This is a genomic window from Xanthobacter albus, from assembly GCF_043194895.2.
Taxonomy (GTDB): domain Bacteria; phylum Pseudomonadota; class Alphaproteobacteria; order Rhizobiales; family Xanthobacteraceae; genus Xanthobacter.
Genome location: NZ_CM195532.1, coordinates 2,835,820 through 2,951,162, shown reverse-complemented (window position 1 = coordinate 2,951,162; position 115,343 = coordinate 2,835,820). Strand labels below are relative to the sequence as shown.

Here is a 115,343-nt window from a genome sequence, read left to right as displayed (position 1 = left end):
AGCAGGGTGGCCTGCGCCATCGCCGGAAGAAGGGGCTCGTAGCCGGACCACTGGAAATCGTGGACATAGAAGAAGGACTTCGCGGCCAGCTCCGGACGGCCGCCCGTGCATCGCGACAGGATGCGCAGGGAATCCAGCGTATTCGCCAGGATCGCCGAGGGCTTCAGATCGTCGTGGAGCCGCAGCACGAGCTGCGCCGCGCTCTCGACGAAGCCCTCCCGCGCGGCATCGATGCGGTGAATCTCCAGCCCCGGACGATCGATCTTCTCCAGCACGGCGACATGATGGGAGTTGCAGGCGAACACCACCACCTTGCGCTCCGCCGCGAGCCCGGGGAGCAGCGCTTCGATGTTGCGCTCCGCGCCGCCATAGCCGGTGGCGACGGAGAGGATGAACACCGGCGCCGGGTCGTCCTGCGCCTCGCGCGGCGCCGGCCGGTTCTGGTCAACGGGCGGCGGGTCCACCAGAAAACGCTCCCGCACCAGCGAGGCGCCCGCGTCGGCGAGGCGCCGGGCCAGGTCCTGCTCGGTGAGCAGGCGCGCGCAGGCGCGGGCGAAATCCTCGGCCCGGTCCGCGATCAGAAGGTGCTCTCCCGGCTTCGCCCCCAGGCCGCGCGCGGCGTGGGAAGTCGCGACGAGGGGGCGCCGATAAAGCCATGCTTCCAGCACCTTCAGCTTGGTGCCGCCGCCGCCCCGCACCGGGGCGATCACACCCGCAGCCTCGGCGTAGAGCGGCCGCAGATCGCGGGGGGCATGCACATATTCGATGCCGGCGGCGGCCATGCGCGCCTTCAGATCCTCCTCCGCCCGGCCCGCGACGACGATCCGGACATCCGGCACCAGGCGGCGCAGCCGCGGCAGCACCGCAGCGGCGAACCACTCCACCGCATCCGCATTGGGCGGGTAGAACAAGGCTCCCACGAACAGCAGCGTGCGCGATCCCGGCGGCGGAGCGGCGGGCTCCAGGCCGGGCAGAACCGCGATCTTGTTCGGGCTGGCCTTGAAGATGCGCAGCCCGGTCTGCCGCTCCAGCCGGGCGGCATCCTCCTCGGCCGCCAGATGCACCACGCCGTAGGCGGGCAGGCAGCGGCGCTCCAGCTTGGCATAGCGCAGCGCCTCGCGCAGGCGACGCACAGCCATGCGATAGTCGCCGTGGCAAAACGCGAGATGCGCGAGGCTGAGGCGCGTCGCCGATTCCCAATCGTCGCAGTCCATCTCCACCACCGCCCGCCACGCGGCCGGGAGCAGCGCGGCCACGTCGTGGAGGTAGAAGCGGAAAACGATGATGCGCTCCGGGGGCGGCCCCTCCAGGGCGCCGAGGGCCTCGGCCGTTGCCGCGCCGGGGCTGAACCAGTCCGCGAGCCGCCGCCCGCGCGCGGCGGGCACGAAGGGCACCACCCGCAGGGTTCCCGGCAGCGGATGGGGCGGCGGGGGCGGCTCGTGCGGCGTCACCAGCACGATCTCCAGCTCATGCCTGGCCGCCAGCTCGCAGGCCCAGCGCCAGCCGCGCCGGGCGAGGCCCACGCCCTCGGGGTCCGGCAGGACATGGGTGACCAGCAGCGCCCTGCCCTTTCGCGAAGGCGCGCCGGGCGCGGGCAGGAAGGGCCGGGCGTGGCGGGCATAGGTGGTGCGCGCCCGCGCCACGTAGTCCTCGGTCAGCAACAGGTGGTTGAAGTCCGACATGTCGCGCCGCTCGACATCCCACCACAGGTGGGCCCACAGGTGCAGGCTGGTCGCCTCCGGCGGCAGCGGACGGTCCTCCTCGAACAGGCCGCGGATGCCCTCGCGGGTCCAGTCGAGGGCGAAAAAGCGGCTCTCGGGCTCGACGCGGACGAGGTCCGGAAATTCGCGGCTGAGCCTGTAGGGCAGGAAGGTGGAATGGTTGCTCCAGCTCCCGTCGAAGGCGCCCGGCATCCGCTTCATCCACTCGGCGATGAAGGCCGATCCGGGCTCCGCCATGATGAGCGCGTTGCACAGCGAGCCCTCGGGCGCGCCGGCAGCGCCCGTGTCCACGCGCTCGCGCCCCATCACGCAGTGTTCCGCGAACAGCTCGTCCGGCGGCGGAGCGAGGAACAGCGTGTCCATGTCCGCATAGACGCCGCCCTGCTCATGGAGGATGCGCAGCCGGATGAAGTCGCTGACATGCGCATAGGAGAAGCTGCGCGTGAAATCGTCGTGATAGGTGAGATCGACCGTCAGCTCGCGCTCTGGAATGGGCACGATCTCGATGCGCGGGCGGATGAGATCCCAGAGCGGGCCATGCGGCTCGTTGTGCAGGTGCACCAGCACGCGCTCCGGCCTGTTCACCCGCAGGCAGGATTCCAGGCAGAGGTAATGCAGCAGGTGGAAAGGCTCGGCCTGCGGCCGCAGGCCGAACACGAAATGATACACATTCGGAATGCGGGAAACTCGACCTTCGGCCGAGGCGGCGGCGGCGGACATGCGGAGCATTCCTCGAAAAGCCGGGGGGTTATATGAGCGTGCGAGGCAAAGTCAAAGAGGTGCCGCAACGGCCTCTCGCCGTTTTCACGCGGCAGGCACAACTCGCTGGTGGTACGGTGTTATTTTGACCCCAGCGCCCTGCGCGCGTCTCCATCCTCCGGCGCTGCGCGATGCCCAAACGTAAGATTAAGCAGAAAAAGAGCAAATGCTTACCGCACCCATAAGCCGTATGCGGAAAACGATCAGCCTGCAATTGAAGACGATATTCAGGCAGCGTGAAGAAATATCCCTTCGCTATATCGGCCTGGCGGACACGAGCGGCTATGCCGTCGCGGCGGCCGCCCTGGTGCGCGCGCTGCGTGACGCGGGTGTTTCCCTGGCGTGGGAGCCCATGCTGCCGGGTGGCGCGCTCGGCCTGGGCTACGCCCCCTCCCCTTCCCGGCAAGCCGGCCCCGCCGAATTCTGGCCTCTGCGCGCCGACGAGAAAGCCTGCGAAACGGTCATCATCCATTTCGTACCGGAATATTACCCGCACTTCCTGGAACGCGAGCGGGCACGGGGCGCCACGCGCATCATCGGCCACACGGTCTGGGAAACGGACCGCCTGCCGGCCCACTGGCCGGACCTCATCAACCGCCTCGACGCGGTGATCGTGCCGACCGAATGGAACCGCGACGTGTTCCGCGCCAGCGGCGTCGTCATCCCCATTCTCGTGGCGCCGCACCTGCCGCGCCCCGCCGCCGTCGTGGTGGAGGAGGAGCGCGCCGCCCTGCGCGGGCGCCTGCCCCCGCTCCACGGACGGCGCGTCTTCTACACCGTCTCCACATGGCTGGAACGCAAGTCCATCGGCCCGCTGGTCGCGGCTTTCGCCGAGGCTTTCACGCACGACGACCCGGTGGCACTGGTCATCAAGACCACACCCCACGACCTGGAGCGGGTGCGCCGCGATCCCGGCCACGAGGGGGAGAACGTGCCGGTGCTGCCGCAGTTCGAGGCGATGATCGGGCGCGCGGTGCTCCGCCACGGACGGCTGCCGCCGCCGATCCTTCTGCTTACCGATGAGCTGCCCGAGGGGGAATTGCGGGCGCTCCATGAGATGGGCGCGTGCTACGTGTCCCTGTGCCGTGCGGAAGGCTGGGGTCTTGGCGCGTTCGAGGCGGCCTGCGCCGGAAAGCCCGTGATCATCACCGGCTGGGGCGGGCCGACCGCCTATCTCTCTCCGCGGAGCGCCTATTTCATCGATTGGACGATGGCCCCCGTTTGCCCCGGAGAGGCCAACGCCAGCTACACGCCCGACCAGAACTGGGCCGAGCCCGATCTCCAGTCCGCGGTGAAAGCCCTGCGCGCAGTCCTGGCCAAGCCGGACGAAGCCGCCCGGCGCGGCGCGCGCGCCGCCGAAGCCATCCGCGACGGCATCGTGCCCACCGCCGTCGCCCACACCCTGCTGGAGCAGATTCGCGCCCTGCCTGCCGCGGACTGAAGCAACACCAAGCAGAGGCCGCGCCCCCAGGGCCGTCCGCGCGGCACAACCTCCGCCCATTCGAACCAGCGTAGATCTGACATTTCGGCCTCATCTAGAGTTTAGATTGGCCCAGAACCGCCGCCCGCCTTCCGCTTGGAGACGGAATATGCAAAAGATCGAGACATCGGCACATGATTACCATGCGACGGTTTCGCGACGCAACTTTTTCGACGCGTATTTATTTACACAACCCATAGTCTGCAATACTGACAGATTGGTGATGCAGTGAACGATCTGACGCACGCGAAGGATGAAATCCCGGCCGCACAGCCTCCCCAGGAGGATAGGCAGGCTGCGGAAACCCGCATCGTCACACCGGATCTGTCCGACCTCGAATCCCCGCCCCATTGGCGCGGCGCGGCGGACATTTTCGCGGGCACGCGGATTGTCGGCTGGGTCGTCTCCACCCGCACACCGATGAGGCCGGTGGCGCTTGATGTGTTCCTGCTCGGCGAAAAGGTGCTGACGGACATCACCTCCGAATTGCGCCCGGATATCGCGGCGGTCCTGCGCCTGCCCGTCAAGGCGGGCTACGACATCGACCTGCTGAAGATGTCGCCCGTCGCCGCGCAGGCCGTGATGAAGCGGCTGAAGGCCGAAAGCCGCAGCACCCTGCCGGTCGGCGAGATCCTCGAACTTCGCATCGCCGACACCGATGTCGTCGTGCGCCTGTCCGATTCCCTGCGGCACGAGGAAATGCCGCTGGCGCGACTCGCGGAAATCCTCGCGCCCCTCGCCGGCCGGTTCGAGGGCGACCAGAGCGGAATGATCCGCCTGCGTGATCGCCTGCTGGAGGCCCCGCTGAGCGGCGAGGCCGCCTCGGTGGACGTCGTCGCCTACTACCTGCCGCAGTTCCACCCCTTCCCCGAGAACGACACCTGGTGGGGCAAGGGTTTTTCGGAGTGGACCAACGTCACCACGGCCAAGCCGCTGTTCGACGGTCACTACCAGCCGCACCTGCCGGCCGACCTCGGATTCTACGACCTGCGCCTCGACCAGGTGCAGCGCGACCAGGTCGCGCTGGCCAAGCGCTATGGCATCCGCGGCTTCTGCTATTACTATTACTGGTTCTCCGGCCAGACCTTGATGACCCTGCCCATAGACCGGCATGTCGATCTCGATCTCGATCTCGATTTCTGCCTCTGCTGGGCGAATGAAAGCTGGTCGCGCCGCTGGGACGGGTCGGAAGCAGACGTGCTGATGGCGCAACGCCACACCTTCGACAGCGATATCGGCTTCATTCGCTCCTGCATCCGCTATTTCCGATCCGACCGCTACATCAAGATCGACGGCGCCCCTCTCATCCAGGTGTACCGCATCTCGCTGATGGAGCGGCCCAGGGAAACGCTGGACCGCTGGCGCGAAATCGCCCGCGAGGAGGGCTTCCCGGATCTCCACATCTGCATGGTCGAGAGCTTCGACCTGAAGGATCCCTACGAATACGGGTGCGACAGCAGCTGCGAGTTTCCCCCGCACGGCGTGGTCGGCGAGAAAATCAACGACCGGATCGAAGCGCTCGATCCGCGCTACAGCGGCACCATCTACGACTATGCCGAGATCGTGCGCAGAGAGATCGCGCGTCCCACGCCCTCGCATCCGCGGTTCCGCACCGCGATGCCCTCCTGGGACAATACCGCGCGCAAGGGTACCGCCGGTAACGTCTTCGCTGGCGCCACGCCCGCCTTGTTCGAGACCTGGATGCGGCATCTGGTGGCGGATGCGTGCAAGCAACTGCCGGAAGACAGGCGTTTCGTCTTCGTCAATGCCTGGAACGAATGGGCAGAAGGCACGCACCTGGAGCCGGATCGCGAGCACGGCCATGCGAACCTCCGCGCGGTACGCAACGCGCTGACGCCGGAATCCCTGGCGCTGGCGCCTCTGCTTGCACCCACCGATGGCTCCGAGGATCGGCTGGCGGAGACGCGGCGGTATGTCGAAGGCCTGATCCGCGCCAACCGCGCGCTGACCGGCCTGATACGCCGCGAGACGCACGATCTGCGCGTGGGCGACGAGCAGGGGCTCGTGCCGGTGCCGGCGTCGATCATGTCGGTGGAATGGGTCAGCGGCGCAGCCTTCAATATCGAATCCTTGAACGGACGGCCGGTCGATTCCGGCGGCCCGCTCCTGCTGCGGGGCGATCAGGCGATAAGCGTGCGGGGCTGGTTCGCGTGGCCCGGAAAAAGCACCCGCATCGCGCTGCTCGCCCTGCGCAGCACCTCTGCGCCCGAAATGCCGCGCTATGTGACACCCATCCACCTGCGCATCCAACGGCCGGATGTCGCGGCCGCCCTCAAGCTCGATGACGCCGAGGTGGATTGCGGCTTCTCGGTTTCGGCCTCGCTGCGCGGCCTCGCTCCGGGCCGCTATGAAATCGAGCTGCTGACCACGGATTCCTCGAAAGCCGCGAAGGCGATCGCCGCGCCCACATCCATCCAGCTCGTAATCGGATGAGGGCCATGGCGGACACACCTCTCGTCAGCGTCGTCGTGCCCAGCTATGGCCATGAGCGCTTCGTGCTGGAATGCCTGGAATCCATCCACGATCAGACCTATCCGCACCTGGAGCTGGTGATCGTGGACGACCTTTCGGCCGACAGCACTTTCGAGCGCTGCACGGCGCTGCTGGCCACGCCCTTCGCCCGCCGCTTCGCCAACACCGTTCTTCTGCGCAACGCGCAGAACCTCGGCGCGCACGCCTCCATCAACCGCGGCATCGGCGCCTCCCATGGCTCGCACGTCGCGATCATCAATTCCGACGATCGCTACCGCCCCGACCGGATCGCAGCGATGCTCTCGGCGATGGCCGAGGCGCAATCGGAGCTTTCGTTCACGCTCGTCGAGATCCTGGCCGACCCCGCCGAGGTGCGCGAGATTCCCGAGCCTTTCAGGCTGTTCACCCTTCGCCAAATGCTGGCCCTGAAGCGGGACCTGACGACCGGCTTCGCGCTGCTGAGGGCCAATCAGGCGGTTTCCACGGGCAACCTGCTGTTCACCCGCCGGCTTTTCGAGCGGGTCGGGCCATTCCTGCCGCTGAAATACTGCCATGATTGGGATTTCGTGCTGCAATCCCTCCACATGACAGAGCCTGCGGTGGTCATGGAGCCGCTCTACGACTACCGCCTCCACGGCACGAACTCCTTCTCCGGCCTCGCCCACCTCGCGGGGGTCGAAAGTGAGGTCGTGCTGCGCCGCTTTTTTCGCCGCGGGCTGGCGGCAGCCCCCGCCAACCCGCTCTGCCCTGCCCCATCCACATGGCCGGGTTATTTCGAGACCTTTCTGGCGGAGTGCGGCTACCTCAGCCACTTCCAGCACGAAAATGGTGAGGGCCTGCCGGGCTGGCGCACTTATTACGAGGGCCGGCGCCCCAAGGTTGGTCCCGCCTTCATTTTCGATTAGGTGTTTAGCGTCGACATTGGGTGGCTTAAATTAATACAGAATTTTTTTGGTATAATTTTCCATATTTACTAAGTGATCTCTTAGTGCATGAGACTCTTCAGGCGTTGTGTGAAATTATAGGCGGCGACGAGAATTTCGGGATAAACCTAAATCGCTCGTGGTCGTCGTGGTGAAAATGTTTGACAGTCGCTTCCTTAATGGTGCGGTTGATCGGTTCAACCGGCCCGTTAGTCCAGGCAGGGAGTGTCAAAAACTTCGTGTGGGAGCGGTCATGATGGACCCTATAGAGGTTTGCCCGACGCAAACTCCCCTCCCAGCCCCCTGGTGTGAGCAGGGGCCGAGTCGGGCCGCGACTACGGCTGTGTGGCACCGCCGTGCCAATCGCACCTATCGAGTTTGCGGGTGGACAGACTCCACATAGCCGGGCATTGCAGCCCCCCTACGACATTTCTGGCGTGTCGGTTAATATAGCAATGCATATGAATTTTTTCCTGCACACACGCAGTGATGCACTTAGGCAATCCGGCAACCGAATCTACGCGAATGGATTCGTTTTTCACCTTAACACCAGAGATAGAGTTTATATATGAACGTTGGTGTCTGCCTAATCGTCCGTGACGAGGCATCATATTTGCTTGAGTGGATCGCCTATTATCGCGCGATAGGTTTTGATACTATTGTGATATACGATAATGATAGCCGCGATCAGACTCCTATTCTGCTGAAGGAGTTGGATTCAGCAGGGCTGATCCATTATCGGCACTGGCCGGACCAGCGGCTGACAAATCGCCAAGTATCGGCATATGAGGCTGCCACGCACGAATTCGCTCACCTCGATTGGCTTGCTTATGCAGATATAGACGAGTTTATCGTTCCACTGAGGGACAACTCTATCAAAGAACTACTCAGCCGCTTTGAGGCATTCAACGGACTTGCGATCAACTGGCGGATTTTTGGATCATCCGCGCAGGAGCTGCGCGCGCCCGGTCTGGTGATGGACCGCTTCAAATTGGCGTCTAAACGCAATGCTCGGCCGAACCAGTGCATCAAAGTCGTTGTGCGGCCCGGGTCAGTCGCTAAATGCGATGTCCATGTCGCCTATCTCAGCTCCGGTACAATCGTTGATGAAGGCGGTCATGACATCTTCGCAACAATGACACAGCCTGGGATACACTACAGAATTTCCCATGAATTTGTGCAAATGAATCACTATATTGTACGCTCTTGGGAGGAGTGGACAACGAAGAAGAGGCGTGGACGCGCTGCCATTGCGCCTGAGCAGCAGGCCGAAAAATGGAGTGATGAGCGCTTTACCAGACATGATCTGAATGACGAGCGGGATGAGGCGATTTTAAATTTTCGACTCGCTACGCTGAACGAGCTTTCAGTGATGCACCAGATCTTGGAACGGCAGGGACGCGCCGACATTTGGAACGCGTTGAATGGTTATATGGCGCTTCCTGATCCAACCGAAGTCAGACAAATTTGCCATCGCCCCCACCAAGATTCGGCAGCAGCATTCAAACCGAAGACTGAGGCTGAGCTACGCGGCGGCATAGCACAAGCCCCTGACCTGCTCGACCAGTACGGCGACCCCACCTTCCGCAAGGAGCTGATGCGCCTGCTGCTGGCGCAAGGCCGGTGGGATGAGGCCGAGGCGCTGGTGCCGGAACCCGGCGGACCCGGCACCGGCGGCTGGCATCATATCCTGTTCGCGCGGGCCCACGAAAAGGCCGGAGACAAGGAGGCCGCCCGCCCCCATTGGCAGGCCTTTCTGGAAACCCACCCCGGCCACGCGGAGGCCGTGGCGGCCCTGCATTCCGCGGCAACCGCCAGCGCCCCCAAACCGACCCTGCCGCCGGGCCTAGACCCGAAGGCTCCGCTTCTGCCGCGGATGAGCGATCCGGAGCGCGAGATGTTCCAGCGCGCCCTGGAGGGGGTGGAGAACTTTCTGGAATTCGGCGCCGGCGGCAGCACCGCGTTGGCGGCCAGAACAGGGGTCAAGCGCATCGTCTCTGTCGAAAGCGACGTGCAATGGCTCGATCTGCTGGCGCAGAGGCCGGAAATCGCGGCGGTGGACTTCACCGCCCTGCACATCGACATCGGCCCGACCGGCGCGTGGGGCATGCCCAGTGATCCGGCCGCGGCGCCGAAATGGCCCGCCTATTACCAGGCGGTCTGGAACAAGCTCTCCTGGCAACCCGATCTGGTGCTGGTCGACGGGCGGTTCCGCGTCGCCTGCACCCTCGCCACGATATTGAATTGCGCGCCTGAAACCAGGATCGTCATCCACGATTTCTGGAACCGCCCGCAGTATCACGTCGTGCTTCGCCATCTCGACACGCTGGAACGCATCGATACCCTGGGTGTGTTCCGCGCCAAGCCCACGCTTGTGGTGAAGGATCTGGTCTCCGATCTTCTGGCCCACGCCTGCAATCCCGCTTAGCGTCGCTTGGGATACGTGGCGCGCGTCGCATCGTGCAGGTGGGTCGCCGATCGCCAGCAGGCAGCCTCAGGCGACCAGATCGCCGCGCCGAATCGGCCAACCGGCCCCGGTGTCTTCACACCAGAGCCGGCGGACTTTCGCTGCGGCGCCCCGCAGGCTTCAGCGAAAACCCAGGAAACAGCCGCACCCGCCTTCGGCATCACTCTGCGGGCGGGAGACGCTGCACCAGCAGCTTGTCGATTCGCCGCCCGTCCATGTCCACCACCTGGAAGCGCCAGCCCTCATAATCGAACTGCTCCCCGGTCTCCGGCAGGTGCCCGAGCCGGGACAGGACGAAGCCGGCGATGGTGTGGAAATCGCCGGAGCGTGCGCGAAAGCCCAGGCGTTCGAAGGCTTCGTGCGCAGGCGTCATGCCGTCGATCAGGAGCGAGCCGTCATCACGCGCGACGAAGTCGGGCTCCTCATCCTCGGCCGAGGGAATATCCCCCGCGATGGCCTCCAGGAGGTCGGTCTGGGTGACGACCCCGTCGAGGCCGCCATATTCGTCGATGACGATGGCCAACCGAACCGGGGCGGTCTTGAAACGCTCCAGCACGCGGAAGATGGGGGTGCCTTCGTGCACCACCACCGGCTCGCGCATCACCGCCAGCGGGTCCAGCGCCTTTCCATCCAGCACCTGATCGAGAAGGTCCTTTTTCAGGATCATGCCCAGGGGTTCGGCGATGTCACCGCGGCCCACGAGCAATTGCTCGTGCCTGCAGGCGCGAATCGTCCGCAGGATTTCGTCGTGGGGGTCATCGGCATCGATCCACTCCACATCGCGGCGCGGCGTCATGATGCCCCCGATGGGGCGGTCCCCGATGGTCAGGACGCGCTCCACCACCTCCTGCTGGGCATGCTGGAGGAGGCCCGCCTCCTGGCTCGCCGCCACCAGAAGCTTCAGTTCCTCCGGCGAATGGAAAGAGTCCTCGCCCGTTCCGGGGCGCAGGCCGACGAGCCGCAGCACGAGGTTGCCCAGTCCATTGAGCGTGACGATGGCCGGGCGCAGCAGGAACAGGAACACGCCCAGCGGCCGCACCACCCACAGGGCCGTTCCCTCGCTGCGCTGGAGCGCAAGGCTCTTCGGCGCCAGCTCGCCGAGCACGATGTGCAGCGTGGTGATGATGATGAAGGAGATGACCACCGCCACCGCGTGAGAGCCGAAGGTCGCGAGCGATCCGGGCAAGGCGCTCAGAAGCGGCGTGACCAGATGGGCGATCGCCGGCTCGCCGATCCAGCCGAGGGCGAGGGAGGAAATGGTGATGCCGAGCTGCGTCGCGGCAAGGTTGGAGTCGAGATTGTCCACCGCGCGCTGCAGGGCCGACGCATTCATGCGCCCCGCGGCAACGAGCTCCGCCACCCGGCTGCGGCGGACGGCGACGAGGGAGAATTCCGCAGCGACGAAAAATCCGTTTGCTGCCACCAGAACAAGTACGGCGAGTATCCCGGCGATATCCGCGATGCTACTACCCTCGGAACTTGGCATGGTCTCCTCTCGGGCGGCAACCATGCCGCGAGCTGTTGAAATGCGTTCGACGTATAACACAGGAACGACGACAGCCCGCCACGCGGATGGAGCGGAGACACAGCTCGAAGCCGTCTTCAGTCAGATCGCCGGCCGGCGCAGTTCGCGCGGGAAAGCCCGCGGGTTTCCTTTTGCGTAATGCCACATCGGCGATGACCTCGGCATCCCGGAGAAGGATGAGGTGCAAACTTCTGGAATTTCTCGGGACTTTTCGTCACCAACTGCGTCGAACAGGTCCATTCGTATTGATTTTGCTCCCGGTGCAGACATGAAATGCGCCTCGACGGGCACCAACGGAACACCCACAGGCAATTGTAAACGCACTGCACTTCAAGAGGGGGTGAGGCCTCTTCCAAAATCCGCGCAAGCCATTGAACTTATATAATATTCAATCGCCGAAAAACGCACTGTCGTCATCGCGGGATCTGGCAACGGCGGGCGGTTGCTGTCAACGATTTGGCGCTTGCGGCGGCCGTGGCCTGGCGTTCCAGGAGGGGCCATTGTTGCATGTCGTGGGCGCTGAACCTGGAGACGCCCGGCCAGACGGCCACCGGCCTATTCCCCAGCGACGGGCGCTGCCATCCGATCGCGCACATGGCGAAAACAAACCCGCCGTATCCGCTCTCGCCGGCCCCGAGGGGCCTGGATCGACGGCCAGACTCCGCGCGGCATGGCCTGAAGCCCTACCCCTCGCCGCGCTGTGGATCGAGATGCTGCATGACGTGCTTCACCAGCGCGCGCTCGGAGCCCACTCCGGTCTTGCGGTACATGCGCAGCCGGCAGTTCTTGATGGTGCCCTTGCTCAGGTTGAGCTTCTGGGCGATGCCGCCGGTGGTCTCGCCGTTCATGAGCAAGAGCACGATCTCGCGCTCGCGCGGGGTGAAGATCCTCAGCGCTTCCTCCAGCAGGCGGTCGGGGTCCTCCACTCGCCGCGGGGTTGGGGTGTCGAGCACATACATCCGCCCGCCGGGGGCGAGCGGGAAATCGCGGTCGAACACCTCCACCTTCACGCTGAACTCCGTCAGCACGCGGGTCCGGCTGTCGGAGGACGTGTGCAGCTCCTCCACCGCCGCGGCCAGCGCCGGCTCGCCGGCGGCGGCCTTCTGCCATGCCTCGTTGGAGAAGACGTTCACTCCGAAGCGGTCCTTGATGAGGGTGGGGCGGGTGATGAAGCCTTCCACCTGCGGCCCGCGCGGGTTGCGCAGCGCGTTGAACAGGGAGCCGAGATGGGAGCGATGGAAGCCTTCCAGCATGGGGAAGATGAGCCTTGCGCGCTCGATGTCGCCTTGCGAGAAGCGACCCGTCTCGCGCTCCAGGAACAGCCCGAAGCAGCAGTGGCCGACGGTGGAGAAGAAGATGCCGAGCTCGTCCGAGATGCTGGCGAGGGTCTGGAAAACCTTGTGGTAGAGATCCCAGGCCCGGCCCGGCGAGCGGACGTCGTTCAGTTGCAGCACTCCGGGGCTGCCGCTGTTGCGCCAGTATTCGGAAAACGGGTCCACCGAGGCGTAGATGTTGGTGTAATAGGCGACGACATCGCTCGCCACGTTCTTGGTGAACAGCACGTCCGGCGGGGCGACGCGGGAATAGCGGATGATCCAGCAGGCATCATGATCGATGGCCGCGCCGAACAGCTCCACCAGCTCGCGGTGGAAGCGGTCGCTGCCGATCACGCGGGCGACCTGGCCCACGTGATCGAACCATTCCGGGCTATTCAGGCACACGGCGCTGTATCGCCCATGCGCGGGAAATGACAGGGCAGGAAGCGGTTCCGCCATGCCTCCCTCTCCAGCCGGTGTGTGGATACAATTGAATTCGTCCAGTCCGAGTAAAGCGGACGGACTGCTCCTTGGCAATGCGGACGTTGCGTCATCTTATCAGGTTCTTCAAGTTGATGTTGCGGCGCATGAAAATGCTGATGGTTGAAGCGGTTCTGCTCGTGCGCCATCCAGCATCTATTTCAGGGGCTATTGGATATTTTTTCTCGCCTCTCCTGTCCGTCCAGCTTGCGGTGCAGCATTTTGACCGCAGCCCTTGGGAAAGGACCGGAGAGGGACGGCGTGGCGCCCGTCCGCTCTCCGGCAAGGTTCCCAGGAGGAAGCCCCCGGGGTACGGCTCGGCCTGTTCGCGGCAGCTTCGGGGAGGTCAGGCCGTCCGTTCCTCAAGCGGATGGGTGCGCAAGCGCAGCGGGTCGTAGAACGGCGTCTTCACCACCCGAGCGGCGAAGGTGCCGTCCGCCCCGCGGACCTCCAGTTCCGTGCCGAAGGCCGAAAGCTCCGGCCTCACGTGAACCAGCGCCAGTGAACGCATCAGATAGCGGCTGTAGGCGGTGGAATTCACGATGCCCACCTCCTCGCCATCGCGGAACAGCCGGGCGCCGGGCTCGACGGCGGCGTGGTGGTCGATCTCCAGCCCCGCTTGCGCCACCCGCTCCTGTCCACGGCGGCGCAGCACGGCCTCGCGACCGCGGAAGGCGGGCTTGTCCGGGTTCACGGTCCAGCCGAGGCCCACTTCCCAGGGCGTCGTGTCGCCTTCGGGCATATCGTAGGGGAAGAACAGGAGGCCGCCCTCCACCCGCACGATGTCGAGGCAGGACCAGGAGACGGCCATGGCCCCGTGCGGCCGCCCCGCCGCCAGGATAGCGTCCCACAAGGCCACGGCATCGGCGGCCGCGCAGAGCACCTCATAGCCGCGCTCGCCCGAATAGCCGCCCCGCGCCATGGACACCGCCCGCCCGAACAGGGTGGTTCGCCGGTGTCCGAAATAGGGGAGCGTGTTCAGGTCGAAGCCGGTGTGCGGGGCGAGAATGTCGAGCGCCTTCGGCCCCTGGAAGGAGAGGACGTGCACATCGTCGTCCCTGCGGAAGGTGACGTCGCGCCCGGCCGCAACGGCGGGCAGGATGTCCTCCAGCGAGCCGCCGCCGTGGGAGATGCGATAGGCGTTCGGCCCGTCGCAATAGACGAGCACGTCGTCGATGAGGCTGCCCTGCTCGTCCAGCACCGAGGTGAGGGAGGACGCCCCCGGCGCAATGCGGGCGATATCGGAGGTGAACAGGCCCTCCAGCACCGCGAGAGCGTCGGAGCCCGACACGTCGATGATGCGCAGCGCGGAGACGTCGAACAGGCCGGCGGCGGTGCGCACGGCGATCACCTCGTCGTCGGGGTTGGTGGCGTAGTTCTGCGGCACGGGCATGTCGTTCCACGATGCCTCGAAGGTGGTGCCGAGGGCGAGGTGGCGGTCGGCGAGAGCCGAGACGCGGGAATAGGCAGGGATGCCGGTGGTCATGCGGCAGGTCCTTTCGTGACGGGAATGATGGAAGGTCCCGCGGCCCGGGCCGTGCCCGGACCGCGGGACGTGTCAGAGCTGGAACAGCCAGTTGGAGATCAGCACCACCGCGAGGCCGGCGACGAGCGCGAGGTAGGGCAGGATGCCGGCACGCTTCTGGGTGTGCTTGCCATCGCCGATGGTCAGATCCTCGAAGGTCTCGTGCGGGAACTTGCCGCCATCCTGGATGTAATGCCGGTAGATGAAGACCGGGATGATGAGCGCGGCGGTGACGAGGCCCGCCCACAGCGCCACCGGGTTCCACACCTTCGCCCCGGCGCCCATGAACACGGCGTTCACGAAGGCGAGGAGGGTGCCGAAGGCGAGGATGAACGTGGGCGCCTTGTAGGGCCGGTCCACGTGGGAGCTGTCGATGCGGTGGATCCAGCCCGAGTTGAGGTTCAGGAAGTTGAAGATGATGTAGCCGACGTTCGCCACCGCGAGCACGAAGAAGAAGCTGGTGCTGTCGGCGCAGGCGATGGCCAGGAGGACGATGTTGAACCACAGGTCCGTCCACATGGCGCGGGTGGGCGCGCCGTGCTCGTTCACATGGTCGAGGTAGCGCGGCAGCCAGCCGTCCACGGCGCCCTGGTAGAGGGTGCGCGAGGAGCCTGCCATGGCGGTCATGATGGACAGCACCAGGGCCAGGATCATCAGCATGACCAGCACGCTCTCGACGATCTTCCCGCCGCCCACCATGTGGGCCATGGCCTGGGCGACGCCAGAGCCGTCGACGATGGCCGGGTCGAGCATTCCGGTGAGGCCCAGCACGCCCTGGAAGGTGAACGGCACCAGGATGAACAAGGCGAGACACAAAAGGCCCGAATAGAAGATGGCCTTGAAGGTGTCGCGTTCAGGATTGCGGAACTCGCTCGTGTAGCACACGGCGGTCTCGAAGCCGTAGGTGGACCAGGCGGCGATGAACAGGCCGCCGAGCACCAGCGTCCAGCCGGGGATGTTCCAGCTTCCCGGTTCGGCGGCACCGGCGGCCGCGAGCGGCACCAGTGGCGAGAAATTGCTCCAGTTCACCTGCCCCGTCAGCAGCGGCACGATGCCGACGATGAGCATGGGCACGATGACCGAAAGCCCGATCCATTTCTGCACGTTGGCGGTGCCGAGAATGCCGCGGTGCTGGATGGCGAACACCAGCAGCATCAGGGCAGCGCCCACGAAGAAGGCGGCATTGAGCGAGAACGAGACCGGGCCGATGGCGTGGGTCACGAGCGTCCAGTCGCGGATGTGCGGCGTCAGCGCCGCCACCGCGGCAGCGGCCTTCTCGGCCTCCGTGCCGGTCAGGCTCGCGCCGTGGGCGGCGAGCCATTGCGCCACCTCGGGGCTGTTCACCGCCGGAATGGGCGCGAACGCATTGAGGATGTAGGCGGCGGCGATGGAGCAGCCGAGCGAGAGCACGGGGCTCCAGGCGAACCAGTTGCACCACACCGAGAGCGGCGCCACGAGCTTCACGTAGCGCACCCAGGCCGCCGCGCCATAGATGGAGGCGCCGCCCGACTTGTTGGGAAACAGCCCCGCGATCTCGGCATAGATGAAGGACTGGATGAAGCCCATGCCGATGGAAATGGCCCAGATCAGGAAAGAGAGCGTTCCCGTCATGCCGGCGATGCCGCCGATGGAGAACAGGACGAGGGCGGGCACGCCGCTCGCGACCCAGAAGGCGCCGGTCCAGGAGATGGAGCGGTGCAGCCGCCCATCGCTCTCGGCGCTGGCGTGGACATTCGTGATGGTGGTCACATTTTCCTCCCTCGCCCGTGTGCGCGAGGCCGTTGAGAGGCGGCCGCCGGCCCGGGCGTTGTTGTCGAATTGATTGGACCTCACGCATGCGCCGCCCGGCGCGGTTCGGGGCCGGGCGGGAAAGTCCTGTCTGGAGGGCGCCTTAGAGCCCCTTCTGCCGCCTCAGCTCATCGGCGATCTCCAGCATGTCGCCGACGATGCCGTAGCGGGCGATGGAGAAGATGGAGGCCTCCGGGTCCTTGTTGACCGCGATGATGTTCTCCACGTGCTTCATGCCCCACTGGTGCTGCACCGAGCCGGAGATGCCCATGGCCACGTAGAGGTTGCACTTGGCCGCGAGCTGGCCCGACTGGCCCACCTGGCGCGCCTTGGGCAGCCAGCCGCTGTCGGCGATGGGCCGAGAGCAGCCAAGCGTGGCGCCGAGCCCCTCCGCCAGCTCCAGGAACTGGGCGACGTTCGCCTCGTCGCCCACGCCTCGCCCGATGGAGAGGATGAAGGGCGAGCCGGGGATGTCGATGCCGCCGGTGGCGGGAGGATCACGCCATTCCAGGTGCCGGCTGCGCCGTCTGGCGTCGCCGGCCTCGCATGGGGCGAGGCGTGGCTGGGCGGCGCCGGCCGCCGGCTCGAAGGCGCCCCCGCGCAGGGTGACGAGGACGCCCGCGCGGCCGGGAAAGTCGATCTCGACGAAGACCTTCTCCTGATAGCCCGCGCGCGTGGCGACGACGGCGCCCTCCTCCACCTGAAGGCCGAACACGTCGGTGGCGAAGCCGAGGCCGCCGGCGATGGCGACCGCCGGTGCGAGCGCCCAGCTGTCCACGCTGTGAGGCAGGAGAACCAAAGCGGGCTTGCGCTCCGCGATCAGGCGGTTGAGCACCTGTTCGTAGAGGTGCGGCTCGAAGGTGGCGGCATCGGGATGGACGACGGTGAGCACCTCGTCCACGGCGCCGACACTGACCGCCGGCACCAGCGCCGCCGGGTCGTTCGAGATGACGACCACGCTCACCGGGCCGCCGATCGTGTCCTTCAGGCCGCCGGCGGCGCCGATGGCTTCCAGGGTGGCGGGGCGCAGCTCGCCGCGCCGGTGTTCCGCCAGGATGAGAATTCCAGACATCAGCCTTGCACCTCCTCGATGATCGCCAAGAGACGGGCGGCCTGCTGGGCGGGCGTGCCCTCGATCATTTCGCTCTTGCCCCGCTCGGGCACATAGACGCGCCGCACCCGGCTCAAGGCCCCGGCGCCGCCGATCTCGCCGTCGGGAAGCCCGAGGTCGCCGGGGGCGAGGCATTCGACGGCCTTGGCATTGGCCTGCTTGATGGAGCGCAGCGAGGCGTAGCGCGGCGTGTTGATGCCGAGCTGGATGGTGAGCACCGCCGGCGTTTCCAGCTCCAGGCGCTCCACCAGCCCGCCTTCAAGCTCGCGCTCGACGGTGGCGGCCGCGGCGCCGGGGGCATAGTCGAGCCGCGAGACCACGGCGACCCGCGGCCAGCCGAGCAGCGCCGCCACCGACATGCCGGTCTGCGCATGGCCGAAGTCGGACGACTGGGCGCCACACAGCACGAGGCCCGGCTCCTCCCGCTCCGCCACCTTGGCGATGACACGGGCGATGGCGACACGGTCGGCATCGGCAAGGTCGGCGTCGTCCACGCGGATGGCCCGATCGGCGCCCTTGGCGAGGGCCTTGCGCAGGGTGTCGTCCGCATCATCCGGGCCGACAGTGAGGGCCACCACTTCCACCGCCCCCTCGGGCGAGGCTTCCTTGATGCGGACGGCGGTTTCGAGGGCGTATTCGTCGAATTCGTTGAGGTCGAACTCGCAGAAGTCCGGGTCCACGTCGCGGCCGTCGTCGCGGACCTCGAACTCGTCGTCGAGGGAGGCGACGCGTTTCACCGGCACGAGTATCTTCATGGGCGTCCTCACAGGGCTGGAGAAAGTTCGGGCACGCGGGCACGGGGCGGCGCCGCGCGCGCGGAGAGGCGGGCAACCGCCCGCGCGCCGGCAGCGAAGCGCACCTGCGGCTCGGGGTCGTCGGCGAGCCGCCAGGCGTCGGCGTCCGGCAGGTTCGGGTGGCGCACCGCCATGGCGCGGTTCAGCGGATAGGGATCGTCCAGGAGTGGCCGCAGGGCGGGCGCGGGCGCCACCGGGTTGAGTGCCACCGCCCGGCGCACATCGGCATCGGGATGGGCGGCGCGCGCCTGGAGGATGTCCGCGCGGGCCATGGGATTGCGGGCGACGGCGGAGGCCACGTCCACGCCCTCGTCCGCCTCCAGGGCGCGCAGGGCGGGCAGAGGCAGGTCGGGCCGGCTCGCGACGCCCGCTCGCACCCAATGGACCGCGTCGGCGGCGAGCGCGGCAAGGGCATCCTGCGGACAGCGCGGATTGCGCCCCGCCGCGTGGCGGACCTGGATCTCGGGATCGCGGCAGAGGGCGCGCAGGAGCGCCTCCGGCAGTGCGGGATTGCGCGCGAGCCAGGTGCGCACCCACACGTCGGGATCGTCCGCGAGGGTGGCGGCGAGGCTGGGCGGCAGGCGCAGGTGGCGGGCCTGAGCCCGGCGCACGCTCGCCGCCTCGTCCTGCGCCTCCGGGGCGTCCATGGTGCCGGTGGCGGCCCGCAGGGCCTCGGCGCGCACGCCGGCATCCGGATCGGTCAGCAACGCCTTCAGCGCTTCCGGCGGCAAGGCGGGGTTCCCCGCGCAGCGCCGGCGGATGGCGGCGTCGGCATCGCGACGGCCGGATTCCAGAAGCTCCGGCGGACAGGCCGGATGGGCGAGGAGCTCGCCGCGCGCCGTTTCGTCCCCCCGCTCGGCGATGGCGCGCAGCAGGCCCACATCCGCCCGCGGGTGTCGGGCAAGAAGCGCCAGATCGGCGGAGGCCGCCGTGGCCAGCAGCAGATGCAATGCGCGCCGCGGCGTCGCCGGATTGCGCAGCAGGGCGCCGCGCATGGCTGTGTCCGCCTTGTCCGCGAAGCCCGCCAGCAGCATGGCCGGGGCATTGGGATGGGCCGCCACGCCGATCCGCGTGTCGCGATCCGGCATCTGCTGCATCACCCCCAGGAGCGTCGCCGCGCGGCTCGCCGGATTGCGCGCGAGGCGATAGAGCACGGCGGGCCGCTCCTCCTGCGCCAGCCGTTCCAGGAAACGTGCGGGCGTGAAGGGCAAGGCGGCGAACACCAGCTTCAGCCGCTCCCGCGACAGGAGGAGGCGCGCGAGCGCGGCCTCGCTCGCCTCGGCGCCCGCCGCGCCGTAGGCCGGCAGGGCGAGATAGGGGTCGGCCCGGCGCTCCAGCTCGCGCAGCAGGGCATCCATATGGGCGGGGGCGGCCATGGCTCAGCCCACCTCGGCGGCGGCAGCGGCGGGGATGGCCTCGTCGGCCTCCAGCGCCTCGGCGAGCAGCTCGGTGAGCTCCATCACCCGGAAATTGCGCTCGTTGCCGGTGGTCTTCACCGCATCTTCCAGCATGGTCATGCACTTGGGGCAGTTGACCACCAGCACGTCGAGCCCCTCGATCTCCGCCGCCTCGCGGGCGCGGATCTCACTGACCTTCGGCGTGCCCGGCGGGTCCGGCACCCACACCCGGCCGCCGCCGGCGCCGCAGCAGAAGGAGTTGTCGCGGCTGCGGGGCAGCTCCACCAGCCTGGCGCCGGTGGCGGCCACCACCTCGCGCGGGGCGTCGTAGCCCTTGTTCAGGCGGCCGAGGTGGCAGGGGTCGTGATAGGTCACCGTGAAGTCGAGCGACCGGGCGGGCCTGATGCGGCCGGCATCGAGCAGCTCCTTCAGATAGGCGCTGGCGTGGCTCACCTGATAGGTGCCGCCGAGGTCCGGATATTCATTCTTCAGCGTGTTGAAGGAGTGCGGATCGGTGGTGACGATGCGCGAGAAGGTGCAGCCGGACAGGGTCGCGATATTGCCCTCGGCGAGCTGCTGGAACAGCCCCTCCTCACCCACGCGGCGCACGTCGTTGCCGGCGGTGGTCTCGCCCTCGTAGAGAATGCCGAAGTCGATGCCTGCGGCATGCAGGATGCGGGCGAAGGCGCGGCTCACCTTCTGGCTGCGCGGATCGAAGCTCGCATAGTCGCCCACGAACCACAGCACCTCCACCTCTTCCTTGCGCGCATCCTTGATCTTGAACGGCAGGTCGCGGGTCCATTGCGGGCGCTTGCGGCGGCTTTCGTTGAAGCAGTTGCCGGTCTTGCCGACCGCGCCGAGCGTGCGCTGGAGGGCGCCGTCCATCTCGCCCTCGTCCACCAGGGTGCGGCGGAGCATGTTGATGAGCGGCAGGTGCTCCACGCCCACCGGGCAGATCTCCGTGCAGGCGCCGCACTGGCGGCAGGACCACAGCGTCTCCGGACGGAATTCGCCGGCGGCGAGGCCGATGAGCGGCGTGGCACAGGCCGTCGCGGCGGGCTTCGGCAGCACTTCGCCCAGGAGGCTGTTGGCCTGCTCGCGCAGGGTCAGGATCACGTCGCGCGGGGAAAGCGGATAGCCGGCGGCGCGGGCGGGGCAGGCCTCGTGGCAGCGGCCGCACTTGGTGCAGGCATCGGCCTGGATGAGGTAGCGGCTGGAGACGTCGCCGAGGGTGCGGTAGCCGATATGGTCGGCATCGAGGTCGCCCAGGGGCAGGCGGTTCAGGGCCTTCGGGTCCTTCAGCAGCCAGGAGGTGGCGGCGGTGAAGATGTGCTTGGCCTTGGTGTAGGGAATGAGGGCGATGAAGGTGAGCGCCAGCACCCCGTGGAACCACCACAGGCCCATGCGCAGCACGCCCGCGCCGTTGCTGGTCAGCCCGACGCCCTTCAGCCCCGCCGCGACGAGCGCGCCGACGGGTGCCCACCAGCGGGTCTCCCACACCGCCGCATCATGCTGGAGCCACACCATGCGCGCGCCGGAGAGCATGAAGCCGGTGATGCCGATGAGCAGCAGCGTCCACAGGAAGGCCCAGTCCTCGATGCGGTAGCGCTCGCGGCTGAAGTCGGTGTCCTCGGGGGTGCGGTCGGGGCGGGCGTAGTCGAGCTTGGGCGGGCGCAGCCAGCCGCGCCGATACATCATGTAGGCCAGCCCGGCGACGAAGCCCGCGCCGGCGAAGTTCAGCACCAGCTTGAAGACGAGATAGAAGTGCCCGTGCCAGAAATCGACCCCGAACAGCGGGCCGAGAATGTCCTCCTGCAAGGTAATGGTGGCGGTGCCAATGAACAGCAGCGTGAAGCCGTAAAAAATGAAGGCATGGAGGCGCCCGGCACGGGCATCGCGCCGCCGGAGCGCGCGGTGGCTGAGGATGACCTTCGCGGTGCCCGTGAGGCGCGCGGCAAGCTCGCGCCAGGAGAAGGCGGCCCCGCGGCTGCCGCTCATATACTTGCGGACCTGCACATGAATGCCGAAGCCGAATACCGCGATGGCGGTGATCGCATAGGCGTAGAACAGCACCAGCATCCACAGGGAGAAATCCTGGAACAGGATACGCGTGACCTGGGTGGGTGCGATGCCGCTCGGAATCATCTTGTGTTCGTCCTTGGAGCTTCAGGCGCACTGCACCCCGCCGGGCGCAGCCTGCATCTTGCCAAATGAAGGAATGGGCGCCGTCGGGGCGGCGCTTGCGGGGCGCGGATGGAACGCGCCCCGCCCGCCAGAACCAGGGTGAGAGGGGGAACTAGCCCTGGTAGCGGATCTCGTAGGAGCCGCCCGGCTGGTAGGGCGCGCCGTAGACGGCGGCCTCGCGGCGGTACGGCTTCGGCTCCTGCGGGTTCGCCTCCTCGATCTCGCGCGCGAGGCGCTGGCCGTCGAAGGTGGCGTCGGCGATGAGCTTGGGCGCCCAGGCGTCGCCGATGACGTAGACGCCCTTGATGCCGCGGGCGTCCCACTCGCCGGCGCGCGCCTTCAGGCCCCGGTAGAGGGCATCGTCGGAGCGGCGGGCGGTGACCAGCACCAGCGTGTCGAACGCGTGCCACGCATGGGTGGTGTTTGCGGCACGGGGCATCTTGCCGGGACCGGTATAGATGCGCTTATGGCCATCGCCCCAGATGTTGTAGAGCTCGATGCGCCCGTCTTCCACGCGGCTCGCCCAGGTATCTCCGAGCACATTGATGTGCAGCTCGTGCATCATGCGGTGCATGTTCGGGTATTCGAGGGTGAAGTGCATGTAGCGGCCGAGCTCGACGCCGGTGGCCACTGTCACCTGATGTCCCGCTTCAGCCAGCTTCTGGGCGAGGCTCGGGGCCATGTAATAGGGATCGGCATTGAGGATCATGACGCGCTTGCCGATGGGGCGGGTGCCGCGGATCACGTCCTCCGGCGTCAGCACGTTGTCGCGGCGCACACCGTCGAGGCCGGGAATGATGCCGTGGGTGAGGCAGTTGGTGCCGTCCGCCACCCAGTGCGCGCCGGTGGCGACCACCACCTTGTCGGCGCCATAGTTCAGCACGTCGTCCACCGACAGGCGCTTGGAGCCGAGCGCGATCTGATTGTCGCGGTTGCGCTTCACTAGCTTGCCGAGCTGCACCTCGCGATAGTCGCGGTGGTAGCTCCACTCGCCGAGACCAGGCAGGGTCGCGACGTCGTTGACATAGCCGCCGACCTTCTCGGCGCTGTCCACGAGGTGCACCACATAGCCGCGCTCCATGAGCACGCGGGCGCATTCGGAGCCGGAGGGGCCGGCGCCCACCACCAGGATGGAGTCATCCGAGCCCTTCTTGGGGAAGCGCTCCGGGTGCCAGCCGCGGCGGAATTCCTCGCCGGCGGTCGCGTTCTGGGTGCAGATCATGGGCGGGCCGCCGATCTCCCAGCGCGAGATGCACACGTTGCAGCCGATGCAGGTGCGGATATCGTCGAGCCGCCCGTCGCGCACCTTCTGCGGCAGGAAGGGATCGGCGATGGAGGGCCGCGCGGCGCCGATCACGTCCAACTCGCCGTTGCGGATCACCTCCACCATCTTCTCGGGATCGGTGAAGCGGCCGACGCCCAGCACGCATTTCTTGGAGGCCTGCTTGACGAACCGCTGCCAGCTCAGCATGTGGCCCTGGCGGTAGAAGCGCGAGGGGCCGGCATCCTCGCCCCACTCGGCGATGTCGCCCACGTTCACGTCCCACAGGTCCACGAGGTCGTCGGCCAGCTCCACGAACCTGAGGCCGTCGCGTTCCACCTCGATACCCTCCTCGCCGATCAGCGTGTCCACGGCGAAGCGGGTGGCGATGGCGCAGTCCGAGCCCACCGCGGCTTTCATCTGCTCCAGAGTCTCGATCCAGAAGCGGGCGCGGTTCTCGAAGCTTCCACCGTACTTGTCGGTGCGCTTGTTGTAGTATTTTGAGAGAAACTGCAGCGGCAGGTAGGAGTGGGCACCATAGCAATAGATGATATCGAAGCCGGCATCACGGGCGCGCCGCGCCGCTTCCACGTAGAAGCCCTGCACGCGACGGATGTCGTCGTGGTCCATCTCATGACAATAGGTGAGGGATTCGAACTCGGAGGCATACTGGCTGGGGCCGCGCGCGGTCTGGCGCGTCTCCATGCAGGGGGCGTGGGCGCCGCCGTACCACAGCTCGACGCCTGCCAGGGCGCCGTATTTGTGGATCTCCGACGTCATGGCCGCGAGATTCCGCACGTCGCCTTCGTCCCAGATGCGGGCTGAGACGCGGTGGGTGTCGTCCGATTCCGGATGGATCGAGCAGTATTCGGTGTTGATGGCGCCCCAGCCGCCCTCGGCCTTGAGGGAGCGGTGCGCGGCCTGGAAGCCGGGCTTGTCCGAGCCCGCGCCGATACAGTGCGGCACCTGGTAGAAGCGGTTCTTCAGCACCTTCGGGCCGATCTGAATGGGCTCGAACAGAAGATCGTATTTGCTGATGGTCAGGTCGTCGTGGGTCATTTCACTCCCCATGCACAATCCGGCCCGCCTTCAGGTGGCAGCCGAATGTTCTTTGCGGAAAAGGCACAAGGAGAGGCGTCGCGCGAAAACATCCGCGCCCGAAAACATGATGTTTTCGCAAAACTCGTCCCTGGTCGTTTCCTGTCGTTTTTTATTGGGAGAATTCTAACCGCTGGGAGGACGGTCCCGGCAATGGTGCCAAATGGCACTATGTCGCAGTCCTCGTCCGCTGAGAACTGGAACGGTAAAGTTATTGCAGTGCAGAAATCAGCGAATATTGCACCCGCACAAGCCGAGCGCGGATTCAAGCGCCGCCTGCATTCGCCCGGCCAGCGGGGTGCTGCGCGGCGGCTCATGTGAGGTCGGCATCAAGGGGGAGCAAAGGCCCGGCGCCAGGTGTTTGGTCCCAGGCTTTGATGGCGCAGATAGGCGGCGGGCGCCCCGACAAGACTGGCGAGCGAACCGAAGCTCCAATGGATCGGGGCGACGGGAGCATTCGCCCCCGGTCGCGCGCGCACCAGCCGGTCCGGCATCTCGCGATTCGCCTCGACACGGATGGCGGCACTTTCCGAGGTTCGCCTCCGGCTCCGGCCGGACCGCCCGAGCACCGCGCCATAAAGCTCCGGCAAAGACAGATAACGTTCGTCCGCCGGCCGTGAGAACCACTTGGAAGACACCCACCCGTTCCGCTCGCCGCGGCTCGCATCGTCCCTGGACCCATCAGCCGCGCCCCGGCGCGCATCCAGAATCTGAACCTCGGCCATGGGGCCTAACTTCGTGAGGAGCGGCGGACATTGCTGATCGAGGTCTAAAACCGCCTGCGGACCAGGCCGCATTGCCCGTTCACGATCAATAAACCGCGTCAGGAAGCGAGTTATATTTTCAGAGCCCTTGCCGCGCCATCATAGAATATAAATATTGCACGCATCTACAACGGAATATAATTCCGCATAAATCATCATATATTTTCCGAAATGAAAACAGATAGGACGATATCTTCATAATAATATTTAAAACGTCCACACTGAGTACCGGATTTTCACAAACAAGCGCGACAGGACAAATCTCGCGATCTGCTTCCAGTCTCCCGACCCGATATCTGGCACAGACACGGTCGTTCGCCGCAACAGGCCTTCGAGCAAAGGCCCCTCACCTTCCCCGGACTCGATCAATGGCTGCGCTTCAGCCCTTACCACAGAGCGTTCAGATCCGCGGCGACCGCGCAACGGCCGCGTCCGATCTGGATCCCCGCCATCCCGATCGCTTCGGCACCGACGAGATCGGTTTCGCGATTGTCGCCGATCATCACGGCTTCGCGCGGATCGATGCCGCCGAGGGCGGCGCGGAAGATGGTCGGCTCCGGTTTGCCGATGACGGTGACGGCGGCGTGCGGAACCGCAGCGCGCAGGGCCGCGAGAAAGGCGCCGGTCTCGATCAACGGCCGGCCGGAACGATCGGGCCGCCAGCGATCGGGGTTGGCGACGACGATCGGCACGCCGTGATGCGCGGCATCGACGATGCGCTGGAGATGTCCGGCGGCGAAGGCGGGATCGTTGCAGAGGAGGACGACGTCCGGATGCGCGTCCGAGACCGCGAGCCCGCGGCGCGCCGCCTCGTCGCGGATGGCGGCGGTCGCGACGATCATCGCGCGGGCACTGGCGTAGTGCCGCGCCACGTGCTCGATCGCCAGTTCGCCGGCGAGAAAGCAGCGCTCCTCCGGCACCTCGAGGCCGATCGCCGCGAGCCGTGCGGAGAGCGTCGCGGCAACGTCAGTTGAGTTGTTGGTGACGAGGCGCAGCCGCTCGCCGATCCCGGCGACGAAGTCGATCGCGCCGGGGCAAGGGGCTTCGCTCTCGACGAGACAGCCGTCGACGTCACAGAGCACGACGCGGGCAGCGGCGATCCGGGCACGGGCCTCGTCGAGCGCCGATCGGCCGGAAAACGAGGGAGGGCGGGTCATTCGGCGCTCGTACCGAGCGCATAGGAACGGCCCACGGTCTCCTCCGCGATGAGCGAGAACCGGGCATCCTCGTCGGAAACATCGACGAAATGGACGACGACCGAGTGATCGTCCATGAGGGCGACCGCATAGCCCGGCGCTTCACGGCTGCCGACGATGTCGCCCGAGGCCGCCCGCCCGTCGATGCGCAGGTGCCCGTCGAGCGCCAATTGATGGTTGAGCCCGCGGGTGCCTGAGAACGGCCAGCCGCGCCACGATCCCGAGATCGGCCGGTGCAGATGCCCGAAGAAGAGATGACGGATCCGCGCGCGATGAGGCTCCAGCACCGCGGCAAGGGCATCGGCATCGGCCAGCGCGATGGCGTCCATGGGCGCGACGCCGACCGCAAGCGGCGGATGGTGCATGAAGATCGCGACATCGCCCACGGCGGCGTCCAGGGCGCGGGCGAGCCAGGCTTGACGCCTTTCGCAGAAGCTCCCCACGTGGCTGCCCGGCGTCACCGTGTCGAGGAAGAGGCACGTTACATCGCCGATCCGGCGCTCCCCCTGAACGAAGCCGTTTTCATCGCCCATCGCGCCGGGGACGGAACGCCGGAAGGTTTCGCGATCGTCGTGATTGCCGATCAGGAAGACGACCGGCAGGCCTGCCCGTTCCCATTCGGCGGCGAAAGCGGCGTAGGCCTCCGCCTCCCCCCAATGGGCGAGATCGCCCGTGACGACATAAAGGTCGGCGTCGTCGTGGTTCGCCCGGATGTCGGCGATCGCGCGGGCGAGACGCTCTCGCGGATCGAGACCATAGAGGCGGAGAGGCGCGGCAACCAGATGGGTGTCGCTGAGGTGGACGATCTTGATCATGAGGAAAACCGAAGGAGAGAGGTGGAGGCTCCCCCGGCGACCGCCGCCGAGGGAGGCGCGGGGTCAGTTCCTTGCCGGCAGGAGAGCCTGGACGTCGCGTGCCATGTCGGCGAGGACCGCATCCGCTTCGCTGGTGCGGCTGCCGTCCATCACCGACTGCAACCGGTCCTTGATCACGTCGGTGACCTTCAGGCCGTTGGCGCCGGGGAAGGCGTACCAGTTGGTGAGGTAGGGAAGCTGGGCGACGGCGGTGAACTGGTTCGGGTTCCGCGCGTAGAAGTCGGTGAGACGATCGGCGGCCTTCTTGTTCGGCGCCATGTAGCCCGTGGTTTCGACCATGATCGCGCCGCCTTGCGCGCCGGTCCAGAACTTGACCAGCTCCCACGCCGCCTTGCGCTTGGCGGGATCGGTCGCGGTAATCATCATCACGTTGCCGCCGGCGGGAAGGCGCGACACCCCCGGCACCAGCCCCGGGAAGGGCGATGTCTTCATGGTGAACCGGTCACCGACCTGCTTTGTCAGCGTGTTCACATAGGCCGTGGTGGTGAGGAGCACGCCCACCTGGCCGGCGGCGAAGGCGGTGCGCATGTCGTTGCCGGAAATGTTCGGCGTTTTGGTCTCGCTCACCATGCGGGCCAGCGTGCCGATGGCCTTGTGGCCGGCCTCGGCGTCGAACGCGACGCGCGTTTCATCCGCATCCATCATCGCGCCGCCATTGTCGAAGACGAGCGCCTGGAACAGCCAGTTGCCGGAGATCGGCCATTCCGCGGCCATGCCGTGGACGCCGGGCTTCACGCCGTCGATCTTGGCGGCGAGCGTGATGACGCCGTCCCACGTGGTCGGCAGCGCCGCCGGATCGCCACCGGCGAGCTTCACCAGGTCCAGATTGAAATAGGCGATCGGCAGCGATACCGCGAACGGCACGCCGTAGATCTTGCCGCCGATTGATCCGGCGTCGAACATGGCCTGGTGGAAGCCTTCGGCGTCGAAGTTCTTCTCGGCGGCGACAAAGTCATCGAGCGGCGCGGCCACCTTCTTGTCGGCCAGCGCGCGCACCCGGTTCAGCGCCTGAAAGGTCACGTCCGGCCCCGTGCCGGTCATCGCCTCACGCAGGATGCGCTGGGTGGCGTCCTCATAGTCCTTGTAGGGCGCCCGGAAGGTGACCTTGATTTCCGGATGCTCGGCGGCGAAGGCCTCGGCGATGCGCCGATGGGTCTCGTTGAAGACGTCGCCATAGGGGTATTGGACAACGATCTCCGTCGGCGCCTGGGCAAGGGCCGGGCCACCGACAAGCGTCAACCCGAGCGTGAGGACGGAGAGCGAGAGTTTCGCGTTCATCGAGGAGTTCCCGTGTTGCGAGCGCATCGACCGGCGCCCGGTGGCGGATTGCGAGGGAAGGCGCTCACTTGAGCCCGGCGAAGGCAATGCCTTCCAGGAAGCGGCGCTGGGCGAGGAGAAAGGCGGCGACGAGCGGCAGCACAATCACCGTCGCCGCGGCCATGAGGGAGCCGTAATTGGTCCCCGCATCGTCGTTGCGGAAGGCGACGACCCCGAGCGGCGGCGTGAACAGCGTGTCGGAGGACACCGCGACGAGCGGCCAGAAATAGTCGTTCCAATGGGCGACGACGGAGAAGATGGCGAAGGCGGAGATCGCCGGCCCGGCCGCCGGCACCATCACCCGCCACACGATCGCGAGCTCCGACATGCCGTCCATCCGCGCCGCATCCACAAGCTCCCCCGGAATGCCCTGAAAGAACTGGCGCATCAGGAAGATGCCGAAGACGGAGATGGCGAAGGGCGTCACCAGGGCGGCATAGGTGTCGAGCAGCCCGAGCGCGTGGAGGCCGACGAAGAGCGGCACCGCGATGGCGTGGTAGGGAACGAGCAGGCCGAACAGCACCGCGCCGAAGAGCAGGCCCCGGCCCCGGAACTCCGACTTGGACAGAGCGAAGGCCGCCGGGACGGCGATCAGCAATTGGAGCGCCAGGATCGTGGCGGTGACGATCACGCCATTGAGGAGATAGCGGCCGAGCGGCACCGCGGCGAAGGCGCTGGCATAGTTCTCGGCGGCCCATAAGCGGTGCGGCCACAGGTGGAAGTCGCGCGTCAGGATCTCGTCGGGGGCCTTCAGCGAGGTCGCGACCATCCACACGAAGGGAGCGAGCGTGACGGCGGCGAGAGCGATGAGCGCCGCGTTCCGCAGCACGGATACGACCGACAGGCCGCGGGGGAGCTTGCGAAGCCGGGTCACTTGAGATGAATCCTCTTCTCGACCACGACGACCTTGGTCAGCGTCAGCATGAGCATGGCAGCGACGAAGAGAACGGCGATCGCCGCGGCCCGGCCGGTGCGGAAGAATTCGAAGCCTTCCGCATACATCGTGTAGAGCAGCACCTCGGTCGCCTTGTTCGGGCCGCCCTTGGTCAGCGCGTGCACGGTGTCGAACACCTGGAAGGAGCGGATGGTCGAGATGACCACGACGAAGAGCGTCACCGGCGCGAGCAGCGGCCAGGTGACGAGCCGGAACCGCGACCAGGCGGAGGGCGCGCCATCCATCTCCGCGGCATCGTAAAGCGCCTGGGGAATGCCCGAGAGGCCGGCCAGAAACAGCACCATCGCGAAGCCGAACTGTTGCCAGATGCCGATGACGGCAAGGGCGGGAAGCGCGGTCGCGCTGTTCTGCAGCCAGTTGACCGGGGCGATCCCGATCAGGCCGAGCATCCCATTGACGAGGCCGAAGGTGGGATGGAGCATGAATTCCCAGACGATCGCCATGGCGATCAGCGAGGCCATGACGGGAAGGAAAAAGACCGTCCGCCAAAAGGGCGCGAGAACGCCGCTCCCCTGCAGCATCAGGGCCGTGGCGAGGCCGAGGGCGGTTGATCCGGCGACCACCTCGGCCACGTAGACGACCGTGTTGACGATCGATCGCCAGAACACCGGATCGGCGGCGAGATCGGCGTAGTTGGCGGCGCCGACGAAGCGCCAGGCTTCCGCGCCCAGCTGATAATCGGTGAGGGAGAGCGCGACCACGGCGGCCATGGGCAGCGCCAGGATCAGGATGATGAGCACCGCTGCCGGCGCGACGAGCCCCCACGCTGCGCGCTCCTCGTGCGGGCGGCGCGGGCGCTCGGTCTCGACCGGCTGACGGGAAAGCGCCGTGGAACGTAACATCCCGGTCATGCCCGCCTCCCCACGACAGAGCGCAGCCGCCGTCCGTCCTTGTCGAAGGCGAGCAGCCGATCGGGGCGGATCGAGAGCCCCCAGGTCTCGCCGATGCGGGGACGCGGATCGTGCGGATCGCGGCGCACGAGGATCGGCGCGGCAGCCGCCGCCGTCGCAACGTGGACCATGAGGTCGCTGCCGAAATTCTCCAGGTGGACGATCGAACCGGAGAGCTGTGCACCGCCAGCCTCGACGAGCCCCACCGCCTCGGCGCGGAAAGCGAGGCGCAGCCCCTGCGGATCGGCAATGCGCCCGATAGCGAGGCCGAGGGCCGTGGCGAGGTCCGCGTCGGCGGCGATCACGTTGATCTTCGGCGAGCCGACGAACTCGGCGACGCCGAGCGTGTCCGGATCGGCATAGACCTCGTCCGGGGTGCCGATCTGGAGGATCGCCCCGTCCATCATCACCGCGATCCGGTCGGACATGGTCATGGCCTCGGCCTGATCATGGGTGACATAGACGAAGGTGGTCTCGAGCCGGTGGTGCAGCGCGGCGATCTCGGCGCGCATCTCCACGCGCAGCTTGGCGTCGAGGTTGGAGAGCGGCTCGTCCATCAGAAAGGCCTTCGGCCGCCGCACCATGGCGCGGCCGAGGGCGACCCGCTGGCGCTGGCCGCCGGAGAGTTCACCCGGCCGGCGATGGGCAAGCTTCGTGATGCCCAGCGTCTCGGCGACGCGCGTCACATCGGCCTCGATCGCCGCACGGGCGGCACGGCTCCCCGCGAGATGGCGGCCGACGAATGGCAGCCGCTGCGCCGCGGTGAGCCTGCGCATGACGAGGGGCACCGCCATGTTCTCGGCGACGGTCAGATGGGGATAGAGCGCATAGTTCTGGAAGACCATGGCGAAGTCGCGGTCGCGCGCCGGCAGTTGGTCGACACTCTCGCCCGCGAGCCGGATCGTGCCGCGATCCTCCCGCGTCAGGCCGGCGATGATCCGCAACAGGGTCGACTTGCCGCAGCCTGACGGGCCGACCAGGGACAGGAATTCGCCCGCCCTCACGTCGAGGTCGATCCCTCGCAACACGGGCGTTCGCCCGAACCTCTTCTCGATGCCGTCAATCTCGATACGTGCCATGTGGCGTCCTTCCATCGCCAGGGGCATAGAAGATTGATTTGCAGTCATGATGACATGATATAAAAATGATTTATGGCCTCGGAAAATCGCGGAACCGAACCATGTCGAGCGACCTGCCGAGCTGGGCCCAGCTGCGGGCCTTCAATGCCGTTTTCAAGGACGGATCGATTTCCCGGGCGGCCCACCGTCTCGGCCTGACCCAGCCTGCGGTGACGGCCCAGATTCGCGCCCTGGAACGCGCCCACGACGTTGTGCTTTTTGAACGTACGGGATCGGGCATGCGCCCGACCGCGCTCGCCCGCAGCCTTTATGCCGAAACCGATGGGCTCGACACCATCGCCGACGTGGCGGCGAGCCTTCTCGGCGCATCGCGGGCGCTGAAAAGCGGCGAATTGTCCATCGCAGTCGGGGCGCCAAATCCGGCGATGGCGCTGATCGCCGAATATCACCGCCGCTTTCCGGGCGTGCGCATCACCACGAGTTTCGGCAACTGGGGCGAAGTGACGGCGGCGATCCGTGAACGGCGTTGCGATGTCGCCATCGCCACCGAGGCCCCCAAGGACGATGACGTGGTCGCCGTCTCCTTCGCCTCCCAGCGTGTCGTCGCCATCGTCGCTTCGGATCATCCGCTGGCGCGGCGTCCGCAGCCTCTGTCCCTCACCGAGGTGGTCGAACACCCTGTCATCTTCCGTCCGCCGCCGTCACTCACCCAGCGAAAGCTGGAAGCGGCGCTGGCGCGCACTCAGCTCGCGGCCGACCCGGTGGTGACTCTGGGCACCCGGGAGGCCTTGATCGAAGCGGTGACGCAGGGCATCGGAGTCGGCTTCATGTTCGACCTGGCGACCAACCGCCAGGAGGGCCTCGTGCGCCTGCAGGTTGCCGAACTCTCCGACATCCATCACGAGGACGTCTTCTGTCTCCTCCCCTACCGCCGCCGCCGAAGCGTGGCGGCACTCTTCGACGTAGCCGAAGAAATGGGCGCCGATCTCTGGGCGCCCCGGTAGGAGGGGGCTCGGAACTGGCGCACTGCCGAAGCAACGGTTCCTTGATGAGCGAATAGTCACGGATGGGTGGACGGCCGTCCCTCGCCGATGATCACCGGCGTGTCGGTTCGCACCAGAAATCCGCGCCGCGGAAGACCCTCCTTCGAAAAGCGCACTGCGATTATCGTCTATCCGCCCGGTGATCCCGACGCGAATCTCATTCGCGCGCTAACTTATAAGCGCTTGCACCAGATCCTCGCCGCGACGAGCTTGACAGCGGCAGGCCAGTTTTCCGGTCGCCTGTCGTAGCGGGGTGCAACGCTCCCTGAAATATTTGATCCTGTTGAAGAACCGTTCAACAAGATTGCGCTGCCGATAGACACAATGGGAGAAGGCGAAGCTGCCCTTGCGGTTGGCTTTCGGCGAGATGTTGGCCCAGGCCTGCCGCTCGGCCGCCTTGGCGCGGATGGCGTTGCTGTCGTAGCCCCGGTCGGCGAGCAGGATGTCACCTTCTCCGAGATCGTCGATCAACGCTTCGGCCTCGGTGCAGTCGGCAACCTGACCGGCTGTCAGGCGCGGGGCGACGAGCTGGCCTTTCGGCATCGACGAGCGCGTGGATCTTGCTCGTAAGTCCGCCGCGGGAACGTCCCATGCCACCATCGTCTCCCCCCTCTTTTTTCCTGTAGCCGCGTGCTGGTGGCCACGGACACAGGTCGCGTAGATCATGACGGTGTCGCCGTCGTAAGCCTTTGGCACGGCATCGAGGAGGCGATCCCAGACACCGGCTTTTCGCCACCGGACAAAGCGGTTGCAGCAATTGGTCGACGGGCCGTACCGTTCAGGGATCTCCGCCCAGGGCGAGCCTGTCCGGAAGCGCAACAGGATGCCGTCCAGCACACGACGATCATCAACACGGGGAACCCCGCGCGGCTTGTTCGGCAACAACGGCGAGATGATCGACCACTTGTGGTCCGCGAGTTCGTGGCGTCGGCGCGCCATGCAAGGCTCCCTTATTCGGAAGCCTCGAATCACCAATGCCGAAAATTTCCAAGCAAATTTATGAAGTTGCCGCCTAGAGCACACCAGCGGGCTCAACCCCAGGCCAGCATGGCGCGCAGGCCCGGCCGGTCGGTACGGTTCTCCAGCCGCAGGCGGGCGCCGGTCCTCGTGGCGGCGAGGCTGGCGATGGTGAGGCCGAGCCCGCTGCCCGAGGGGCTGCGATGGCGGCCCCGGTAGAAGCGCTCCGCCACGCGCGGCAGCTCCTCTGCCGGAATGCCCGGCCCCTCGTCCTCCACGCACAGGCCGTCCGCGGTACGCCGCCAGGAAACGCGGCCGGCGCCGCCCATGTGCTCCACCGCATTCTCATGCAGGTTCCGCAGCGCCAGATGCAACGCCTCGCGCCCGCCGGGCAGCGGCAGGCTGTCCAGCGCCGGGTCCACCGCCACGTCCACGCCCGGCCGCGCGGGAGCCTGCTGCACGATCTCGCGCAGCAGGGCGCCCGCGTCCACGCGCTCGCCGGCGGGGGAGGGCTGCTCGGCCTCCAGCTTGGCCAGCGCCAGAAGCTGGCGCACCAGCCGCGCGGTGCGGTCCACGGAAAGAAGGATCTGCCGCAAGGCCCCCTCGCGGGTCGCGCCGTCGCCGGCGGCGAGGGCCACCTGGGCCTGGGTCTTCAGGCCGGCGAGGGGGGTGCGCAACTCATGGGCGGCGAAGGCGGTCACCGTGCGCTCGTGGCGCCGCGCCGCCTCAACCTTGCCGAACAGGCCGTTCAGCGCCGCGATCAGCGGATGCACCTCGGCCGGCGTGTCGGCGGCGGCGATGGGGCGCATGTCCTCGCCGTCGCGGGCGGCGATCTCCCGCGCCAATGTCCTCAGGGGCCGCAGCCCGCGCCCGAGGCTGACCCAGATGAGCAGGCCCAGCAGCGGCACGACGAGCACCACCGGACCCACCAGCCCGGCCACCAGATCCCGCGCCAGGCGGTTCCTGAGGCCGACCCGGTCTCCCACCATCACGCGCACGCCCTTGTCCTCATCCAGGATGGTGTAGACGCGCCACGCCTCGCCGTTCACGTCACGCCGGGAAAAGCCCTCTCCGGGGCCCGCGAGGGCCTCCTCCGGCGCGCCCGAGGAGCGGGCCACCAGCTTGCCCCCGAGCGACCAGATCTGGCACGAAAGCTGGCGTTCGTAACCACCTTCCGCGAAGGCCGGAGCCTGCGCGGCGGGGGAGATGTTGCCGTCGGCCACCAGCGAATGCACCATCCGCGCGGCCTCCTGCAGGCGCGCGTCCAGCACGCGCTCCAGCTCGGCGCGGCTCGAAAGGTAGATCCAGCCCGCCGCGCACAGCCAGATGGCCCCGGTGGCCGCGAGCAGGATGAGGAACAGCCGCCGGCGCAGGGAGATCATTGCGGCCCCCGCACCCGGTAGCCGAGGCCGCGCACGGTCTCGATGACGCCGCGCCCCACCTTGGCCCGGAGGTTGTGGACGTGGACCTCCACCGCGTTGCTCTCCACCTCCTCCTGCCAGCCGTAGAGCCGCTCCTCGATCTCGCCCTTGGAGCGGATGACGCCCGGCCGCTCCATGAGCGCGCTCAGCACCGCGAACTCGCGCCGGGAAAGCGCCACCGCCCGCCCCTCCACGGTGGCGGAAAAGGTGGCGGGGTCCAGCACCAGGGCTCCGGCCTTCAGCACCGGCCGCGCCCGCCCCTGCCCTCGCCGCGCGATGGCACGCACGCGGGCGGCAAGCTCGTCGAGATCGAACGGCTTGCCGAGATAATCGTCGGCCCCGGCATCGAGGCCGCGCACCCGGTCGGCGGTGTCGTCGAGGGCGGTGAGCAGCAGCACCGGAGTGGCATCGTCCCGCGCGCGCAGCTCGGCCAGCACGTCGAGCCCGGAGCCATCCGGCAGCATCAGGTCCAGCACCACGGCGTCGAAGCGGCCGGTGGCGAGGGCCGCGCGCGCATCGGCGCAGGAGGAAACCTCGTCCACTGTCGCGCCCGAGAGGCCGAGCCCCACCTTGAGCCCGTCCATCAGGACCGGATCGTCCTCGACGACGAGTATGCGCATGCTCGTTCCTCCCTCCGCCATCCCGTGCCGTCCCCAGCTTAAGGCCCACTTAAGCTGGGGGAACGAGGAAGCGGGCCATCATGATGATGAGATCGCTTCCCCGGATCGTCGCGCCCCTTCTGGCGGCGCTTTCCGGCCTGATATGGGCGACAGGCGCTTTCGCCGACGGCCAGAAGCCGCTGAAGGCGGACGAGGCCTTCCGCATCGAAGCCGCGCGTGCCGCCGACGGCACCCTCGCCCTGCGCTGGCGCATCGCGCCCGGCACCTATCTCTACCGCGAGAGCCTGAAGGCCGAGCGGGATGGCGCCTCCATCGCCCTCCTCACATCCCCCGGCCAGGAGAAGGACGACCCCAACTTCGGCCCGGTCGAGGTCTATCATGGCGCAACGGAAGCCCGCGCGCAGGGACTGCCCGCCACGGGCGCGCTCACCGTGTCCTACCAGGGCTGCGCGGAGGCGGGCATCTGCTATCCCGTGGTGAGGCGGCAGGTGGACCTCGCCACCCTGGCGGTGGCGGCAACGGTGCCGCAGGCCTTCGCCAGCGGAACCGGGGGCGGAAGCCCGGTCGAAGGCGCAGGCTCCGCCACGGCGCCCCGAGGCGTCACCGCCGAACATAACGCGGAAGAGAATGGACCGTTCCAGGGGGCTTCGGTCGCGCAAGCCACCTCGGCGGCCGCACCGGGCTCAGCTCCTCCGAAGGCCGCGCCAGCCTCCGGACCCGCGGCCGAAGCACCGCCCTCTCCTGCCGATGTTCCCGGCGGGGCGATGGCCTTGTTCGGCGGCAATCTCGCGGTGCTGCTGCTCGCCTTCCTCGGCTTTGGGCTGCTGCTGGCCTTCACGCCCTGCGTGTTTCCCATGTTGCCCATCCTCTCCGGCATCCTCGCGGGCGGGGAAAGCCGGCCCGGCCCGGCGCGCGGCTTCGCGCTCTCGGCCGCCTACGGGCTCGCCATCGCCGCCGCCTATGGCGTGCTCGGGGTGGCGGCGGGCTGGTCGGGGGCAAACCTCCAGGCGGCATTGCAGACGCCGTGGGCGCTGGGCGCCATGGCGGTCCTGTTCCTTGTCCTCGCCCTCTCCATGCTCGGGCTGTTCGACCTAGCCCTGCCCTCGGGGCTCGCGACGCGGCTGCCGCGCGGGCGGGGCGGCTCGCTCTCCGGGGCGGCGGCGCTCGGCTTCGCCTCGGCGCTGGTGGTGGGGCCGTGCGTCACCCCGCCGCTCGCCGCAGCCATGCTCTATGCCGCCCAGACGGGGGATGCCGCGCGCGGCGGCGCGGCGCTGTTCATGCTCGGCCTCGGCATGGGCCTGCCGCTGGTCCTGGCGGGCACCTTCGGCGCACGGGTGCTGCCGCGCTCGGGGCCGTGGCTGGTGCGCATCAAGCAGGCGTGCGGGGTGCTGTTCCTCGCCGTCGCGGCGGTGCTCGCCACCCGCCTCATGCCGCCGCCGGCCGCGCTCGCGCTGTGGGGCGCGCTGGCGGTGGGTGCCGGCGTCTTCCTCGGCGGGCTGGACCGCAGCCGTCCCGGCCATGGGCCGGCGGCACGGCTCGCCAAGGCGGCGGGCCTCGTGGCGCTGATCTACGGCGGCACGCTCATCGTCGGGGCGGCCGGCGGCGCGGGCGATCCGCTGCGCCCTCTCGCCTTCCTCGCGCAGGGGGCGGGCGCGGCGCAGCATGCGCCGCAGGCGGCACGTGTCTCCTCCCCCGCCGCGCTTGATGCCGCCCTGGCGGAAGCGGCGGCCGGAGGCAGGCCGGTGCTGGTCTCCTTCACCGCCGGCTGGTGCACGGTGTGCAAGTCCAACGAGGCGGTGATGGAGGAGCCCGCCGTGCGCGAGCGCATCGCGCGCCTGCCACGCATCGCGGCCGATGTGACCGATTATGGCGCGGGCGAGCGCGCCCTCATGTCCCGCTTCTCCGTGATCGGGCCGCCCACCCTCTTCCTCATGGACGCTGCCGGGCGCGAGCTGCCCGGCACGCGCCACGTGGGTGCCCTGACCGCCCAGGACATCGACGGCCTCGCGGCCAGGGCCGGCCTCTGACCCTCAACGACAAGGAGACCCTCATGCGACGCAGGGATTTCATCCGCCTCGCCGCCCTCGCCCTCGTGCCGCCCGCTCTTGCGGCGGGCGCTGCGCGGGCTCTCGCCCAGGGGGTGGACGTGGAGGCCATCCTCCGCGACCCCGACGCCCCCACGGCGGGCAACCCGAACGGCGACGTCACCATCGTCGCGTTCTTCGACTACAACTGCCCCTACTGCAAGAAATCCGCCCCCGACCTCGACCGCGTGGTGAAGGAGGACGGCCGCATCCGCGTGGTCTACAAGGACTGGCCCATCCTCACCGAGGCCTCGGTCTATGGTGCCCAACTCGCGCTCGCGGCCCGGTACCAGGACAAATACTTCGCGGCGCACGACGCGCTCATGGGCATCCCCGGCCGCAAGATCCCCAAGGAGCAGATGCTGGAGGCGGTGAAGGCCTCGGGCGTGGACATGGAGCGCCTCAACCTCGATCTCGCCCTCCACGGCCCGCAGATCTCCGCCCTGCTGAAGCGCAACAACGCCCAGGCGGAATCCATAGGCCTGCAGGGCACGCCCACCTATCTCGTCGGGCCCCTGCTCGCCTCCACCCTTGATTACGCGAGCTTCAAGCGTGCCATCGCCGAGGCCCGCCGACGACAGGCGACCGGCGAGTGAGGTCCGCCATGGACAAGGACCGCCCCGCCGCACGCACCCTCGCCGCCGTGCTCGCGCTGCCGCTGGTGCTCGCCGCCTGCGTCACCGGCGGGCCGGACACGCCCTCCGCCGCGCGCCCCGCCGGCCTCTCGCCCGCCGACGCGCGGCACTACGGCGCCGCGCGGGATGGCGGCTTCAGCATTCCCGCCGTGGACCCGCAGGACATGGAGCCGCGCAACGCCCGCCAGCTCGTGAGCGACCCTACCGGGCAGGCGCCCGGCACGCTGGTGGTCGATCCGGCAAACCGCTTCCTCTATCTGGTGCAGGAGAATGGAAAGGCCCTGCGCTACGGCGTCGGCGTGGGCCGGGCGGGCATGGAATTCTCCGGCAGCGCCCGCGTGGGCGACAAGCGGGCGTGGCCGAGGTGGCGGCCCACCGATGCCATGATCGCGCGCGAGCCGCGGAAGTACCGGCCCTGGGCCGGCGGCATGGCCGGCGGGGAGGAGAACCCCCTCGGCGCCCGCGCGCTCTATCTCTACAAGGACGGCAAGGACACGCTCTACCGCATCCACGGCACCAACGAGCCCTGGTCCATCGGCGAGGCGGTGTCCTCCGGCTGCATCCGCATGATGAACCAGGACATCATCGACCTCTACGGCCGCGTGCCGGAAGGCGCGAAGGTGGTTGTGCTGCCGATCTGATCCCACGCCCGATGCGACCACTTTGCTGCGGGTGGAGCGGCGCCCCGCCCCTTGACGTCCGGCCGAGAACAAGCCGTAGCTGCGCTGCAAGGGGGAGGCGCGCGGCGCGCCTCGCGCAGAATGGGGTGGGCCGCGACGTGCCTTCTGAGACCTCCACCGCGGCGGACCTGATCGCCACCGCCGCCAGCATCCTCTTCCTCAACGGGCAGTCCTCCGAGAGCACAGGGGCGTCGGTCCGCCGGTTCGGCGATGCCCTCGGCGTCAAGGCGGACCTGCTGCTGCGCTGGGGAGAGGTCGTGCTCTGGGTGGAGGGGCGGCCCGCGCCCATCATCCTCGCGGCCAAGCCCACCAGCGTGGACATGGGCCGGGTCGCGGCCGTGCTGCGCATCATCGACGAGGTGGCCGCCGGCCGCATGGACCCGCCAGCGGCCGCCGCGGCACTCGACACGGTGAGCCGCATGCCGCCGGTCAACGTGCTGCGCTTCGCCGCCATGGCGGCGGCGGGCGCGGCCGCGCTCGGGGTGATCTTCGGCGCCGCCAGCTTCGCGACTTTGGCGGTCATCGCCCTCAGCGCCGGATGCGGCGGGCTGCTGCGGCGGCTGATCTCCCATCTGTCGCACAACACCCTCGTCCAGCCCTTCGGCGCCGCGCTGCTGGCGGGGGCGGTGGGCGTCATCGCCATCCACATGAACATCGGGGTGGACCCCCGCCTGGTCCTGGTGTGCCCCTGCATGGTGCTGGTGCCGGGCCCCCACGTGCTCAACGGCACCATCGACCTCGCCCGCGCGCGGCTCACCATCGGCTCGGCGCGGCTGGTGTTCGCGGGGCTGGTGGTGCTGATGATCTGCGCGGGCCTCCTGCTCGGCCTCATGGCCGGCAACATCAGCCTGCCCACGGCAGGGCCGGACCGGGTAGTGCCGTGGTATGTCGACATGGCCGCGGCGGGCATCGCGGTTTCGGCCTACGGCACCTTCTTCAACATGCCCTGGCGCATGCTGCCGGCGCCGATGCTGGTGGGCATGCTGGCGCACGGAATGCGCTGGGTGCTGCTGGCCTCCGGGGCGAGCATCGCCGGCAGCAGCCTCGCCGCCTGTTTCATTGTGGGGATTCTGGCGGCGCCGCTGACGGGACGCTTGCGCTATCCGTTCGCCGGCTTTTCTTTCGCTGCGGTGGTCTCCATGGTGCCGGGCGTGTTCCTGTTCGAAACCGCCGCGGCGCTGGTGGAGCTGACGAACATGGGCGAGGGTGCGCCGGCCCAGCTTTTGGTGCACGCGACGGTGAACGGCATCACCGCCCTCATCATCATCCTCGCCATGACGGTCGGCCTGATCGTGCCGAAGATGCTGTACGACAATTATCTGGGCAGCCTGCGCCACCGGGAGTAGGCGCGGAACCCGCGCCACCTCGCCGCGTTTCAAGACGGGATATCCCCCTGAGACGCGCATCACGCGAGGCCTGACATGGAAGACGCAGGGATCGGCTGGATCGCCGCCATCATCGTCGGCGGTTTCGCGGGCTGGATCGCATCCGCCCTCATGAAGAGCGGCAACGGCCTCTTCGTGAACATCATCCTCGGCATCCTCGGCGCGGCGGTGGCGAGCTTCCTGTTCGGATTGCTCGGGGTCGGCTTCGCGGGCTGGGTGGGCTACCTCGTCGCGGGCATCGTGGGCGCCTGCATCCTCATCGGCGGGGCCCGGGCCGTCCGCGGCTGATCGCGGCGCGCGAGAAGTCAGCCACAGGCAATCGACGCCCCGTAAACGGGCTCCGGTCAGACTACCGATCGGGCTTGGGGGCGGGCATGAGGGTCGTGATGTCATCCGGCGAGCGCCTGGGGCGCGTGTCGGCAAGGATCGCCTGCGTCACGGCGGTGAAGGCATCCGCGTGAGCACCCGAAAGCCAGGCTCCCTCTCCTTCCGCCCGGGCCGCGGGCGCGTCGCCCATGCGCTTGCCCCGGCGCATTCCCGCGGCGCCCGCGCCCTTTCGGGCGCTCCCCCGGTGATCTCCCCCTTCTCCGAGGTCCCTGCCCCGGACCCCGTCCGCACATTCCGCTGGATCGCTCCCGCCATCGGCGCGCGCGGGCCGGCGGCATCCACGACCCTCCCGGCCCGCGATGCGGCAGCGCAGGACTTGCAGCCATGATCAATCCGTTCATCCCGCAAACGTCGCCCGTTCCCGCGCGTGCCAGCGCAAGCGCGGTCACGCTCAGCATCTGCGTGCCCACGCGCGACCGCGCGCCGTTCCTGGAAGCCCTGCTGCCGCGCATCAAGGCGTGGAGCGCGGGCTGGGACTTCTCCTACGAGATCGTCATCTGCGACGACTGCTCCACCGACGCCACGCCCGATGTCGCCGAGCGCTTCCGCGCGGAGGGGCTGCCGATCCGCTATTTCCGCCAGGAGGCGGACAAGGGCATCGCCAACATCCTGGGCGCGCTCCACCGCGCCGGCGGCGAGTATGTGGTCTACCTCGCCGATGACGACCTGCTCGTCCCCGAAGCGCTGGCGGACAACATCCGCTTCATGCAGGCAAACCCGGAGATCCGCGCCTGCTACACGCCATGGTCGGACTATGACGACGTGCGCGAGATCGAGGGGCCGGCGGCCTACATCCAGCCCGACGAGGTGAAGGTCTTCAATCCCAACGATGAAACCGACCTCATCGGCTACATCGTGGAGCACAAGGTCTTCCCCGAGATCGCCGTCTACCGGGCCGACGCCCTGAGCCGGATCGTGTCCACGCCCCAGTTCTGCCACTGGTCGTTCGCCCAGCTCGCCACCATCGCCGCCAGCGGCCCGGTGGCCTTCCGCAGCGCATCTTACTACCGTTCCGTCACGCTCAGCCCGGTGACGCCCAACCACACCCGCCGAAGCACCGAGCAGGCCCTCGTCGATTGGGACAGCTACCGGGGTGGGCTTGAATACATGGTGTTCAGCCTGCTGCGCCGCCGCAACATCGTCATCAACGAGGATCTGCGCCTGTCGTTCCGCAACCTGATCGACCACTTCGTCGAGCAGCGCATGCGGGCGGCCATGCGGCTGTGGCTCCAGCGCAAGGACTATGTCCGCGCCTATGAGATCCTGAGCCGTGTCTGCTACTTCGATCCCGGTGCCATCGCCACTTTCGAGCACCTGGAAAACCTGCCCCTGCTCCTGACCGCGCAGACCCTCGCCCGCTTCGCCAACGCGGTGCCCGAGCTGGAGCGGCTGCTCGTGGCCGGTGTCGAAGACGGTCAGTCTCTCGGCCAGCTCCTGCGCGATGCCGGGCTCGACCGGCGCATCCTGGTCATTCCGCCGCCCGCCAATCCCTCGCCCAAGAACCTGCACGCCAGCCTGGTGTTCATCGGCAGCGAGGAGATGCGCCAGTCGTTCCTGGACCAGGGCTACGCGCCGGGCCTGATCATCAGCGAGCGGGATATCGGAGCCTCCGTTCTGTTGTGACGGCAAGCCGCCCGCGCCGGATGAAGCGCGAGGCCGGGAGCGCCCGCCGGCGCCCTGGCCGCGCCGCCGGAGCTGGAGGCCCCCCTTCACCCTGAAGCCACTGGCCCCACGAGCCGCCCTGCGCCGATACGCGTCCCCGGCGGACGCGACAGCCGGCGCGGTCCTCATGCCTTCTCCAAGGAGCGTCCAGCCCCATGACCGTCTTTGCGGATTCGAGCCGGTTCATCATGGACCTCGGCATGCACAGCGGCGACGATACGGCCTATTACCTCGCGAAGGATTTCGAGGTCGTGGCCCTGGAGCCCAACCCTGTCCTGGCGGCGGCGGCACGCGCGCGCTTCGCGGCCGACATCGCGGCCAAGCGCCTCACCCTGGTGGAGGCCGCCATCTGGTCCGAGGCCGGCACCGGGACCTTCCACCTGAGCGAGAGCGGGGACCCGCGCGGCAGCCTGCTGCCCGCGCAGCTCGTGGCCGAGGGCACGCCCGGGCGCGGCATCGAGCTGCCCACCGTGACTCTCGGCGACCTGTTCGACCGCTTCGGCACCCCGCTCTACATCAAGATCGACGTGGAGGGCGGCGACCGCATGGCGATCGACCAGCTCGTGCGCCAGCTCGTGAAGCCACTTTATGTGAGCGTCGAGGAGCATGGCGCCGGCTTCGAGCTGGTCGCCACGCTCAGCGCCTGTGGCTACAACGGTTTCCAGCTCGTGGACCGATCCGAGGTGCCGGCCATGAGCGATCCCGACCTGCCCTTCACCTTCACGGAGGGCTCGGCGGGCCCGTTCGGCGATGCCCTGCCCGGTGACTGGCTGGCGCGCGCCACGTTCGAGGCCGAGTACGCCGCGAGCATCCTCACCCGCGAAGGCGCGCGCATCGCGCCGCCCGGCCGGGTGTTCGACATCCACGCCACACGTCTGTGAGGCGTAGGGCCGCACAAGCCACGGACAAGCGGAAGCCGCAAAAGTGCCGCCCTGAGGCCGTCCGCGTCGCCGCGGCGGGGGCGGCGGAGGCAGGGGAAGAGAAGCATGGCGAAGGGGCAGAGAGCCGGGTTCCGCGTGGCGCGTGGCACCGCACGGAACACCACGCTCAAGTCGGCGGAAGATGCGCGGCGCGCCGTCCTCCTGCACCAGGAGGGCAGGTTCGCCGAGGCCGCGGAGTTCTACGCCAGCGCCCTGAAGCGCGACCCCGCGAACGCCCGCACCCGTCACATGCTGGGCCTCTGCCTCGCCAATTGCGGCCGCCTCGACGAAGCGGAGGCCGCCCTGAGGCTGGCCGCCTCTCGCCTGCCGGACGACGCCGATGTCGCGGCGGGCCTCGGTGATGTTCTGGCGCAGAAGAGTGGAGCGGCGGAGGAGGCCATGGCCTGCTACGAGCGGGCCTTGGCCCTCAAGCCCGCCCACCGCGCGGCGCGCACTGGCCTGTCGCGCCTGTTGGCGGTCGGCGGCTCGGTCGAGAGACTGCGCCGACAGGCGGCCGAGATTCCGGATGACGCCGACACCGCGCTCGCCCTCGGCCTCGCCATGATCGCGGCCGGCGAAGACCCCGCCCTGGCGGTGAGCCAATGGGTGCAGGCCGCGCGCCGCGGCATTCTCACCGCCGAGCAGCTTCGGACCGAGGGCGGGCTTGCCCACAGCCGGGTCAGGATGGTGGAAGCGCTGGCGCTGTTCCAGGCCGCGGTGGCGGTCAATCCCTCGGACGCTCCGGTCCACTGCAACATCGGCGCGCTGCTGCTGGACATGCACCGCCTGCGCGAGGCCGCCGAGGCGCTCCAGAAGGCATTCGCGCTCGACCCCAACCACGCGCTCACCCTGCTCAACATGGCCGTGCTCTACGCCAAGGACGACAGGTATTCCGAGGCGTTGGACTATTATCGCCGCACGCTGCGCATCGCTCCCGGCATAGCGGCGGCGCTTCTCGGCGCCATCAAGATGAGCCAGCACATCTGCCAATGGGGCGGCATTCCCGGATGGGAGGCGGAACTTTCACGCGCGCTGGCGCGGGGCGACGCGGAAAACCTCGACCCCTTCGTACTGCTCGCCTGCAACGTCACGCCCACGGAGCACCTGCTCGCCGGACGGATCTATGCGCAGCAGTGCCGGGTCGCCCCCAGCGATCGCCTGCCCCCGCCGCCACCCGCCGTGCCCGGCCGCCGCATCCGCATCGGCTACCTCTCGAATGACTTCTACGGCCACGCCACCGCCTTCCTCGCGGCCGGGATGTTCGAGCAGCACGACCGCGAGACCTTCGAAACCTTCGCCTATTCCTTCAGCCCCGACGACGGCAGCAGCATGCGCCGGCGGATCGAGAAGGCGTTCGACCATTTCGTCGAGATCGGCCACCTTTCGGACGGCGACGCCGCCCGGCGCATCCGCGAGGACGGCATCGACATCCTGGTGGACCTCAAGGGCTACACCAAGGGCTGCCGCACCCAGATCATGGTGCTGCGCCCGGCACCGGTGCAGGTGAACTACCTCGGCTATCCCGGTACCATGGGCGCCGATTTCATCGACTATGTGATCGGCGATCCCGTCGTCACCCCATTCTCCGCCGCCGCCGGCTTCGACGAGAAGATCGTCCAGCTCCCCGACTGCTACCAGCCCAACGACCGCCGCCGCGAGGTGGCCGAAACCCCGCCCACCCGCGCCGAATGCGGCCTGCCGGAAGGCGCCTTCGTCTTCTGCTGCTTCAACAACACCTACAAGATCACGCCCGAGATGTTCGCGGCCTGGCTGCGCCTGCTCGATCAGGTGCCGGGCTCGGTGCTGTGGCTGTTCGAGGCCAACCCCACCGCCCGCGACAACCTCGCCTACGAGGCCGCGAGCCGCGGCATCGAGCCGGAGCGGCTCATCTTCGCGCCGCTGGTGGGGCAGGGCCTCCACCTCGCGCGCTACGCCCACGCCGACCTCTTCCTCGACACGAGGCCCTACAACGCCCACACCACCGCCAGCGACGCCCTGTGGGCCGGCGTGCCGGTGGTCACCCTTCCCGGCGACAGCTTCCCGGCGCGGGTCGCCGCCAGCCTGCTGCGCGCGGTGGGCCTGCCGGAGCTGGTGACGGCGTCCATCGAGGAATACGAGGCGCTGGCCCTCGCCCTCGCCCGCGACCCTGATCGCCGCGCAGCACTCAGGGCCCGGCTGCGGGAAGCACGCGAGCATGCGCCCCTTTTTGACACCGCGGCCTTCACCAGTGGCATCGAGGCCGCCTACAAGCGGATGCATGCCCTGCGGTGCGCGAGCAAGCCGCCAGAGGCCTTCGCGGTCCCGCGCGCAGAGAAAGGCAATTGACTTTGGTCAAGGCTCATTCGCCGGCTATGCTGCAAAGATCCAGACCATGACCCGTCCCCCGCGGACGCCGCCGCGCGGCGCCGGATATGCGCCGCATCCGCCATGCCGCCCAACGCCGGGACACGGAGAAAGACACCCAGAATGACCGACAAAACCACGCCCCCGAAAGCCGAGAAGGATCCCTCCGCTGCCTCCATTCCTGAGGCTGCGGAAACCAGCCTCGCTGACGAGCGCGTGAAGGCGGCACAGGAAGCCAAGCTCTCCGCCGTGGCGGACATCGCGACCCAGGCTTCGGTGAGCGAGGGCCTGGAAGCCATCATCGCCGGCGCTTCGCCGGACGATGCGGCGCGCCTGCGCGGCGCCCTCGGCCTGCCCAAGCCCTCCGGCCCGCACCGCGCCACCAGCGACGAGCTCGCCGACGACTGGCGCAACGGCAGCTACCCCTACAAGTACCGCATGCTGCGGCGCGATTACGAGCACCAGAAGTTCCAGCTTCAGACCGAGCTTCTCAAGCTCCAGTCCTGGGTGAAGGAGGCGCGCCAGCGCGTCGTTCTCCTGTTCGAGGGGCGCGATGCCGCCGGCAAGGGTGGCGCCATCAAGCGCTTCATGGAGCACCTCAATCCGCGCGGCGCGCGGGTGGTGGCCCTGGAAAAGCCCAGCGACGTCGAGCGCGGGCAGTGGTACTTCCAGCGCTACGTGGAGCACCTGCCCACCACCGGCGAGATCGTGATGTTCGACCGGAGCTGGTACAACCGCGCCGGCGTCGAGCGGGTGATGGGCTTCTGCGGCGACGACGAATACCGCGAGTTCCTGCGCCAGGCGCCGGAGTTCGAGCGCAACCTGGTGCGCAGCGGCACCCATCTCATCAAATTCTGGTTCTCGGTGAGCCGCGAGGAGCAGCGCCGGCGCTTCAAGGAGCGCAAGGTGCACCCGCTGAAGCAGTGGAAGCTCTCGCCCATTGACCTCGCCTCCCTCGACAAATGGGAGGACTACACGCGGGCGAAGGAGGCCATGTTCTTCCACACCGACACGGCCGACTCGCCCTGGACCGTCATCAAGTCCGACGACAAGAAGCGCGCGCGCATCAACGCCATGCGCTATGTGCTCCATTCCCTGCCCTACAAGGGCAAGGACATCGAGCGCATCGGTCCGGTGGACCTGCTGCTGGTGGGGCGCGCCAACGCCGTCCATGAGCGCGACGAGTACACCGTCGACGCGCCCAAGGGCGCCTGAGTCCCGAAAGGGGCGCAGCGCGGCGCCCCGGTCATCGCCATCCGTACCCCGACACCCGGTGCAGTCTGGACTGCGCCGGGTGTTTTTGCGTGTGCGCGGAGCCTGCCGCGCAGCATGCGCGGGGCGCGGCTTCGGACCTAAGTATGAGTCGCCTCCGGCGCCGCGGTCGCTTAGGTTGCGAGTACGAAGCCTCGGTGTATCGAGAATCGCCCCAGGTGCCGGCCGCCACAGGCCGGGAACCGAACCAGAGCGACCGATCCGCGAGAGCTTCCAACTGTTCCGCTTTTCGGCATGGGGAGGATGCCGCGGCATGGAACGAGAACCCATGTGAAAAAATCGCCCGCGCCGGAAACGGGCTGCGCCTTGCGCGCGGACCTCATCCCGGATGCAAAGGTGAGTTGGACCTGACGCCAGACCTTGGGTCCCGGCCGCGGCGGAACCTTCCGAAGCGGAGCGGGAACCAAGGGGCCCTGCGCGCCGAACGTCCTGGGTGGCCGACAGCCGCCCGTGGCGGGGCTTGCGCTTGGGGTTCGCCAACCGGGACGCCACAGGCGCCCGACCAGAAGAACAAAGCCCGCGGAATCGTCCGCGGGTTGGAGAGGAGCTTCCCATGGACAATTCACTGGCCGCGCGCATCGCGGCCAATCCCGATTACCAACGCCTGAAATCGACGCGTTCGCGGTTCGGCTGGACCCTGACCTTCGCGATGCTGATCGTCTATTATGGCTTCATCCTGCTGATCGCCTTCAACAAGCAGGTGCTGGCCGCGCGCATCGGCACCGACGTCATGACGTGGGGCATTCCGATCGGCTTCGGCGTCATCGTCTTCACCATTCTCATCACCGCCATCTACGTGCGTCGCGCCAACGGCGAGTTCGACGCGCTGTCCGAGAAGATCAAGGCGGAGGTGCTGAAGTGACGAGCGTTCGCAATCTTTTCGCGCGCGCGGGCCTCGCGGCCTCCGTGGCGCTCATGTCGGGCCCCGTGCTCGCAGCCGGCGGCGACCTCGGCGTCGCCGAGAAGCAGGCCACCAACTGGACCGCGATCGTGATGTTCGCGCTGTTCGTGGTGATGACCCTGTTCATCACCAAGTGGGCGGCGGCCAGGACCAAGTCGGCGGCCGACTTCTACACCGCCGGCGGCGGCATCACCGGCTTCCAGAACGGCCTCGCCATCGCCGGCGACTATATGTCGGCGGCCTCGTTCCTCGGCATCTCCGCGGCGGTGATGACCTCCGGCTACGACGGCTTGATCTATTCGATCGGCTTCCTCGTGGGCTGGCCCATCCTCACCTTCCTGATGGCGGAACGCCTGCGCAACCTCGGCAAGTTCACCTTCGCTGACGTGGCGGCCTTCCGCTTCGCCCAGACGCCGGTGCGCGTGTTCGCCGCCTCCGGCACGCTGGTGGTGGTCGCGTTCTACCTCATCGCCCAGATGGTGGGCGCCGGCCAGCTCATCAAGCTGCTATTCGGCCTCGACTACTGGATGGCGGTGGTGATCGTCGGCGTGCTCATGATGGTCTACGTGCTGTTCGGCGGCATGACGGCCACCACCTGGGTGCAGATCATCAAGGCGTGCATGCTGCTCGGCGGCGCGAGCTTCATGGCTTTCATGGTGATGTGGCAGTACGGCTTCAGCCCTGAGAAGCTGTTCGCCGCCGCCGTGCAGGTGAAGACGCAGATCGCCTCCTCCAAGGGCGCCACCCCCGAGGCGGCGGCCACCGCCGGCCAGTCCATCATGGGCCCGGGCACCTTCATCAAGGACCCGATCTCCGCCATCTCCTTCGGCATGGCGCTCATGTTCGGCACCGCCGGCCTGCCCCACATCCTCATGCGCTTCTTCACCGTGCCGAGCGCGAAGGAAGCCCGCAAGTCGGTGATGTGGGCCACCGGGTGGATCGGCTACTTCTACCTGCTCACCTTCATCATCGGCTTCGGCGCCATCACCTTCGTGCTCACCAACCCCGAGTTCCTGGACGCCAAGGGCGGCCTGGTCGGCGGCGTGAACATGGCGGCGGTGCACCTCGCGCATGCGGTGGGCGGCAACGTGTTCCTGGGCTTCATGTCGGCGGTGGCGTTCGCGACCATCCTCGCGGTGGTGGCCGGCCTCACGCTGTCGGGCGCCTCGGCGGTGTCGCATGACCTCTATTCGACCGTGCTGAAGGGCGGCAAGGCCGACAGCGCCTCGGAGCTGAAGGTCTCGCGCATCACCACCATCTGCCTGGGCATCATCGCGGTGCTGCTGGGCATCGCCTTCGAGAAGCAGAACATCGCCTTCATGGTGTCCCTGGCATTCGCGGTGGCGGCCTCGGCCAACTTCCCGGTGCTGTTCATGTCGGTGCTGTGGAAGGACTGCACCACCAAGGGCGCGGTGATCGGCGGCTTCCTCGGGCTTGCCTCCTCGGTGATCCTGACCATCCTGTCGCCGTCGGTGTGGGAAGCCACGCTCGGCAACCCGGCCGGCTCGGCGCCGTTCCCCTACACCTCTCCGGCCCTGTTCTCCATGGTCCTCGGCTTCGCCGGCATCTGGTTCTTCTCCATCACGGACAAGAGCCAGCGGGCGGCGGTCGATCGCGCCGGCTTCCCGGCCCAGGAGGTGCGCTCGGAGACCGGCATCGGCGCGTCGGAAGCCTCGGCCCACTAGGCCGGAGCCATGTCGCGGCCGGGCTCCACGGCAGGGGGACCGGTGCCCCCCGACTCCCCTCCGGAGTCCCTCCCCGTCGGGGCACCATCTCCCCTCGACCCGCCCCGAAACGGGCGGGTCCGCTCCCGGCGCCGCGAGCGCCGGGAGTTCGTTTCCGTCATGGCCTCGCGCGTGCGCGACGCCTATGTGCGCAAGCCCTTCTTCGTGGACGGCGGCACCGATCTCGTCAGCCTCTGCCGCGCCCTCTCCGAGAGGGGCCTCACCGATGCCCTGGTGCGCGACGGCGCCCGCATCGGCGTCTTCACCACCACCAATCTGCGCGACGCGCTGCTGCGCGAGACCCCGCCCCACCTGCTGCCGGTGCGCGAGATCGCGACCTTCGAGCCGTTCTCCGTCTCCATCGACGATGAGCTCTACGGCGCCATGCTGCTGATGCTGCGCCACCGCATCCACCGCGTGGTGGTGCGGGAGGGGCAGGACATCGTCGGCCTGCTCAGCCAGATCGACCTCATGGCCTTCGTGGCCAGCCACTCCCACCTCATCGCCCTCGAAATCACCGAAGCCGCCGATGTGGACGAGCTGCGCATCGCCGCCCGGCAGATCGACGAGCTGATCGCCGACCTCCAGGACGACGGCGTACGCGTGGAGGTGATCGGGGAGCTGGTGGGCGAACTGAACCGCCGCCTGTTCCATCGCCTGTGGGAGCTGCTGGCGCCGCCGGCTCTGCGCGAGAATTCCTGCCTGCTGGTGATGGGCTCCGAGGGGCGCGGCGAGCAGCTCATCAAGACCGACCAGGACAACGCCCTCATCCTGCGCGACGGCTTCGCCTTCGAGGGGCTGACGGCGGTGACGGAGGCGTTCACCGCCGCCCTCATCACCTTCGGCTACCCCCCCTGCCCCGGCGGCATCATGCTGAGCCGGCCGCTCTGGTGCCAGCCGCTCGCCGCCTTCAAGGACACGCTGAAGCGCTGGCTGTTCGCCGGCGCGGCCGACGGGCCCATGAACCTCGCCATCTTCCTCGACGCGGCGGTGGTGGCGGGCGACGGCGCGCTCATGGAAGAGGCTCGCGCGCATCTCGACTTCCTGCTCCAGGACGACGCGGCCTATTTTTCCCGCTTCGCGCGTGCGGTGGAGCAGTTCGGCGACGGCGAGGCGTGGTGGTCGCGGCTGCCGGGCCTGCGGGGCCGGGCGGCGGCCGAGATCGACCTGAAGAAGCTCGGCATCTTCCCCATCGTCCACGGCGTACGGGCGCTGGCGCTCGAATACCGGGTGCGGCCCCTCTCCACGGCGGCGCGCATCAAGGCGCTGGTGGACGACGGCCGGCTCGACGCAGGCCTGGGACGAGACCTCGCCGACGCGCTCCATTGCCTCATGGGCCTGAAGCTCTCGAGCAACCTGCGCCAGCGCGCCGCCGGCCGCGCGCCGGGCAACACCCTGCCCTTGAGCGAGCTTGGCACCCTGGACCGGCAGGCGCTGAAGGATTCCCTCGCCATCGTGCGCGCCTTCAAGCAGTGGCTCGCGCGCCACTACCGGTTCGACCTGCTGTGACCGGGGGAAACGACAGGCCCGGCGACGACGGCCCGCGGCCGGCGGTGCTGCTGGCCCTGTTCGCGGCGGGAATGCTGCTGTTCAACTTTCCGCTGCTCGCGGTGTGGAACGTGCCCGTCACCGTGCTCGGCCTGCCGCTGCTGCCGGTGGCGCTGTTCGTGATCTGGGCCGCGCTGATCGCTCTGCTCGCGCGCGTGAGCGAGCGGCGGCGTGGCGGGGATGGCGCGCCATGATCTCCGCGCCCCTCGTCCTCGCGGTCTCCATCGGCTACCTCGCGCTCCTGTTCACCATCGCGGCGGCGGCGGACAGATCGGCCGCGCGCGGGCGCTCGATGATCTCGAATGCCTGGGTCTACGCCATGTCGCTGGCGGTCTACTGCACCGCCTGGACCTATTTCGGCAGCGTCGGGCGGGCGGCGGCGGGGGGCATCTGGTTCCTGCCCATCTATCTCGGGCCCATGCTGGCGATGTTCCTCGCGTGGATCGTCGTGCGCAAGATGATCCGCATCGCCCACGCCCACCGCATCACCTCCATCGCCGATTTCATCGCCAGCCGCTACGGCAAGAGCCCGGCGCTGGCGGCGTTGGTCACGCTCATCACCGTGGTCGGCATCGTTCCCTACATCGCCTTGCAGCTGAAGGCGGTCTCGGCGGGCTATCACGTCCTCACCCACGGCGCCGGGGCGGCCCCGGCCGCCGCCTCGCCCTGGTGGCGCGACGGCACGCTCGCCGTCACCCTGGCGCTCGCCCTGTTCACCATCCTGTTCGGCACCCGCCACCTCGACAGCGCGGAGCGGCACGAGGGCATGGTGGCCGCCATCGCCTTCGAATCCGTGGTGAAGCTGCTGGCGTTCCTGGCGGTAGGCCTGTTCGTCACCTACGGCCTCTTCAGCGGCATGGCGGACATCTGGGCGCGGGCGCAGGCACTGCCGGAGCTCGCCGCCCTGTTCCATCCCGGTGCCGATGCGCCGTTCGACTACACGCAGTGGTTCGCGCTCACCATCCTCTCCATGCTTTCCGCACTGCTGCTGCCGCGGCAGTTCCAGATCATGGTTGTGGAGTGCACCGACGAGCGGCACGTGAAGCGCGCGGCGTGGGTGTTCCCGGCCTACCTCCTCGCCATCAATCTCTTCGTGCTGCCGATCGCGCTGGGCGGGCTCGTGCTGTTCGGCCCCGGCGGCGTGGACGCCGACACCTTCGTGCTCTCCCTGCCGCTCGCCCATGGCGCGCCGGTGCTGGCGCTCATCGCCTATGTGGGCGGGCTTTCGGCCGCCACCGGCATGCTGATCGTGGAGACGATCGCGGTCTCGACCATGGTGTGCAACGATCTCGTCATGCCCGCCCTGCTGCGCCGGCCCGGCTTCGCCGCCCGCGCGGGCGGGGATCTCACGGCCCTGCTGCTCAACATCCGCCGGGCCGCCATCATCGGCGTGCTGCTGCTCGGCTATTTCTATTTCCAGGTGGCGGGGGAGGCCTATGCGCTGGTCTCCATCGGCCTCATCAGCTTCGCGGCGGTGGCCCAGTTCGCCCCCGCCCTGCTCGGCGGCATGTACTGGCGCGGCGGCACGCGCATCGGCGCGCTCGCGGGCCTCGCCGCCGGCTTCCTGGTGTGGGCCTACACGCTCATGCTGCCCTCGGTGGCGAAATCGGGCTGGATCTCCGAGGCGTTCGTGCGCGAGGGGCCGCTCGGCATGGCGCTGCTGGCGCCCGAGCGGCTGTTCGGCTTCGGCGGGCTCGACCCGCTCACCCACGCCCTGTTCTGGAGCCTGCTCGTCAACACCGGGCTTTACGTGGGCCTCTCGCTGCGGCGCGCGCCCCAGGGGGCGGAGGCGACCCAGGCCCTGCTGTTCGTGGATGCCTTCGCCCGCCACCCCGGCGCCGGCGCGCCCGTGTTCTGGCGCGGCGCCGCGCGGCTCGACGACTTGATGGCGCTCACGGCCCGGCTGCTGGGCCCCGAGCACGCCCGCGCGGTGTTCGAGGCCCATGCGGCGGAAACCGGTGCCCGCGACATCCATACCCTGAAGGCGGATGCCTCTCTCGTGGGCCGTGTGGAACGGACCCTTGCCGGCGCCGTGGGTAGCGCCTCGGCGCGGGTGCTGGTGGCCTCGGTGGTGGAGGAGGAGCCGCTCGACATGGAGGATGTGCTCCAGATCCTCGACGAAGCCTCCAAGGTGCGCGTCTACGCCGAAAAGCTGGAGGCCGCGAGCGCCGAGCTGAAGGCCGCCAACGCGCAGCTCAAGACCCTGGACCAGCTCAAGGACGATTTCGTCTCGTCCGTCACCCACGAGCTGCGCACGCCGCTCACCTCCATCCGCGCCTTCTCCGAGCTGATGCTCGACACCCCGGACATGGAGGAGGCCCAGCGCGCCGACTTCCTGCGCATCATCGTCGCCGAGAGCGAGCGGCTGGGGCGCCTCGTCAACCAGGTGCTGGACCTCGCCAAGATGGAGTCCGGCCTCGCCGACTGGCAGGCGCAGGACGTGGACCTCGCCGCTTTGGTGCGGGATGCCGTGAAGGCCACCTCCGAGCTGTTCCATGCCCGCGGCGCCCGTGTCGCGACGCACCTGCCGGAGCGCGTCCCCACGGTGCGGGCCGATGCCGACCGGCTGATGCAGGTGCTGGTGAACCTGCTCTCCAACGCCGCCAAGTTCGTGCCCGAGGGCGCCGGCCGGGTGGACGTGACCCTGCACCGCGCGGACGATTCCCTGATCGTGGAGGTGAAGGACAACGGGCCGGGGGTGCCGGAAGCGGAGCGGCACACCATATTCGAGAAGTTCCGCCAGGGCGGCGATGCCCTTTCCCGGCCCTCGGGCACGGGACTGGGGCTTCCGATCAGCCGCCAGATCGTGGATCATCTGGGTGGAGCCATGTGGCTGGTGTCAGAACCGGGCGGCGGCGCGACCTTCGCGTTCAGACTGCCCCTCCAGCCGGGAGGAAGAACGCCATGAACGAACAGCAGCACGAACACGTGAACGGGATCGCCAGCAGCCGGGCGGGAGACAAGGTCCTCATCGCCGACGATGAGCCGAACATCGTGGTATCGCTGGAATTCATGATGAAGCGCGAGGGCTTCGACGTACTGGTGGCGCGCGACGGCATCGGCGCGCTGGAGACGATCCGCCGCGAGCACCCGCGCCTCGTGCTGCTGGATGCCTCCATGCCCGGCATGACCGGCTTCGATGTATGCGAGGCCGTGCGCTCCGACGAGGACACCCGCGAGACCCGCATCGTGATGCTCACCGCCAAGGGCCGCGAGACCGACAAGGCCCGCGGCGTCGGCGCGGGGGCGGACGCCTATGTCACCAAGCCGTTCTCCACCCGCGATCTGGTGCAGACGGTGAAGGAGATGATGGCGCGGGACGCCGCCGAATGAGCCTCGACCGGTCGCTGGCCGCCGCCATGCTGGCGCCGGGGCTCGCCCTGGCGCTGTGGCTGGCGCTGGGCGCGGCCGGCTTCTACGCCACCCTCGATGGCCCTGAAGCGGCGGCGCTCTCGGCCGCCCTGGGCCCGTTGGTGGAAACCCGCGGCATGCTGGTGCTGTTCTGGTGGCTGGTGGCCGCCGCCGGCGCCGCCTGGGTGGTGCAGAAGCTCCACGCGCGTCACGTGGCCGGCCCCGCCCGCCTCGCCGAAGGCGCGCGCGTGCTGGTGAGTGACGCGGAGGCCCCGCCGCTGCCCGCCCTCGGCCCCGCCTCCAGCCAGGCGCTGGCCGCCGCGCTGAACGCCCTTGCCCTGGAGCGCGGCACCCTCCGGCAGGAGATGGCCCGCCTGGTGGAGAACGCGAGCCGCGCCGTGGCCCAGCAGCGCGACCAGCTCGGTGCCCTGGTGGCCGAGCTGCAGCAGAGCGTGGTGGTCTGCAATCTCGAAGGCCGCATCCTGCTCTACAACGCCCGCGCCCGCGCCCTGTGCCGTCGCATCTCCCGTGCGCCCGGCGGGGCGGCGGGGGCGGAGCTGATCGGCCTCGGGCGCTCCATCCACCAGGTGGTGGACAAGGCCCTCATCGACCACGCCCGAGAGAGCATGGAGCGGCACCTCGTGCGCGGCGAGCCGGCGCCGGGCGCGCGCTTCGTCACCCACACGCCCTCCGGCCACCTGCTGCGCGTGAGCCTCGCGCCCGTGCGCGGCGCGGCGGAAGGCGCGCCGGCCACCGGCTTCGTGCTGCTGCTCGACGACATCACCGACGAATACGAGGCCGAGGCCAGCACCGACCGCCAGTGGCTCGCCCTCACCGAGACCAGCCGCGCCGGCCTCGCCAGCATCCAGGCGGCGCTCGACATGCTGGACTATCCCGACCTCGACACCGCCGACCGCGAGCGCTTCCAGGGCGTGGTGCGGGAGGAGGTGGCGGCCCTGGGCGCGCGCATCACCGCCCTCGCGGCCGAGGCCTCCGGCGCCCACCGCACCCGCTGGCCGCTCCAGGACATGCTGGGCGCCGATCTCGTCGCCGCCGCCGCCCACCGCATCGAGGCTGAGACCGGACAGGCCGTGCGCGCCGATGCGGTGGATGCCGACCTGTGGCTGAGCGTGGACAGCTTCGCCCTCATCGCCGCCCTCGCCTTCCTGGCGCGGCGCGCGGCCGAGGGGCGCGCGGCGCCGGCCCTGGAGCTGCGCCTCGCGCGCGCGGACGGGCACGCCCATCTCGATCTCGCCTTCGCGGGCAGCGCGGCCATCGGCGCCGGCTGGCAGTCCTGCTCCATGGACGGGAGCGCCGGCGGAGCCCTCAGCGTGCGCGATGTGGCGGAGCGCCACGGCGGCGAGGTGTGGCTGGAGCACGCGCGCGGCAACGAGGCGCGCGCCGCGTTCCGTTTCCTGCTGCCCTGCGCCGTCGGCGGCGCGGATGCGCTCCCGCACGCGGGCGAGAGCCGGCCGGAATATTACGACTTCGACCTCTTCGCCGCCGCCGATGCCCACCACGAGCGCGACCACCGCCCGCTGGAGGAACTGAGCTTCACGGTGTTCGACACCGAGACCACCGGGCTCGACCCGGCCGGCGGCGACGAGATCATCCAGATCGGCGCCACCCGCATCGTCAACGGCAAGCTGCTGCGGGCCGAGTGCCTCGACCAGCTGGTGGACCCGCGCCGCTCCATCCCCGAGGCGGGCATCGCCATCCACGGCATCCGCCCGGCCATGGTGCGCGGCCAGCCCACCATCTCGGAAGCGCTGCCGGCCTTCCACGCCTTCGTCTCCGATACGGTGCTGGTGGGCCACAATGTGGCGTTCGACCTGCGCTTCCTGAAGCTGAAGGAGGCGGCCACCGGCCTCGTCTTCGACCAGCCGGTGCTCGACACGCTGCTGCTCGCCTCCATCGTCCACCCCCATGCGGAGGCGCAGAGCCTGGAGGCGATCGCGGCGCGGCTCGGCGTCGCCATCTCGGGCCGCCACACGGCGCTGGGCGACGCCATGGTGTGCGCGCAGGTGTTCCTGAAGCTGCTGCCCCTGCTCCGCCAGCAGGGCATCCGCACCCTCGGCGAAGCCCGCGCGGCCTCGGAGGACTCTTATTACGCCCGGCTGAAGTATTAGGGCGCTTTCAGCGGAAGCCTGACGCGATCTTCATCCGGATCCAATCTGGAGCGCTTTACTCACCTATTCCGCGCGAATAGAGGCCCGAAAAATGGTGCGCTGATCGCCGGATCAGGCCAATAGCGACGACAATTTTTCTTGTCCCGCTGTATAAATCTTCAGCCGGCCACACGGCACTCACTCCCCACCAAGCCCGACCGAAGACCGGAGCCGATGGCCTCAGTCCTCGCCCAGGCGGTGCAGGATGCGCTTGCGCAGGGCCACGGCCTCGGCGGTGCCGGGCTCGCGCACCGGCCCCTCGGGGATGTCGATGATCTCCGCGATACGGCCGGGGTGGGGCTGCATCACCACCACCCGGTCGCCCAGCAGGATGGCCTCATCCACATCGTGGGTGACGATGATGGCGGAAAGGCCCTCCTGCCGCACGATGCGCAGCACCTCGCGCTGCAGGTGGCTGCGGGTGAGGGCGTCGAGCGCGCCGAAGGGCTCGTCGAGCAGCAGCAGGCCGGGCCGGCTCACCAGGGCGCGGGCGATGGCGACGCGCTGCGCCATGCCGCCGGAGAGCTGCTTCGGCAGCGCCTGCGCGAACTTGGAGAGGCCGACGAGCGCCAGATGCTCGGAGGCGATGCGCCGCCGCTCCGCCTTGCCGAGGTCCGAGCGCGCAAGGCCCGCCTCCACGTTCTGCGCCGCCGTGAGCCAGGGGAACAGGCGATGCTCCTGGAACACGATGGCCCGCTCGGGCCCCGGCCCGCGGATGGCCCGCCCGGCGAAGCCGAGGTGCCCCTCGTGCTCGCTCTCCAACCCCACGATGAGGCGCAGCAGCGTGGACTTGCCGCAGCCCGAGGCGCCCACCACCGAGACGAACTCGCCCGGCGCCACATCGAGGCTGATGCCCGCGAGCACCGGCAGCGGCGCGCCGTTCACCACATAGGTCTTGCTGAGGTTGCGGATCTCGAGGGCCGTCGCGGCCATGGGCTGCTCCCGTCACTGCCAGCGGATGAGAAGGGCGCCGAGCCGGCTCGCGGCGGCATCGAGCGCCACCCCCGTGAGGCCCAGCACCGCCATCCCCACGAGCACCAGATCCATGGCGTAGAGGTCCCGCCCCGTGATGAGCACGGAGCCGAGGCCGGGCGCCACGCTCATGAAGTATTCGGCGCCGACGGTGGCGAGCCAGGCGTTGATGAGCCCCACCCTGAGCCCCGCGACGATATCCGGCAGCGCCGCCGGCAGCCGCGCCCACACCAGCCGCTGCCAGGGGGAGAAGCGCAGCACGGCGGCGGCCTCCTCCAGCGTCTTCGGCAGGGCGCGCGCACCAGCCCAGGCATTCACCGTGACGGGCACGAAGGCGGCGGTGGCGATGAAAGCCACCTTGGCCCCCTCGCCCATGCCGAACCAGAGGCCGAACAGGGGGATCCAGGCAAAGATGGCGATCTGCTTGAAGGAATCGAAGGTGGGCCCCACCAGTCGCCCGAACAGCGGCGACAGGCCGAGCGCGAGGCCGAGCGGGATGCCCGCCGCCGCACCCAGCGCGAAGCCCGCGAGGTCCCGCCCCAGGGAAGCGAGCAGCGCCTCGGGCAGCACGCCGCTGCGCCATTCGCCCAGGGCGCGGGCGAGCACGGTGGCGGGGGCCGGTAGCTCCCTCAGGTCGGTCCAGCCGGCCGCGCTCGCGGCCTGCCAGAAGGCCAGCAGCGCCAGCGGCAGCAGGCTCAGGCGCAGCGCGCCCCGCGCGAGGCCGGCCGTCATCGCCAGGCCCCGATGCGGGCCTCCACGAGGCGCAGCCCCCGGTCCAGAGCGAAGCCGACCACGCCGATGACCACCACCGACACCAGCACGAACTCGATCTGGAACAGCTGGCGCCCCCACACCATGAGGTAGCCGAGCCCCTCGGTGGAGGCGATGAGCTCCACCGCCACCAGCGCCAGCCAGGCATGGGTGAGGCCGGTGCGCACGCCAGCGAACACCGTGGGCAGCGCCGCCGGCAGCACCAGGCCGAAGACCGTGCGCGACGGCGAGAAACCGAACACGCGCCCCACCTCCCGCCAGTGTGGCGGGACGTTGCGCACGCCCTCCGCCGTGTTGACGGCGAGCGGGATCATGGCCGCCTTGGCGACGATGAGCACCTTCAGCATCTCATCGATACCCACCAGCAGGATGAGCAGCGGCGCAAGCGCGATGGGCGGCACCTGGGCGAACCAGACGAACACCGGCTCGATGAGCTGCGACACGGTGCGCGACACGCCCATGGCGACGCCGAGGAGCAGCCCCACCGCGCCGCCCAGGGCGAAGCCCAGCGCCACCCGCCCCAGGGTGGCGCGCACATGCTCCCCGAGCTCGCCCGTGGCGGAAAGCTCGCGGAAGGCCTCGAGCACCGCGCGCGGACCGGGCAGGATCTGCGCCGGCAGCCAGCCCTGGCCGGAGGCGAGCGCCCAAAGGGCGAGGAGGCCAAGGGGCAAGGCCAGCCCCTGCAGCGCCGGCACCAGAACGCGGGCGCGCGGCAGGAAAAGGCGGCGGGGCCGGACCACCGCAGCGGCGGGCAGCGGCAGGTCTGCGGCGGATGTGGTGGAGGTCATGGCCCGCGCCTCAGTTAGTGGCGACCGGCTTGCCGGCCGCGTCGAGGGGGGGCCAGCGCTTCTCCAGGCCGAGCTGCTTCAGGGCCACGTTGAGGTATTTCGGCTCGAACCAGCCCTCGACCGAGACATCACCCCGCAGCAGGCGGTAGTCCTTGGCCTGCTGGATCTTGGAGGCATAGGCCTCGACCAGGAACGGATCGATCAGCGGGCTCTGGCGATACGCGAGCGTCTGGCCTTCGTAGTCGTGCTCGAAGGCGGCGACGGGACGGCCGCTGAGCGACCAGATCTCGAACAGCTCCTTGCGGTTCTTCTCGTCGCTCGCCCAGTCGGCCGCCTTCACGAAGGTATTCACCACGCGCTGCACCAGCTCGGGGTGGGCCTGCTCGAACGCCTCGGTGACGAGCACATGGCTGTGGCGGGTAAAGGTGGGGTCGTCGCCGCGGGTGGAATAGACCACCTTGGCAAGGCCCTGGTCCTGAAGGGCGAACAGGTCCGCCTGGCCGAAGGTGGCGTCGATGTCGCCGGAGCGAAGCGCCGCGATCGCCGCCTCGAAGTCCATGGAGAGGAAGCGGATGTCGCGCTCGGTGAGGTGATGGGCGGCGAGCACCCGATCGGCCGCGAGCTGGAGGTTGGTGCCGCGGAACTGGGCGACCTTGCGGCCCTTCAGGTCGTCGATGCCGGAGATGGGCGCATCCGGCCGCACGGCGAGATAGATATTGTTGCGCACGCCCGAGCCCATGAGCAGCTTGGTCTTGAGCCCGTTGGCCCGGCCGACGATGGCGGGCAGGTCGCCCTGGAGCGCGAAATCGAGCTGGCGGGCGGCGATGGCCTCGTTCACGGCCGGGCCGGCCCCCCGAAAGAACACCCATTGCACGGTGACGTCGTCGCCCTCCAGCTCCTTTTCCAGGAGCTTGCGGGCGTGGGCGACGCTGGCACCGCCCTGGGTGCCGAACTGGCGGCCGCCGATGCCCACCTCGGCGAAGCCGATGCGAATGGTCACCGGCTCGGCGAAGGCGGCGGCGGGAAGAAGAAGGGCGAGCAGCAGCACTGCGGCGCGGGCGATGAGGGACATGGGGAGCGCTCCGGATGAAAGCGCGGCCCGGGCGGCGGGGAACGCCCGGGCCGCTGGCGGCTCAGGCGACGATGGCTTTCGGCTTCTCACCCACGATGCGGGTGGAGGCACGGCGCCCGTCGACGCTCACGGCCGGCTCGCCCACCACGGTGGAGCGTCGCAGGGTCCGCGGCTCGCGGTCGAAGTCGTCCACCGCGCGGTGGACGGTGGCGCGGTTGTCCCACACCGCGATGTCGCCCAGCTTCCAGGACCAGCGCAGGGTGTTCTCCGGGCTGGTGGCGTGGCGCTGGAAGATCTGGAGCAGGTCGTGGGAATCCGGCGAACGGTAGCCGATGATGCGCTGGATGAAGTTGCCGACGATAAGCACCTTCTTCCCCGTGTGCGGATGCACCGCCACCAGCGGCTGCTCGGTCTCGAACACCTTGCGGGTGAAGACCTCGCCGTGGCGGATCTTGCCGTTTTCGCGGACCGGGCGGTCGCTCACGTAGTCGTAGTCGTTGGTGTGCAGGGTCCAGAGCTGCTCCGCCAGCGCCTTCAGGGAATCAGGCAGCTCGTCATAGGCGGCCTCGGTGTTGCCCCACAGGGTGTCGCCGCCGTGGCTCGGCAGCACCACCGGGCGCAGGAAGGTGAGCTGGGGAAAGCGATCCACGAAAGTGAAGTCGGCATGCCAGTGGCTCGCCACCTCGCCGCGCTCAGCCGCCACCTCCAGGATGGCCTCGGTGCCGTCCCTGGAGGGAATGGTGGGGTGCTCGTTGAGGTCGCCGAACAGCTTGGCAAAGGCCTCCTGCGCCGGATCGTCCAGATGGTCCTGCCCCCGGAAGAACACCACCTTGTACTTCAGGATGGCGGCATGGATCGCCTTGACGGTCGCGGGGTGAAGATCTCCGGAGACACGGAGGTCCGAAACCTCCGCGCCGATCCGGCCGCCGAGGGGTCGCAGGTTGAGTACCGAATGATCGCTCATGGACAGCTTCCCTGATGTGCTGGGCAGGCAGTTGCAGAACTAATGCTATAAACTCGATTGTTTTTGTCAATTTAAAATCGGTTGCCGGCGAGGGGTCCGCGCGATGGAGACCTGGCGCGTCCCTTCCACGCCGCCGCCCCGAAAGGCCCCCACCGCAGGCGACCAACGGCGCATCATATTAGGTCAGCGTGCCTGCCTTTTAGCCAATCCGCGCGCCAGCCGCGGCGGGGAAAAAGACCCTGAAATCGAATATTATCGTTATATACCAATAATATGACGACCCCACTCGACACCGCCACACAACTGAGACTATTCTGAAATACGCCTGAAATTTCAGCTTGAAGCCGAAGTGAATTTAGCTTTGTCTATTACCTAATTCCGAAGCCGAGTTCGGGCCACCAAAAGGCCCCTTCGAGGCTTCCGGGCCACCCTTGCGCATCCGGCGCCGGCAGCGGCGCCCTGCGTGTCCTGTGCGTCAAACGCACGCCTCCTGCGGGGACCCATGCTCGCTCAGCAGATCGTCAACGGCCTCATGCTCGGGGCCATCTACATGCTGATGGCGGTGGCCTTCACCTTGGCCATCGGTGTGCTCAACTTCCTGAACTTCTCCCTGCCCGGCCTGTTCATGCTGGGCGGCATGGTGGCCTACGGCTTCATCAAGCTGGGCTGGCCCACGGTGTTCGCCTTCGCCGCCGCCCTCGCGGCCGCCGCGCTGGTGTCGCTGCTGGTGGAGCGCTTCGCCTACCGGCCCATGCAAGGGGGCGATCCGGAGGTGCCGCTGGTCTCCTCCCTCGGCTTCCTGGTGCTGCTGGAAAACCTGATGCTGATCTACTTCGGCTCGGACCAGCAGGCGTTCCCGGCGCTGGTGCCGGACCTCAACTTCCGCTTCGGCGGCCTGGTCATCGGCATCGCGCAGCTCGGCTCGCTCGTGCTCTCGGTGCTGCTGGTGCTGTGGCTCTCCTGGTTCCTGTCCTCCACCTCCACCGGCCGCTGCATCCGCACCGTGGCGGAGAATCGCGACACCGCCGTGCTCATGGGCGTGGATACGGGCCGGCTCGTGCCGCTGCTGTTCATCGCCTCCGCGCTGCTGGCGGCGGTGGCGGGGCTGCTGTTCGCGGTCAACTACCAGCAGGTTTCGCCCTTCATGGGCGAGGGCGTCGGCTTCAAGGGGGTCGCGGCCATGATCGTCGGCGGCATGGGCTCCATCTGGGGCGCGGTGCTGGGCGGCCTGCTCATCGGCCTCGCGGAGGTGCTCTCCATCAGCTTCATCGGCGCCGACGTGGTCAACATCACCGTCTATGGGCTTCTGCTCTTGATCCTCATCGTCCGTCCCCAGGGCCTCATCGGCCGCCCCGCCACCCGGGAGAAGCTGTGATGAGCGGCTATCTCACCGGCGTCCTCGTCGTCCTCGCCTTCAATGTCATGGCGGCCTATGCGGTGTACCTGCCGCTGGCCGCGGGGCAGCTCAACCTGGGCATCGCCGGCTTCATGGCCATCGGCGCCTATGCCTCGGCCTTCCTGACCAATGAATACCAGTGGTCCATGTGGGCGGCCATTCCCGTGGGGGCGGGCCTTGCGGGCCTCACCGGGCTTCTCATCGGCATCCCGGTGCTGCGCACCCACGGCATCTATCTCGCCATGGCCACCTTCGCCCTGGGGCAAGTCATCTCGGCGGTGTTCCTGAACCTTGAGGTGGTGGGCGGCGCCGCCGGCTATCCGGTGACCGATTATGTGGCGCCGAACGGCGTGTTCCTGGCCGCCGCCGGCGTGGTGGTGCTGATGCTCTACCTCTCCCGCACCCGCTTCGCGCTCTACCTCACGGCGGTGAAGAGCGACCCCACGGTGGCGGATCTCCTGGGCGTCTCGGTGCGCGGCATCCAGGTGGCGGCGTTCGCCCTGGGCGCGGCGGTGGCGGGCTTCGGCGGCGCCTTCTACGCCCACCACTACAATTTCGTGGAAGCCCAGCATTTCAACGTGCTGCTCTCGGTCTTCACGGTGCTCTACGTGCTGTTCGGCGGCACGCAGACGGTGTGGGGCCCGCTGGTGGGCGCGGCCTTCTTCACCCTGGCGCCGGAGCTGCTGCGCGCCTCCGACCAATGGCGCTACGCGCTGTTCGCGGTGTTCATCATCGTGTTCATGGCCATGCGGCCCCAGGGGCTGGTCACCACCTCCCTGCTGCGCATCGGCCGGCGCAAGACCGACGCTCCGAACGCGGAGGCCGCCCGATGACCGCCGCCCTCTCCATCCAGGGGCTCAACAAGTCCTTCGCCGGGGTCAAGGCCATCCGCGACCTCTCCTTCGAGGTGCCGAAGGGCGTCACCACCGCCCTCATCGGCCCCAACGGGGCGGGCAAGACCACGGTGTTCAACCTTGTGAGCGGCGTCTACGGCGTCGATGCCGGCAGCATCACCGCCAACGGCATGGACATCACCCACATGCCCTCGCGCCGGCGCATCGCCACCGGCATCGCCCGCTCGTTCCAGAACATCCGCCTCATGTCGCACCTGACGGTGCTGGAGAACATGCTGGTGGGCCAGCACGTGCGCAACGCCTCCCTCGGCGCGCTGCTCACCCCCTACCGCCTGTTCCCCAACCACCGCTGGAAGGTGCAAGCCCGCGAGGCCCTGGCCGAGAGCGGCCTCGCCGAATGGGCGGACGAGACGGTGGGCGCCCTGCCCTACGGCGTGAAGAAGCGCATCGACCTCGTGCGCGCGACGCTCGCCGGCGCCAGCGTGCTGATGCTGGACGAGCCCGCCGCCGGCCTCAACCCGTCGGAGACCAACGCCCTGCGCGATCACCTCAAGGCCCTGATGGCCAAGGGCATCACCCTCCTGGTGGTGGAGCACGACATGCACTTCGTGGACAGCATCTGCCAGAACGTGGTGGTGCTGAATTTCGGCGAGAAGATCGCCGAGGGCCCGCTCTCCCAGGTGCGCCAGAACGCCAAGGTGCGCGAGGCCTACATCGGCTCGGAGGAGGCGTGACATGGCGCTCCTCGACGTTTCCGGAATCTCCGTCTCCTACGGCCGCGTGAACGCCCTCCAGGACGTGTCGCTGCAGGTGAGGGAAGGCGAGATCGTCACCGTGCTCGGGGCCAACGGGGCCGGCAAGAGCACCCTGCTCAAGGCCATCCTCGGAGCGGTGCCGCTGAAGTCCGGCGGCATCACCTTCGCCGACACGGACATGAGCCGCGCCGCCCCCCACCGGCGTATCGCCGAGGGGCTGGTGCTGGTGCCGGAAGGCCGGCGCATCCTCATCTCCCTCACGGTGGAGGAGAATTTGAGGCTCGGCGCCCACATGCGCCGCGACGCCACCGCCATCACCCGCGAGATGGATTCCATCTACGCCCGCTTCCCGAACCTCGCGGAGCGGCGGAACATGCTGGCCTCCTGCCTCTCCGGCGGCGAGCAGCAGATGCTGGCCATCGGCCGCGCCATGATGGCGAAGCCCCGCTTGATGATGCTCGACGAGCCCTCCCTCGGCCTCTCGCCCCTGTTCGTGCAGAAGCTGTTCGAGCTGATCGTCGAGCTGAACCACGACGGCCTCGCGGTGCTGCTGGTGGAGCAGAACACGGGCAAGGCCCTCTCGGTGGCCCATAGCGCGACCGTGCTGGAGCTCGGCCGCGTGACCATGGCGGGCGACCCCAAGGCGCTCGCCTCCGACCCCCGCCTGCAGGCGGCCTATCTCGGCGCGGGTGAAGCCGAGAGCGCGTGAGCACACTGAAACAAGACAAGAAATCCGTTCAGAGGAGTTGGGACATGAAGAAGCAGGTGTTGTTGGGCGCCACCATGCTGGCGGCGCTCATTTCCGCGACCGGCGCGCGCGCCGAGGACGATCTGGTCCTGGGCTACATGATGGCGAAGAGCGGCCCCTATGTGAGCCTCGCCAACACCAATGAGATCGCCGTGGACATGGCGGTCGAGGAGATCAACGCCAAGGGCGGCATCAACGGCAAGAAGGTCAAGGTGGTGAAGTTCGACACCGCCGGCGATCCCAAGCAGGCCACCACCGCCGTGCGCTCCTTCGCGCAGGATGCCGGCGCGCTGGCCGTGATCGGCCCGTTCTCCTCCTCCGAGGTGCGCACCACCTTCCCGGTGGGCGAGCGCGAGGGCATCTCGCAGATGTCCATGGCCTCCTCCGCCCCCGGCCTCACCAAGGGCTTCACCTTCGGCTTCCGGAACACCACCGACGAAGGCAAGGTGATCGACCAGGTGCTGGGCGCCATCAAGGACAAGAAGCTGCCCATGGCCTCGGGCGCGGCGGCCTACGCCACCGACGACGTGGTCTCCAAGTCCATCGGCACCGCGGTGGTGCCCAAGATGTTCGAGAAGTACTCCATCCCCCTGAAGGGCTCGGTGGACTTCCAGCTCGCCGCCTTCGATCTCTCGCCCCAGGTGGCGCAGCTCAAGCAGATCAGCCCGGACATCGTCGGCCTCGGCTCCCCGCCCGAGGGCGCCATCAACCTCGCCAAGGAGCTGAAGCGCCAGGGCGTCTCCACCCGCATCATCGGCGGCACCAACATGGCCGATCCCGAGCTGCCCAAGCGCATGGACGGCGCCGGCGAGACCCTGACCATCGGCACCACCTTCTTCGCCGACGCCAACGACAAGACCAAGGCCTTCACCCAGGAGTTCGCCAAGCGCACCAAGGCCGCCGGCCTGCGCACGGACCCCAACCAGATGGACGCCTCTGTCTATGACATCGTCTACCTCTATGCCGAGGCCATGAAGAAGGCCGGCGTCACCGGCGACAAGGCCAAGCGCGCCGAGGAGCGGGCCGCCATCCGCGACCAGCTGTCGAAGCTCAAGGACTACCCCGCCATGGAGGGCTCCATCTCCTTCACCGACGGCGATGCCGTGAAGCCGGTCTACGTGCTCGAGGTGAAGGACGGCAAGTGGACCCTGCTCGACACGCGGATGCCGAACTGACCTCGGCTTCCACGTAAAGCCGGCGCCCCATTCTGCCCTGACCTGGGGCGCCGGCACCCTTCCCTACCGCAAGACCTGTTCGAGGAACCCTGATGTCGGGCACCGCCCTCACCTTCACCATCCACGCCGACGGCCGCAGCTACGAGGAAACGCTGCTGATCCGCACCGCCGTCATCGCCGGCTGGACCGGCCGCGACAAGGCCGCGCTGGAAAAGCACATCGTCGAGCTCGAAGCCCTGGGCGTGCCGCGCCCGGCCTCGACCCCCATCTACTACCGGGTCGGCGCAGCGCGGCTCACCGGCGCGGAGGCCATCGAGTGCACGGGTGGCGAGTCTTCCGGCGAGGTGGAGTTCGTGATCGTGGCGGCTGAAGGGCGCTATTACCTGGGCGTCGGCTCTGACCACACGGACCGCAAGGTGGAAACCTACAACATCACGGTTTCCAAGCAGATGTGCGACAAGCCCATGGCCCCCGAGCTGTGGGCCCTGGACGAGGTGGCGCCCCACTGGGACGACCTCATCCTGCGCTCCTACGCCGTCTTCGACGGCAAGAAGGAACTGTACCAGGAGGGCACGGTGGCGGCCATGCTGCCCCCCGCCGACATCCTCGCCGGCTATGGCGCGCCCTTCGCCGATGGCGCGGTGATGTATTGCGGCACCCTCGCCGCCCACGGCGGCATCCGCCCGGCGGAACGCTTCGAGTACGAGCTGGTGGACCCGGTGCTGGGACGCACCATCCGCCATGGCTATGACGTGGTGACCCTTCCGGTAGCAGGGTAACGAACATCAACTGCGACGGCCGCCCACGCGGCGGCCGCGCCTTCAAGGGCGGAACGACCATGCGAACGGATTGGGCAATGGACACGCCGGAGGTCCCGGCGGCGGCCGACGCGACGGTCGCCCCGGCCCGCTCCCTGCGTGACGAAGCCTATGAGCTCATCAAGGCGCGCATCATCATGTGCGCCTTCCGCCCCGGCGAGGTGCTGAGCGAGGCGGCCGTCTCCGCCACCCTCGGCATCGGCCGCACGCCGGTGCGCCAGGCCTTCGACCGGCTCATGCGCGACGGCCTCGTCGAGGTGCTGCCCCGCAAGGGCATCGTGGTGCGCCCCATCTCCCACGATGAAGTGCACGACATGGTGGAAGTGCGCCTCATCAACGAGTGCTTCTGCGCCCGCCTCGCCGCGGAACGCGCGGAGCCGGGCCACCTCGCCGCCCTCGCCACCAATGTGGCGCTGGGCGTGGAGGCCGCGGCCGCGCGCGACGTGGCCGAGCTGATGGCTCTCGACCGCGAGTTCCACGCCATCATCTCCTCGGCAGCCGGAAACCCGGTGCTGGCGGACATCCTAAAGAATCTTCACGAGCGGGCGCAGCGGGTCTGGTTCGTCTCCCTCCGGGCGCCGGAGCACCACCAGCGGGTGGTGGTGGAGCACGCCGCCATCGTGGAGGCCCTGCGCTCGCGCGATCCCGACGCCGCCGAAGCCGCGGTGCGCGCCCACATCCGCTCCTTCGCGGACAATCTCAACCGCCAGCTTTAGCGGTGACCCCTTCCGTCCGGAGGGCCGCGCGCTCAGCCGCGCGCGTAGACGTCGTCGAAGCGGACGATGTCGTCCTCCCCCGTATAGCTGCCGACCTGCACCTCGATCAGCTTCAAGGGGATACGCCCCGGATTGCTCAGGCGGTGCACGGACCCCACCGGCAGGTAGGCCGACTCGTTCTCGTGGATGTGGGAAACGGTGCCGTCCACCGTCACCTCCGCGGTGCCCGACACCACGATCCAGTGCTCCGCCCGGTGAAAATGCTTCTGCAGGCTCAGCTTTCCACCCGGTTTCACATGGATCTGCTTGACCTGGAACCGAGGCCCGCCCTCGATCCGCTCATACCACCCCCACGGCCGGTAGATGCGCAGGTGCTCCTGCGCTTCCCGGTGGCTGCGCTGCCTCAGGGTTTCCACCAGCCCCTTCACCTGCCCCGCCGCGGCGCGGCTCGTCACAAGCACCGCGTCCCGCGTGGTCACCACCACCACGTCGTCGAGGCCGATGACGGTGGTGAGGATATCCTCCGAGCGCACCAGCGCCCCCCGGCTCGCCAGCGCCACCACATTGCCTTCGAGAACATTGCCGTCGCCATCCTTGGCCTTCAGCGCATGGATGGCATCCCAGGCGCCGACATCCGACCAGTCGAACCGCGCCGCGAGCACGCCCGCGTGGCGGGTGTGCTCCATCACCGCATAGTCGATGGAGATGCGCGGCGCCCGGGCGAAGCCCTCCTGATCGAGCCGCAGGAAGTCGAGATCCGCCTGCGCCGCCGCGAGCGCGGCGCGCGCGCCCTCCAGCACCTGCGGCGCCCAGGCCCGCAGCTCATCGAGCATGAGCGAGGCCGGAAACATGAAGTTGCCGCTGTTCCACAGGAAGCCGCGCGCGCAATAGTCCTGCGCCGTCGCCACGTCCGGCTTCTCCACGAAGCGCGCGAGCCGGAAGGCGCCGGGCGCACCCGCCGGCTCGCCCTTCTCGATGTAGCCATATCCGGTTGCCGGATGAGCGGGCGCGATGCCGAAGGTCATGATGAACCCCTCGGCGGCGCCGGCCGCCGCCCGCGCGCAATCCGCGCGGAAGGTCTCCGCATCGCGCACCACGTGGTCGGCCGCCAGGGCGAGGCCGATGGCCTGCGGCCCGCGCCCGGCCGCCAGCAGCGCGCCCACCGCCACCGCCGCCGCACTGTCCCGCCGCTCGGGCTCCAGCACGATCTGCCCCAAGACCCCCGCCTGCTGCATCTGCTCCGCCACGATGAAGCGGAATGCATAGCTGGTGACCACCACCGGCGGGGCGAAGCGCGGATCCCTCACCCGCAGCAGCGTGGCCTGGAAGGTCGACAGGCCACCCTCCAGCAGGCCGATGAACTGCTTGGGCATGGTTTCGCGCGACAAGGGCCAAAGACGCGTCCCGGCGCCGCCGGCCAGCACGATCGGGACGATCAAAGGATCCACCATCACGCCTCACACACGGCAATACACACCCGCCCGCGTGCAACCCCGTTTAACGAGGGCTGCCGAGGCGGTTGCACACCCGCTTTTAGTCCGCCTCCACGCCTCGGTGCAAACGTGCGCACGGCGCGGGCAACCTCAGGAACGATCAACCCTCTCACGAGCGGGATGGTGCAAGGCGACTTGCATTCGCCCCCCTGCCGCGGATGAATCCTCCCGTTGGAGGGGCGCGCAACATATGCGGGATGCGGATTTTCCAGACTGGCGAAGGGCTCAGAACCCTCCCCCTCAACCTGAGCGGGTCGACAGCCCGCTTCATGCAACTTGTTTTATTGCTATGAACAATTCAATTGCGAGGGGACAATCGGCGACGGCACGACGACGGAAACCGCTGCCCGGAAAGCCTGGGGATGAAGGAGTGCGCCTGGATGCCCGCTGTTTGCATTCGACACCCCATCCATGCGGCGCAGAAGGCCGAGTTTCACGGATTTGCCTTGCTCATTCCCTATCCACCTGCCACGTCGAAAAAAAATGTGAACGTTCGGGGCATCGCGCTGCCGCCACGGCATCTTGCCCAGGTCCGGATCATGCTCCATTCACCTCTGTGATGAGCGAGGAGCCTGCCACGTGGCCCAACACGAAAAAGTCCCCTGGGCACGTCGCGGCACGAACCGCCGCAGGGCCGCCTTCAACGGCAACAGCACACGTCCTCTCGTCACGCCGGCTTCCGTGCTGGTTTCCTTCGCCGCCATGCTGGCGATCATGGGCATCACCTCCACATCATGGGAATTCGCGCTCCAGGAGCGCATTCTCCCACGGCTCGGCATCTTCATAAGCGATCGCTTCGACGATCCCTCGCGCTGGCGCTTCATCATCACCGCCGTGGCGTTCGCCGCATTGAGCCAGCTCGGACCTGGCCTGATGCTGTTCCGCCTGATGCGTCGCCTGGACCAGGCGCGAATCGCCGTCATCAAGGCGCGCGAGGAAGCCGACGCCCTCGCGCGCCACGACCCGCTGACCGGGCTCGCCAGCCGCCGCATGCTGCGCGAGCATATGCGCAAGCGCCTCGCCCGCGTGGGGGGAACCGGCGGCTACGCCGTGCTGCTCATCGACATCGAGAGGTTCAAGGCCAACACCGATCGGCATGGCCACCAGCTTGGCGACAGCCTGCTGATCGAGATCGCCAACCGCCTGAAGCCCCTGCTGCCCGCCAATGCCATCGCCTCGCGCATGAGCGGGGAGGAATTCGCCATCTTCCTGCCGCGTCCGGGCACGGTGGAGGCGCTCGGCAAGTTGGCCCAGCAGATCATCACCCAGCTCTCCGCGCGCTACCAGATCAACAACCTCGACGCGCGCCTCGGCGCCACCATCGGCATCGCGGTGACGCCGGAGAACGGCACCGACGAGGGCGAGGTGATGCGCTCGGCGGAAGCCGCCCTCTTCCGCGCCAAGGTCAGGCCGGGCACCTACCGCTTCTTCGAGCCGGCCATGGACCGGGAGCTGAAGCAGTCCCAGCGGCTCCAGCGCGACCTGCACAACGCCATCGCCACCAACTCCATCATTCCCCACTACCAGCCGCTGGTGCGCCTGAGGGACGGGCAGGTGGTGGGCTTCGAGGTGCTCGCCCGCTGGAACCACCCCATGCAGGGCTTCATCTCGCCCGAGGTGTTCGTGTCCATCGCGGAGGATGCCGGCCTCATCGGCCAGCTCACACAGTCCATCCTGAAGCAGGCCTGCCTCGACGCCGCGAAATGGCCCGACCAGCTCAAGATCGCGGTGAACCTGTCGCCGATCCAGCTCAAGGATATCGCGCTGCCCGACCAGATCCTCTACACGCTGAGGAGCTCCGGCTTTCCGCCCTACCGCCTGGAGATCGAGATCACCGAAACCGCGCTGGTGGACGACGACAAGACCGCCAACGCGATCCTGGCGCGCTTCCGCGCCGCGGGCATCGACATCGCGCTCGACGATTTCGGCACCGGCTACTCCAGCCTGCAGAACCTGCGCATGTTCCCTGTGACCAAGCTGAAGATCGACAAGTCGTTCGTCCGATCCATGGACATCGACATGAACTCGAAGAAGCTGATTTCCGGCATCCTGGCGCTGAGCAGCAGCCTCGGCATCGCCACCACAGCCGAGGGCATAGAAGAGGCCGCGGAAGCCGATTATCTCAGTTCCATCGGCTGCGATATCGGCCAGGGCTACTACTTCGCCAAGCCCATGAAGGCGCAAGACGTTCCGCGCTTCCTGAAAAGCCGCGGCGTGCTCTAGGTCCTCTTTACGCGAACCGGCTTCCACTTCGCTCGGAAACGCTCTGAGGCCGCCCTTCCCCCCTGCCCGCCGCCGTCTGCCGCCATGCTCCAGGCCGGACAGGCGACGCTCGCCGGTTAGCGCTGCATATCCCGCGCGATTCCGCCAAGCCGGATTTCCGAGCGCAGGTAGGCGCTCCAAGCCGCATCGGAAGGGAAATTCTCCGGCGATCGCACGCCGTCGCGCAGTCGGTAGCGCCGCGCCATCTCCTCGGGGGCCAAGCCGTCGTCGACAAGCCCAAGCTGCTGGAACAGGCTCAGGGAATAGCCGGGGATCCATCTGCGGACGTCGTGCCAGGGCACCGCCGCGAAGCTTTCCGGCGCGAGGTTCATGAGCGTGGTCATGCAGCTCTCGCGCAAGGTGGAATAGAAGATCGGCCGCGCATCCACGCGGTTGATGAAGCTGAGAACACGCTCGAAATACAGCCTGACCGCAGCCGTACTGGCACGGATGGGAAAGATCTGCACCTCATCGGGCGGCGTGCGCGCGAAGCGGTTCCAGATGAGGTCCCTCTCGGTGCCGATCTCGGGATAGATCGGATCCCGACGGAAAAAGCCGGCGAGCGCGTCGAAGCTGCCGCCCTTGGCCTGCCGTGCCTCAATGGACACCACCACGTGCCGCCCGTCTGCGAAGTTGAAGGACAGCATGACATGGGCCAAGGCCTGCATGTCGCCGAACGGCTGGATGATGAGATCGGCCCCGGAGAGCGTCGAAAAGTCGAAAGTGGCCGTGGTCCAGCGCGGCACGGAGGGCTCGCCCGGCCGGTGAAGCGCATCGCGGAAATTGCGGATGGTGACCATGTCGCCATCAAACTCCGCCGTGGGATTGTGGGCCTGGAGGGCAATCCAGTCCTGCTGCACCGGCTCCTTCATGAGAAACGCCGCGAAAAGGACGACGATTGCCGAAAAGGCGACGCCCCTGCGAACCCATCGCCGTGGACCGGGAATGAACCACAGGCCACAGACGAGGAGCGGGAAAAGGATGCTCCCGGCCTGCCGGAGCGTGGCGGGCCATGGAATCCAGTAGTGGATGGCGAGGCCGAGATAGAGGCCGAAGGCGACGACCAGGACGCCCGCCACGACGGCAAGGGTGCGCCGGAGCGCGCCCGTCAACCTCATCATCATCGCCAGGCCTTCCGCAAAGCTGCTTCGTGCCCGCTATACAGCACTCACGCCTTCCGAACGCCCCGGTCGACGCGACCAATCGCCAGTCATCCCGCTTTTTCAGCGCATCCCCGCATGGGCGATTCACCCGCGTTTTCCGTGCGCAGCCCGATTGGTGCCAATGAACTCTCGTCATCCACCGCTTCGGCGAGATTCACCGCGCGCCACCATCAACGACGCTTTTGGCGCGAACAACCCGCTGAGGCGAGGGCGAAAATGTGGCAAGCAGGGGGGTGGTGGTCACACAGATCCAGCCCGCAAAGCCAGACCAAACCGCGGGTTACTCAGCAGCCATGGAGCTTGCCAGCGGGAACAACGCAGTGATTTTAATGAGGAAATGGTGCCCAGGGGCGGAATCGAACCACCGACACTGCGATTTTCAGTCGCATGCTCTACCAACTGAGCTACCTGGGCGCCGCCGGGGGCCGAAGCGCCCTGGCGAGGTGGCTGTCTATACTGGGCCCTCAGCCGCGTGTCCAGTGCCCCCTTTGCCGGCATCATCCTTCCTGTGGACAAGATATCCAGACCGGAGTGCGCCACCCCCTCCCCGCCCATTGAAGCGTGATGCCGGAACACGGATTTAGGGTGCTTTCTTCTGAGGAAACTGGCAATCTGCCGGTTCCCGCCGGAGCTTCGGCGGAGCGAGAAAGAGGGAAAAAGGTGGTCGAACGCAAGGCGCACGGGGCGCAGGAGGCCGGCGAGGCCGCCGATTTCACCACGGGTTCGGGCGCGCCGGCGGCAGCCGCGGCCACCCTCGAACAGGCGCTTGGCATCCAGGTCCGCTCCATCCGCCGCGAGCTCGACCTCACCGTATCCGACCTCGCGGGCGCCGCGGGCATCTCGGTAGGTATGCTCTCGAAGATCGAGAACGGGCAGATCTCACCCTCGCTCGCGACCCTCCAGGCCATCGCCAAGGCGCTCAACGTGCCCATCACCACCCTGTTCTCGGCGTTCGAGGAGCGGCGGGACTGCTCGTTCGTGCGCGCGAATCAAGGGGTCATCATCGAGCGGCGCGGCACCAAGGTGGGCCACCAGTATGAGCTGTTGGGCCACGGGCTCGGCGGCGACATCGTGGTGGAGCCCTACCTGATCACCCTCTCGCAGGAGGCGGCGCCGTTCACGGGCTTCCGGCATGCGGGCGTGGAGTTCATCTACATGCTCTCGGGCGAGGTGCTCTACCGCCACGCCGACCGCACCTATCACCTGCGCCCCGGCGACGCGCTCATGTTCGATTCCGGTGCCTCCCACGGGCCGGAGCAGCTCATGGTCACGCCCATGAGCTACCTGTCCATCATCGTCTACGGGCGCGACCGGCACTGAGCGGCGGCGGGCGCCCCCTGCCGCGCCAATCCTTGCAGCCCCCTGCTCCGGCAACGTTTTCTTTCTAGGAAACTTTTATTCTTTCATGTTGACGTGATCCCACCGGCGGCGTACCACTGACCTCAAGGTCGCATCAGCGACCGGGGAATGGAGCCAGTGACAGCGCCATGTGCGGCATCGTCGGTATATTTTTGAAGGATCCCGCCCTCGAGGGAGAGCTCGGGTCCATGCTCGCGTCCATGCTCTGCGTGATGACGGATCGCGGCCCGGACAGCGCCGGCTTCGCGGTCTACGGATCGGGTGCCAAGGACAAGGTGAAGCTCTCGCTGCGTGCCGCGAAGGACTATGACTTCTCGGCCCTCGCCGCCGGGCTTTCCATCCCCGCCGACGGCATGCCGGCGCTCACCGTGCGCTCCACCCACGCGATCATCGACATCCCCGCCGCCCGCGAGGCGGAGGTGCGCGCCTTCCTGGCCGCCCGGCATCCGGAAGTGGCGGTGGTCGGCACCGGCGCGCGCATGGAAATCTTCAAGGAAGTGGGCCTGCCCGCCTCGGTGGCGGACACCTTCGGCCTCGCCAAGATGGCCGGCACCCACGGCATCGGCCACACCCGCATGGCCACCGAGAGCGCGGTGACCACCGCCGGCGCCCACCCCTTCTCCACCGGCGCCGACCAGTGCCTGGTGCATAACGGCTCGCTCTCGAACCACAACCAGCTTCGCCGCCTGCTGAAGCGCGAGGGCATCGCCTTCGAGACCGAGAACGACAGCGAGGTCGCCGCTGGCTACCTCACCTGGCGGCTCAAGCAGGGCGCGTCCCTGGGCGAGGCGCTGGAAGCCGGCCTCAAGGACCTCGACGGCTTCTACACCTTCGTGGTGGGCACCGAGAACGGCTTCGGCGTGCTGCGCGATCCCGTCGCCTGCAAGCCCGCCGTGATGGCCGAGACCGATCAGTATGTCGCCTTCGGCTCCGAATACCGCGCTCTCGTGGACCTGCCCGGCATCGAGAAGGCCCGCGTGTTCGAGCCGGAACCCGCCACCGTCTACTTCTGGGAGCGCGCCCAGTGAACGCCTTCTCCCCCGATATCACCTTCGATCTCGCCGCCTCTCCCCTGCGCGATCTCAACGAGGCCCTGCACAAGACCTCGGCCGAGAGCAACACCCGCCGCTGGCGTGTGCTGAACCCCGAAGGCCGCCATGCGGTGGCCGTGGGCATCGACGCGCCCGTGACCGTCGAGATCGACGGCAACGTGGGCTACTACTGCGCGGGTATGAACCAGCTCGCCTCGGTCATCATCCACGGCAATGCCGGCCAGGGCGTCGCCGAGAACATGATGAGCGGCTTCGTGCGGGTGTGCGGCGATGCCAGCCAGTCCGCCGGCGCCACCGCCCATGGCGGCCTGCTCGTCATCGACGGCAACGCCTCCGCCCGCTGCGGCATCTCCATGAAGGGCGTGGACATCGTCGTGAAGGGCTCCGTGGGCCACATGAGCGCGTTCATGGGCCAGTCCGGCGCGCTGATCGTGTTCGGCGACGCGGGCGAGGCGCTGGGCGACAGCCTTTACGAGGCGAAGCTGTTCGTGCGCGGCACGGTGAAGTCCCTCGGCGCGGACTGCATCGAGAAGGAGCTGCGCGACGAGCACAAGGCGCTGCTCACCCAGAAGCTCGAGGCCGCCGGCATCGCGCCGGGCTCCGTCGATCTCTCGGAGTTCAAGCGCTACGGCTCCGCCCGCAAGCTCTACAACTTCCATGTCGACAACGCCGACGCCTACTGAGGGGACAAGAACAATGACCGCGCACGACGCAAAGGGCCCGGCGCACGCTCTGCCCCAGACCATGCCGCGCTATTCCGCCACCTTCGATCCCCACACCCTGTCGGAGATCCGGCGGGCGGCGGCCACCGGCATCTATGACATCCGCGGCGGCGGCACCAAGCGCAAGCTGCCCCACTTCGACGACCTACTGTTCCTCGGCGCCTCGGTCTCGCGCTATCCGCTGGAAGGCTATCGCGAGAAGTGCGGCACCGAGGTGGTGCTCGGCACCCGTTTCGCCAAGAAGCCGATCCACCTGAAGACGCCGGTGACCATCGCCGGCATGAGCTTCGGCGCCCTCTCGGCACAGGCGAAGGAGGCCCTGGGTCGCGGTGCCTCCATCGTCGGCACCTCCACCACCACCGGCGACGGCGGCATGACCCCCGAGGAGCGCGGCCAGTCGCAGACCCTGGTCTACCAGTACCTGCCCTCGCGCTATGGCATGAACCCGGTGGACCTGCGCAAGGCGGATGCCATCGAGGTGGTGATCGGCCAGGGCGCCAAGCCCGGCGGCGGCGGCATGCTGCTCGGCCAGAAGATCTCCGACCGCGTGGCCGCCATGCGCAACCTGCCCAAGGGCATCGACCAGCGCTCGGCCTGCCGCCACCCGGACTGGACCGGCCCGGACGACCTGGAGATCAAGATCCAGGAGCTGCGCGAGATCACCGATTGGGAAAAGCCGATCTATGTGAAGGTCGGCGCCTCCCGCCCCTACTATGACATCTCCCTCGCCGTGAAGGCGGGCGCGGACGTGGTGGTGCTGGACGGCATGCAGGGCGGCACCGCCGCCACCCAGGAGGTGTTCATCGAGCAGGTGGGCATCCCGATCCTCTCCGCCATCCGCCCGGCGGTGCAGGCGCTGCAGGATCTCGGCATGCACCGCAAGGTGCAGCTCATCGTCTCCGGCGGCATCCGCACCGGCGCCGATGTAGCGAAGGCCCTGGCGCTCGGCGCCGACGCGGTCGCCATCGGCACCGCCGCCCTGGTGGCGCTCGGCGACAACGACCCCCACTGGCAGGCGGAATACGAGGCCCTCGGCACCACCGCCGGCGCCTATGACGACTGGCACGAGGGCCGCGACCCCGCCGGCATCACCACCCAGGACCCCGAGCTGGCGGCGCGGCTCGATCCGGTGAAGGCGGGCCGCCGCCTCGCCAACTATCTCTCGGTGCTCACCCTGGAGGCGCAGACCATCGCCCGCGCCTGCGGCAAGAGCCACCTGCACAATCTGGAGCCGGAGGACCTCGTGGCCCTCACCGTGGAAGCCGCCGCCATGGCCGGCGTGCCGCTGGCCGGCACCCAGTGGATCCCCGGCAAGACCGGCGGCTACTGAGCCTCCGCCCCGACGGCATTCGCCCCGGACCCTCGGGCCCGGGGCGCGGCAGCCCGGAAGATCCAGGCCCCGCCACAGAACGCGCGTTTCGCCCCTGCCAAAAGAAGCCGGGGCCGTTGCCAACCCAAATAAAATGACCTTTCCCGAGGACCGAACATGAAGCGCATCGCCGACATCGCCCGCGAGGCGGAAGGGCATTCCTCGGTCGCCGCCGAAGCGGCCGCCGATCTCACCAAGGCCGCCAAGGAGCGCGGCATCAAGTATTTCCTCATCTCCTACGTGGACCTGTTCGGCGGCCTGCGCGCCAAGCTGGTGCCGGCTGCCGCCATCGCCGAGATGCAGCGCAACGGCGCGGGCTTCGCCGGCTTCGCCACCTGGCTCGACATGTCCCCCGCCGACCCGGACCTGTTCGCGGTCCCCGATCCGTCGAGCCTCATCCAGCTCCCCTGGAAGGAGGAGATCGGCTGGCTCGCCTCCGATCTCGTGATGGCGGGCAAGGAAGTGGCCCAGGGCCCGCGCGCCGTGCTGAAGAAGCAGCTCGCCGATGCCGCCGACCTCGGCTACACCATCAAGACCGGCGTCGAGTGCGAGTATTTCCTCATCTCCGCGGACGGCAAGTCCATCTCGGACGAGGCCGATACCGCCGACAAGCCCTGCTACGACCAGTCCGCCCTCATGCGCCGCTATGATGTCATCAAGGACATCTGCGACGCCATGCTGAAGCTCGGCTGGGGCGCCTACCAGAACGACCACGAGGACGCCAACGGCCAGTTCGAGATGAACTGGAACTACGACCACGCCCTCCTCACCGCCGACCGCCATGTGTTCTTCAAGTACATGGTGAAGTCGATCGCGGAGATGCACGGCCTGCGCGCCACCTTCATGCCGAAGCCCTTCATCAACCTCACGGGCTCGGGCTGCCACGCCCATGTCTCGCTGTGGAACAAGGGCAAGAACGCCTTTTCCGACGCGAAGGGCGAGCTCGGCATGTCGAAGCTCGGCTACAACTTCATCGGCGGGCTCATCCACAATGCGGACGCTCTGTGCGCCCTCACCAACCCCACCGTGAACTCCTACAAGCGCATCAACGCGCCGCGCACCATCTCGGGCGCCACCTGGGCGCCCAACACGGTGACCTACACCGGCAACAACCGCACCCACATGATCCGCATCCCCGATGCGGGCCGCCTGGAGTTCCGCCTCGCCGACGGCGCGGCCAACCCCTACCTGCTCCAGGCCGCCGTGGCGGCGGCGGGCCTCGACGGCATCGTGAACGAGCGCGATCCCGGCAAGCGCCTCGATATCAACATGTACACGGACGGCCACAAGGTGAAGGGCGCCAAGAAGCTGCCCCTCAACATGCTGGACGCCCTGCGCGCGCTGGAGAAGTCCAAGGTGCTGGGCGAGCGGCTGGGACCGGAGTTCGTCTCTGGCTACCTGAAGCTCAAGAACCAGGAGTGGAACGACTTCTCCCGCCACCTGACCCAGTGGGAACGCGATCGCACTCTCGACATCTGAGTCGATTCGCGCGAGAGTTCAGGACTTCGCCTTCAACTGGCGACCTCCGAGGGGTTCCGGCCATGTGCCGGAGCCCCTTTTTCATATGCCGATTTCCAATACTCCCGCGCGGCTACCCCTCCACCCGCAGTGCGCCCGCGAGCCAGGGCATGGCGGCGTCGAGCGCGGGAAGAACGTCGGCGGCGAGGCGGTGCCGGCAGAATTCGGCGATCTCGCGCGGCAGGCGCCCCAGCTCCTGGCGCCGCGCGATCAGCGTCAGGCGGCGCTGGAAGGCCGGGCCCGGCAAAGGCGCGCATGTGACCCGCGCAAGCTCCACCGCCGCCTCGTGCACGCACAGGGGCGTCGTCACGGCGAAGCCCTCGCCCGCCGCCACCGTTGCCGCGACCCCCTGGGGGGTGTCGAACTCCAGCCGGCGCGGCAGCTCCACCTTCAGCCGCCGCAGGTGGCGCTCCACCTCGATGCCGGTCTTGGAGCGGGCGGAAAAGCGCACCAGCGGCAATGCCATCTGCCTGAGATCCTCGACCCGCGCCGGGGCCGGAACATCCGCCGGCAGCAGCAGCACATAGGGCTCCGTCACTAGAGCGAAGCGCTCCAGCCCCTCCACGTCCTCCAGCTCGTCGAGCCCCACCAAAAGGTCCATCTGGCGGGAGAGCAGCGCACTCGCGTGCGCGGCAGTGAGGCCCGACAGAACCGACACCTCCTCCGCCAGCGTGGAGAGATAGCCGCCGAGGGGCGCCGCCAGCGCCCGCGAGAGCGAATCGACGAGGCCCGCGCGCAGCAGGGCGAAGCGCCCGTGCTCCGTCTCGCGCAGGGCGGGCGCGATCTGCCGCGCCTCGGAAATGAGCGCGCTCGCCTTCTGCCGCAGCACGCCGCCGGCGGCCGTGAGCCCAAGCGGGCGCACCGAGCGATCGAACAAAGCGAGGCCGATGCGCCCTTCGAGATCCGCCACGGCCTGCGAGACCGCCGGCTGCGTGAGGCCCAGCCGCCGCGCCGCGCCGGCCATCGCGCCTTCCTCGCACACGGCCAGGAAGATCTCGAGCGCCCTGAGATCGAACGGAAGGGCCTCGCGCACCGCCATCACTCGCCTCCGAATACTATAAGGATCATTTATATGATCCCTTCATTCGTGGCGAGCTATAGAGTTATCGAACGGGTGATCGACCCCCTTCCGGTCTCTCCAGGGCCGATGCAGCGAGTGCCTCATGTCCGCGCACTATTCGTTTCTCAGCATCATCTCCAATGCGCTGAACGGCCAGAGCGGCTGGCGCCCGGCGTGGCGCGACGCGCACCCCAAGCCGGCCTATGACGTGATCATCGTGGGCGGCGGCGGCCATGGCCTCGCCACCGCCTATTATCTCGCGAAAGAGCACGGCATCCGCAACGTGGCGGTGCTGGAGAAGGGGCATGTCGGGTCCGGCAATGCCGGGCGCAACACCACCATCATCCGCTCGAACTATCTGCTGCCGGGCAACGAGCCCTTCTACGAGTGGTCCATGAAGCTGTGGGAGGGCCTGGAGCAGGACCTCAACTACAATGCCATGGTCTCCCAGCGCGGCATCATCAACCTGATCCACACCGACGCCCAGCGTGACGCCTATGCCCGGCGCGGCAACGCTATGCGCCTCGCCGGCGCGGACTCCGAGCTGCTGGACGCGGAAACGGTGCGCAGGATGTGCCCGTTCCTCAATTTCGACAACGCCCGCTTTCCCATCAAGGGCGGCCTGATGCAGCCGCGCGCCGGCACCGCCCGGCATGATGCGGTGGTGTGGGGCTATGCCCGCGGCGCCGACCGGCTGGGCGTGGACATCATCCAGAATTGCGAGGTCACCGGCTTCATCCGCGACAGCGGCGCGGTGGTGGGCGTGGAGACCACGCGCGGCGCCATCCGCGCCGGCAAGGTGGGGCTCGCGGTCGCCGGCTCCACCTCGCGCCTCACGCGCCATCTCGACCTGCGCATGCCGCTGGAGAGCCACGTGCTCCAGGCGTTCGTGTCGGAAGGGCTGAAGCCGCTCATTCCCGGCGTCATCACCTTCGGCATGGGGCATTTCTACGTCAGCCAGTCGGACAAGGGCGGCCTCGTCTTCGGCGGCGACATCGACGGCTACAATTCCTATGCCCAGCGCGGCAACATGCCGGTGGTGGAGGATGTGCTGGAAGGCGGCATGGCGCTCATGCCCATGATCGGCCGCCTGCGCCTGCTGCGCTCGTGGGGCGGGCTCGTGGACATGTCCATGGACGGCTCGCCCATCATCGATGTCGGCCCCCTGCCCGGCCTCTACCTCAACACCGGCTGGAACTACGGCGGCTTCAAGGCCACCCCGGCCTCGGGCTGGTGCTTCGCCCACACCATCGCGCAGGACCGCGCCCACGACTTCAACGCGGCCTTCCGCCTCGACCGCTTCCGCTCCGGCAACATCATCGATGAGAAGGGGGTCGGCGCCCAGCCGAACCTGCACTGAGCCATGCGCATTCCCTGCCCCTATTGCGGCTCCCGCGACGCCCACGAGTTCAGCTATCTCGGCGACGCGACCGTGACCCGCCCCGACCCTTCCGCCCCCGATGCCGCTGAGGCCTTCCACGCCTACGCCTACCTGCGCGAGAACCCGGAAGGCCCGCACCGCGAATACTGGTACCACGCCAATGGCTGCCGCCGCTGGCTGGTGGTGACCCGCAACACGCGAACCCATGACATCCTCGGCGTGGAATTCGCCCGCCCGAGCACGGACGAGGTGCCGGCATGACCCGTCTTTCCACCGGCGGCCTCATCGACCGCAGCCGCACGCTCTCCTTCACCTTCGACGGTGCCACCTATGCCGGCCACCCCGGCGACACGCTGGCCTCGGCCCTGCTCGCCAACGGCGTGCGGCTGGTGGGGCGCTCCTTCAAGTATCACCGCCCGCGCGGCATCTTCACCTGCGGCTCCGAGGAGCCGAACGCCCTGGTGGAGCTGCGCGCCGGCGCCCGCAAGGAGCCGAACACCCGCGCCACCACGATCGAGCTGTTCGACGGCCTCTCCGCCCAGAGCCAGAACCGCTGGCCCTCCCTGGAGCATGACGCGCTGAGCGTGAACCAGTGGCTTTCGCCCTTCCTGGGCGCGGGCTTCTACTACAAGACCTTCATGTGGCCGGCTTCGTTCTGGGAGAAGGTCTACGAGCCCGCCATCCGCCGCGCCGCCGGCCTCGGCGCCGCATCCGAGCTGCCCGATCCGGACACCTATGAGAAGGCGTTCGCCTTCTGCGACGTGCTGGTGATCGGCGCGGGCGCGGCGGGCCTTGCGGCAGCCCTCGCCGCCGCCCGCTCCGGCGCCCGCGTGATCCTGGCGGATGAGGACTTCCGCCTCGGCGGCCGCCTGCTCACGGAGGAGACCGCCATCGACGGCGCCCCGGCGCGCGATTTCGTGGCCCGCGCGGAAGCCGAGCTCGCGAGCCTGCCGAACGTGCGCCTGATGCCCCGCACCACTGTATTCGGCGCCTATGACGGCAGCGAATATGCTTGCGTGGAGCGGGTGAGCGACCATGTTGCGGTGCCGGCGGCCTTCCAGCCGCGCCAGCGCCTGTGGCGCATCATCACCAGGCGCGCGGTGCTGGCCTCCGGCGCGTTCGACCGGCCCATCGTATTCCCCGGCAACGACCGCCCTGGAATCATGACCGTCCAGGCGCTCGCCACCTATGCCCGCCGCTTCGGCGTGGGCGCGGGCGCGAACGCCGCCGTGTTCACCAACAATGATGCCGGCGTCGCGGCGGCGCTGGCCGCGGCCGGCGCGGGCGTGAAGGTGGAAGCCCTCATCGACGTGCGCGAGGCGCTGCCCTCCGCCCTCGCGGCGAAGGCGAAGGCGCTGGGCGTGCGCGTCATCACCGGCGGCGAGGTCATCGCCACCAGGGGCAAGCGCCTCGCCTCCATCACCGTGCGCACCGGCGCGCGCACCGAGACCATCGCGGTGGAGGCGCTGGGCATCTCCGGCGGCGCCACGCCGAACCTGAACCTCACCTGCCACCTGGGCGGCAAGCCGGTGTACCGCGAGGACATCGCCGCCTTCGTGCCCGCCGCGCTGCCGCCGGGCATGAGCTGCGCGGGTGCCGTCGCGGGCCAGTTCTCGCTGGCCGATTGCCTGACGGCAGGCACCGCGCAGGGCGTCGCGGCGGCCGCCGAGGCGGGTTTCTCCGGCGCGGCCCTGCCCGCTCCGAAGGCAGAGGACACCCCCACCGGCATCCGCGCCTTCTGGCAGGTGAAAGCGAAGGGGGACCTCGCCTTCGTGGATTTCCAGAACGACGTGAGCGCCAAGGATGTGGGCATCGCCCACAAGGAGGGCTTCCGCGCGGTGGAGCTGCTGAAGCGCTACACCACCATGGGCATGGCCACCGACCAGGGCAAGAATTCCAACATGGCGGGCCTCGCCCTGATGGCGGAGCTGACCGGCCAGGGCATCGCGGCCACGGGCACCACCGTGTTCCGCCCGCCCTACACGCCGGTGGCGCTGGGCGTGCTCGCCGGCCACCACCGCGAGAAGGACTTCCGCCCCATCCGCCCGACCCCGACCCACGCCTGGGCCGAGAAGCAGGGCGCCGTCTTCGTCGAGACCGGCTATTGGCTGCGCGCGGCCTATTTCCCCAAGGCCGGCGAGACCGACTGGCTGGAGAGCGTCAACCGCGAGGTGAAGGCCACCCGCGAGAGCGTCGGCGTCATCGATGTCTCGACCTTCGGCAAGATCGACCTGCAGGGGCCGGATGTGGGCGCCTTCCTCGATCGCGTCTACATCAACATGTTCTCCACGCTACAGGTGGGCAAGGCGCGCTACGGCGTGATGCTGCGGGAGGATGGCCTCGTCATGGATGACGGCACCACCGCCCGCCTCGCCCAGAACCACTATGTGATGACCACCACCACCGCCAATGCCGGCAAGGTGTTCCAGCATCTGGAATTCTGCCTGCAGGTGCTGTGGCCCGAGCTGGACGTGCAGCTCGCCTCCATCTCCGAGCAGTGGGCGCAGGTCGCCGTTTCCGGCCCCCGCTCCCGCGAGGTGCTGGCGAAGCTGGTGGACGGCGCGGATGTTTCCAACGCCGGCCTGCCCTTCATGGGGGTGGCGCAGACCACGGTGCTCGGCGGCATCGAGGCGCGCATCTTCCGGCTCTCCTTCTCCGGCGAGCTGGGCTACGAGATCGCCGTGCCCGCCCGGCAGGGCGAGAAGCTGATGGAAGCCATCATGGATGCCGGCCGGCCCTTCGGCATCACCCCCTACGGCACCGAGACGTTGGGCGTGCTGCGCATCGAGAAGGGCCACGTCTCCGGCAGCGAGCTGAACGGGCAGACCTCCGCCCGCGACCTCGGCCTCGGGCGGATGGCGTCCACCAAGAAGGACTACATCGGCCGTGTGCTGTCGCAGCGGCCCGCCTTCCTGGACCCGGATCGGCCCATCTTCGTGGGCTTCAAGCCGGTGGACAAGGCCCAGCGCCTGCGTGCCGGCGCCCATTTCCTGAAGGTGGGCGCGGAAGCCACCACCCACAACGACGAAGGCTACATGACCTCCGTCGCCCATTCGCCCACACTCGGCCACTCCATCGGCCTCGGCTTCCTCAAGCGGGGCCAGGAGCGGATCGGAGAGCAGCTGCGCGCCTATGACCCGGTGCGTGGCGGCGACATCCTGGTCGAGGTGTGCTCGCCCGCGTTCGTCGATCCAGAAGGGGAGAAGCAGCGTGTCTGACCTTCTCGCACACGTGCCCCACACCCGCCTCGTGCCCGAGGGCCATTACGGCCCGGCCGGCACCCCCGGCGTCCAGGCCCGGCAGGTGCCGGGGCTCGCCGCCGCGACCCTCGCCGCCCCGAAGGGCCGCGCGGCGGAGCTGGCAAAGCACCTCGCAGGCGCGGGCCTCGCCCTGGCGGACGCCCCCAAGGCAGTGTCCAGCGCCACGCTAACCGCCGTGGGCACGGCACCGGGCCGATGGCTGGTGATGGCGGAAGGCATGTCGGGCGGCGCGCTTCTCGCCCACCTCACGGCCCTTGCCGGAGCGGACGCCGCCCTCACCGACCAGAGCGACGCCAACATCATCCTGGACGTCACGGGCCCCGATGCCCGCGCCGCCCTGGCCAAGGGCCTCGCCATCGATCTCGATTCGAAGGCGTTCGCGCCCGGCGACGCGGCGACCACCGTGGTGTCCCACATCGGCGTCACCCTCTGGCAGACCGATGCGGCCCCCACCTACCGCATGGTGGTGGCCCGCTCGTTCGCCCCCACCTTCCTGCGCTGGCTCACGGCGAGCGCGGCCGAGTTCGGCTTCGCCCTGTCCGGCACCGGCCGGGGCTGAGCGGGGCGCGCGCCTCTTCACAAGTTCCCGACGTCCGTCCAAACAGCGCCTCACGCGCCGTGACCCACCACGCGGCACGGCAAGGGGCCCGCACCTTCCCGAGGTCTACATGTCGAATCCCGCCGAGCACTTCATCCTCACCCTCTCCTGCCCCAACCGGCCGGGCATCGTGGCCGCCGTGTCCACCTTCCTGTTCGAGAAGGGCTGCAACATCCTGGAGGCCCAGCAGTTCGACGACCAGGAGAGCGGCCGCTTCTTTACCCGCATCGTGTTCAACGTAGTGGAGGGCGACGCCGGCATCGCGGCCATCCGCGCCGGCTTCGCCGCCATAGCGGAAGGCTTCTCCTCCACCTGGACCCTGCGCTCCAAGGCCGAGAAGCGCCGGGTGCTGCTGCTCGCCTCCAAGTTCGACCACTGCCTCGCGGACCTGCTCTATCGCTGGCGCATCGGCGAGATCCCCATGGAGCTCACCGGCATCATCTCCAATCACCCGCGCGAGACCTACGCCCATCTCGACTTCGACGGCGTGCCCTTCCACCACCTGCCGGTGACCAAGGACAGCAAGATGGCGCAGGAAGCGAAGATCTGGGAGATCTTCCAGTCCACCAACACCGAGCTGGCCGTGCTCGCGCGCTACATGCAGGTGCTGTCCGACGACCTGTCCGCCAAGGTCTCCGGCAAGTGCATCAACATCCACCATTCCTTCCTACCCGGCTTCAAGGGCGCCAAGCCCTATCACCAGGCCCATGCCCGCGGCGTGAAGCTGATGGGCGCCACCGCCCACTACGTGACGAGCGACCTCGACGAAGGCCCGATCATCGAGCAGGACGTGGAGCGCATCTCCCACCAGGATTCGCCCGACGACATGGTGCGCAAGGGCCGCGACATCGAGCGCCGCGTGCTCGCCCGCGCCATCTCCTGGCACGTCGAGGACCGGGTGCTGCTTAACGGCAGCCGCACGGTGGTGTTCCGCGACTGAGCCCCGCCGGCACTGGTGTTTCGTGAAAGGTCAAGGCCGGTCCCTCGGGGCCGGCCTTTGCGTTTGGGAAGGGCGGAAAGGCGCTGGACAGGGATCTTGATACACTATATCAAGATCGCCGGATCGAGGTGAGCATGTCCATCGAAAGCCTTCTGCCGCAGAACTCCGTGCCGTCCCGGACGCTGCCGGAGCCTGCCGTGGCGGGCACCGGCGGCCACCCTGGCGCGCATGTGCACGGTGGCTCCGCTGCCGCGCGCGCGCCGCGGGGGACCCGGGTGGGTCCGTCGGTGCTTCGCCTCTCGCTCGCGGCGCGGCTCGCGCTCGCCGTGGCGCTGCTGCTCCCGCTCTGGGTCGCGGTGGCGCTGGTGGTGGGCCGGACGGTGGGAGGCTGACAATGGCGGCGCAGATTTCCTTCCGCGACCTGACCCTCGGCTACGAACGCCATCCCGCCGTCCACCACCTTTCGGGCGAGGTGGCAGAGGGCGCGCTGCTCGCCGTCTGCGGGCCCAACGGCGCCGGCAAGTCCACCCTTCTGAAGGGCATCTGCGGCGCCCTGCGCCCGCTCGGCGGCGCGGTGGACCTGCATGGCGTCTCCCCGCGGGATATCGCCTACCTGCCCCAGGGGGCGGAGATCGACCGCTCCTTCCCCATCAATGTCTACGATCTCGTCTCCATGGGCCTGTGGCGGCGCGCCGGCCTGTTCGGCGGCATCGGCCGGCGCGACCGCGCGCGCATCGAGGAAGCGGTTTCGGCCGTCGGGCTCGAAGGGTTCGAGGATCGGCCCATCGGCTCCCTCTCCGGCGGGCAGATGCAGCGCACCCTGTTCGCGCGCCTGCTGCTCCAGGATGCGCGGGTGATCCTGCTGGACGAGCCCTTCACCGCCCTCGACGCCAAGACCACCGCCGACCTCGTGGATCTGGTGGGCCGCTGGCACGGCGAGCGGCGCACCGTGCTCGCCGTGCTCCATGATTTCGATCTGGTGCGCGCCGCCTTCCCCGAAACCCTGCTGCTGGCCCGCCAGCCCGTGGCCTGGGGCCCGACCGGGGATGTGCTGGCGCCGGAGAACCTTCTGAAGGCCCGCCGCATGGGCGAGGCCTGGCAGGCGGACGCCGCCACCTGCCCCGTGGCGGCCTGAGCCGGAACGCCCGGCCCGAGAGAGATACGACATGCGCAAGCCACCCCACGGAGCCGCAGGCGTGGCGCCGGACGGCGGCGCGCGCCTGAACCCGAGGACGAGACCCTTGCGCGAAAACCGCGGCATTCCCGCCGACGCCCGGCCTGAAGGTGCGGCATGAATCTCTACGAGACCCTGATCTCCCCATTCGTGGAGTTCGAGTTCATGCGCCGCGCGGTGGTGGGCGTGTTCGCGCTCGCGCTGGGCGCCGGGCCGCTCGGCGTGTTCCTGATGCTGCGGCGCATGTCGCTCACCGGCGATGCCATGTCCCACGCCATCCTGCCGGGCGCGGCCATCGGTTTCCTGCTCGCGGGCCTCAACCTCTATGCCATGAGCCTCGGCGGCCTCGTGGCAGGGCTGCTGGTGGCGGTGGGCGCGGGCGTGGTGGCCCGCGCCACCGAGCTGCGGGAAGATGCCTCGCTCGCCGCCTTCTACCTGATCTCTCTGGCGCTGGGCGTGCTCATCGTCTCGGTCCGCGGGTCCAACGTGGACCTGCTCCATGTCCTGTTCGGCACCGTGCTGGGCATCGACGACGACGCGCTTCTGCTCATCAGCGGCATCACCACCCTCTCCCTCATCACCCTGGCCATCATCTGGCGGCCGCTGGTGATGGATAGCGTGGACCCGACCTTCCTCGCTTCGGTGAGCCGTTCCGGCGGGGCGAGCCATGTCGCCTTCCTCACGCTGGTGGTGCTGAACCTCGTGGGCGGCTTCAACGCCCTCGGCACGCTGCTGGCGGTGGGGCTGATGATGCTGCCGGCCGCCACCGCCCGCTTCTTCGTGCGCGACCTGAGCGCGCTGGTGGCGCTCGCCTCCGTCATCGCCTTCCTCAGCGGGCTGGCGGGCCTGCTCGTCTCCTATCACCTCGGCACGCCGTCGGGCCCGTCCATCATCCTGGTGGCGGGCGTGGCCTATGGGGTCGCGGTGATCTTCGGCCCGGCGGGCGGGGTGCTCTCGCGCCTCCTGCCCGGACGCCATCTCGAAGCCTGAAAGGAAGCCTCGATGCTCTCCAGACGTCTCGTCCTCGCCGCCTCCCTGGCCGCCTCCTTGGCCGGCGCCCTCGGCATGGGCGGAGCCGCCCTCGCGCAAAGCGAGCCCAAGAGCGCGCCCACCGGCGAAAAGCTGCCGGTGGTCGCCTCCTTCTCCATCCTCGGCGACTTCGTGAAAGAGGTTGGCGGCGACCGCATCGCGCTGACCACCATCGTCGGCCCCAACGGCGACAGCCACGTCTACCAGCCCACCCCGGCCGACGCGAAGAAGCTCGCCGCAGCCAAGGTTATCTTCGTCAACGGCTTGGGCTTCGAGGGCTGGATGGACCGCCTCGCGAAGGCATCGGGCACGAAGGCCCTGGTGGTCACGGCCACCAAGGACATCACCCCGCGCACCCGCACCGCCGCCGAGCCGCAGGAGGACGAGGACGCGCACGGCCACGACCATGCCAAGGGCAAGAAGGACGCCCACGGGCACGATCAGCACGATCATGGGCCCATCGATCCCCACGCATGGCAGTCCATCGCCAACGCCAAGGTCTATGTGGCGAACATCCGCGACGGACTGATCGCCGCCGACCCCGCCGGCAAGGACGCCTACACCGCCAACGCCGCCGCCTACACCGCGAAGCTCGACGCCCTCGAAGGCGAGGTGAAGGCGGCCATGGCGGCCATTCCCGCCAGCCAGCGGCGCATCATCACCTCCCACGACGCCTTCGGCTATTTCGGCGATGCCTACGGCGTCACCCTGATCGCCCCGGAAGGCGTCTCCACCGAGAGCGAGGCTTCCGCCAAGGACGTGGCGCGCATCATCCGCCAGATCAAGGCGCAGAAGATCCCGGCGGTGTTCCTGGAGAACGTGAGCGACCCGCGCCTCGTGCAGCGCATCGCCAACGAGAGCGGCGCCAAGATCGGCGGCGAGCTTTATACGGACGCCCTCTCCGATGACAAAGGCCCCGCGAACACCTACATCCTGATGATCCGGTCCAACGTGAAGACGCTCTCCTCGGCCCTTTCGAGCTGAGCGGCGCGCGGGACCCGCGAGATTTCTCCGCGCGGACCTTTGTCCGCGACACCCCCGCGACGCCCGGCCGGAAGCCGGGCGCGCGTTCATCAAGGTGTGACCCATGGCCGACACGCAGTCCGACAAGACCTCCGAAGGCAAGACTTCCGCCGACAAGATCCCCGTCACCGTCCTCACCGGCTACCTCGGCGCCGGCAAGACCACGCTGCTCAATCGCATCCTCTCGCAGCCGCACGGGAAGAAGTTTGCCGTCATCGTCAATGAGTTCGGCGAGATCGGCATCGACAACGACCTCGTGGTGGGCGCCGACGAGGAAGTATTCGAGATGAACAACGGATGCGTGTGCTGCACCGTGCGCGGCGATCTCATCCGCGTCATCGACGGCCTGCTGCGCCGCAAGGGCGACTTCGACGGCATCATCATCGAGACCACGGGCCTCGCCGACCCCGCCCCCGTGGCACAGACCTTCTTCGTGGACGAGGAAGTGCAGGCCAAGACCCGGCTCGACGCCGTGGTGACGGTGGCCGACGCCAAGTGGCTCTCCGACCGGCTGAAGGACGCCCCCGAGGCCAAGAACCAGGTGGCCTTCGCGGACGTCATCCTCCTCAACAAGACCGACCTCGTGAGCCCGGCCGAGCTGAACGAGGTGGAAGCCCGCATCCGCGGCATCAACCCCTACGCCAAGCTCCACCGCACGCAGAAGTCGCAGATCGACATCGCCAAGGTGCTGAACCAGGGCGCCTTCGACCTCGACCGCATCCTGGAGATCGAGCCCGCCTTCCTGGAGGAAGACGAGCACGAGCACCATCACCACGACCATGAGCACGGCCCCGACTGCGGCTGCGGCCATGATCACGAGCACCACCACCACGGCCTGCACGCGGTGCACGACAACGAGATTCAGTCGGTGTCCTTCTCCACGGAGAAGCCGCTGAACCCCGAGCGGTTCTTCCCCTGGGTGCAGCAGCTGGTGGCGACCGAAGGCCCCAACATCCTGCGCTCCAAGGGCATCCTCTCCTTCAAGGACGACCCGGATCGCTTCGTGTTCCAGGGCGTGCACATGATTCTCGACGGCGACCACCAGCGGCCCTGGAAGGCGGACGAAAAGCGCGTGAGCCGCATCGTCTTCATCGGCCGCAAGCTCGATGAGGAATGGCTGCGCAACGGCTTCCTCTCCTGCGAGGCCTGAGCGCGTAGGCGCGGCCCATCGTCCGCCCCGGCCGATCGCGCTTGCGGTCGGCCGGGCCACGGCGCACCTTGGGTTACCGGCGCGCCCCCGAGAGCCGCCGGCGGCCGGAGGACGCAGCATGCCCGACCCCATCCTCGCCCCGGCGCAGGTTCCGCCACCCGAGCCTCCGGTTCCGGAAGACGCCGCGGCGCCTACGCGCATCCTCGACTTCAGCGGCCCCTACGACCTCGCCCGCGACGAGGACGCCGAGGCCGCGCCGCAGGAAGGGCGCGACGGGGCGGCGCTGATCGCGCGGCTCCTGCCCGTCTCCTTCGCCGATCGCGGCGACCTGCTACCGGACGCGGCGGCCGCCGGGCGCCATGCCCTCCAGACCATCCTCGGCTTCCAGCAGGCGATCGGCCGTCCCAAGCGCACGCGGCTCCTCTATTGCGCCGGGCCCCGTCATGCCCCGCTTCCGGAGGGTCTGGCCGGCGACCCGCACATCGACATCCTCACCACCGACGACGCGGCGGAGGTGGAGGGCGCCATCACGCCGAAGACCGCCGGCATATTGATCGCCCCCGTGCGCACGGCGCTCGCCCTGGAGCTGCCGCCGCGCGACCTTATCGCCGTGCTGCGCGAGGCGACGGACGGCTACGGCATCGTCTTCGCCTTCGACGAGACGGCGGGCGGCCTCGGACGCACCGGTATGAGCTGGGCCTATGAGTGGAGCGGCGTGACGCCCGACCTGATGATCGTGGGCGCGGGCCTTGCCGGAGCGACGCCGCTCGCGGCGGTGCTGGCCACCGACAAAGTGGCGCGCGGCGCGCCCGCCCCCGCCGCCGTGGACCCGGCCGCGGTGGAGATCGCCCACCAGCGGCTCGACCAGATGCTCGCGCCGGATTTCGAGGCGACGGTGCAGCGGCGCTCCTGGGCCCTGGAGGATCGCCTCACCCAGCTCTCCTATCTCCACCGGCCGGTCTACACCGCCGTGGTTGGCCTCGGCCTGATGCAGGGGCTGGTCTGCACGGGCGACACCGCTGCGCTCGCCGCCCGCGCGGCGGCCCACGGGCTTCTCACCCGTCCCATGGGCAACGTCCTCGGCCTGTTCCCCGCCCTCACCGTGAGCGAGGCAGAGCTGGACGCGGCGGCCGACATCCTCGCCCGCATCGCGGGGGAAGCCGGCTAGAGCATTTTCAAGCGAAGTGGATCCCGGTTCGCGTGAAGAAAATGCGTGATCTCGATAATCTAGAGCAGTTGCCGCGAGCCAATACGAGCGGAAGACGCTCTGACGGCCGCCCGGAGACCGCTCAGCCCACCGCCAACGCCGGAACCGGCTCTCCGGCCGCGTCGGCCCACGCCCGCGCGAACACCCGGCCGATGCCGATGACCACCGGATCGTCGTGGCCGATGCCGGCCATGCCCGCCGCCAGCTCCGAAAGCGGGCCGCTCCAGCGCCGCTCGTCGCGGCGGCTCACATTGGCGGCGATCACCACGGGCGTCGCCGGGGCCATGCCCTCGCCCAGCAGGCGGGCCGCGATGTCGGGCGCGGTGCGTCCGCCCATGTAGAACACGGTGGTGGTGGCGGGATCGGCCGCCGCGCGCCAGTCGATCGTTTCCGGCAGCACGCCCTTGCGCGAATGGCCGGTGACGAAACGCACCGCCTGGGCGGCATCGCGATGGGTGAGCGAGGTATTGAGCCCCGCCGCCAGGGCACTCGCGGTGGTGATGCCCGGCACCACCCGCACGGGAATGCCGGCGGCCTCCAGGGCGGCGATCTCTTCTCCCGAGCGGCCGAACACGGAAGGATCCCCCGCCTTGAGCCGCACCACGCGCTTGCCCTGGCGGGCGAAGCGCAGCATCAGCGCGTTGATATCCTCCTGCCGGCAGCTCTCGCGGCCGCCGCGCTTGCCCACCAGCATGCGCCGCGCCTCGCGGCGGGCCAGCTCCAGCAGTTCGGGCGAGACGAGGTCATCGAACAGGATCACGTCCGCCGACTGCAGCGCGCGCATGCCCTTCAAGGTGAGGTATTCGGGATCGCCTGGCCCCGCGCCCACCAGCGTCACGGAGCCTGCCTCAGGCGCCGGCAGAGCCGCCGTCCAGTCCTCGTCCTCCGGCGCGCCGGGAGCGGCGAAGGCGCGCTCGGCGAAAGCCTCCCAGAAGCGCCGCCGCGATCCGCCCGGGGCAAGGGCCGATGCCACCCGCCCGCGGATGCGCGCCGCCAACGCCCCCCAGGCCGCCAGATGCCGGGGAAGAAGGGTCTCGATCCTGCGCCGGATGGCCTGCCCCAGCACCGGCGCCGCGCCATCCGTGGAGATGCCCACCACCACCGGAGAACGGTTCACGATGGAGCCGAACTGGAAGGTGCACAGCGCCGGCTTGTCGATGACGTTCACCGCCACGCCGGCCCGGCGCGCGGCGGCGGCGAAGGCTTCCGCCTCGGCCCCTTCGAGATCGGCCACCGCCAGCGCGAACGTGCCGAGGTCCGCCTCCCGCCAGGACGCGCCGACGTGAACCGCCCGCCCTTCCAGCAGGAGCGCTGACATCGCCTCCCCCGGCGACGTTGCGCGGACCTCGACGCGCGCGCCGGCCGCCTCCAGAAGCTCCGCCTTCCAGGCGGCGGCGTCCGAGCCCCCGGCGACCAGCACCGGCCTGCCCTTCAGCGGCAGGAAGACAGGGAGGACGGCCAGCGGCTCCACCCTCGGCGGACGGGACGGAGCGGGCATGCGATCGAGGCGCGGCGTGGCGGTTTCCATCACGGTCCCCCTATTCCGCCGCGACCTTGGCCGCCGACGGCACGACATCCAGGGAGAGGAACAGGGCGCCGTCCTCATTGCGCAGGGGGAAGGCGCGCACCTGCCCCTCGTCCGCCCCCTGGGCGGCGCCGGTTTCCAGCGAGAGCACCCAATTGTGCAGCGGGCAGGTCACGGCATGGCCGTGGACGATGCCCACCGAGAGCGGGCCGCCCTTGTGGGGGCAGCGGTCCTCCAAAGCGAACACCGCGTCGTCCGCCGTGCGGAACACGGCGACGCGGCCGAGGGGCGTCGTCACGCAGCGCGCGCCCCGGCGCGGGATGTCGTCGATGTGGCCGATGGCGATCCAGTTCATGTCGGTCATCCCGCGCCCCTCACTCCGCCGCCTCGGCGATGACCGCCATGGGCTTGAACTCGTGCTTGTCCTTGCCGGAAACCCGCTCCGACCAGGGGTCCACCTGGGCGAACTTCTGGGAGAAGACGAAGCGCTCGAAGTATCCCGCGCGCTTCTCCGCGTCGTTCAGGATCTGGGCGCGGATCTCGTCGTATCCCACCCGCTTCGCCCATTTGTAGATGCGCTCGAGGTAACGGGCCTGCTCGCGATACATCTGGGCGAGGGCCACCACATGCTCCAGCGCCTCGTCCTCGGTCTTCACGGTTCCGAGGATCTCGGTGCCCTTGATCTCCAGGCCCGCCGCGCCGGCGAAATGGATCTCGTAGCCGGAATCCACGCAGATGATGCCGATGTCCTTGCAGGTGCTCTCCGCGCAATTGCGCGGGCAGCCGGAAACGGCGAGCTTCACCTTGGCCGGGGTCCAGGAGCCCCACATGAACTTCTCGATGCGGATGCCGAGCCCGGTGGAATCCTGGGTGCCGAAGCGGCACCATTCGGAACCGACGCAGGTCTTCACCGTGCGCAGCCCCTTGGCGTAGGCCTGGCCGGAGACGAAGCCCGCCTTGCCGAGGTCGCCCCACACCGCCGGCAGGTCTTCCTTCTGCACACCGAGAAGGTCGATGCGCTGGCCGCCCGTGACCTTCACCATGGGGATGGCGAACTTGTCGACGACATCCGCGATGGCCCGCAGCTCATCCGCCGAGGTGACCCCGCCCCACATGCGCGGCACCACCGAATAGGTGCCGTCCTTCTGGATGTTGGCATGCAGGCGCTCGTTGACGAAGCGGGACTGGTAGTCGTCCGCGTATTCGTCCGGGTATTCGCATACGAGGTAGTAGTTGAGCGCGGGACGGCACTTGGCGCAGCCGCAGGAGGTCTTCCACTCCAGCTCCTGCATCACCGCCGGGATGGATTTCAGCCCCTTGGCGCGGATGAGGCGGCGCACATCGTCATGGCCGAGGTCCGTGCAGCCGCACACCGCCTCCACCGCCGCCGGGCTAAAGGCATCGCCCAGGGTCAGCGCCATGAGCTGCTCGACAAGCCCGGTGCAGGAGCCGCAGGAGGCAGACGCCTTGGTGTGGGCGCGCACCTCCGCGAGGGTCGTGAGACCCTTCTCCCGGATGGCGGAGACGATCCGGCCCTTGGAGATGCCGTTGCAGCCGCAGATTTCCGCGTCGGCGGCAAGCGCCGCCACGGCGGCACCCGGCGCAGCACTGGCGCCCGCACCCTGGAACGCCTGGCCGTAGATGAGAGTGTCGCGCAGGTCCGACACGTCGGCGCCGCGCTTCAGCATGTCGAAATACCAGGGGCCGTCGGCGACATCGCCGTACATCACCGCGCCGACGATGCGATTTTCCTGCAGCACGAGGCGCTTGTAGACCCCCGCCGCCGCGTCGCGCAGCACGATCTCCTCGCGCTCCGGCCCCTCCGCGAAATCGCCCGCGGAGAAGAGGTGCACGCCCGTCACCTTGAGCTTGGTGGAGGTCACCGAGCCCTGGTACTCGCCCTGCCCGCCGGAAAGGCGATCCGCCAGCACCTTGGCGCTCTCGTAGAGCGGCGCCACGAGGCCGTAGCATTGGCCGCGATGCTCCACGCACTCGCCGACGGCGTAGATGGAGGGGTCGGACGTGCGCATGCCGTCGTCCACCACGACGCCGCGATTCACCGTGAGCCCGGCCTCCTTCGCGAGCCGGGCCGAGGGGCGGATGCCCACCGCCATCACCACGAGGTCGGCGGGCAGCACGCGCCCGTCCTCCAGCGCCACGCCCTCCACCTTCCCGGTGCCGAGAATGGCCCCGGTGTTGGCCTTGGTGAGGATGGAAATGTCGCGCGCGGCGAGCGCCTTCTCCAGCAGATAGGCGGCGGCGGGGTCGAGCTGGCGTTCCATGAGGGTCGGCATGAGGTGGAGCACGCTCACCTCCATGCCCTGCCGCTTCAGGCCGTAGGCGGCCTCCAGCCCCAGCAGGCCGCCGCCGATGACCACCGCCCGGCCACCGCGCTTCGCGGCCTCCAGCATGCGCGAGACGTCGTCGAGATCGCGATAGGCGACGACGCCCGGCAGGTCCGCGCCCGGCACGGGAATGATGACGGGCGTGGAGCCGGTGGCGATTACCAGCTTGTCGTAGGCGGCGGTGATGCCGTTGGCGGCGGTCACCGTCTTCGCCGCGCGGTCGATGCCGGTCACCCGCGCGCCCTTGTGCAGGGTGATGCCGTGGTAGGCGTACCAGGCATCGTCGTGGATGATGATGTCCTCGTAGGCCTTCTCGCCGGATAGGACCGGCGAGAGCATGATGCGGTCGTAATTGACGCGCGGCTCGGCGTTGAAAATGGTGATGTCGTAGAGGCCGGGGGCCTTTTCGAGCAGCGCCTCCAGCATCCTGCCGGGGGCCATGCCGTTGCCGACGATGACGAGCTTCTGGGTCACGGCTGTGTCCTTCGGGTCCTCAGGCGGGCTGGTGGGCGGCCTGGATCATGGCATCGGAAAGGGTGGCGTAGGCGCTCGCCCAGGCGTCGCGGACGTCCGGGGTGAAATCGGCGCCGAGGCCCTGCTCCAGGGTCCACAGCAGGGCCGCCCCGACCTTCGCGTAATCCTCGGGAATGACCCCGTAGTCGACGTGCTTCACCGCCAGCGCCTTCACCGCCGGCAGGATGGCGTCGAGGTTCGCGAGGCCGTTGACCACCACCGCGAGGGTGGCCATCAGCTTCCGGCCCTGCTCGGTCATGTCGCCCTTGAAGAGGGGCTTCACCTCCGGCGCGGTCTCGAACAGGCGGCCGTAGAACAGGCCCGCCGCCGCATCCTTGATGGGCGCCACCTTCGCGAAGGAGGCGCGCACCAGCTCTATCTGCTCCGTATTCATCGCTATGCTCCGCTCATGTCAGCCCACCGCCCCGGCCCGGGGCGCGGACTGGCGCGCCATGCGCGCCGCCCTCTTGTTCTGGATGGCCTGGAGCTGCTCCGGCGCCGGGTCCGCGCCGCCCTCATAGGCTTCGAGGAAGTCGAGCAGCTCCTCGCGATAGGCGTAGTAATCGGGGTGGGACAGCAGGGCCTTGCGGCTACGGGGGCGCGGCAGGTCCACCGCCATGATGTTGCCGATCCGCGCGTTCGGCCCGTTCGACATCATCACCACCCGGTCGGCCAGCAGGATGGCCTCGTCCACATCGTGGGTGACGCAGATGGCGGTGACCTTGGTGCGCGCCCACACCTCCATCAGCACTTCCTGCAGCTCCCAGCGGGTGAGGCTGTCCAGCATGCCGAAGGGCTCGTCCAGCAGCAGCAGCTTGGGCGAGAGGGCGAAGGCGCGGGCGATGCCCACCCGCTGCCGCATGCCGTTCGAAAGGTCGGCGGCGAGCCGGTGCATGGCGTCGCCGAGGCCGACGCGCTGGAGATAGTATTCCACGATGTCGCGCCGCTCGGCCGCGCTGGCCTCGGGGTAGACCTTGTCCACGCCCAGGGCCACGTTCTCCCGCGCCGTGAGCCACGGCATGAGGGAGGGCGCCTGGAACACCACCGCCCGGTCCGGCCCCGCGCCGGAGATCTCGCGCCCGTCCAGCACGATACCGCCGGACGAGATGGCATTGAGCCCCGCCGCCATGGACAGGACGGTGGACTTGCCGCAGCCGGAATGGCCGATGATGGAGATGAACTCGCCCTTGTTGATCTTCAGGTCGAAGCCGTCCACCACGGTCAGCGGCCCCTTGGGCGTGGGATAGACCTTGCGCACCTCGGAGAACTCGACATAGCGCCGCTCGATGGGCGAATGAGCGCGCTTGGCATAGGCCGCCGGCAGCTTTTCCGCCTGCGGCTTCTGGGTGATGGGCACCACCTTGGGCAGGGTGATCTCGCGGTGCGCGTCCACGCCGCGCCGGGCGCCGAGGTCGAGCAGATATTCCGTCACCTCCGCGCGGATGCGGATGAAGGCCGGGTCCGAATTCATGGCGCCGCGCTCGCGCGGCCGGGGCAGGTCCACCGTGAAGGAACGGCCCAGGCTCGCCTCGGGGCCGGGGGTGAGCGGCAGGATGCGATCCGCCAGCAGGATGGCTTCGTCCACGTCGTTGGTGACGAGGACGATGGTCTTCTTCTCCCGCTCGCAGATGGCCGCGAACTCGTCCTGCAGCTTGGCGCGGGTGAGCGCGTCCAGCGCCGAGAGCGGCTCGTCGAGCAGCAGCACATCCGGCCGCATGGCGAGCGCCCGCGCCACCGACACCCGCTGGCGCATGCCGCCGGAAAGCTCCGCCGGCTTGCGCTCCTTCGCGTGGGACAGGCCCACCATGTCGATGTAGGCGGAGACGATCTCGCGCCGCTCGGCCTTCGTCAGGGCCTTGTGCACCGCCTCCACGGCGAGCGCGACATTGGCCTCCACCGAGAGCCAGGGCATGAGCGCGTAGTTCTGGAACACCACGCCGCGCTCCGGCGCGGGCCCGGTGACGGGCGCGCCCTTGAAGCGCACCTCGCCCGCATCCGGCGCGGCAAGGCCGCTCAGCAGGGAGATGAGGGTGGACTTGCCGGAGCCGGAGAAGCCGACGATGGCGATGAACTCGCCCTCGTGCACCTGAAGGTCGATGCCCGCCAGCACCGGGTTGCAGGCGTCGCCCGTCCCGAAGCCCTTGGCGACGCCGCGGGCCTCCAGGATGGGCGCGCCGGAGCGCGGGGAGAGCGCGTTCATGTCCCCTCCCTCAGCGGTTCGTGGTGAAGGTGAAGGCGGACTGGAGCGCAAACATCAGCCGGTCGAGCGCGAAGCCGATGATGCCGATGGTGAACACCGCCACCATGATGCGCGCCAGGGAGGAGGACGACCCGTTCTGGAACTCGTCCCACACGAACTTTCCGAGGCCGGGGTTCTGGGCCAGCATCTCGGCCGCGATCAGCACCATCCAGCCCACGCCCAGGGAGAGCCGCAGCCCCGTGAAGATGAGCGGCAGGGCCGAGGGCAGCACCAGCTTGCGGATGGTGGTGAAGGTGGAGAGCTGCAGCACCTTGCCGACGTTCACCAGGTCCTTGTCGATGGAAGCGACGCCGAGCGCGGTGTTGATGATGGTGGGCCACAGTGAGCACAGCGTCACCGTCACCGCCGAGATCACCATGGATTTCGGCAGCCAGTCGGCGGGGTTCAGGTACACCGCCGAGACCACCATGGTGACGATGGGCAGCCACGCCAGCGGCGACACCGGCTTGAAGATCTGGATCAGCGGATTGATGGCGCCGTTGAAGGTCTTCGAAAGGCCGGAGGCAATGCCCACGGGCACCGCGATGAGCGTGCCGATGAGAAAGCCCAGCCCCACCGTGAACAGGGAGGTGAAGATCTGGTCCACATAGGTGGGCTTGCCGGTATAGGCGCGCACCTTCACCTGGTCGGCCTTGCCCTGGGCCACCAGGGCGGCGTTGCGGGCCTCCTGGCGGGCATAGAAATCCGCGGCCTTCTGGCGCTCGGCGGCGTGGTCGGCGAACAGCACGCCGGCCTGCTCCACCACCGCCATGGGGCCGGGGATGGCGCCGAGCGAGGTCTGCACCCTGGGCGCCAGGACCGCCCAGATGGCGAGGAACACCAGGATGCCCGCGAGCGGCACCAGCAGCACCCGCTTCAGCTCGCCGAGTTGCTCGGAGACGTTGTCTCCGGCGGCGATCTTCAGGAGCGGGACCACGAAGCCGAGGCCCAGCACATTGAGCCAGGAGGCGGCGCGGTTGATGGCCTGGAAGGCCTTCTCCCGGCGCGCGGCCCTTGAGGCCTCGCCATCGAGGGTTCGGGAAATATCGGACATGGGAAGGGTCCTCGCCTTGAACGCGCTCAGCCGCCGGTGACCTGGTTGCCCTCGACCTTCTGGCTGCCCTTCAGGCCGATGGGGAGGGCGTCGATGTAGGCATTGGGGGTCTTGCCGTCGTAGGTGACGCCGTCGATGAAGTCGGAGGTGGCGGGCTTGTAGCCGTCGGTGCCGAAGGGGAACTCGTCCTTCTTTGCCTTGCCTTCCTCGATGAGGAGCGCGGCCGCCTTCATGTAGATGTCGGGCTTGTAGACGTCCTTTGCGGTCTGGGCATACCAGGCGTCGGACTTCTGCTCGGGGATCTGGCCCCAGCGGCGCATCTGGGTGAGATACCAGACCGCATCGGAATAAAAGGGATAGGTCGCGTTGTAACGGAAGAAGACGTTGAAATCCGGCGCCGGGCGCTTGTCGCCCTTCTCGTATTCGAAGGTTCCGGTCATGGAGTTGGCGATGACCTTGGCATCCGCGCCCACGTATTCGGCCTTCGCAAGGATCTTCACCGCCTCGGCGCGATTGGCGTCGTTGTTCTCATCCAGCCACCGCGCGGCGCGGATCAGCGCCTTGGTGAGGGCGAGGGTGGTGTTCGGGTATTTCTGCGTGAATTCCTTGGTGAGGCCGAACACCTTCTCCGGATTGTTCTTCCAGATCTCGTAATCGGTCACCACCGGCACGCCGATGCCCTTGAACACCGCCGCCTGGTTCCAGGGCTCGCCCACGCAATAGCCGACGATAGTGCCTGCCTCCAGCGTCGCCGGCATCTGCGGCGGCGGGGTCACGGAGAGGAGCGCGTCGGCCTTGATCTGGCCCGAGACATCGGTCGGCGAGTAATAGCCGGGGTTGATGCCGCCGGCGGCGAGCCAGTAGCGCAACTCGTAATTGTGGGTGGAAACCGGGAACACCATGCCCAGGTTGAAGGGCTTGCCCTCGGCCTTGTAGCGCTCCACCACCGGCTTCAGCGCATCGGCCTTGACGGGATGCTGCGGCTTGCCGTCCGGCCCCGTGGGGATCTTCGGCTTCATCTCCGCCCACACCGCGTTGGAGACGGTGATGGCGTTGCCGTTCAGATCCATGGAGAAGGGCGTGACGATGTCGGCCTTCGTGCCGAAGCCGATGGTGGCGGCGAGCGGCTGGCCGGCCAGCATGTGGGCGCCGTCGAGTTCGCCGGTGATGACGCGGTCGAGCAGCACCTTCCAGTTCGCCTGCGGCTCCAGGGTCACGTAGAGCCCCTCGTCCTCGAAGAAGCCCTTCTCCTTGGCGATGGCCAGCGGCGCCATGTCGGTGAGCTTGATGAAGCCCAGCTTCAGCTCGTCCTTCTCCACCGGCAGTGGGCCGGCGAAGGCGGGCGCGCAAAGCCCCACCGCAAGCGCCAGCGAGGAGAGAAGGAAGAAGCGCTTCGTCACGGCATCGGTCATGTGTGCCAATCTCGAAGTTCGGGGACAGTGCCCGGTGGAGACGGAGGCCCGCGCTTGCGGGGGCGAAAAGCAAAAAAGCCGCGAAACCGTCTCCAGGCCCCGGAAGGGACAGGAACGGCTTGGCGGCTTTGCCAGGGCACCCGTCGTTGGGTGCCGAATATTGGGATGAGCTACAGAACCATGCTTATTCTAAGTCCGCAACAACCATTCTGTTGCGGCGCGCCATTTGCTTCACATTTGGCGCCATTGCCCTAAAATTGAACAGGCCACGCTCAGTCTTCGGTCATGTCAGGCACCCGCGCGGCCATCTGCGCGCGGATGTAGTCGTCGATATGGTCGGGGTCGAAGATGTGCCCGTCGAAGAAGCCGTCCGGCCCCAGCACGAGGCTGGAATTGGCGGCCCCCACGGGGGTCGGCGCCAGAAGGGCGCCCTCCACCTTGAGATTCGCGCCGGGCAGCGGCGCGCCGAGCCCGCGCAGCGCCCGCCGGTAGAGATCGGGGCGGTAGGAATCGCGCGCGATCAAGGCGTTGTGAGGAGAATGGCTGCACAGCCCCCAGCGCACCATCTGGCTGTAGAACCACAGCGCGTGGCTCTGCCAGGGGAAGGTGGCGGCCTTGGCGGCCGTGAGGAAGAAGTCGTCCACCTGCACGATGCGGCCGGGCGCCACCTCCATCGCCCCGCTGAGGCCCGTGAGCAGCAGCGCGGGGTCCACGTCCAGGAAGCGCGGCGCGGCGAGGATGCGGGCGAGCTCGACATGGTTGCCCCTGTCCGCGCACCACAAAGCGGCGCGGTAGAGCGCGCGCAGGAAGGCATCCAGCGCCGCGGGGTTCTCATCCGCCCACGGGCGCGAGACGCCGAGCACCTTTTCCGGGCTGGACCGCCAGATCCTGGCCTTCACGGTGGCGAGATGCCCCGCGCCCCAGCGCACCGCAGCCGTGTTCCAGGGCTCGCCGGCGCAGAAGCCGTCGATCTCGCCCCGCGCCAGGGCCGCCGGCATCTGCGGCGGCGGCAGCACCACGATTTCCACGTCCCGGTCCGGATCGATGCCGCAGGCGGCGAGCCAGAACCGGAGCTCGAAATTGTGCCCGGAGAAGGAATAGACCACGCCGAACCGGAGCGCCGGCAGCCCCCGCCCGCGCCGCGCGGCCACCACCCGGCGCAGGGCGCGGCCGGCGATGCCCGCATCGAGCGTCTCGTCCGCCCCGGCCTCCTCCATCTCCCGCGCCACCGCGTTGGAAACCGTCACCGCATTGCCGCCGAGGCCCATGGCGATGGGGGCGATAAGGGAGGGCGAGAGCGGGAACAGGCCGAGGTTGGCGGCGATGGGCATGGGCGCGAGGATGTGCGCGGCATCGAGCGCCCCCACCGCGAGCCGGTCGCGGATGCTGCTCCAGGAGGGCTCGCGGGTGAGCGTCACCACGAGGCCCTCCTCGCGGATGAAGCCCTTAGCCACCGCGCTCACCACGATGGCGCTGTCGAGCAGGGGCACGAAGCCCACCCGGATGTCGGCATCCTCGGACATGGCTAGCCCTCCAGCAGTCCAGCCGCCATGACGAGGCTCTGGGCGATGTCGGCGATCTTGCGGTTCTGGTTCATGGCGGTGGTGCGCAGCAGCTTGTAGGCCGCCTCTTCCGAAAGCCCGCGCGATTTCATAAGGATGGCCTTGGCGCGGTCCAGCGTCTTGCGATTCTCCAGCTCGGTGCGCGCCTCCTCCAGCTCCCGCGCCATGCGCGAGAAGGCGTTGAAGCGGCTGATGGCCATGTCGAGGATGGGCTTCACCCGCTCCTGCTTCAGCCCGTCCACCACATAAGCGGAGACGCCCGCCTCCACCGCCGCCTCGATGGCGGCCCTGTCGGAGCGATCCACGAACATGGCGATGGGCCGGCGCACCGAGCGCGAGAGCAGGAACATGCTTTCCAGCATGTCCCGGTTGGGGTTTTCGAGGTCGATGACGATCACATCCGGCGCCACGCGCTCGATGGTGCGCGCCACGCCCTGGATCTCCCGCACCACGCTGACGCGGCTGTGCCCGGCCGCGCGCAGGCCCTCCTCGATGATCTGCGCGCGAATGGCATTTTCATCGATGACGAGAATGGAAAGATCGGCGTCGCGCATCACGCATTCATGCCCGCGCTTCGCACGCGGTACCACGCCGGCACGCCCCCTGCACCCTCATCAATACACGTCCCGGACATAACGCCTCGCCGCGCCCATGCGCGCAACATAGTCCCGCGCCGCCTCCGCGCCCAGCCCGCCGTGGGCGGCGATGATGTCCACGAGCGCCCCCTCCACGTCCTTCGCCATGCGCGCGGCGTCGCCGCAGACATAGACATGGGCCCCCTCCTCCAGCCACCGCCACAGCTCGGCGCCGGCCGCGCGCATGCGATGCTGCACATAGATCTTCTCCGGCTGGTCACGGGAGAAGGCGGTGTCGAGACGGGTCAGGTGGCCGCCCTTCAGCCACCCCTCCAGCTCCTCCCGGTAGTAGAAATCGCCGGCGGCGCGCTGCTCGCCGAAGAACAGCCAGTTGCGTCCCCGCGCGCCGGTGAGCGCGCGCTGCTGAAGGAAGGCGCGGAAGGGGGCGATGCCGGTTCCGGGGCCGATCATGACGATGGGCGTCTCCCCCGCCTCGGGCACCCGGAAATGGGCGGAGCGCTGGATGAACACCTCCGCCTCCTCCGCCCGGTCGGCCAGGAACGCGGAGGCCACCCCCGCGCGTCGCCGCCCGTCGCAGGCATAGCGGACGGTGGAAACGGTGAGGTCCACCTCACCCGGCGCGGCCAGCGGGCTCGATGCGATGGAATAGAGCCGTGGCCTGAGGCGCTTGAGCACGGCTGCGAGCTCCCCCGCCGCCACCGCCCGCGGCGCGCGGCGCAGGATATCCGCGAGCTGCCGCCCCCACAGCCAGCGCTCCAGCTCCGCCCGCTCCCCGGCGAGCCGTCCGGCAAGCTCGTCGTCTCCCGCGAGGCCGGCCCACCAGCGCAGCACGTCCCCATGGGGCCGGGCGATCTCGCAGTGGCGCTCCAGCGCCTCGCGAAGCGGCATCTCGCCCAGGGCGCCGAGGCTCACGGGGGCATCGGGGGAAAGGGAGAGCAGCGCCATGATCTCGGCCGCGAGGGCGGGATCGTTGCGCGGCAAGACGCCCAGCGCGTCACCGGCCTCGTAGGCGAGGGTGCCGATGGCGAGGCCGATCTGGCGCACCTCCTTGCCGCTGCCCGGCGCGTTGAGCAGGCGGTTGCGGATGATCCGCGCCGGCCGCGCCTGACGCGGACCCTGGACCGGCGACGGCTTCGGCACGGGCGAGACCTCGGCGGGCGAGACCTCGGCGGAGGGGCCGGCGCGGAGCATGCGCGCCGCGCTGCGCCGCCATTCGGCCACCGCGTCCTCCCCGTCCGGCTCGCAATCGGCGCGCTCCAGAAGGCGCTGGCCGCCCAGCTCCGCGAGGCGCGCGTCGAGCTTGCGGCCGAAGCCGCAGAACTGCGCATAGGTGCTGTCGCCGAAGGCCAGCACGCCGAAGCGCAGATCCTGAAGCGGGGGTGCTTCCGGCCCGCTGAGCCGCGCCCAGAAGGCGCCGCCGTTGTCGGGCGGGTCGCCGTCGCCGAAGGTGCTCGCCACGAACAAGGCGGCGCCGGCGCGCGGCAGGTCCTCCGGCCCCAGCTCATCCATGGCAGCGAGCCGCACGCCGAGCCCGGCCTCGCGCAGCGCCCCGGCGAGGGCGCCCGCCTCCGCCTCCGCCCGGCCGGTCTGCGAGGCGAAGGCGACGATGACGGGCGCATCCGCCGCCGCGCCCGCGGGCATGCGGGAGAACAGGCCGGCGAAGAGGCCGTTCACCACCAGCCGCGTGGCATCGCCCACCGGCGCCGAGGGCGGAAGCACCGGCACCTCGCGCCCTTCCGCCACCGGCTGTGCCATCAACCCGCTGAGCAGCCCCTTCAGGTAGAGCTGTTCCTCGGGCGTGAGCGTCAGGTCCAGGCTCGGCGCCACGCCCAGCATCTCGGCGCAGGCCGCGATGGCGGAAGACGGCGCGGCGGCTGGCGCCGGCACGCGCGGGGCATCAGGTGCATGGGGTGCGCGCGCCATCGCGATGGCCTCCCGTTCCGGCGCGGGGCCCACCCGTGAAAGGGCCACCGCGGCGATCTTCAGTTCCGGCTGGTGGGACAGGGGATCGACGGCATCGCTCGTCACCGCGTTGATGGCGAGGCCGTCGCCGAACACGTCGTTCCAATGGAAGGGCGCGAAGCAGGCATCCTCCGCCACCCGGTCACTGAGCCGCGCCGGCAGCACCGCCCGCCCGCGCCGCGAGCGCACCTCGACCCGATCCCCCTCCTTGATGCCGAGCCGCTTCGCCCGCTCGGGGTGCAGCTCCAGGAACGGCCCCGGATTGAGCTTGTTGAGGGCCGGCACCTTCCCGGTCTTGGTGAGGGTGTGCCACTGGTGCTGCACGCGGCCGGTGTTGAGCACCAGCGGAAAGTCCGCGTCCGGCCTCTCGGCCGGGGGCGCGTGGGGCGAAGGCGCGAATCGCGCCCGCCCGTCCGGGGTCGCGAAGCGCAGCGCCGGCGTGGTGCCGTCGGCCGCCACGCGCAGGGGCATGTGGCGGCCGTCGTTCAGGTAGCGGATGGGGTTGCGCGCCGTCCCCTCGGGCGCGAGCGGCCATTGCAGCGGCCCGGCGCGCAGGCGGGCATGGCTCGCGCCCCGCAGGTCATAGCCGGTGGCGCGATTGGAGAAGCCCGCGATCTCCGCGAACACCTCGGCCGCATCGGCATAGGTGAAAGCCTCGTCGTGGCCCATGGCGCGGGCCACGTCGGCGATGAGCCGCCAGTCCGCCCGCGCCGCGCCGGGGGGCGCCACCGCGCCGGCGGCGAGCGTGAGGGTGCGTTCCGAATTGACGAGCACGCCGTCCGCCTCCGCCCACAGCGCGCCGGGCAGCAGCACATCCGCATAGAGCGCGGTTTCCGTGTCGAGGAAGGCATCCTGCACGATGACCAGCTCGGCGGTCTTCAGCGCGTCGATCACCACCTGGCGGTTCGCCACCGAGGCCACCGGATTGGTGCAGATGATCCAGCACGCCTTGATGCGCCCCGCCTTCATCTCCTCGAACATGGCGAGGGTGCCGGTGGCCGCCTCGGGGCGGATGGTGCCGGCGGGAAGGCCCCAGCGGGCTTCGGTGAAGGCGCGGTCGGCGCCGCTCGCCACGCTGCGTTGGCCGGGCAGACCCGGCCCCATGTAGCCCATCTCCCGCCCGCCCATGGCATTGGGCTGGCCGGTGAGGGAGAAGGGCCCGGCGCCGGGCCGGCAGATCTGCCCGGTGGCGAGGTGCAAATTGCAGATGGCGGTGGTGTTGGCGGTGCCGTGGCTGCTCTGGTTGAGGCCCATGGTCCAGCAGGTGGTGAAGGCCTTCGCCGCGCCGATCATCCGGGCGGCCGCGCGCAGGTCCTCCTCCGCGATGCCGGTGAGCGCGGCCACGGCCTGCGGCGCGTAATCCGGAAGCTGAGCCTCCACCTCCGCCCAGCCGGAGGTGTGGCGGGCGATGAAATCCCGATCGAGGCCGCCTTCCGCCGCCAGCAGGTGCAGCAGCCCGTTGAGGAAGGCGAGATCGGTGCCGGGCCGGACCCGCAGGAAGAGGTCCGCCTTCTCCGCGGTGGCGGTGCGGCGCGGGTCCACCACGATGAGGCGCGCGCCCGCCTTCACCCGGTCCATCATCCGCAGGAACAGGATGGGGTGGCAATCGGCCATGTTGGCGCCGATGACGAGGAACAGGTCGGCGGCGTCGAGATCGTCATAGGAGCCGGGCGGCGCGTCGGAGCCGAGGGAAAGCTTGTAGCCGCTGCCGGCGCTCGCCATGCACAGGCGCGAGTTCGATTCGATGTGGCGCGTGCGGATGAAGCCCTTGGCCAGCTTGTTGGCGAGATACTGCGCCTCGATGGACATCTGGCCCGAGATGTAGAAGGCGAAGGCATCCGGCCCCTCGCGGTGGATGATGTCCCGGAGCCGGCCGGCGGTGTGGGCGATGGCCTCGTCCAGCGGCAGGGGAAGCTGCTCCGCCCCCCGCGCGGCCCGCACGAAGGCGCCGCTGAGGCGGCCCTTGCCGAGCGGCTCGGCGCAGGTGGAGCCCTTGGTGCACAGGCGCCCGGCATTGACCGGATGCGCCTTGTCGCCGCTCACCTTCACCACCTTGCCGTCGCGCACGTCGAGCACGATGCCGCAGCCGACCCCGCAATAGGGGCACACGCTCCTCACCTGCTCCGCCGCCTGTCTCGCGCCGCTCATGCCTGCCCCAAAACGAAAAAAGCCGCCACCGACGCTCCCGGATTGCGGAAGCGCAGGTGGCGGCTTTGCCACTGGGGATCGTGTCCCCCTGCTACCGGTCCCCAACGCGAGGCCCGGCGGCGATGTCTCTGATGACATCAATAAAACGGAAGCGGCACGCGAACGCAAGCCCCGCCGCGCGCAACCTACCGCCCGGCGGGCGCGGCGGAGACGTAGCGGATGGCGCGGTGGATCAGCTCCGCGAGGGTGCCGGCGCCCAGCTTGGCCTTGAGCTGCGAGCAGGTGTTGGCCACGGTCTTGTAGCTCACCCCCAGCTCGTCCGCGATCTGGCCATAGGCCTTGCCCTCCGCCAGCAGCGCCAGCGCCTGCAGCTCGCGCGGGGTAAGATCGGCCATGGTGCCGGGGCGGGCGCGGGCGCTCATCATCGCCACCTCCAGCGCCAGGGCATGGCTGATGTAGGGCTGCCCCCTGCGCACCTTGTCGAAGGCTTCCAGCAGGTCAGCGGCGGAGGTATCCTTCACCAGGTAGCCGGTGGCGCCCGCCTCCAGCGCCCGGCTGGCGATGACGGGATCGGCGTGCATGGAGAAGACCAGGATCGGCGTGCGCGCCGCCTGCGCACGGAACCGCCGCACCAGCGAGAGCCCCGCGAGGCCGCTGCCGCTGAGCGCGAGGTCCACGATCACCACATCCGGCCGCCGGCGGCGGAACAGGCGATAGCCGGCGAGCGCGGTGCTCGCGGCCATCAGCTCGCACACCCCCGCCTCCTCCAGGATATAGCGGCACCCCTGGGCGACGATGGGATGGTCGTCGATCAACAGCACGTTCGTCATGATTTCATCCCATCCGCCGCAGGCGCGTCGAGCGGCACCTCCACCGCGAGGCGGGCACCGCCCTCCGAGCCGGCCGTGAGGGCGCACCAGCCGCCCAGCGCGCGCACCCGCTCGCGCATACCGGCCAGCCCCAGCCCCTCCGGAGCACCGCGCGGCGGACCCCCGCCGTCGTCCCGCACATCAAGGCGCAGCCACGCCCGCCCCGCCCCGTCCGTGCGCTCCGCCAGGGCAAGCCGCACGCTGCGGGCCTCGCCGTGCCGCAGGGCGTTGGTCACGCCCTCCTGGGCGCAGCGATAGAGGGTGGCCTCCACCGCGGCGCCGTAGCCGGCGCGCAGGGGCCCCGCCTCCAGCAGGAACGCGCGCTCCGGATCGTGGCGGCGAAAGTCGGCGAGGAGGTTCTCCAGCACATCCGCCAGCGGCACGCAGCCCAGGGCCGGCGGACGCAGATGCCGCAGCAGGCGCCTGTTGGCCTCCTGCATCCGCGCCACGATATCCACGAGGCTGCCCGCCCGCTCGGCGAGCCGTGGCGCCAGGGCGGGCGGAGCCTGGACCGCCATGCGCGCGAGCGAATCGGAACCCGCCTTCAGCCCGAACAGCAGCGGCCCCAGCTCATCATGCAGCTCGCCGGCGATGCGGCGGCGCTCCTCCTCCTCCAGGTCCACGAGGCGGGCGCTGAGGCGGGCGTTCTCCCGCCGGGCGGCATCGAGCGCCGCCGCCAGGGCGTTCACCCCCCGTGCGACCTCCGCCAGCTCGCGCACGCGGGGCGGCACCAGGGGCCGGCCGAAGCGCGCCTGCTCGAGATCACCGAGCGCGACGCGAAAGCGCCCCAGCTCGTGCCGCACCCGCCCCAGCGCCACGAACAGCGCGGCGAGGATGGCGGCGTTCACCCCCACGGCCACGGCCGCGAAATCCGTCACGTCGTTCCAGACCTCCGCCACTTCGTCATCGGGCACGCCGGCCACCGTCACGTGCGCGACGGTGGCGCCGCCGAGAGTGACCGGCACGTCGCGCGCCATCTCCTCCACGCCGACGAGCCGGGAGAACCACGCGGGCGCCTTTTCGGAGGCGACCTGCGCACGGGCCTCTTCCGCATCGGAGATCACCCGCCCGCCGGCATCGGAAACGCTCAGCCGCACATGGCGCAGGTGCCGAAGGTGGCTGGGCAGCGCCGCATCCAGCGCGCGCGGGTCCTCGACCATGCGCTCGGCCGCCTCGCGCACCATCTGCTCGGCCATCTCGACGGAGGCCGCCATCTCGCTGCGCGCCGCCGCGCGGGCATTGAGCACGACCACCCAGCCCGCCACCAGCGCCGCCACCGCATTGATGGCCAGCACCGTGCCGAGGACCTGCGCGCGTAAGGTCAGCACCCGCCGGCGCGCCGGCGCGGAGACGACACCGGCGGACACGGGAGCCGTCCCCGCCATGCTCACCGCGCTCCCCCCACGGAGATGAAATGCTCCACATGCTCCTCCCGCGTTAAAACTGATGAGAATATTATTATTATTTTCAAACGCGGACGACGCGCCTCTCCATGGCAACATTATACGTCTTGCCGACCGCGCATCCAGCACGAAACGCCCCCTTGGGAAGGCGAGGCCATACCGTGGAATTTTCCGCGTTGCAACAAAGCCTTGGGCATTTCATCCCGAGGCGATTGCCACTTTTTCCCGTCCGCAATTGCACAAACACCGCGAGACAAGATCGCCACAAAGCTTTCAACTCTCATCACGCCAATAATGAATGATAAGAAAAACATAAGAACTTATAGCGGCTGGTCGCAATCGGAGGGCGGCATCCGCAAGACATCGCGAAACAAGGCCCGGCGCCGCGCAGGCGGCCGCGCGGCCCGCGCACCTCCTCAGAAATAAGCGGCCACGACGAAGGGCCGCACGCAGGACGGCCGACCGGCACGCGCCGTCCGTGAAGCCCAACGACAACGCCGGTCGAGGAAACCCCGAGGACACGCCAGATGAACAGACTTCTGTCTTCCGCATCCCTTGTCGCCGTCACCCTTGCGCTCGCGGTGGGCGCCGCGGGCATGGCGAGAGCCAACGACAAGCTGGTTGAGCTCGCCAAGAGCGACGAGAACTGGCCCATGACGGGCAAGAATTACGACGCCAACAACTTCAGCCCCCAGAAGCAGATCAACAAGGACAACGTGGCGAAGCTGCGCCCGGCCTGGTCCTTCTCCACCGGCGTGCTCAGCGGCCACGAGGGCACGCCGCTGGTGGTGGACGGGGTGATGTATGTCCACTCCCCCTTCCCCAACACCACCTTCGCCCTGGGCCTGGACGATCCCGGTCACATCCTCTGGCAGCACAAGCCCAAGCAGAACCCCACCGCCCGCGCGGTCGCCTGCTGCGACGTGGTGAACCGCGGCCTCGCCTATTGGCCCGGAGACGGCAAGACCGGCCCGCTCATCATCAAGACCCAGCTCGACGGCAACGTGGTGGCGCTCAAGGCGGATACCGGCGAGGAATATTGGAAGCTGGAGAATTCCGACATCAAGGTGGGCTCCACCCTCACCATCGCGCCCTATGTGATCAAGGACACGGTGCTGGTGGGCTCCTCGGGCGCCGAACTCGGCGTGCGCGGCTACGTCACCGCCTATGACGTGAAGACCGGCGCTCAGAAATGGCGCGCCTACGCCACCGGCCCCGACGAGCAGGTGATGCTCGCCGACGACTTCAACAAGGCCAACCCGCAATACGGCCAGAAGGGCCTCGGCACGAAGACCTGGGAGGGCGACGCCTGGAAGATCGGCGGCGGCACCAACTGGGGCTGGTATGCCTTCGATCCCTCCACCAACATGGTCTATTACGGCTCCGGCAATCCCGCGCCGTGGAACGAGACCATGCGTCCCGGCGACAACAAGTGGACCATGACCATCTGGGGCCGCGACATCGACAGCGGTGAAGCCAAGTTCGGCTACCAGAAGACCCCGCACGATGAATGGGACTATGCCGGCGTCAACGTGATGATGCTGTCCGAGCAGAAGGACAAGACCGGCAAGATGCGCAAGCTTCTGACGCATCCGGACCGCAACGGCATCGTCTACACCCTCGACCGCACCGACGGCAGCCTCGTCTCCGCCGACAAGATCGACGACACCGTCAACTGGGTGAAGAAGGTGGACCTGAAGACGGGCCAGCCCGAGCGCGACCCGGAGTACGGCACCCGCATGGACCACGTGGCGCGCGATGTCTGCCCCTCGGCCATGGGCTACCACAACCAGGGCCACGACAGCTACGACCCGGCGCGCCAGACCTTCTTCATGGGCATCAACCACATCTGCATGGATTGGGAGCCCTTCATGCTGCCCTACCGGGCGGGACAGTTCTTCGTCGGCGCGACGCTGAACATGTATCCCGGCCCCAAGGGCGACCGGCAGAACTACCTCGGCCTCGGCCAGGTGAAGGCGTATGACGCCATCAACAACAAGTACAAGTGGGAGGTGATGGAGCGCTTCGCCGCCTGGGGCGGCACGCTCGCCACCGCCGGCGGCGTGATGTTCTATGGAACCCTCGACGGCTTCATCAAGGCCCGCGACAGCGACACAGGCAAGCTGCTCTGGAAGTTCAAGCTGCCCTCCGGCGTCATCGGTCATCCCATGACCTATACGCACAATGGCGTGCAGTACGTCGCCATCTATTATGGCGTCGGCGGCTGGCCGGGCGTGGGCCTGGTGTTCGACCTCAATGACCCCACCGCCGGCCTCGGCTCCGTGGGCGCCTTCAAGCAGCTCCAGCACTACACCCAGATGGGCGGCGGCGTGATGGTGTTCTCGCTCGACGGCAAGGGCCCCTACGACGACCCGAACGTGGGCGAATACGCCTCCGGCGGCTGACCCCCGCCGCCGATGCCGGCCGCCGCGCGCCCTCGGCGGCGGCCGGCCCCTCTCGCACCACATTCCGCAGCGCCGGCCCCGCGGCCACAGGCGAGGCGAACCTCACGAGGAGGCGTCCATGCCCCATATCCCATCTGCCACCGGCACCGCCCTCGCCGTCGTGCTCGGCACAGCGCTCGCCGCCACCGCCGCGACGGCCGCCCAGTTCGCCCCCGCCCATGCGGGGAGCGAGGCGAAAAGCACCGCAGCCAGGGCCGACGAGGCCAGGACCGCAGAGGCCCCCGAGGCGCAGGCCGCCGCCGGCACCTTGCGCATCTGCGCCTCCGAGGTGGAGGCCCCCTTCTCCCAGAAGGGCGGCGAGGGCTTCGAGAACCGCATCGCCAGGGTGCTCGCGGAGGCCATGGGCCGCGAGGCGGTGTTCGTCTGGTCGGGAAAGCCGGCCATCTACCAGGTGCGCGACGGGCTCGACAAGAACCTGTGCGACGTGGTGATGGGCGTGGATACCGGCGATGCCCGCGTGCTCTCCTCCAAGCCCTATTACCGCACGAGCTATGTGTTCGTGACGAAGGCCGACCGGAACGTCACGACCGGAGACTGGCAGGACCAGCAGATCAAGGATCTCGGTCGCTTCGTCATCCGCTTCTACTCGCCGGGCGAGACCATGCTGAAGAAGCTCGGCAAGTATGAGGACAATGCGGCCCATCTCTACGGCCTCGTGAACTTCCGCTCGCCGCGCAACCAGTATGTGGAGATCCCCGGCGAGCGCATGGTGAGCGAGGTGGAGAAGGGCGAGGCAGACATCGCCTTCGCCTTCGCGCCGGAGGTGGCGCGCTATGTGAAGGCCTCTCCCGTGCCCCTGCGCATGACGGTGGCCACCACCGACCTCTCCCGCTTCGACGGCACCCCCATTCCGCTTCACTACGACCAGTCGGTGGCGGTGCGCAAAGGCGACGAGGCCCTGCTGAAAGAGGTGGACGCGGCGCTCGTGAAGGCTCGGCCGCGCATCGACGCCATCCTGATCGAGGAAGGCATTCCCCTGCTGAAGCCCAACAGCTGAGCCGGCTTCCGCTTCTGCCCCCCAAGCTCCGGTTTCAAGACATGCGCGATTTCTGCTGGATCAAGCTCGCCACCCGAGGCCTCATCGCAGGCATAGCGGTGCTCGGCTGCGCCCTGACGGCCCAGGCGACGCTCAACTTCACCCATACCATCACCGGCCAGCCCCTGGACCTTTCCGAGGCGCCGCCGGAAGGGCGCGACACCGAGGCGGTGAAGGTGTTCCTCGCCACCGGCAAGAACATCTACCTGGAAAACGAAAGCTGCCTGCCCAAGGGCAAGGATCTGTTCCTGTCCATGTGCTCGGGCTGCCACGGCCACTACGGCGAGGGCAAGATCGGCCCCGGCCTCAACGATGCCTATTGGACCTATCCCAAGAACATGACCGACCAGGGCCTGTTCGAAACCATCTTCGGCGGCGCCAACGGCCAGATGGGGCCCATGTACGGCGCCCTCACCCTGGACGACATGCTGCACGTGATGGCCTGGGTGCGCCACGTCTACAAGGACGACCCCCAGGAGGCCACCTGGCTCACCCCCGCCCAGCGCGCCGCGTTCAAGCCCTTCGACGGGCACAACGATCACACCCCGCCCCTCGAGCAGGCGCCGGTGTGCAAGGCGAGCGCCGCCACGGCGGCCAGCCTCAATTCGGAAACGGGAGGAACCAAGCAGTGAGCCAATTCCATCGCCTTCGCAGCGCCTTCGCCCGCCCGGCGCTGGCCGCCCTCGCCACCGCCGGCACGCTTCTCGCCGCCTCGGGCGCCTTCGCCTACGACGGCACGAGCTGCCGCGCGCCGGGAGACTGCTGGGAGCCGAAGCCCGGCTACCCCGACAAGGTCGCGGGCTCGAAGTATGACCCCAAGCACAGCCCGACGGAGCTGAACAAGCAGTCCCAGTCCATCGCCGCGATGGAGGAGCGCAACAAGAAGCGCGTCGAGTATTTCCAGAAGACCGGCAAGTTCGTCTACGACGTGAGCAAGATTCCCACGAACTGACGCTCGCCGCGCCCCGACCCCCACCAGCAGGGCAGAAGCCTGAACATTTTCTGCCGGGCAATCCTCCGATGGATGGTGGGCCAACTGGCGCGGCCCGCCGGGATGCGAACGGGCCCCTCGCGGCCTTTCCGCCCCGGCCGGCTGCGCCATTTTTTCCCGCGCCCAGCCTGCGCGAGGAAACTGCGGGACAAGAACGGACATGGAAACCGACCAGGACATGGACGCCGCCGCCGGCACCGGTGCCGCCCTCGCCGAATGGCGCGCGCGCGCCCTCGCCTTCGAGCGCGAGGTGGGCAAGGTGGTGCTCGGGCAGGCGCGCACCATCCGCCTCCTCGCCATCGCCGTCTTCGCGCGCGGCCACGTGCTGCTGGAGGGCGACGTGGGCGTGGGCAAGACCACGCTGCTGCGCGCCATGGCGCGCGCCATCGGCGGCGCCTATGCGCGGGTGGAAGGCACCATCGACCTCATGCCCGCCGATCTCGTCTACGACGCGCGCATCGCCGACGACGGCCGCCCGCGCATCGACCCCGGCCCGCTGCTGAAGCGCGGGAGCGACCTCTCCATCTTCTTCTTCAACGAGATCAACCGCGCCCGGCCGCAGGTGCACTCCCTGCTGCTGCGGCTGATGGCGGAAGGCTCCGTCTCCGCCTTCGGCCGGGACGAGCATTTCCCCCACCTCCAGGTGTTCGCGGATCGCAACCGCGTGGAGCGGGAAGAGACGTTCGAGCTGCCCGCCGCCGCCCGCGACCGCTTCTTCATGGAGGTGCAGGTGGCGATGCCGGAGGATCACGAGGCCCGCCGCGCCCTCATCTTCGATCCCCGCTTTCACGACACCGACCGGCTCATCGGCGAGGTGGGCGAGGCGATGCTCGACCACCGCCGCCTCGGCGCCGTCGCCCGCCGCATCCAGGAGCGCGTGCACGCGAGCCCCGCCATCGCCGACTACACCATCGCTCTGTGGGATGCCGTGCGCGCGCCGCACAAGGCCGGCATCACCCTGCCGGATGTGCGCATGGAACGCTTGGTGCAGGGCGGCGCGAGCCCGCGCGGCCTCTCCTTCCTGGTACGCGCGGCGCGCGTGCGCGCGTGGCTGGAAGGGCGCGACATGGTGGTGCCGGAGGATCTGCGCGCCGTGTTCCCGGAGGTGATGGCCCACCGCATCTTCCTCGATCCGGTCTACGAGATGCGACGGGACGTGCTTGCCGGCGCGCTCTGCCGCGCGGCCTTCGAGACGGTGCCCGTGCCATGACCGACGCAGCCCCCGCCGATGGCGATCCGCGCGCCATTCCCGCCCTGCCCTATGCGCTGCGCTGGCGCCCGCGCGGGCAGGCGCCCGGCGCGCACCCGGCCGCCGGGCGCGGCGGGGAAGGGCTGTTCCAGGGCCTCGTGCCGCTGCTGGCGCAGGCGGACCCGCGCCGCATCGACATCCGCGCCAGCCTGCGAGATCCGTTCGAGGCGATTCACGCCCGCGCCTTCGCCGCGCGCCGCGCCGCCACCGTGGCGGTGATGCTGGACCTTTCCGGCTCCATGGGCTTCGGCGGCGTGCGCGGCGAGGCGGCGCAGCTCGCGGCCACCGTGGCCGCCTCCGCGCAGGCCTGCGGCGACGCCTTCTGCCTCCTCGCCGCCGATGCCGCGCCGCGGCCCGATCTGCACATTCCCCCAACCCGCCGCCGGGGCCTCGCCCGCGAGGTGCGCGCCCGCATCGCCGCCGCGACCTGCACCGGGTCGGGCAGCCGGGGCCTCGCTGCGGCGGCCGAGCATCTGCCGCGGGCTCGCGCGCTGGTGTTCCTCGTCTCCGATTTCCTGATGCCGGAGGCGGACATCACGGCACTGCTCGATGCCCTCTGGCGGCACGATATCATCCCCGTGGTGGCGCGGGACAGCCGCGCCGAAAGCGCGCCGCCGCGCTTCGGCCTCCTCGACCTTCAGGACGCGGAAACCGGCCGCCGGCGCCTCGTGGTGATGCATCCGCGC

At 68.7% G+C, this 115,343-nt stretch carries 92 protein-coding genes, 1 tRNA gene and 1 pseudogene (2 of these 94 only partly in view); 52 read left to right on the top strand and 42 right to left on the bottom strand.

Translation table 11 applies throughout. From position 1 onward, the window contains the following. A protein-coding gene (locus tag V5F75_RS13175; protein WP_394034542.1) for a glycosyltransferase crosses the window boundary here: on the bottom strand, positions 1 to 2,441 show its 5' portion. It extends 1,930 nt beyond the left edge of the window; the window shows 2,441 of its 4,371 coding nt (coding positions 1-2,441); it begins with the start codon at positions 2,439 to 2,441; its stop codon lies off the left edge, out of view. A 253-nt stretch (positions 2,442 to 2,694) separates the two neighbouring features. Here V5F75_RS13175 and V5F75_RS13170 point away from each other — a divergent pair, with 253 nt between their 5' ends. From V5F75_RS13170 to V5F75_RS13155, 4 genes are all read left to right on the top strand, one after another. After that, the gene (locus V5F75_RS13170) at positions 2,695 to 3,921 is read left to right on the top strand and encodes a glycosyltransferase family protein (RefSeq protein ID WP_394034543.1); all 1,227 of its coding nucleotides are present in this window, start codon (positions 2,695 to 2,697) and stop codon (positions 3,919 to 3,921) included. Positions 3,922 to 4,188: 267 nt separating this feature from the next. Continuing rightward, positions 4,189 to 6,414 (top strand): glycosyltransferase WbsX family protein, encoded by a 2,226-nt coding sequence (locus V5F75_RS13165; RefSeq protein WP_394034544.1) that lies wholly within the window; start codon positions 4,189 to 4,191, stop codon positions 6,412 to 6,414. A gap of 5 nt (positions 6,415 to 6,419) precedes the next feature. Further along, positions 6,420 to 7,358, top strand: coding sequence for a glycosyltransferase family 2 protein (locus V5F75_RS13160; protein ID WP_394034545.1), 939 nt, complete (start codon positions 6,420 to 6,422; stop codon positions 7,356 to 7,358). 586 nt (positions 7,359 to 7,944) lie between these two features. Next, complete coding sequence (locus V5F75_RS13155; protein ID WP_394034546.1) at positions 7,945 to 9,804, top strand: glycosyltransferase family 92 protein; 1,860 nt, start codon at positions 7,945 to 7,947, stop codon at positions 9,802 to 9,804. A 199-nt stretch (positions 9,805 to 10,003) separates the two neighbouring features. Here V5F75_RS13155 and V5F75_RS13150 read toward each other — a convergent pair whose 3' ends face one another. The 10 genes from V5F75_RS13150 to V5F75_RS13105 form a co-directional block, all read right to left on the bottom strand. After that, on the bottom strand, positions 10,004 to 11,329 hold the full coding sequence (locus tag V5F75_RS13150) for a hemolysin family protein (RefSeq protein ID WP_394034547.1): 1,326 nt from the start codon (positions 11,327 to 11,329) through the stop codon (positions 10,004 to 10,006). A 120-nt stretch (positions 11,330 to 11,449) separates the two neighbouring features. Beyond that, positions 11,450 to 11,608, bottom strand: coding sequence for a hypothetical protein (locus V5F75_RS13145; RefSeq protein WP_509212070.1), 159 nt, complete (start codon positions 11,606 to 11,608; stop codon positions 11,450 to 11,452). A gap of 443 nt (positions 11,609 to 12,051) precedes the next feature. Beyond that, positions 12,052 to 13,089, bottom strand: coding sequence for a response regulator transcription factor (locus tag V5F75_RS13140; protein ID WP_394034548.1), 1,038 nt, complete (start codon positions 13,087 to 13,089; stop codon positions 12,052 to 12,054). Between the two features lie 421 nt (positions 13,090 to 13,510). Then, positions 13,511 to 14,650, bottom strand: coding sequence for an aminomethyl transferase family protein (locus V5F75_RS13135; RefSeq protein WP_394034549.1), 1,140 nt, complete (start codon positions 14,648 to 14,650; stop codon positions 13,511 to 13,513). A gap of 72 nt (positions 14,651 to 14,722) precedes the next feature. Next, positions 14,723 to 16,438 (bottom strand): trimethylamine N-oxide permease, encoded by a 1,716-nt coding sequence (locus V5F75_RS13130; protein ID WP_394034550.1) that lies wholly within the window; start codon positions 16,436 to 16,438, stop codon positions 14,723 to 14,725. A gap of 142 nt (positions 16,439 to 16,580) precedes the next feature. Then, positions 16,581 to 17,549, bottom strand: a complete 969-nt coding sequence (locus tag V5F75_RS13125; protein ID WP_394034551.1) for an electron transfer flavoprotein subunit alpha/FixB family protein — start codon at positions 17,547 to 17,549, stop codon at positions 16,581 to 16,583. Further along, positions 17,549 to 18,343, bottom strand: coding sequence for an electron transfer flavoprotein subunit beta/FixA family protein (locus tag V5F75_RS13120; protein WP_394034552.1), 795 nt, complete (start codon positions 18,341 to 18,343; stop codon positions 17,549 to 17,551). The genes V5F75_RS13125 and V5F75_RS13120 overlap by 1 nt, the downstream gene beginning before the upstream one ends. A gap of 8 nt (positions 18,344 to 18,351) precedes the next feature. Then, entirely contained in the window at positions 18,352 to 19,758 is a 1,407-nt protein-coding gene (locus V5F75_RS13115) for a hypothetical protein (RefSeq protein WP_394034553.1), read from the bottom strand. A 3-nt stretch (positions 19,759 to 19,761) separates the two neighbouring features. Beyond that, positions 19,762 to 21,924, bottom strand: coding sequence for a (Fe-S)-binding protein (locus V5F75_RS13110; protein ID WP_394034554.1), 2,163 nt, complete (start codon positions 21,922 to 21,924; stop codon positions 19,762 to 19,764). Positions 21,925 to 22,075: 151 nt separating this feature from the next. Next, entirely contained in the window at positions 22,076 to 24,283 is a 2,208-nt protein-coding gene (locus tag V5F75_RS13105; protein WP_394034555.1) for an oxidoreductase, read from the bottom strand. Positions 24,284 to 24,328: 45 nt separating this feature from the next. On the opposite strand from V5F75_RS13105, the gene V5F75_RS13100 reads away from it, so the two are divergent. Beyond that, complete coding sequence (locus V5F75_RS13100; RefSeq protein ID WP_394034556.1) at positions 24,329 to 24,643, top strand: hypothetical protein; 315 nt, start codon at positions 24,329 to 24,331, stop codon at positions 24,641 to 24,643. A 59-nt stretch (positions 24,644 to 24,702) separates the two neighbouring features. Here V5F75_RS13100 and V5F75_RS13095 read toward each other — a convergent pair. The 7 genes and pseudogenes from V5F75_RS13095 to V5F75_RS13065 form a co-directional block, all read right to left on the bottom strand. Next, positions 24,703 to 25,047, bottom strand: a pseudogene (locus tag V5F75_RS13095) (DUF932 domain-containing protein); the annotation flags it as partial. Between the two features lie 425 nt (positions 25,048 to 25,472). Further along, complete coding sequence (locus V5F75_RS13090; RefSeq protein ID WP_394034557.1) at positions 25,473 to 26,243, bottom strand: HAD-IIA family hydrolase; 771 nt, start codon at positions 26,241 to 26,243, stop codon at positions 25,473 to 25,475. Next, the gene (locus tag V5F75_RS13085) at positions 26,240 to 27,097 is read right to left on the bottom strand and encodes a metallophosphoesterase (RefSeq protein WP_394034558.1); all 858 of its coding nucleotides are present in this window, start codon (positions 27,095 to 27,097) and stop codon (positions 26,240 to 26,242) included. The genes V5F75_RS13090 and V5F75_RS13085 overlap by 4 nt, the downstream gene beginning before the upstream one ends. Before the next feature lie 63 nt (positions 27,098 to 27,160). Continuing rightward, positions 27,161 to 28,522 (bottom strand): ABC transporter substrate-binding protein, encoded by a 1,362-nt coding sequence (locus V5F75_RS13080; protein ID WP_394034559.1) that lies wholly within the window; start codon positions 28,520 to 28,522, stop codon positions 27,161 to 27,163. After that, positions 28,500 to 29,348 (bottom strand): carbohydrate ABC transporter permease, encoded by an 849-nt coding sequence (locus V5F75_RS13075; RefSeq protein ID WP_394034560.1) that lies wholly within the window; start codon positions 29,346 to 29,348, stop codon positions 28,500 to 28,502. The genes V5F75_RS13080 and V5F75_RS13075 overlap by 23 nt, the downstream gene beginning before the upstream one ends. Then, positions 29,345 to 30,280: a carbohydrate ABC transporter permease gene (locus V5F75_RS13070; RefSeq protein WP_394034561.1), complete on the bottom strand. Its 936-nt coding sequence runs from the start codon at positions 30,278 to 30,280 to the stop codon at positions 29,345 to 29,347. Before V5F75_RS13070 ends, V5F75_RS13075 begins: the two co-directional genes overlap by 4 nt. Further along, positions 30,277 to 31,398, bottom strand: a complete 1,122-nt coding sequence (locus tag V5F75_RS13065) for an ABC transporter ATP-binding protein (protein WP_394034562.1) — start codon at positions 31,396 to 31,398, stop codon at positions 30,277 to 30,279. The genes V5F75_RS13070 and V5F75_RS13065 overlap by 4 nt, the downstream gene beginning before the upstream one ends. A gap of 101 nt (positions 31,399 to 31,499) precedes the next feature. Between V5F75_RS13065 and V5F75_RS13060 the strand changes: the two genes are divergently transcribed. Further along, positions 31,500 to 32,402: a LysR family transcriptional regulator gene (locus tag V5F75_RS13060; protein WP_394034563.1), complete on the top strand. Its 903-nt coding sequence runs from the start codon at positions 31,500 to 31,502 to the stop codon at positions 32,400 to 32,402. A gap of 207 nt (positions 32,403 to 32,609) precedes the next feature. Here V5F75_RS13060 and V5F75_RS13055 read toward each other — a convergent pair whose 3' ends face one another. From V5F75_RS13055 to V5F75_RS13045, 3 genes are all read right to left on the bottom strand, one after another. Beyond that, positions 32,610 to 33,380, bottom strand: coding sequence for an IS5 family transposase (locus V5F75_RS13055; RefSeq protein WP_394034564.1), 771 nt, complete (start codon positions 33,378 to 33,380; stop codon positions 32,610 to 32,612). A 92-nt stretch (positions 33,381 to 33,472) separates the two neighbouring features. After that, complete coding sequence (locus V5F75_RS13050; RefSeq protein WP_394034565.1) at positions 33,473 to 34,780, bottom strand: sensor histidine kinase; 1,308 nt, start codon at positions 34,778 to 34,780, stop codon at positions 33,473 to 33,475. Beyond that, the gene (locus V5F75_RS13045; RefSeq protein WP_394034566.1) at positions 34,777 to 35,439 is read right to left on the bottom strand and encodes a response regulator transcription factor; all 663 of its coding nucleotides are present in this window, start codon (positions 35,437 to 35,439) and stop codon (positions 34,777 to 34,779) included. Before V5F75_RS13045 ends, V5F75_RS13050 begins: the two co-directional genes overlap by 4 nt. A gap of 80 nt (positions 35,440 to 35,519) precedes the next feature. Here V5F75_RS13045 and dsbD point away from each other — a divergent pair, with 80 nt between their 5' ends. The 16 genes from dsbD (at position 35,520) to V5F75_RS12965 (ending at position 56,460) form a co-directional block, all read left to right on the top strand. Beyond that, the gene (gene dsbD / locus V5F75_RS13040) at positions 35,520 to 37,466 is read left to right on the top strand and encodes a protein-disulfide reductase DsbD (RefSeq protein ID WP_394034567.1); all 1,947 of its coding nucleotides are present in this window, start codon (positions 35,520 to 35,522) and stop codon (positions 37,464 to 37,466) included. 23 nt (positions 37,467 to 37,489) lie between these two features. Continuing rightward, positions 37,490 to 38,119 (top strand): DsbA family protein, encoded by a 630-nt coding sequence (locus tag V5F75_RS13035; protein WP_394034568.1) that lies wholly within the window; start codon positions 37,490 to 37,492, stop codon positions 38,117 to 38,119. A gap of 8 nt (positions 38,120 to 38,127) precedes the next feature. Continuing rightward, complete coding sequence (locus tag V5F75_RS13030; protein WP_394034569.1) at positions 38,128 to 38,799, top strand: L,D-transpeptidase; 672 nt, start codon at positions 38,128 to 38,130, stop codon at positions 38,797 to 38,799. A gap of 137 nt (positions 38,800 to 38,936) precedes the next feature. After that, positions 38,937 to 40,184 carry a threonine/serine exporter family protein gene (locus tag V5F75_RS13025; protein WP_394034570.1) on the top strand — a complete coding sequence of 416 codons (1,248 nt, stop codon included), beginning with the start codon at positions 38,937 to 38,939 and terminating at the stop codon, positions 40,182 to 40,184. Between the two features lie 75 nt (positions 40,185 to 40,259). Then, a complete protein-coding gene (locus V5F75_RS13020; protein ID WP_394034571.1) occupies positions 40,260 to 40,511 on the top strand; it encodes a GlsB/YeaQ/YmgE family stress response membrane protein in 252 nt (83 codons plus the stop codon). Positions 40,512 to 40,934: 423 nt separating this feature from the next. Beyond that, positions 40,935 to 42,233, top strand: coding sequence for a glycosyltransferase family 2 protein (locus V5F75_RS13015; RefSeq protein ID WP_394034572.1), 1,299 nt, complete (start codon positions 40,935 to 40,937; stop codon positions 42,231 to 42,233). Between the two features lie 194 nt (positions 42,234 to 42,427). Next, positions 42,428 to 43,153, top strand: a complete 726-nt coding sequence (locus V5F75_RS13010; protein ID WP_394034573.1) for an FkbM family methyltransferase — start codon at positions 42,428 to 42,430, stop codon at positions 43,151 to 43,153. Between the two features lie 105 nt (positions 43,154 to 43,258). Beyond that, complete coding sequence (locus tag V5F75_RS13005) at positions 43,259 to 45,517, top strand: tetratricopeptide repeat protein (protein WP_394034574.1); 2,259 nt, start codon at positions 43,259 to 43,261, stop codon at positions 45,515 to 45,517. 141 nt (positions 45,518 to 45,658) lie between these two features. Continuing rightward, entirely contained in the window at positions 45,659 to 46,750 is a 1,092-nt protein-coding gene (gene ppk2, locus V5F75_RS13000; protein ID WP_394034575.1) for a polyphosphate kinase 2, read from the top strand. Positions 46,751 to 47,360: 610 nt separating this feature from the next. After that, on the top strand, positions 47,361 to 47,669 hold the full coding sequence (locus tag V5F75_RS12995; protein WP_393988488.1) for a DUF485 domain-containing protein: 309 nt from the start codon (positions 47,361 to 47,363) through the stop codon (positions 47,667 to 47,669). 53 nt (positions 47,670 to 47,722) lie between these two features. After that, the gene (locus tag V5F75_RS12990; RefSeq protein ID WP_509212176.1) at positions 47,723 to 49,393 is read left to right on the top strand and encodes a cation/acetate symporter ActP; all 1,671 of its coding nucleotides are present in this window, start codon (positions 47,723 to 47,725) and stop codon (positions 49,391 to 49,393) included. A 159-nt stretch (positions 49,394 to 49,552) separates the two neighbouring features. After that, positions 49,553 to 50,941, top strand: coding sequence for a DUF294 nucleotidyltransferase-like domain-containing protein (locus V5F75_RS12985; RefSeq protein WP_394034576.1), 1,389 nt, complete (start codon positions 49,553 to 49,555; stop codon positions 50,939 to 50,941). After that, positions 50,938 to 51,174, top strand: a complete 237-nt coding sequence (locus tag V5F75_RS12980; RefSeq protein WP_394034577.1) for a hypothetical protein — start codon at positions 50,938 to 50,940, stop codon at positions 51,172 to 51,174. Before V5F75_RS12985 ends, V5F75_RS12980 begins: the two co-directional genes overlap by 4 nt. Next, a complete protein-coding gene (locus tag V5F75_RS12975) occupies positions 51,171 to 53,888 on the top strand; it encodes an ATP-binding protein (protein WP_394034578.1) in 2,718 nt (905 codons plus the stop codon). The genes V5F75_RS12980 and V5F75_RS12975 overlap by 4 nt, the downstream gene beginning before the upstream one ends. After that, entirely contained in the window at positions 53,885 to 54,313 is a 429-nt protein-coding gene (locus tag V5F75_RS12970) for a response regulator transcription factor (protein ID WP_394034579.1), read from the top strand. Before V5F75_RS12975 ends, V5F75_RS12970 begins: the two co-directional genes overlap by 4 nt. Continuing rightward, on the top strand, positions 54,310 to 56,460 hold the full coding sequence (locus tag V5F75_RS12965) for a 3'-5' exonuclease (RefSeq protein ID WP_394034580.1): 2,151 nt from the start codon (positions 54,310 to 54,312) through the stop codon (positions 56,458 to 56,460). The genes V5F75_RS12970 and V5F75_RS12965 overlap by 4 nt, the downstream gene beginning before the upstream one ends. A 219-nt stretch (positions 56,461 to 56,679) precedes the next feature. Here V5F75_RS12965 and V5F75_RS12960 read toward each other — a convergent pair whose 3' ends face one another. The 5 genes from V5F75_RS12960 to V5F75_RS12940 all read right to left on the bottom strand — a co-directional run bounded on the left by V5F75_RS12960 (position 56,680) and on the right by V5F75_RS12940 (position 61,066). Beyond that, positions 56,680 to 57,432: an ABC transporter ATP-binding protein gene (locus tag V5F75_RS12960; protein WP_394034581.1), complete on the bottom strand. Its 753-nt coding sequence runs from the start codon at positions 57,430 to 57,432 to the stop codon at positions 56,680 to 56,682. A 12-nt stretch (positions 57,433 to 57,444) separates the two neighbouring features. Then, positions 57,445 to 58,203: an ABC transporter permease gene (locus V5F75_RS12955; RefSeq protein ID WP_394034582.1), complete on the bottom strand. Its 759-nt coding sequence runs from the start codon at positions 58,201 to 58,203 to the stop codon at positions 57,445 to 57,447. Then, positions 58,200 to 59,030, bottom strand: coding sequence for an ABC transporter permease (locus V5F75_RS12950; protein WP_394034583.1), 831 nt, complete (start codon positions 59,028 to 59,030; stop codon positions 58,200 to 58,202). Before V5F75_RS12950 ends, V5F75_RS12955 begins: the two co-directional genes overlap by 4 nt. A 10-nt stretch (positions 59,031 to 59,040) precedes the next feature. Further along, entirely contained in the window at positions 59,041 to 60,102 is a 1,062-nt protein-coding gene (locus V5F75_RS12945; RefSeq protein ID WP_394034584.1) for an ABC transporter substrate-binding protein, read from the bottom strand. Between the two features lie 61 nt (positions 60,103 to 60,163). Continuing rightward, positions 60,164 to 61,066 (bottom strand): TauD/TfdA dioxygenase family protein, encoded by a 903-nt coding sequence (locus V5F75_RS12940; protein WP_394034585.1) that lies wholly within the window; start codon positions 61,064 to 61,066, stop codon positions 60,164 to 60,166. Positions 61,067 to 61,568: 502 nt separating this feature from the next. On the opposite strand from V5F75_RS12940, the gene V5F75_RS12935 reads away from it, so the two are divergent. The 7 genes from V5F75_RS12935 to V5F75_RS12905 all read left to right on the top strand — a co-directional run bounded on the left by V5F75_RS12935 (position 61,569) and on the right by V5F75_RS12905 (position 67,528). After that, entirely contained in the window at positions 61,569 to 62,441 is an 873-nt protein-coding gene (locus V5F75_RS12935; RefSeq protein WP_393988499.1) for a branched-chain amino acid ABC transporter permease, read from the top strand. Continuing rightward, positions 62,441 to 63,295, top strand: coding sequence for a branched-chain amino acid ABC transporter permease (locus V5F75_RS12930; RefSeq protein ID WP_394034586.1), 855 nt, complete (start codon positions 62,441 to 62,443; stop codon positions 63,293 to 63,295). The genes V5F75_RS12935 and V5F75_RS12930 overlap by 1 nt, the downstream gene beginning before the upstream one ends. After that, positions 63,292 to 64,050, top strand: a complete 759-nt coding sequence (locus tag V5F75_RS12925; RefSeq protein WP_394034587.1) for an ABC transporter ATP-binding protein — start codon at positions 63,292 to 63,294, stop codon at positions 64,048 to 64,050. The genes V5F75_RS12930 and V5F75_RS12925 overlap by 4 nt, the downstream gene beginning before the upstream one ends. A 1-nt stretch (position 64,051) precedes the next feature. Beyond that, positions 64,052 to 64,780: an ABC transporter ATP-binding protein gene (locus V5F75_RS12920; RefSeq protein WP_394034588.1), complete on the top strand. Its 729-nt coding sequence runs from the start codon at positions 64,052 to 64,054 to the stop codon at positions 64,778 to 64,780. Between the two features lie 44 nt (positions 64,781 to 64,824). Beyond that, entirely contained in the window at positions 64,825 to 65,994 is a 1,170-nt protein-coding gene (locus V5F75_RS12915) for an ABC transporter substrate-binding protein (RefSeq protein WP_394034589.1), read from the top strand. Between the two features lie 92 nt (positions 65,995 to 66,086). Then, entirely contained in the window at positions 66,087 to 66,773 is a 687-nt protein-coding gene (locus tag V5F75_RS12910; RefSeq protein ID WP_394034590.1) for a DUF2848 domain-containing protein, read from the top strand. A 77-nt stretch (positions 66,774 to 66,850) separates the two neighbouring features. Further along, the gene (locus tag V5F75_RS12905) at positions 66,851 to 67,528 is read left to right on the top strand and encodes a GntR family transcriptional regulator (RefSeq protein WP_394034591.1); all 678 of its coding nucleotides are present in this window, start codon (positions 66,851 to 66,853) and stop codon (positions 67,526 to 67,528) included. A gap of 32 nt (positions 67,529 to 67,560) precedes the next feature. Here V5F75_RS12905 and V5F75_RS12900 read toward each other — a convergent pair whose 3' ends face one another. Further along, positions 67,561 to 68,979: a mannose-1-phosphate guanylyltransferase/mannose-6-phosphate isomerase gene (locus tag V5F75_RS12900; protein WP_394034592.1), complete on the bottom strand. Its 1,419-nt coding sequence runs from the start codon at positions 68,977 to 68,979 to the stop codon at positions 67,561 to 67,563. A 621-nt stretch (positions 68,980 to 69,600) separates the two neighbouring features. Here V5F75_RS12900 and V5F75_RS12895 point away from each other — a divergent pair. After that, positions 69,601 to 71,244, top strand: a complete 1,644-nt coding sequence (locus V5F75_RS12895) for a putative bifunctional diguanylate cyclase/phosphodiesterase (protein ID WP_394034593.1) — start codon at positions 69,601 to 69,603, stop codon at positions 71,242 to 71,244. A gap of 116 nt (positions 71,245 to 71,360) precedes the next feature. Here V5F75_RS12895 and V5F75_RS12890 read toward each other — a convergent pair whose 3' ends face one another. Both V5F75_RS12890 and V5F75_RS12885 read right to left on the bottom strand, forming a co-directional pair. Beyond that, a complete protein-coding gene (locus tag V5F75_RS12890; protein ID WP_394034594.1) occupies positions 71,361 to 72,395 on the bottom strand; it encodes an Lnb N-terminal periplasmic domain-containing protein in 1,035 nt (344 codons plus the stop codon). Between the two features lie 389 nt (positions 72,396 to 72,784). After that, positions 72,785 to 72,860 (bottom strand) — tRNA-Phe (locus V5F75_RS12885). Positions 72,861 to 73,106: 246 nt separating this feature from the next. Between V5F75_RS12885 and V5F75_RS12880 the strand changes: the two genes are divergently transcribed. From V5F75_RS12880 to glnT, 5 genes are all read left to right on the top strand, one after another. After that, positions 73,107 to 73,766: a helix-turn-helix domain-containing protein gene (locus V5F75_RS12880; protein WP_394034595.1), complete on the top strand. Its 660-nt coding sequence runs from the start codon at positions 73,107 to 73,109 to the stop codon at positions 73,764 to 73,766. A gap of 167 nt (positions 73,767 to 73,933) precedes the next feature. Beyond that, entirely contained in the window at positions 73,934 to 74,833 is a 900-nt protein-coding gene (locus tag V5F75_RS12875) for a class II glutamine amidotransferase (RefSeq protein ID WP_394034596.1), read from the top strand. After that, positions 74,830 to 75,540, top strand: coding sequence for a protein glxC (locus tag V5F75_RS12870; RefSeq protein ID WP_394034597.1), 711 nt, complete (start codon positions 74,830 to 74,832; stop codon positions 75,538 to 75,540). The genes V5F75_RS12875 and V5F75_RS12870 overlap by 4 nt, the downstream gene beginning before the upstream one ends. 13 nt (positions 75,541 to 75,553) lie before the next feature. After that, positions 75,554 to 76,909, top strand: a complete 1,356-nt coding sequence (locus tag V5F75_RS12865) for an FMN-binding glutamate synthase family protein (RefSeq protein ID WP_394034598.1) — start codon at positions 75,554 to 75,556, stop codon at positions 76,907 to 76,909. Positions 76,910 to 77,065: 156 nt separating this feature from the next. Next, on the top strand, positions 77,066 to 78,427 hold the full coding sequence (glnT, locus tag V5F75_RS12860; protein ID WP_394034599.1) for a type III glutamate--ammonia ligase: 1,362 nt from the start codon (positions 77,066 to 77,068) through the stop codon (positions 78,425 to 78,427). A gap of 112 nt (positions 78,428 to 78,539) precedes the next feature. Here the strand turns inward: glnT and V5F75_RS12855 are convergent, their stop codons facing one another. Further along, a complete protein-coding gene (locus V5F75_RS12855) occupies positions 78,540 to 79,505 on the bottom strand; it encodes a LysR family transcriptional regulator (protein ID WP_394034600.1) in 966 nt (321 codons plus the stop codon). Positions 79,506 to 79,629: 124 nt separating this feature from the next. On the opposite strand from V5F75_RS12855, the gene V5F75_RS12850 reads away from it, so the two are divergent. The 11 genes from V5F75_RS12850 to V5F75_RS12800 all read left to right on the top strand — a co-directional run bounded on the left by V5F75_RS12850 (position 79,630) and on the right by V5F75_RS12800 (position 91,249). Further along, positions 79,630 to 80,886, top strand: a complete 1,257-nt coding sequence (locus V5F75_RS12850; RefSeq protein ID WP_394034601.1) for a sarcosine oxidase subunit beta family protein — start codon at positions 79,630 to 79,632, stop codon at positions 80,884 to 80,886. Between the two features lie 3 nt (positions 80,887 to 80,889). Further along, positions 80,890 to 81,168, top strand: a complete 279-nt coding sequence (locus V5F75_RS12845; protein ID WP_394034602.1) for a sarcosine oxidase subunit delta — start codon at positions 80,890 to 80,892, stop codon at positions 81,166 to 81,168. After that, positions 81,165 to 84,125 (top strand): sarcosine oxidase subunit alpha family protein, encoded by a 2,961-nt coding sequence (locus tag V5F75_RS12840; protein ID WP_394034603.1) that lies wholly within the window; start codon positions 81,165 to 81,167, stop codon positions 84,123 to 84,125. Before V5F75_RS12845 ends, V5F75_RS12840 begins: the two co-directional genes overlap by 4 nt. Beyond that, positions 84,118 to 84,726 carry a sarcosine oxidase subunit gamma gene (locus V5F75_RS12835; protein ID WP_394034604.1) on the top strand — a complete coding sequence of 203 codons (609 nt, stop codon included), beginning with the start codon at positions 84,118 to 84,120 and terminating at the stop codon, positions 84,724 to 84,726. The genes V5F75_RS12840 and V5F75_RS12835 overlap by 8 nt, the downstream gene beginning before the upstream one ends. Positions 84,727 to 84,835: 109 nt before the next feature. Next, complete coding sequence (gene purU, locus V5F75_RS12830; protein ID WP_394034605.1) at positions 84,836 to 85,705, top strand: formyltetrahydrofolate deformylase; 870 nt, start codon at positions 84,836 to 84,838, stop codon at positions 85,703 to 85,705. Positions 85,706 to 85,839: 134 nt separating this feature from the next. After that, complete coding sequence (locus V5F75_RS12825; protein ID WP_394034606.1) at positions 85,840 to 86,097, top strand: hypothetical protein; 258 nt, start codon at positions 85,840 to 85,842, stop codon at positions 86,095 to 86,097. A 2-nt stretch (positions 86,098 to 86,099) separates the two neighbouring features. Then, entirely contained in the window at positions 86,100 to 86,840 is a 741-nt protein-coding gene (gene aztA / locus V5F75_RS12820) for a zinc ABC transporter ATP-binding protein AztA (protein ID WP_394034607.1), read from the top strand. Between the two features lie 156 nt (positions 86,841 to 86,996). Further along, complete coding sequence (locus V5F75_RS12815) at positions 86,997 to 87,869, top strand: metal ABC transporter permease (RefSeq protein ID WP_394034608.1); 873 nt, start codon at positions 86,997 to 86,999, stop codon at positions 87,867 to 87,869. Positions 87,870 to 87,881: 12 nt separating this feature from the next. Then, positions 87,882 to 88,892, top strand: a complete 1,011-nt coding sequence (locus V5F75_RS12810; RefSeq protein ID WP_394034609.1) for a metal ABC transporter solute-binding protein, Zn/Mn family — start codon at positions 87,882 to 87,884, stop codon at positions 88,890 to 88,892. A gap of 103 nt (positions 88,893 to 88,995) precedes the next feature. Then, entirely contained in the window at positions 88,996 to 90,081 is a 1,086-nt protein-coding gene (locus V5F75_RS12805; protein WP_394034610.1) for a CobW family GTP-binding protein, read from the top strand. 118 nt (positions 90,082 to 90,199) lie between these two features. Next, a complete protein-coding gene (locus V5F75_RS12800; RefSeq protein WP_394034611.1) occupies positions 90,200 to 91,249 on the top strand; it encodes an aminotransferase class III-fold pyridoxal phosphate-dependent enzyme in 1,050 nt (349 codons plus the stop codon). 121 nt (positions 91,250 to 91,370) lie between these two features. Here V5F75_RS12800 and cysG read toward each other — a convergent pair whose 3' ends face one another. From cysG to V5F75_RS12740, 12 genes are all read right to left on the bottom strand, one after another. Next, positions 91,371 to 92,816, bottom strand: a complete 1,446-nt coding sequence (cysG, locus tag V5F75_RS12795; RefSeq protein WP_394034612.1) for a siroheme synthase CysG — start codon at positions 92,814 to 92,816, stop codon at positions 91,371 to 91,373. 10 nt (positions 92,817 to 92,826) lie between these two features. Then, entirely contained in the window at positions 92,827 to 93,168 is a 342-nt protein-coding gene (nirD, locus tag V5F75_RS12790; RefSeq protein WP_394034710.1) for a nitrite reductase small subunit NirD, read from the bottom strand. 19 nt (positions 93,169 to 93,187) lie between these two features. Further along, positions 93,188 to 95,632: a nitrite reductase large subunit NirB gene (nirB, locus tag V5F75_RS12785; RefSeq protein WP_394034613.1), complete on the bottom strand. Its 2,445-nt coding sequence runs from the start codon at positions 95,630 to 95,632 to the stop codon at positions 93,188 to 93,190. A gap of 19 nt (positions 95,633 to 95,651) precedes the next feature. Further along, a complete protein-coding gene (locus V5F75_RS12780; protein ID WP_394034614.1) occupies positions 95,652 to 96,065 on the bottom strand; it encodes a globin family protein in 414 nt (137 codons plus the stop codon). Between the two features lie 18 nt (positions 96,066 to 96,083). Further along, positions 96,084 to 97,871 carry an ABC transporter ATP-binding protein gene (locus V5F75_RS12775; protein ID WP_394034615.1) on the bottom strand — a complete coding sequence of 596 codons (1,788 nt, stop codon included), beginning with the start codon at positions 97,869 to 97,871 and terminating at the stop codon, positions 96,084 to 96,086. Positions 97,872 to 97,881: 10 nt separating this feature from the next. Beyond that, a complete protein-coding gene (locus tag V5F75_RS12770) occupies positions 97,882 to 98,964 on the bottom strand; it encodes an ABC transporter permease (protein ID WP_394034616.1) in 1,083 nt (360 codons plus the stop codon). A gap of 26 nt (positions 98,965 to 98,990) precedes the next feature. Next, positions 98,991 to 100,376 carry a CmpA/NrtA family ABC transporter substrate-binding protein gene (locus V5F75_RS12765; protein ID WP_394034617.1) on the bottom strand — a complete coding sequence of 462 codons (1,386 nt, stop codon included), beginning with the start codon at positions 100,374 to 100,376 and terminating at the stop codon, positions 98,991 to 98,993. Positions 100,377 to 100,648: 272 nt separating this feature from the next. Further along, positions 100,649 to 101,899, bottom strand: a complete 1,251-nt coding sequence (locus tag V5F75_RS12760) for a CmpA/NrtA family ABC transporter substrate-binding protein (RefSeq protein WP_394034618.1) — start codon at positions 101,897 to 101,899, stop codon at positions 100,649 to 100,651. A 2-nt stretch (positions 101,900 to 101,901) separates the two neighbouring features. Next, the gene (locus V5F75_RS12755) at positions 101,902 to 102,492 is read right to left on the bottom strand and encodes an ANTAR domain-containing response regulator (protein ID WP_394034619.1); all 591 of its coding nucleotides are present in this window, start codon (positions 102,490 to 102,492) and stop codon (positions 101,902 to 101,904) included. Positions 102,493 to 102,552: 60 nt separating this feature from the next. Then, positions 102,553 to 106,644: a bifunctional nitrate reductase/sulfite reductase flavoprotein subunit alpha gene (locus tag V5F75_RS12750; protein ID WP_394034620.1), complete on the bottom strand. Its 4,092-nt coding sequence runs from the start codon at positions 106,642 to 106,644 to the stop codon at positions 102,553 to 102,555. A gap of 185 nt (positions 106,645 to 106,829) precedes the next feature. Continuing rightward, entirely contained in the window at positions 106,830 to 107,474 is a 645-nt protein-coding gene (locus V5F75_RS12745; protein WP_394034621.1) for a response regulator, read from the bottom strand. Then, on the bottom strand, positions 107,471 to 108,898 hold the full coding sequence (locus tag V5F75_RS12740; protein WP_394034622.1) for a histidine kinase: 1,428 nt from the start codon (positions 108,896 to 108,898) through the stop codon (positions 107,471 to 107,473). The genes V5F75_RS12745 and V5F75_RS12740 overlap by 4 nt, the downstream gene beginning before the upstream one ends. 545 nt (positions 108,899 to 109,443) lie before the next feature. On the opposite strand from V5F75_RS12740, the gene V5F75_RS12735 reads away from it, so the two are divergent. From V5F75_RS12735 to V5F75_RS12710, 6 genes are all read left to right on the top strand, one after another. After that, positions 109,444 to 111,321, top strand: coding sequence for a methanol/ethanol family PQQ-dependent dehydrogenase (locus tag V5F75_RS12735; protein ID WP_394034623.1), 1,878 nt, complete (start codon positions 109,444 to 109,446; stop codon positions 111,319 to 111,321). 118 nt (positions 111,322 to 111,439) lie between these two features. Then, positions 111,440 to 112,378: a methanol oxidation system protein MoxJ gene (gene moxJ / locus V5F75_RS12730; RefSeq protein ID WP_394034624.1), complete on the top strand. Its 939-nt coding sequence runs from the start codon at positions 111,440 to 111,442 to the stop codon at positions 112,376 to 112,378. A 41-nt stretch (positions 112,379 to 112,419) separates the two neighbouring features. Next, on the top strand, positions 112,420 to 113,049 hold the full coding sequence (gene moxG / locus V5F75_RS12725) for a cytochrome c(L), periplasmic (protein ID WP_394034625.1): 630 nt from the start codon (positions 112,420 to 112,422) through the stop codon (positions 113,047 to 113,049). Between the two features lie 41 nt (positions 113,050 to 113,090). Beyond that, positions 113,091 to 113,369: a methanol dehydrogenase [cytochrome c] subunit gene (locus tag V5F75_RS12720; protein WP_394034711.1), complete on the top strand. Its 279-nt coding sequence runs from the start codon at positions 113,091 to 113,093 to the stop codon at positions 113,367 to 113,369. A gap of 199 nt (positions 113,370 to 113,568) precedes the next feature. Further along, the gene (locus V5F75_RS12715; RefSeq protein ID WP_394034626.1) at positions 113,569 to 114,618 is read left to right on the top strand and encodes an AAA family ATPase; all 1,050 of its coding nucleotides are present in this window, start codon (positions 113,569 to 113,571) and stop codon (positions 114,616 to 114,618) included. Beyond that, a protein-coding gene (locus tag V5F75_RS12710) for a DUF58 domain-containing protein (RefSeq protein ID WP_394034627.1) crosses the window boundary here: on the top strand, positions 114,615 to 115,343 show its 5' portion. 141 nt of this gene lie beyond the right edge of the window; 729 of the gene's 870 nt are visible here — the first part of the coding sequence; it begins with the start codon at positions 114,615 to 114,617; its stop codon lies off the right edge, out of view. The genes V5F75_RS12715 and V5F75_RS12710 overlap by 4 nt, the downstream gene beginning before the upstream one ends.

Excerpts from the sequence above, each read along its gene's own strand:
- V5F75_RS13160 (WP_394034545.1), top strand. The coding sequence starts at position 6,420 with ATGGCGGACACACCTCTCGTCAGCGTCGTCGTGCCCAGCTATGGCCAT.
- V5F75_RS13155 (WP_394034546.1), top strand. The coding sequence starts at position 7,945 with ATGAACGTTGGTGTCTGCCTAATCGTCCGTGACGAGGCATCATATTTG.
- V5F75_RS13150 (WP_394034547.1), bottom strand. The coding sequence starts at position 11,329 with ATGCCAAGTTCCGAGGGTAGTAGCATCGCGGATATCGCCGGGATACTC.
- V5F75_RS13145 (WP_509212070.1), bottom strand. The coding sequence starts at position 11,608 with ATGGACCTGTTCGACGCAGTTGGTGACGAAAAGTCCCGAGAAATTCCA.
- V5F75_RS13135 (WP_394034549.1), bottom strand. The coding sequence starts at position 14,650 with ATGACCACCGGCATCCCTGCCTATTCCCGCGTCTCGGCTCTCGCCGAC.
- V5F75_RS13125 (WP_394034551.1), bottom strand. The coding sequence starts at position 17,549 with ATGTCTGGAATTCTCATCCTGGCGGAACACCGGCGCGGCGAGCTGCGC.
- V5F75_RS13120 (WP_394034552.1), bottom strand. The coding sequence starts at position 18,343 with ATGAAGATACTCGTGCCGGTGAAACGCGTCGCCTCCCTCGACGACGAG.
- V5F75_RS13115 (WP_394034553.1), bottom strand. The coding sequence starts at position 19,758 with ATGGCCGCCCCCGCCCATATGGATGCCCTGCTGCGCGAGCTGGAGCGC.
- V5F75_RS13110 (WP_394034554.1), bottom strand. The coding sequence starts at position 21,924 with ATGATTCCGAGCGGCATCGCACCCACCCAGGTCACGCGTATCCTGTTC.
- V5F75_RS13105 (WP_394034555.1), bottom strand. The coding sequence starts at position 24,283 with ATGACCCACGACGACCTGACCATCAGCAAATACGATCTTCTGTTCGAG.
- V5F75_RS13100 (WP_394034556.1), top strand. The coding sequence starts at position 24,329 with ATGTTCTTTGCGGAAAAGGCACAAGGAGAGGCGTCGCGCGAAAACATC.
- V5F75_RS13090 (WP_394034557.1), bottom strand. The coding sequence starts at position 26,243 with ATGACCCGCCCTCCCTCGTTTTCCGGCCGATCGGCGCTCGACGAGGCC.
- V5F75_RS13085 (WP_394034558.1), bottom strand. The coding sequence starts at position 27,097 with ATGATCAAGATCGTCCACCTCAGCGACACCCATCTGGTTGCCGCGCCT.
- V5F75_RS13070 (WP_394034561.1), bottom strand. The coding sequence starts at position 30,280 with ATGACCGGGATGTTACGTTCCACGGCGCTTTCCCGTCAGCCGGTCGAG.
- V5F75_RS13065 (WP_394034562.1), bottom strand. The coding sequence starts at position 31,398 with ATGGCACGTATCGAGATTGACGGCATCGAGAAGAGGTTCGGGCGAACG.
- V5F75_RS13060 (WP_394034563.1), top strand. The coding sequence starts at position 31,500 with ATGTCGAGCGACCTGCCGAGCTGGGCCCAGCTGCGGGCCTTCAATGCC.
- V5F75_RS13055 (WP_394034564.1), bottom strand. The coding sequence starts at position 33,380 with ATGGCGCGCCGACGCCACGAACTCGCGGACCACAAGTGGTCGATCATC.
- V5F75_RS13050 (WP_394034565.1), bottom strand. The coding sequence starts at position 34,780 with ATGATCTCCCTGCGCCGGCGGCTGTTCCTCATCCTGCTCGCGGCCACC.
- V5F75_RS13045 (WP_394034566.1), bottom strand. The coding sequence starts at position 35,439 with ATGCGCATACTCGTCGTCGAGGACGATCCGGTCCTGATGGACGGGCTC.
- dsbD (WP_394034567.1), top strand. The coding sequence starts at position 35,520 with ATGATGATGAGATCGCTTCCCCGGATCGTCGCGCCCCTTCTGGCGGCG.
- V5F75_RS13035 (WP_394034568.1), top strand. The coding sequence starts at position 37,490 with ATGCGACGCAGGGATTTCATCCGCCTCGCCGCCCTCGCCCTCGTGCCG.
- V5F75_RS13030 (WP_394034569.1), top strand. The coding sequence starts at position 38,128 with ATGGACAAGGACCGCCCCGCCGCACGCACCCTCGCCGCCGTGCTCGCG.
- V5F75_RS13020 (WP_394034571.1), top strand. The coding sequence starts at position 40,260 with ATGGAAGACGCAGGGATCGGCTGGATCGCCGCCATCATCGTCGGCGGT.
- V5F75_RS13015 (WP_394034572.1), top strand. The coding sequence starts at position 40,935 with ATGATCAATCCGTTCATCCCGCAAACGTCGCCCGTTCCCGCGCGTGCC.
- V5F75_RS13010 (WP_394034573.1), top strand. The coding sequence starts at position 42,428 with ATGACCGTCTTTGCGGATTCGAGCCGGTTCATCATGGACCTCGGCATG.
- V5F75_RS13005 (WP_394034574.1), top strand. The coding sequence starts at position 43,259 with ATGGCGAAGGGGCAGAGAGCCGGGTTCCGCGTGGCGCGTGGCACCGCA.
- ppk2 (WP_394034575.1), top strand. The coding sequence starts at position 45,659 with ATGACCGACAAAACCACGCCCCCGAAAGCCGAGAAGGATCCCTCCGCT.
- V5F75_RS12995 (WP_393988488.1), top strand. The coding sequence starts at position 47,361 with ATGGACAATTCACTGGCCGCGCGCATCGCGGCCAATCCCGATTACCAA.
- V5F75_RS12990 (WP_509212176.1), top strand. The coding sequence starts at position 47,723 with ATGTCGGGCCCCGTGCTCGCAGCCGGCGGCGACCTCGGCGTCGCCGAG.
- V5F75_RS12985 (WP_394034576.1), top strand. The coding sequence starts at position 49,553 with ATGGCCTCGCGCGTGCGCGACGCCTATGTGCGCAAGCCCTTCTTCGTG.
- V5F75_RS12975 (WP_394034578.1), top strand. The coding sequence starts at position 51,171 with ATGATCTCCGCGCCCCTCGTCCTCGCGGTCTCCATCGGCTACCTCGCG.
- V5F75_RS12970 (WP_394034579.1), top strand. The coding sequence starts at position 53,885 with ATGAACGAACAGCAGCACGAACACGTGAACGGGATCGCCAGCAGCCGG.
- V5F75_RS12965 (WP_394034580.1), top strand. The coding sequence starts at position 54,310 with ATGAGCCTCGACCGGTCGCTGGCCGCCGCCATGCTGGCGCCGGGGCTC.
- V5F75_RS12960 (WP_394034581.1), bottom strand. The coding sequence starts at position 57,432 with ATGGCCGCGACGGCCCTCGAGATCCGCAACCTCAGCAAGACCTATGTG.
- V5F75_RS12955 (WP_394034582.1), bottom strand. The coding sequence starts at position 58,203 with ATGACGGCCGGCCTCGCGCGGGGCGCGCTGCGCCTGAGCCTGCTGCCG.
- V5F75_RS12950 (WP_394034583.1), bottom strand. The coding sequence starts at position 59,030 with ATGACCTCCACCACATCCGCCGCAGACCTGCCGCTGCCCGCCGCTGCG.
- V5F75_RS12945 (WP_394034584.1), bottom strand. The coding sequence starts at position 60,102 with ATGTCCCTCATCGCCCGCGCCGCAGTGCTGCTGCTCGCCCTTCTTCTT.
- V5F75_RS12940 (WP_394034585.1), bottom strand. The coding sequence starts at position 61,066 with ATGAGCGATCATTCGGTACTCAACCTGCGACCCCTCGGCGGCCGGATC.
- V5F75_RS12935 (WP_393988499.1), top strand. The coding sequence starts at position 61,569 with ATGCTCGCTCAGCAGATCGTCAACGGCCTCATGCTCGGGGCCATCTAC.
- V5F75_RS12930 (WP_394034586.1), top strand. The coding sequence starts at position 62,441 with ATGAGCGGCTATCTCACCGGCGTCCTCGTCGTCCTCGCCTTCAATGTC.
- V5F75_RS12925 (WP_394034587.1), top strand. The coding sequence starts at position 63,292 with ATGACCGCCGCCCTCTCCATCCAGGGGCTCAACAAGTCCTTCGCCGGG.
- V5F75_RS12920 (WP_394034588.1), top strand. The coding sequence starts at position 64,052 with ATGGCGCTCCTCGACGTTTCCGGAATCTCCGTCTCCTACGGCCGCGTG.
- V5F75_RS12915 (WP_394034589.1), top strand. The coding sequence starts at position 64,825 with ATGAAGAAGCAGGTGTTGTTGGGCGCCACCATGCTGGCGGCGCTCATT.
- V5F75_RS12910 (WP_394034590.1), top strand. The coding sequence starts at position 66,087 with ATGTCGGGCACCGCCCTCACCTTCACCATCCACGCCGACGGCCGCAGC.
- V5F75_RS12905 (WP_394034591.1), top strand. The coding sequence starts at position 66,851 with ATGGACACGCCGGAGGTCCCGGCGGCGGCCGACGCGACGGTCGCCCCG.
- V5F75_RS12900 (WP_394034592.1), bottom strand. The coding sequence starts at position 68,979 with ATGGTGGATCCTTTGATCGTCCCGATCGTGCTGGCCGGCGGCGCCGGG.
- V5F75_RS12875 (WP_394034596.1), top strand. The coding sequence starts at position 73,934 with ATGTGCGGCATCGTCGGTATATTTTTGAAGGATCCCGCCCTCGAGGGA.
- V5F75_RS12865 (WP_394034598.1), top strand. The coding sequence starts at position 75,554 with ATGACCGCGCACGACGCAAAGGGCCCGGCGCACGCTCTGCCCCAGACC.
- glnT (WP_394034599.1), top strand. The coding sequence starts at position 77,066 with ATGAAGCGCATCGCCGACATCGCCCGCGAGGCGGAAGGGCATTCCTCG.
- V5F75_RS12855 (WP_394034600.1), bottom strand. The coding sequence starts at position 79,505 with ATGGCGGTGCGCGAGGCCCTTCCGTTCGATCTCAGGGCGCTCGAGATC.
- V5F75_RS12850 (WP_394034601.1), top strand. The coding sequence starts at position 79,630 with ATGTCCGCGCACTATTCGTTTCTCAGCATCATCTCCAATGCGCTGAAC.
- V5F75_RS12845 (WP_394034602.1), top strand. The coding sequence starts at position 80,890 with ATGCGCATTCCCTGCCCCTATTGCGGCTCCCGCGACGCCCACGAGTTC.
- V5F75_RS12840 (WP_394034603.1), top strand. The coding sequence starts at position 81,165 with ATGACCCGTCTTTCCACCGGCGGCCTCATCGACCGCAGCCGCACGCTC.
- purU (WP_394034605.1), top strand. The coding sequence starts at position 84,836 with ATGTCGAATCCCGCCGAGCACTTCATCCTCACCCTCTCCTGCCCCAAC.
- V5F75_RS12825 (WP_394034606.1), top strand. The coding sequence starts at position 85,840 with ATGTCCATCGAAAGCCTTCTGCCGCAGAACTCCGTGCCGTCCCGGACG.
- aztA (WP_394034607.1), top strand. The coding sequence starts at position 86,100 with ATGGCGGCGCAGATTTCCTTCCGCGACCTGACCCTCGGCTACGAACGC.
- V5F75_RS12815 (WP_394034608.1), top strand. The coding sequence starts at position 86,997 with ATGAATCTCTACGAGACCCTGATCTCCCCATTCGTGGAGTTCGAGTTC.
- V5F75_RS12810 (WP_394034609.1), top strand. The coding sequence starts at position 87,882 with ATGCTCTCCAGACGTCTCGTCCTCGCCGCCTCCCTGGCCGCCTCCTTG.
- V5F75_RS12805 (WP_394034610.1), top strand. The coding sequence starts at position 88,996 with ATGGCCGACACGCAGTCCGACAAGACCTCCGAAGGCAAGACTTCCGCC.
- V5F75_RS12800 (WP_394034611.1), top strand. The coding sequence starts at position 90,200 with ATGCCCGACCCCATCCTCGCCCCGGCGCAGGTTCCGCCACCCGAGCCT.
- cysG (WP_394034612.1), bottom strand. The coding sequence starts at position 92,816 with ATGGAAACCGCCACGCCGCGCCTCGATCGCATGCCCGCTCCGTCCCGT.
- nirD (WP_394034710.1), bottom strand. The coding sequence starts at position 93,168 with ATGAACTGGATCGCCATCGGCCACATCGACGACATCCCGCGCCGGGGC.
- V5F75_RS12780 (WP_394034614.1), bottom strand. The coding sequence starts at position 96,065 with ATGAATACGGAGCAGATAGAGCTGGTGCGCGCCTCCTTCGCGAAGGTG.
- V5F75_RS12775 (WP_394034615.1), bottom strand. The coding sequence starts at position 97,871 with ATGAACGCGCTCTCCCCGCGCTCCGGCGCGCCCATCCTGGAGGCCCGC.
- V5F75_RS12770 (WP_394034616.1), bottom strand. The coding sequence starts at position 98,964 with ATGTCCGATATTTCCCGAACCCTCGATGGCGAGGCCTCAAGGGCCGCG.
- V5F75_RS12765 (WP_394034617.1), bottom strand. The coding sequence starts at position 100,376 with ATGACCGATGCCGTGACGAAGCGCTTCTTCCTTCTCTCCTCGCTGGCG.
- V5F75_RS12760 (WP_394034618.1), bottom strand. The coding sequence starts at position 101,899 with ATGTCCGAGGATGCCGACATCCGGGTGGGCTTCGTGCCCCTGCTCGAC.
- V5F75_RS12755 (WP_394034619.1), bottom strand. The coding sequence starts at position 102,492 with ATGCGCGACGCCGATCTTTCCATTCTCGTCATCGATGAAAATGCCATT.
- V5F75_RS12750 (WP_394034620.1), bottom strand. The coding sequence starts at position 106,644 with ATGAGCGGCGCGAGACAGGCGGCGGAGCAGGTGAGGAGCGTGTGCCCC.
- V5F75_RS12745 (WP_394034621.1), bottom strand. The coding sequence starts at position 107,474 with ATGACGAACGTGCTGTTGATCGACGACCATCCCATCGTCGCCCAGGGG.
- V5F75_RS12740 (WP_394034622.1), bottom strand. The coding sequence starts at position 108,898 with ATGGCGGGGACGGCTCCCGTGTCCGCCGGTGTCGTCTCCGCGCCGGCG.
- V5F75_RS12735 (WP_394034623.1), top strand. The coding sequence starts at position 109,444 with ATGAACAGACTTCTGTCTTCCGCATCCCTTGTCGCCGTCACCCTTGCG.
- moxJ (WP_394034624.1), top strand. The coding sequence starts at position 111,440 with ATGCCCCATATCCCATCTGCCACCGGCACCGCCCTCGCCGTCGTGCTC.
- moxG (WP_394034625.1), top strand. The coding sequence starts at position 112,420 with ATGCGCGATTTCTGCTGGATCAAGCTCGCCACCCGAGGCCTCATCGCA.
- V5F75_RS12715 (WP_394034626.1), top strand. The coding sequence starts at position 113,569 with ATGGAAACCGACCAGGACATGGACGCCGCCGCCGGCACCGGTGCCGCC.